The sequence below is a fragment of the Microbacterium sp. P5_E9 genome (genome assembly GCF_054049175.1).
Genome location: NZ_JBFUMV010000004.1, coordinates 1 through 113015 on the forward strand (window position 1 = coordinate 1; position 113015 = coordinate 113015).

At 68.5% G+C, this 113015-nt stretch carries 108 protein-coding genes and 3 tRNA genes (1 of these 111 running past the window's edge); 45 read left to right on the top strand and 66 right to left on the bottom strand.

The features are described from left to right. From ACXJ3V_RS07945 to ACXJ3V_RS07985, 9 genes are all read right to left on the bottom strand, one after another. On the bottom strand, window positions 1-333 hold a 333-nt coding region (locus ACXJ3V_RS07945; protein ID WP_457099749.1), incomplete at its 3' end, for a class I SAM-dependent methyltransferase. A gap of 388 nt (window positions 334-721) precedes the next feature. Further along, on the bottom strand, window positions 722-2089 hold the full coding sequence (dnaB, locus tag ACXJ3V_RS07950; RefSeq protein WP_457099750.1) for a replicative DNA helicase: 1368 nt from the start codon (window positions 2087-2089) through the stop codon (window positions 722-724). Window positions 2090-2643: 554 nt separating this feature from the next. Next, complete coding sequence (rplI, locus tag ACXJ3V_RS07955) at window positions 2644-3096, bottom strand: 50S ribosomal protein L9 (protein ID WP_457099751.1); 453 nt, start codon at window positions 3094-3096, stop codon at window positions 2644-2646. Between the two features lie 9 nt (window positions 3097-3105). After that, window positions 3106-3360 carry a 30S ribosomal protein S18 gene (gene rpsR / locus ACXJ3V_RS07960; protein WP_457099752.1) on the bottom strand — a complete coding sequence of 85 codons (255 nt, stop codon included), beginning with the start codon at window positions 3358-3360 and terminating at the stop codon, window positions 3106-3108. A 50-nt stretch (window positions 3361-3410) separates the two neighbouring features. Next, a complete protein-coding gene (locus tag ACXJ3V_RS07965; RefSeq protein WP_457099753.1) occupies window positions 3411-3911 on the bottom strand; it encodes a single-stranded DNA-binding protein in 501 nt (166 codons plus the stop codon). Between the two features lie 5 nt (window positions 3912-3916). Then, window positions 3917-4300 carry a 30S ribosomal protein S6 gene (gene rpsF, locus ACXJ3V_RS07970; protein ID WP_457099754.1) on the bottom strand — a complete coding sequence of 128 codons (384 nt, stop codon included), beginning with the start codon at window positions 4298-4300 and terminating at the stop codon, window positions 3917-3919. A 160-nt stretch (window positions 4301-4460) separates the two neighbouring features. Then, on the bottom strand, window positions 4461-5801 hold the full coding sequence (locus ACXJ3V_RS07975) for an MFS transporter (RefSeq protein WP_457099755.1): 1341 nt from the start codon (window positions 5799-5801) through the stop codon (window positions 4461-4463). Then, entirely contained in the window at window positions 5798-8728 is a 2931-nt protein-coding gene (locus tag ACXJ3V_RS07980; protein WP_457099756.1) for an alpha-mannosidase, read from the bottom strand. The genes ACXJ3V_RS07975 and ACXJ3V_RS07980 overlap by 4 nt, the downstream gene beginning before the upstream one ends. A gap of 140 nt (window positions 8729-8868) precedes the next feature. Beyond that, complete coding sequence (locus ACXJ3V_RS07985; protein ID WP_457099757.1) at window positions 8869-10062, bottom strand: acyl-CoA dehydrogenase family protein; 1194 nt, start codon at window positions 10060-10062, stop codon at window positions 8869-8871. A 187-nt stretch (window positions 10063-10249) separates the two neighbouring features. Here ACXJ3V_RS07985 and ACXJ3V_RS07990 point away from each other — a divergent pair, with 187 nt between their 5' ends. Together ACXJ3V_RS07990 and ACXJ3V_RS07995 are read left to right on the top strand one after the other, a co-directional pair. Further along, window positions 10250-11167: a patatin-like phospholipase family protein gene (locus ACXJ3V_RS07990; RefSeq protein WP_457099758.1), complete on the top strand. Its 918-nt coding sequence runs from the start codon at window positions 10250-10252 to the stop codon at window positions 11165-11167. Between the two features lie 42 nt (window positions 11168-11209). Beyond that, entirely contained in the window at window positions 11210-12370 is a 1161-nt protein-coding gene (locus ACXJ3V_RS07995; protein WP_457099759.1) for a hypothetical protein, read from the top strand. A gap of 5 nt (window positions 12371-12375) precedes the next feature. Here ACXJ3V_RS07995 and ACXJ3V_RS08000 read toward each other — a convergent pair whose 3' ends face one another. The 7 genes from ACXJ3V_RS08000 to malQ all read right to left on the bottom strand — a co-directional run bounded on the left by ACXJ3V_RS08000 (window position 12376) and on the right by malQ (window position 21397). Then, window positions 12376-13029 carry a TMEM175 family protein gene (locus ACXJ3V_RS08000; RefSeq protein WP_457099760.1) on the bottom strand — a complete coding sequence of 218 codons (654 nt, stop codon included), beginning with the start codon at window positions 13027-13029 and terminating at the stop codon, window positions 12376-12378. Window positions 13030-13198: 169 nt separating this feature from the next. Next, entirely contained in the window at window positions 13199-14869 is a 1671-nt protein-coding gene (locus ACXJ3V_RS08005; protein ID WP_457099761.1) for an ABC transporter ATP-binding protein, read from the bottom strand. After that, entirely contained in the window at window positions 14869-15861 is a 993-nt protein-coding gene (locus ACXJ3V_RS08010; protein ID WP_457099762.1) for an ABC transporter permease, read from the bottom strand. The genes ACXJ3V_RS08005 and ACXJ3V_RS08010 overlap by 1 nt, the downstream gene beginning before the upstream one ends. A 1-nt stretch (window position 15862) precedes the next feature. Next, the gene (locus ACXJ3V_RS08015; protein WP_457099763.1) at window positions 15863-16951 is read right to left on the bottom strand and encodes an ABC transporter permease; all 1089 of its coding nucleotides are present in this window, start codon (window positions 16949-16951) and stop codon (window positions 15863-15865) included. An 85-nt stretch (window positions 16952-17036) separates the two neighbouring features. Then, on the bottom strand, window positions 17037-18668 hold the full coding sequence (locus ACXJ3V_RS08020) for an ABC transporter substrate-binding protein (protein ID WP_457099764.1): 1632 nt from the start codon (window positions 18666-18668) through the stop codon (window positions 17037-17039). A 182-nt stretch (window positions 18669-18850) separates the two neighbouring features. Beyond that, window positions 18851-19087 carry a hypothetical protein gene (locus ACXJ3V_RS08025; protein WP_457099765.1) on the bottom strand — a complete coding sequence of 79 codons (237 nt, stop codon included), beginning with the start codon at window positions 19085-19087 and terminating at the stop codon, window positions 18851-18853. 147 nt (window positions 19088-19234) lie between these two features. Continuing rightward, complete coding sequence (malQ, locus tag ACXJ3V_RS08030; protein WP_457099766.1) at window positions 19235-21397, bottom strand: 4-alpha-glucanotransferase; 2163 nt, start codon at window positions 21395-21397, stop codon at window positions 19235-19237. A gap of 164 nt (window positions 21398-21561) precedes the next feature. On the opposite strand from malQ, the gene ACXJ3V_RS08035 reads away from it, so the two are divergent. The 3 genes from ACXJ3V_RS08035 to ACXJ3V_RS08045 are packed head-to-tail and all read left to right on the top strand — an operon-like array spanning window position 21562 to window position 23101. Then, complete coding sequence (locus tag ACXJ3V_RS08035) at window positions 21562-21924, top strand: PadR family transcriptional regulator (protein ID WP_457099767.1); 363 nt, start codon at window positions 21562-21564, stop codon at window positions 21922-21924. Then, the gene (locus tag ACXJ3V_RS08040) at window positions 21921-22958 is read left to right on the top strand and encodes a hypothetical protein (RefSeq protein WP_457099768.1); all 1038 of its coding nucleotides are present in this window, start codon (window positions 21921-21923) and stop codon (window positions 22956-22958) included. The genes ACXJ3V_RS08035 and ACXJ3V_RS08040 overlap by 4 nt, the downstream gene beginning before the upstream one ends. Continuing rightward, window positions 22955-23101 (top strand): hypothetical protein, encoded by a 147-nt coding sequence (locus ACXJ3V_RS08045; protein WP_457099769.1) that lies wholly within the window; start codon window positions 22955-22957, stop codon window positions 23099-23101. The genes ACXJ3V_RS08040 and ACXJ3V_RS08045 overlap by 4 nt, the downstream gene beginning before the upstream one ends. Window positions 23102-23114: 13 nt before the next feature. Here the strand turns inward: ACXJ3V_RS08045 and ACXJ3V_RS08050 are convergent, their stop codons facing one another. Continuing rightward, complete coding sequence (locus ACXJ3V_RS08050; protein WP_457099770.1) at window positions 23115-24542, bottom strand: CCA tRNA nucleotidyltransferase; 1428 nt, start codon at window positions 24540-24542, stop codon at window positions 23115-23117. Window positions 24543-24583: 41 nt separating this feature from the next. Next, window positions 24584-26140 (bottom strand): DUF7059 domain-containing protein, encoded by a 1557-nt coding sequence (locus tag ACXJ3V_RS08055; RefSeq protein WP_457099771.1) that lies wholly within the window; start codon window positions 26138-26140, stop codon window positions 24584-24586. Window positions 26141-26278: 138 nt separating this feature from the next. Between ACXJ3V_RS08055 and ACXJ3V_RS08060 the strand changes: the two genes are divergently transcribed. The 5 genes from ACXJ3V_RS08060 (at window position 26279) to ACXJ3V_RS08080 (ending at window position 32138) form a co-directional block, all read left to right on the top strand. Continuing rightward, the gene (locus ACXJ3V_RS08060; protein WP_457099772.1) at window positions 26279-28441 is read left to right on the top strand and encodes a DUF6049 family protein; all 2163 of its coding nucleotides are present in this window, start codon (window positions 26279-26281) and stop codon (window positions 28439-28441) included. Then, a complete protein-coding gene (murJ, locus tag ACXJ3V_RS08065; RefSeq protein ID WP_457099773.1) occupies window positions 28438-30039 on the top strand; it encodes a murein biosynthesis integral membrane protein MurJ in 1602 nt (533 codons plus the stop codon). Before ACXJ3V_RS08060 ends, murJ begins: the two co-directional genes overlap by 4 nt. Before the next feature lie 74 nt (window positions 30040-30113). Continuing rightward, the gene (gene trxB, locus ACXJ3V_RS08070; protein ID WP_457099774.1) at window positions 30114-31100 is read left to right on the top strand and encodes a thioredoxin-disulfide reductase; all 987 of its coding nucleotides are present in this window, start codon (window positions 30114-30116) and stop codon (window positions 31098-31100) included. 91 nt (window positions 31101-31191) lie between these two features. Beyond that, window positions 31192-31515, top strand: a complete 324-nt coding sequence (gene trxA, locus ACXJ3V_RS08075; RefSeq protein WP_457099775.1) for a thioredoxin — start codon at window positions 31192-31194, stop codon at window positions 31513-31515. A gap of 203 nt (window positions 31516-31718) precedes the next feature. Continuing rightward, complete coding sequence (locus tag ACXJ3V_RS08080; protein WP_457099776.1) at window positions 31719-32138, top strand: YciI family protein; 420 nt, start codon at window positions 31719-31721, stop codon at window positions 32136-32138. A gap of 2 nt (window positions 32139-32140) precedes the next feature. Here the strand turns inward: ACXJ3V_RS08080 and ACXJ3V_RS08085 are convergent, their stop codons facing one another. Then, a complete protein-coding gene (locus tag ACXJ3V_RS08085) occupies window positions 32141-32488 on the bottom strand; it encodes a tryptophan synthase subunit alpha (RefSeq protein ID WP_457099777.1) in 348 nt (115 codons plus the stop codon). Here ACXJ3V_RS08085 and ACXJ3V_RS08090 point away from each other — a divergent pair. Then, a complete protein-coding gene (locus tag ACXJ3V_RS08090) occupies window positions 32487-33797 on the top strand; it encodes an RNA polymerase sigma factor (RefSeq protein ID WP_457099778.1) in 1311 nt (436 codons plus the stop codon). The genes ACXJ3V_RS08085 and ACXJ3V_RS08090 overlap by 2 nt on opposite strands. Here the strand turns inward: ACXJ3V_RS08090 and ACXJ3V_RS08095 are convergent. From ACXJ3V_RS08095 to rpmH, 9 genes are all read right to left on the bottom strand, one after another. Next, complete coding sequence (locus ACXJ3V_RS08095) at window positions 33782-34771, bottom strand: ParB/RepB/Spo0J family partition protein (protein ID WP_457099779.1); 990 nt, start codon at window positions 34769-34771, stop codon at window positions 33782-33784. The genes ACXJ3V_RS08090 and ACXJ3V_RS08095 overlap by 16 nt on opposite strands. Beyond that, on the bottom strand, window positions 34771-35700 hold the full coding sequence (locus tag ACXJ3V_RS08100; RefSeq protein WP_457099780.1) for an AAA family ATPase: 930 nt from the start codon (window positions 35698-35700) through the stop codon (window positions 34771-34773). The genes ACXJ3V_RS08095 and ACXJ3V_RS08100 overlap by 1 nt, the downstream gene beginning before the upstream one ends. A 401-nt stretch (window positions 35701-36101) precedes the next feature. Beyond that, entirely contained in the window at window positions 36102-36440 is a 339-nt protein-coding gene (locus ACXJ3V_RS08105; RefSeq protein WP_457099781.1) for a GIY-YIG nuclease family protein, read from the bottom strand. Between the two features lie 827 nt (window positions 36441-37267). Beyond that, on the bottom strand, window positions 37268-37897 hold the full coding sequence (gene rsmG, locus ACXJ3V_RS08110) for a 16S rRNA (guanine(527)-N(7))-methyltransferase RsmG (RefSeq protein WP_457099973.1): 630 nt from the start codon (window positions 37895-37897) through the stop codon (window positions 37268-37270). 22 nt (window positions 37898-37919) lie between these two features. After that, window positions 37920-38432 (bottom strand): Jag family protein, encoded by a 513-nt coding sequence (locus ACXJ3V_RS08115; RefSeq protein ID WP_457099782.1) that lies wholly within the window; start codon window positions 38430-38432, stop codon window positions 37920-37922. Window positions 38433-38452: 20 nt separating this feature from the next. After that, window positions 38453-39544 carry a membrane protein insertase YidC gene (gene yidC, locus ACXJ3V_RS08120; protein WP_457099783.1) on the bottom strand — a complete coding sequence of 364 codons (1092 nt, stop codon included), beginning with the start codon at window positions 39542-39544 and terminating at the stop codon, window positions 38453-38455. Window positions 39545-39547: 3 nt separating this feature from the next. Next, complete coding sequence (gene yidD, locus ACXJ3V_RS08125) at window positions 39548-39904, bottom strand: membrane protein insertion efficiency factor YidD (protein WP_457099784.1); 357 nt, start codon at window positions 39902-39904, stop codon at window positions 39548-39550. After that, a complete protein-coding gene (rnpA, locus tag ACXJ3V_RS08130; protein WP_457099785.1) occupies window positions 39901-40236 on the bottom strand; it encodes a ribonuclease P protein component in 336 nt (111 codons plus the stop codon). The genes yidD and rnpA overlap by 4 nt, the downstream gene beginning before the upstream one ends. Before the next feature lie 9 nt (window positions 40237-40245). After that, a complete protein-coding gene (gene rpmH, locus ACXJ3V_RS08135) occupies window positions 40246-40383 on the bottom strand; it encodes a 50S ribosomal protein L34 (RefSeq protein WP_055961817.1) in 138 nt (45 codons plus the stop codon). 307 nt (window positions 40384-40690) lie between these two features. Between rpmH and dnaA the strand changes: the two genes are divergently transcribed. From dnaA to ACXJ3V_RS08170, 7 genes are all read left to right on the top strand, one after another. Beyond that, window positions 40691-42103 (top strand): chromosomal replication initiator protein DnaA, encoded by a 1413-nt coding sequence (dnaA, locus tag ACXJ3V_RS08140; protein WP_457099786.1) that lies wholly within the window; start codon window positions 40691-40693, stop codon window positions 42101-42103. 464 nt (window positions 42104-42567) lie between these two features. Beyond that, a complete protein-coding gene (gene dnaN / locus ACXJ3V_RS08145) occupies window positions 42568-43719 on the top strand; it encodes a DNA polymerase III subunit beta (protein ID WP_457099787.1) in 1152 nt (383 codons plus the stop codon). A 57-nt stretch (window positions 43720-43776) separates the two neighbouring features. Next, the gene (gene recF / locus ACXJ3V_RS08150; RefSeq protein ID WP_457099788.1) at window positions 43777-44934 is read left to right on the top strand and encodes a DNA replication/repair protein RecF; all 1158 of its coding nucleotides are present in this window, start codon (window positions 43777-43779) and stop codon (window positions 44932-44934) included. Then, window positions 44927-45451 carry a DUF721 domain-containing protein gene (locus ACXJ3V_RS08155; RefSeq protein WP_457099789.1) on the top strand — a complete coding sequence of 175 codons (525 nt, stop codon included), beginning with the start codon at window positions 44927-44929 and terminating at the stop codon, window positions 45449-45451. The genes recF and ACXJ3V_RS08155 overlap by 8 nt, the downstream gene beginning before the upstream one ends. Before the next feature lie 123 nt (window positions 45452-45574). Beyond that, the gene (gene gyrB, locus ACXJ3V_RS08160) at window positions 45575-47611 is read left to right on the top strand and encodes a DNA topoisomerase (ATP-hydrolyzing) subunit B (protein ID WP_457099790.1); all 2037 of its coding nucleotides are present in this window, start codon (window positions 45575-45577) and stop codon (window positions 47609-47611) included. A 105-nt stretch (window positions 47612-47716) separates the two neighbouring features. Then, the gene (gene gyrA, locus ACXJ3V_RS08165) at window positions 47717-50287 is read left to right on the top strand and encodes a DNA gyrase subunit A (protein WP_457099791.1); all 2571 of its coding nucleotides are present in this window, start codon (window positions 47717-47719) and stop codon (window positions 50285-50287) included. Then, entirely contained in the window at window positions 50284-50688 is a 405-nt protein-coding gene (locus ACXJ3V_RS08170; protein ID WP_457099792.1) for a DUF3566 domain-containing protein, read from the top strand. The genes gyrA and ACXJ3V_RS08170 overlap by 4 nt, the downstream gene beginning before the upstream one ends. Before the next feature lie 25 nt (window positions 50689-50713). Here the strand turns inward: ACXJ3V_RS08170 and ACXJ3V_RS08175 are convergent, their stop codons facing one another. Continuing rightward, window positions 50714-51427 (bottom strand): VIT1/CCC1 transporter family protein, encoded by a 714-nt coding sequence (locus ACXJ3V_RS08175; protein ID WP_457099793.1) that lies wholly within the window; start codon window positions 51425-51427, stop codon window positions 50714-50716. 106 nt (window positions 51428-51533) lie between these two features. On the opposite strand from ACXJ3V_RS08175, the gene ACXJ3V_RS08180 reads away from it, so the two are divergent. From ACXJ3V_RS08180 to ACXJ3V_RS08195, 4 genes are all read left to right on the top strand, one after another. Beyond that, window positions 51534-51607, top strand: a tRNA-Ile gene (locus tag ACXJ3V_RS08180). 13 nt (window positions 51608-51620) lie between these two features. Next, window positions 51621-51693, top strand: a tRNA-Ala gene (locus tag ACXJ3V_RS08185). A 278-nt stretch (window positions 51694-51971) separates the two neighbouring features. Then, window positions 51972-52709 carry a Pr6Pr family membrane protein gene (locus ACXJ3V_RS08190; protein ID WP_457099794.1) on the top strand — a complete coding sequence of 246 codons (738 nt, stop codon included), beginning with the start codon at window positions 51972-51974 and terminating at the stop codon, window positions 52707-52709. An 80-nt stretch (window positions 52710-52789) separates the two neighbouring features. Continuing rightward, window positions 52790-53233, top strand: coding sequence for an NUDIX hydrolase (locus tag ACXJ3V_RS08195; protein ID WP_457099795.1), 444 nt, complete (start codon window positions 52790-52792; stop codon window positions 53231-53233). A 17-nt stretch (window positions 53234-53250) separates the two neighbouring features. Here the strand turns inward: ACXJ3V_RS08195 and ACXJ3V_RS08200 are convergent, their stop codons facing one another. Together ACXJ3V_RS08200 and ACXJ3V_RS08205 are read right to left on the bottom strand one after the other, a co-directional pair. Then, a complete protein-coding gene (locus ACXJ3V_RS08200; RefSeq protein WP_457099796.1) occupies window positions 53251-53727 on the bottom strand; it encodes an aminoacyl-tRNA deacylase in 477 nt (158 codons plus the stop codon). Between the two features lie 6 nt (window positions 53728-53733). Next, window positions 53734-54246: a DNA helicase gene (locus ACXJ3V_RS08205; protein WP_457099797.1), complete on the bottom strand. Its 513-nt coding sequence runs from the start codon at window positions 54244-54246 to the stop codon at window positions 53734-53736. A 97-nt stretch (window positions 54247-54343) separates the two neighbouring features. Here ACXJ3V_RS08205 and ACXJ3V_RS08210 point away from each other — a divergent pair, with 97 nt between their 5' ends. Both ACXJ3V_RS08210 and ACXJ3V_RS08215 read left to right on the top strand, forming a co-directional pair. Then, window positions 54344-54901, top strand: coding sequence for a peptidylprolyl isomerase (locus ACXJ3V_RS08210; RefSeq protein ID WP_457099798.1), 558 nt, complete (start codon window positions 54344-54346; stop codon window positions 54899-54901). 19 nt (window positions 54902-54920) lie between these two features. Continuing rightward, window positions 54921-55841 (top strand): rhomboid family intramembrane serine protease, encoded by a 921-nt coding sequence (locus tag ACXJ3V_RS08215; protein WP_457099799.1) that lies wholly within the window; start codon window positions 54921-54923, stop codon window positions 55839-55841. A gap of 215 nt (window positions 55842-56056) precedes the next feature. On the opposite strand, the gene ACXJ3V_RS08220 is transcribed toward ACXJ3V_RS08215, so the two are convergent. Next, the gene (locus ACXJ3V_RS08220; protein WP_457099800.1) at window positions 56057-56293 is read right to left on the bottom strand and encodes a cell division protein CrgA; all 237 of its coding nucleotides are present in this window, start codon (window positions 56291-56293) and stop codon (window positions 56057-56059) included. A gap of 143 nt (window positions 56294-56436) precedes the next feature. On the opposite strand from ACXJ3V_RS08220, the gene ACXJ3V_RS08225 reads away from it, so the two are divergent. Genes ACXJ3V_RS08225 through ACXJ3V_RS08235 form a run of 3 tightly spaced genes read left to right on the top strand, consistent with a single transcriptional unit; the run spans window position 56437 to window position 58006 of the window. Then, entirely contained in the window at window positions 56437-57195 is a 759-nt protein-coding gene (locus ACXJ3V_RS08225; RefSeq protein WP_457099974.1) for a class E sortase, read from the top strand. After that, window positions 57195-57350 carry a hypothetical protein gene (locus ACXJ3V_RS08230; RefSeq protein ID WP_457099801.1) on the top strand — a complete coding sequence of 52 codons (156 nt, stop codon included), beginning with the start codon at window positions 57195-57197 and terminating at the stop codon, window positions 57348-57350. The genes ACXJ3V_RS08225 and ACXJ3V_RS08230 overlap by 1 nt, the downstream gene beginning before the upstream one ends. Then, window positions 57347-58006, top strand: a complete 660-nt coding sequence (locus ACXJ3V_RS08235; RefSeq protein WP_457099802.1) for an anthranilate synthase component II — start codon at window positions 57347-57349, stop codon at window positions 58004-58006. Before ACXJ3V_RS08230 ends, ACXJ3V_RS08235 begins: the two co-directional genes overlap by 4 nt. 23 nt (window positions 58007-58029) lie before the next feature. Here the strand turns inward: ACXJ3V_RS08235 and pknB are convergent, their stop codons facing one another. The 8 genes from pknB to ACXJ3V_RS08275 all read right to left on the bottom strand — a co-directional run bounded on the left by pknB (window position 58030) and on the right by ACXJ3V_RS08275 (window position 67169). Further along, window positions 58030-59730, bottom strand: a complete 1701-nt coding sequence (pknB, locus tag ACXJ3V_RS08240; RefSeq protein WP_457099803.1) for a Stk1 family PASTA domain-containing Ser/Thr kinase — start codon at window positions 59728-59730, stop codon at window positions 58030-58032. 56 nt (window positions 59731-59786) lie between these two features. Continuing rightward, window positions 59787-61487 (bottom strand): protein kinase domain-containing protein, encoded by a 1701-nt coding sequence (locus ACXJ3V_RS08245; protein WP_457099804.1) that lies wholly within the window; start codon window positions 61485-61487, stop codon window positions 59787-59789. Continuing rightward, window positions 61484-62941, bottom strand: coding sequence for a peptidoglycan D,D-transpeptidase FtsI family protein (locus ACXJ3V_RS08250; RefSeq protein WP_457099805.1), 1458 nt, complete (start codon window positions 62939-62941; stop codon window positions 61484-61486). Before ACXJ3V_RS08250 ends, ACXJ3V_RS08245 begins: the two co-directional genes overlap by 4 nt. 76 nt (window positions 62942-63017) lie before the next feature. After that, window positions 63018-64433 (bottom strand): FtsW/RodA/SpoVE family cell cycle protein, encoded by a 1416-nt coding sequence (locus tag ACXJ3V_RS08255; RefSeq protein WP_457099806.1) that lies wholly within the window; start codon window positions 64431-64433, stop codon window positions 63018-63020. Continuing rightward, on the bottom strand, window positions 64430-65665 hold the full coding sequence (locus tag ACXJ3V_RS08260) for a PP2C family protein-serine/threonine phosphatase (RefSeq protein WP_457099807.1): 1236 nt from the start codon (window positions 65663-65665) through the stop codon (window positions 64430-64432). The genes ACXJ3V_RS08255 and ACXJ3V_RS08260 overlap by 4 nt, the downstream gene beginning before the upstream one ends. Window positions 65666-65682: 17 nt before the next feature. Then, window positions 65683-66198, bottom strand: a complete 516-nt coding sequence (locus tag ACXJ3V_RS08265; RefSeq protein ID WP_457099808.1) for an FHA domain-containing protein FhaB/FipA — start codon at window positions 66196-66198, stop codon at window positions 65683-65685. Beyond that, the gene (locus tag ACXJ3V_RS08270) at window positions 66195-66935 is read right to left on the bottom strand and encodes an FhaA domain-containing protein (RefSeq protein WP_457099809.1); all 741 of its coding nucleotides are present in this window, start codon (window positions 66933-66935) and stop codon (window positions 66195-66197) included. Before ACXJ3V_RS08270 ends, ACXJ3V_RS08265 begins: the two co-directional genes overlap by 4 nt. 150 nt (window positions 66936-67085) lie before the next feature. Then, a tRNA-Leu gene (locus ACXJ3V_RS08275) sits at window positions 67086-67169 on the bottom strand. 264 nt (window positions 67170-67433) lie between these two features. Between ACXJ3V_RS08275 and ACXJ3V_RS08280 the strand changes: the two genes are divergently transcribed. Beyond that, the gene (locus ACXJ3V_RS08280; protein WP_457099810.1) at window positions 67434-68978 is read left to right on the top strand and encodes a hypothetical protein; all 1545 of its coding nucleotides are present in this window, start codon (window positions 67434-67436) and stop codon (window positions 68976-68978) included. A 67-nt stretch (window positions 68979-69045) separates the two neighbouring features. Here the strand turns inward: ACXJ3V_RS08280 and ACXJ3V_RS08285 are convergent, their stop codons facing one another. Together ACXJ3V_RS08285 and ACXJ3V_RS08290 are read right to left on the bottom strand one after the other, a co-directional pair. Further along, window positions 69046-69537: a GNAT family N-acetyltransferase gene (locus ACXJ3V_RS08285; protein ID WP_457099811.1), complete on the bottom strand. Its 492-nt coding sequence runs from the start codon at window positions 69535-69537 to the stop codon at window positions 69046-69048. Between the two features lie 29 nt (window positions 69538-69566). Further along, window positions 69567-70208 (bottom strand): GntR family transcriptional regulator, encoded by a 642-nt coding sequence (locus ACXJ3V_RS08290; protein WP_457099812.1) that lies wholly within the window; start codon window positions 70206-70208, stop codon window positions 69567-69569. A 308-nt stretch (window positions 70209-70516) separates the two neighbouring features. Here ACXJ3V_RS08290 and ACXJ3V_RS08295 point away from each other — a divergent pair, with 308 nt between their 5' ends. After that, window positions 70517-70726: a cold-shock protein gene (locus ACXJ3V_RS08295; protein WP_457099813.1), complete on the top strand. Its 210-nt coding sequence runs from the start codon at window positions 70517-70519 to the stop codon at window positions 70724-70726. Between the two features lie 109 nt (window positions 70727-70835). Here ACXJ3V_RS08295 and ACXJ3V_RS08300 read toward each other — a convergent pair whose 3' ends face one another. The 5 genes from ACXJ3V_RS08300 to ACXJ3V_RS08320 are packed head-to-tail and all read right to left on the bottom strand — an operon-like array spanning window position 70836 to window position 76905. Continuing rightward, window positions 70836-72917: a bifunctional lysylphosphatidylglycerol flippase/synthetase MprF gene (locus ACXJ3V_RS08300; protein WP_457099814.1), complete on the bottom strand. Its 2082-nt coding sequence runs from the start codon at window positions 72915-72917 to the stop codon at window positions 70836-70838. 30 nt (window positions 72918-72947) lie between these two features. Next, window positions 72948-74213, bottom strand: coding sequence for a hypothetical protein (locus ACXJ3V_RS08305; RefSeq protein ID WP_457099815.1), 1266 nt, complete (start codon window positions 74211-74213; stop codon window positions 72948-72950). Then, window positions 74206-74889, bottom strand: a complete 684-nt coding sequence (locus tag ACXJ3V_RS08310; protein ID WP_457099816.1) for an HAD hydrolase-like protein — start codon at window positions 74887-74889, stop codon at window positions 74206-74208. Before ACXJ3V_RS08310 ends, ACXJ3V_RS08305 begins: the two co-directional genes overlap by 8 nt. Window positions 74890-74927: 38 nt before the next feature. After that, entirely contained in the window at window positions 74928-75623 is a 696-nt protein-coding gene (nucS, locus tag ACXJ3V_RS08315; protein ID WP_457099817.1) for an endonuclease NucS, read from the bottom strand. 46 nt (window positions 75624-75669) lie between these two features. Further along, on the bottom strand, window positions 75670-76905 hold the full coding sequence (locus ACXJ3V_RS08320; RefSeq protein WP_457099818.1) for an MFS transporter: 1236 nt from the start codon (window positions 76903-76905) through the stop codon (window positions 75670-75672). Between the two features lie 62 nt (window positions 76906-76967). On the opposite strand from ACXJ3V_RS08320, the gene ACXJ3V_RS08325 reads away from it, so the two are divergent. From ACXJ3V_RS08325 to mnhG, 7 genes are all read left to right on the top strand, one after another. Continuing rightward, complete coding sequence (locus tag ACXJ3V_RS08325) at window positions 76968-78017, top strand: LacI family DNA-binding transcriptional regulator (protein WP_457099819.1); 1050 nt, start codon at window positions 76968-76970, stop codon at window positions 78015-78017. Window positions 78018-78108: 91 nt separating this feature from the next. After that, window positions 78109-81033 carry a Na+/H+ antiporter subunit A gene (locus ACXJ3V_RS08330; RefSeq protein WP_457099820.1) on the top strand — a complete coding sequence of 975 codons (2925 nt, stop codon included), beginning with the start codon at window positions 78109-78111 and terminating at the stop codon, window positions 81031-81033. Beyond that, window positions 81030-81590, top strand: a complete 561-nt coding sequence (locus tag ACXJ3V_RS08335; protein WP_457099821.1) for a Na(+)/H(+) antiporter subunit C — start codon at window positions 81030-81032, stop codon at window positions 81588-81590. The genes ACXJ3V_RS08330 and ACXJ3V_RS08335 overlap by 4 nt, the downstream gene beginning before the upstream one ends. Next, complete coding sequence (locus ACXJ3V_RS08340; protein WP_457099822.1) at window positions 81587-83140, top strand: Na+/H+ antiporter subunit D; 1554 nt, start codon at window positions 81587-81589, stop codon at window positions 83138-83140. Before ACXJ3V_RS08335 ends, ACXJ3V_RS08340 begins: the two co-directional genes overlap by 4 nt. Next, window positions 83137-83730, top strand: coding sequence for a Na+/H+ antiporter subunit E (locus ACXJ3V_RS08345; protein ID WP_457099823.1), 594 nt, complete (start codon window positions 83137-83139; stop codon window positions 83728-83730). The genes ACXJ3V_RS08340 and ACXJ3V_RS08345 overlap by 4 nt, the downstream gene beginning before the upstream one ends. Next, entirely contained in the window at window positions 83727-83993 is a 267-nt protein-coding gene (locus ACXJ3V_RS08350) for a monovalent cation/H+ antiporter complex subunit F (protein WP_457099824.1), read from the top strand. The genes ACXJ3V_RS08345 and ACXJ3V_RS08350 overlap by 4 nt, the downstream gene beginning before the upstream one ends. After that, the gene (gene mnhG, locus ACXJ3V_RS08355; RefSeq protein ID WP_457099825.1) at window positions 83993-84370 is read left to right on the top strand and encodes a monovalent cation/H(+) antiporter subunit G; all 378 of its coding nucleotides are present in this window, start codon (window positions 83993-83995) and stop codon (window positions 84368-84370) included. Before ACXJ3V_RS08350 ends, mnhG begins: the two co-directional genes overlap by 1 nt. Window positions 84371-84374: 4 nt before the next feature. Here the strand turns inward: mnhG and ACXJ3V_RS08360 are convergent, their stop codons facing one another. From ACXJ3V_RS08360 to ACXJ3V_RS08405, 10 genes are all read right to left on the bottom strand, one after another. Beyond that, window positions 84375-86987 (bottom strand): penicillin acylase family protein, encoded by a 2613-nt coding sequence (locus ACXJ3V_RS08360; RefSeq protein ID WP_457099826.1) that lies wholly within the window; start codon window positions 86985-86987, stop codon window positions 84375-84377. 137 nt (window positions 86988-87124) lie between these two features. Next, window positions 87125-88036, bottom strand: a complete 912-nt coding sequence (locus tag ACXJ3V_RS08365; RefSeq protein WP_457099827.1) for a beta-1,6-N-acetylglucosaminyltransferase — start codon at window positions 88034-88036, stop codon at window positions 87125-87127. Window positions 88037-88044: 8 nt separating this feature from the next. Continuing rightward, entirely contained in the window at window positions 88045-89487 is a 1443-nt protein-coding gene (gene argG / locus ACXJ3V_RS08370; protein ID WP_457099828.1) for an argininosuccinate synthase, read from the bottom strand. Window positions 89488-89497: 10 nt separating this feature from the next. Next, complete coding sequence (locus ACXJ3V_RS08375) at window positions 89498-90229, bottom strand: Pr6Pr family membrane protein (RefSeq protein ID WP_457099829.1); 732 nt, start codon at window positions 90227-90229, stop codon at window positions 89498-89500. A 52-nt stretch (window positions 90230-90281) separates the two neighbouring features. After that, window positions 90282-91037 carry an ABC transporter ATP-binding protein gene (locus ACXJ3V_RS08380; protein ID WP_457099830.1) on the bottom strand — a complete coding sequence of 252 codons (756 nt, stop codon included), beginning with the start codon at window positions 91035-91037 and terminating at the stop codon, window positions 90282-90284. Further along, the gene (locus ACXJ3V_RS08385; RefSeq protein ID WP_457099831.1) at window positions 91034-91843 is read right to left on the bottom strand and encodes an ATP-binding cassette domain-containing protein; all 810 of its coding nucleotides are present in this window, start codon (window positions 91841-91843) and stop codon (window positions 91034-91036) included. The genes ACXJ3V_RS08380 and ACXJ3V_RS08385 overlap by 4 nt, the downstream gene beginning before the upstream one ends. Beyond that, on the bottom strand, window positions 91840-92739 hold the full coding sequence (locus ACXJ3V_RS08390) for an ABC transporter permease (RefSeq protein ID WP_457099832.1): 900 nt from the start codon (window positions 92737-92739) through the stop codon (window positions 91840-91842). Before ACXJ3V_RS08390 ends, ACXJ3V_RS08385 begins: the two co-directional genes overlap by 4 nt. After that, window positions 92736-93698, bottom strand: a complete 963-nt coding sequence (locus ACXJ3V_RS08395; protein ID WP_457099833.1) for an ABC transporter permease — start codon at window positions 93696-93698, stop codon at window positions 92736-92738. The genes ACXJ3V_RS08390 and ACXJ3V_RS08395 overlap by 4 nt, the downstream gene beginning before the upstream one ends. Before the next feature lie 55 nt (window positions 93699-93753). Beyond that, the gene (locus tag ACXJ3V_RS08400; RefSeq protein WP_457099834.1) at window positions 93754-95259 is read right to left on the bottom strand and encodes an ABC transporter substrate-binding protein; all 1506 of its coding nucleotides are present in this window, start codon (window positions 95257-95259) and stop codon (window positions 93754-93756) included. 42 nt (window positions 95260-95301) lie between these two features. Continuing rightward, window positions 95302-96012, bottom strand: a complete 711-nt coding sequence (locus ACXJ3V_RS08405; protein WP_457099835.1) for a DUF1684 domain-containing protein — start codon at window positions 96010-96012, stop codon at window positions 95302-95304. Window positions 96013-96192: 180 nt separating this feature from the next. On the opposite strand from ACXJ3V_RS08405, the gene ACXJ3V_RS08410 reads away from it, so the two are divergent. The 6 genes from ACXJ3V_RS08410 to ACXJ3V_RS08435 all read left to right on the top strand — a co-directional run bounded on the left by ACXJ3V_RS08410 (window position 96193) and on the right by ACXJ3V_RS08435 (window position 103073). Next, window positions 96193-97479, top strand: coding sequence for an adenylosuccinate synthase (locus ACXJ3V_RS08410; RefSeq protein ID WP_457099836.1), 1287 nt, complete (start codon window positions 96193-96195; stop codon window positions 97477-97479). Window positions 97480-97486: 7 nt separating this feature from the next. Further along, window positions 97487-98707 (top strand): lactonase family protein, encoded by a 1221-nt coding sequence (locus ACXJ3V_RS08415; RefSeq protein WP_457099837.1) that lies wholly within the window; start codon window positions 97487-97489, stop codon window positions 98705-98707. A 196-nt stretch (window positions 98708-98903) separates the two neighbouring features. Beyond that, window positions 98904-99377 carry a DUF6325 family protein gene (locus ACXJ3V_RS08420; RefSeq protein ID WP_457099838.1) on the top strand — a complete coding sequence of 158 codons (474 nt, stop codon included), beginning with the start codon at window positions 98904-98906 and terminating at the stop codon, window positions 99375-99377. Then, the gene (locus ACXJ3V_RS08425) at window positions 99374-99745 is read left to right on the top strand and encodes an SHOCT domain-containing protein (RefSeq protein ID WP_457099839.1); all 372 of its coding nucleotides are present in this window, start codon (window positions 99374-99376) and stop codon (window positions 99743-99745) included. The genes ACXJ3V_RS08420 and ACXJ3V_RS08425 overlap by 4 nt, the downstream gene beginning before the upstream one ends. A gap of 121 nt (window positions 99746-99866) precedes the next feature. Beyond that, window positions 99867-100256, top strand: a complete 390-nt coding sequence (locus ACXJ3V_RS08430; protein WP_457099840.1) for an SHOCT domain-containing protein — start codon at window positions 99867-99869, stop codon at window positions 100254-100256. A gap of 246 nt (window positions 100257-100502) precedes the next feature. Further along, window positions 100503-103073 carry a LuxR C-terminal-related transcriptional regulator gene (locus ACXJ3V_RS08435; RefSeq protein WP_457099841.1) on the top strand — a complete coding sequence of 857 codons (2571 nt, stop codon included), beginning with the start codon at window positions 100503-100505 and terminating at the stop codon, window positions 103071-103073. Window positions 103074-103077: 4 nt separating this feature from the next. Here ACXJ3V_RS08435 and ACXJ3V_RS08440 read toward each other — a convergent pair whose 3' ends face one another. Then, the gene (locus ACXJ3V_RS08440; RefSeq protein ID WP_457099842.1) at window positions 103078-104250 is read right to left on the bottom strand and encodes an AI-2E family transporter; all 1173 of its coding nucleotides are present in this window, start codon (window positions 104248-104250) and stop codon (window positions 103078-103080) included. An 86-nt stretch (window positions 104251-104336) separates the two neighbouring features. Further along, complete coding sequence (locus tag ACXJ3V_RS08445) at window positions 104337-105506, bottom strand: AI-2E family transporter (RefSeq protein WP_457099843.1); 1170 nt, start codon at window positions 105504-105506, stop codon at window positions 104337-104339. A gap of 68 nt (window positions 105507-105574) precedes the next feature. On the opposite strand from ACXJ3V_RS08445, the gene ACXJ3V_RS08450 reads away from it, so the two are divergent. Further along, window positions 105575-105871, top strand: coding sequence for a chorismate mutase (locus ACXJ3V_RS08450; protein ID WP_457099844.1), 297 nt, complete (start codon window positions 105575-105577; stop codon window positions 105869-105871). Between the two features lie 14 nt (window positions 105872-105885). Here ACXJ3V_RS08450 and ACXJ3V_RS08455 read toward each other — a convergent pair whose 3' ends face one another. From ACXJ3V_RS08455 to ACXJ3V_RS08465, 3 genes are read right to left on the bottom strand one after another with little or no spacing between them, the layout of a single operon-like run. Further along, entirely contained in the window at window positions 105886-106581 is a 696-nt protein-coding gene (locus ACXJ3V_RS08455) for a hypothetical protein (protein WP_457099845.1), read from the bottom strand. After that, window positions 106578-107507 (bottom strand): ABC transporter ATP-binding protein, encoded by a 930-nt coding sequence (locus ACXJ3V_RS08460; protein WP_457099846.1) that lies wholly within the window; start codon window positions 107505-107507, stop codon window positions 106578-106580. The genes ACXJ3V_RS08455 and ACXJ3V_RS08460 overlap by 4 nt, the downstream gene beginning before the upstream one ends. Next, on the bottom strand, window positions 107504-107908 hold the full coding sequence (locus ACXJ3V_RS08465; RefSeq protein ID WP_457099847.1) for a GntR family transcriptional regulator: 405 nt from the start codon (window positions 107906-107908) through the stop codon (window positions 107504-107506). The genes ACXJ3V_RS08460 and ACXJ3V_RS08465 overlap by 4 nt, the downstream gene beginning before the upstream one ends. A 154-nt stretch (window positions 107909-108062) precedes the next feature. Here ACXJ3V_RS08465 and ACXJ3V_RS08470 point away from each other — a divergent pair, with 154 nt between their 5' ends. Next, window positions 108063-108929 (top strand): patatin-like phospholipase family protein, encoded by an 867-nt coding sequence (locus ACXJ3V_RS08470; RefSeq protein ID WP_457099848.1) that lies wholly within the window; start codon window positions 108063-108065, stop codon window positions 108927-108929. After that, the gene (locus ACXJ3V_RS08475) at window positions 108929-110005 is read left to right on the top strand and encodes a 1-acyl-sn-glycerol-3-phosphate acyltransferase (RefSeq protein ID WP_457099849.1); all 1077 of its coding nucleotides are present in this window, start codon (window positions 108929-108931) and stop codon (window positions 110003-110005) included. The genes ACXJ3V_RS08470 and ACXJ3V_RS08475 overlap by 1 nt, the downstream gene beginning before the upstream one ends. A gap of 9 nt (window positions 110006-110014) precedes the next feature. Here the strand turns inward: ACXJ3V_RS08475 and ACXJ3V_RS08480 are convergent, their stop codons facing one another. The 4 genes from ACXJ3V_RS08480 to purL all read right to left on the bottom strand — a co-directional run. Then, entirely contained in the window at window positions 110015-110986 is a 972-nt protein-coding gene (locus ACXJ3V_RS08480; protein ID WP_457099850.1) for a hypothetical protein, read from the bottom strand. An 86-nt stretch (window positions 110987-111072) separates the two neighbouring features. Next, entirely contained in the window at window positions 111073-111888 is an 816-nt protein-coding gene (locus tag ACXJ3V_RS08485; protein WP_457099851.1) for a hypothetical protein, read from the bottom strand. A 52-nt stretch (window positions 111889-111940) separates the two neighbouring features. After that, window positions 111941-112075 carry a hypothetical protein gene (locus ACXJ3V_RS08490; protein WP_457099852.1) on the bottom strand — a complete coding sequence of 45 codons (135 nt, stop codon included), beginning with the start codon at window positions 112073-112075 and terminating at the stop codon, window positions 111941-111943. 9 nt (window positions 112076-112084) lie between these two features. Continuing rightward, window positions 112085-113015 carry the 3' portion of a phosphoribosylformylglycinamidine synthase subunit PurL gene (gene purL, locus ACXJ3V_RS08495; RefSeq protein WP_457099853.1) on the bottom strand. Its footprint extends 1415 nt past the window's final position, so the window shows 931 of its 2346 coding nt (coding positions 1416-2346); its start codon lies beyond the right edge, outside the window; it ends in the stop codon at window positions 112085-112087.

The window sequence follows — 113015 nt, forward strand, 5'->3', positions numbered from 1 at the left end:
CAGAAGGACCGCGTTCGCGAACACCGCGTCATACGGTCCGCCGAAGTCGCGCGCGTCGAGTTTCAACACCCGAGCGGCATGACCGGCCGCATTGAGTCTTTCGACGAACGCGGCCGCACCGTCCGTCCGGTCGACGATCAGCCCGGCAGCCTCGAGCGCCACGGCGTCCCTACCGGGACCGGTACCCAACTCGAGCACACGATCCCCGGCCGCGGTCAGCCCGATCAGGTCATCGACAAGGGGCGACCGAGCGTTGGACGTGCGATCGACGTACTGCGTCGCGTGCTCCTCATACGCGTTCAGCGTCTCGACGGCGGGGTCCACGGGCTCCATCACATCATCCTCGCGTCCGATGTGACCACCGCAAAGGGCTGTTCCCTCGAGCGGGTCCTCGAGCGCGACGGCGCTTGTTCGGAGACGGACTCCTCAGTGACCGGCTGCCGCAGCTGAGGGAACGGCTCTGGGCCGGGTAGACCGGGCACGATCGCAAGGGGCGCTGGGTGCCCGCCGAGATTCCCGCAGGACCCGCCCGCGACACAAGTCGCACTTAGGCCCGCCAAATGCAGGCATCCCGAGGCGCTCGGCCCAGGCATGGCTTGCCCCGTCCGATCGAGGTCGACGACTGCGCCCGGTCAGGGGCGAAATGTCCATATGGACATCACGTGGCCATTTAGCCGCGAAATGGACATTTCAAAAAACAATCCCGACAAATACGAGTGAGCTAGAGCCCGACCGCCATGTCGGTGAAGCGCGAGAAGTGACCCTGGAACGCCACCGTCACGGTGTCGGTGGGCCCGTTGCGGTGCTTGGCGACGATCAGGTCGGCCTCGCCGGCGCGGGGGTTCTCCTTCTCGTACGCGGCCTCGCGGTGCAGCAGGATCACCATGTCGGCGTCCTGCTCGAGCGATCCCGATTCACGCAGGTCGGAGAGTGCGGGCTTCTTGTCGGCACGCTGCTCCGGACCACGGTTCAGCTGCGACAGCGCGATGACCGGAACACCGATCTCCTTCGCGAGCAGCTTCAGGGCACGCGAGAACTCGCTGACCTCCTGCTGCCTCGATTCCACGCGCTTGCCCGAAGTCATGAGCTGGAGGTAGTCGATGACCACCATCTTGAGCCCGACCCGCTGCTTGAGCCGGCGGCACTTGGCGCGGATCTCGACGAGCGTCATGTTCGGGCTGTCGTCGATATACAACGGGGCGTCGTTGATGCGTCCGCGCACGGAGGCGATCGTCGTCCAGTCGCGCGAATCGAGCGTGCCCTTGCGCATGGCCTGCAGCGGCACCGATGCCTCGGCCGACATCAGGCGCATGGCGATCTCGCTGCGCCCCATTTCCAGGGAGAAGAAGATCGTGGGCAGGTCGTGCTTGATGGATGCCGCGCGCGCGAAGTCGAGCGCGAGCGTCGACTTTCCGAGCGCAGGGCGGGCGGCGATGATGATCAACTGTCCCGGGTGCAGCCCGTTGGTGAGCTGGTCGAGCTGCGCGAAGCCGGTGGGGACGCCGGTCATCTGCCCATCGCGACCGCGCGCCGCCTCGATCTCATCGACGGCGGCGTCGACGGCGATCGTGAGGGGGACGTAGTCTTCGGCCGCATCGGCGCCGGTGACGCCGTAGATCTCCGCCTGGGCGTTGTTGACCAGGTCGAGCGCCTCGCCCTGACCGGAGTAGCCCATCTGCACGATGCGGGTGCCGGCCTCGACCAGACGGCGCAGCAGCGCGCGCTCGGCGACGATCGTTCCGTAGTAGCCGGCGTTCGCCGCCGTCGGCACGATCGAGGTGAGGGTGTGCAGGTAGTCGGCGCCGCCGGCACGCTGGAGCTCGCCGGTCTTGATGAGCTCGTCGGTGACCGCGACCACGTCGGTGGGCTCGCCGTGCGAGTACAGCGAGAGGATCGCCTCGAAGATCAGCTCGTGCTTCGGGATGTAGAAGTCCGTGCCGCGCAGCGTCTCGATGACGTCGGCCACGGCGTCCTTCGACAGCAGCATGCCGCCGAGTGCGCTCTGCTCCGCCAGCAGGTCGTGAGGCGGGGTGCGCTCGTGCTCGCGGGGTCCGCCCATGCGCTCTTCGGAGATGTCGGCGATCGACATAGGCAAGTCCTTCGGGTCGTACATCGGGCGTTCTCGGGCGGTCGCGGAGGTTCGGGCAGGCGCGCATGAGCGCAGATCGACGGATGCCGCGGCATCCGTTCCTCCTGCTCTCAGGAGAGCACCCACCCCCGACATCCGACCTTGGCATCGAGGCTCCCCGGGGGGCCGCACCCCACGCTAGATAGGGGGCATCGCCACCGCAACTGAGCCTGTGGATAACTCTGTGGAATGCCTGCGCGAAACGCCGGGTACCCTGTGCACAACACCTGTGGACAACGTCGTGTTTCGGGTTCGTTTCGCCTGATTATTCTTCCGCTGACCTGGGATTATCGGGCTAACAGGGGTGTGGAGGACAACGGGGTTGAAGTAATCGTTGAAGGTTTCGCCGATCGCGCCTACCTGTGCACAGATCCGTGGAAAGCACAACTCCGAAGAGGCTTTCTCGGTTAGCGATTCGGCACTGTACACGCACCCCTGCAGCGACTATCTTGCGGCCGAAAAACGACGGATGCCGCAACCCCCGAAGGGGCTGCGGCATCCGCTCGTTCGCGAAATTACTTCGCGGCAACCACCTGCAGGGTGATCACGGCGGTCAGGTCGTCACGCAGACGGACCGTGGCCTCGTGCTCGCCCACCGACTTGATCGGCGAGGTGATGTGGATCTTGCGCTTGTCCAGGTCACCGAGACCCGCAGCCTTGACGGCGTTGGCGATGGCCTCGGTCTTGACCGAGCCGAACAGGCGGCCCTCAGCGCCGGCCTTGACCGGCAGCTTGACCTTGTTCGACTCGAGGGCGTCCTTGAGCGCGACGGCCTCTTCGTGGTCGTGGATGGCGCGGGACTCGCGGGCTGCGCGAATCGACGCGACCTGCTTCTCGCCGCCACGTGACCACGTGACAGCGAATCCCTGGGGGATGAGGTAGTTGCGGGCGTACCCGTCCTTGACCTCGACCACGTCACCGGCTGAGCCCAGCCCGGCGACCTCGTTCGTGAGAATCAGCTTCGACATATCCAGTCCCTACCTGCCGGCGCCGGCGTAGGGCAGAAGCGCCATCTCGCGCGCGTTCTTGATTGCGCGGGCGATGAGACGCTGCTCCTGCACGTTGACACCGGTGATGCGACGGGCGCGGATCTTCCCACGCTCCGAGATGAACTTGCGAAGCGTGGCGACGTCCTTGTAGTCAATGACGCCGACGCGGGTCGGCTTCGCGGGAGCGGCGGTCTTGCCGCCCTTCCGCGGCTTGCGGCGGTCGCCGCTCGACTTTCCAGCCATGGTTTTCCTTTACTTGAAGAGAGATCGGATGCCGAGGCATCCGGAATTCGTTAGAACGGGGTGTCGTCGCCGTAGGCGGTGCCAGGAGTGCTCCAGGCATCCGCGCCACCACCGGTGGAAGACCCGGGGGTCGACCACGGCTCGTCGGCGACCTGCGCGCGCGACTGTCCGCCACCGGAGCTGCCACCCGCGGCGCGCGTCACCTGTGCGGTGGCGTAGCGCAGCGAGGGGCCGATCTCGTCGACCTCCAGCTCGATGGCAGTGCGCTTCTCACCCTCGCGCGTCTCGTACGAGCGCTGCTTGAGGCGACCGGTCGCGATGACCCGCGAGCCCTTGGTCAGCGAACCTGCGACGTGCTCCGCGAACTCGCGCCACACGCTCGCGCGGAGGAACAGCGCTTCGCCGTCCTTCCACTCGTTCGCCTGACGGTCGAAGTTGCGCGGGGTCGACGCGATGGTGAAGTTCGCGACGGGGAGTCCGGCCTGCGTGTAGCGCAGCTCGGGATCAGCCGTGAGGTTTCCCACCACGGTGATGATCGTCTCGCCGGCCATGCTCGTTACGCGTCCTGCTTGACGGGCTTCGCGGGGCGGGCAGCCTTGCGGGCGGCCTTCTCGGCGGAGCGCTCGGCCTCGGCGGCGACCATCGCGATGGCCTCTTCCGCACGGAGCACCTTGGTGCGCATGACCAGCTCGCTGAGGTTCAGCTGACGGTCGAGCTCGTTCGTGGCGGCGCTCGTCGCGGTGAAGTTGACGACGGCGTAGATGCCTTCGGTCTTCTTCTGGATCTCGTACGCGAGACGGCGCTTGCCCCAGATGTCGACCTTGTCGATCGAGCCACCATCAGTTGTGATGACCTTCAGGAACTTGTCGAGGCTCGGGGCAACCGTGCGCTCATCGATCTCGGGGCTCAGAATGACCATGAGTTCGTACTGGTGCGTCACTAACCCACCTCCTTCGGACTAGAACGGCTGTCGGGCATTTCCCGGCAGCAGGAGGGTGTGTGCACGTCGTCACGGGCTTACGCGAACAGAGTCGCAACCGGACAACCTTGACAGTCTAGCGGATGCCTGGTTCCCGGCCGAATCGGGATGCTCCGGGCGCTCACACCGCGGCGGGCTTGCCGACCTTGTAGAAGAGGAACGGCACGGCCGACACCAGGCAGCTCAGCGCCGGCACGAGGGTGATCGCGATGAACACGGTGTTCTGCATCTGCGGGGTGACCGTGACCCCGGCCTGGTAGCCCGCGATCACCACGAAGGCGCCGAACACGAGCACGGCGAGGGCGTTCATGACCTTCGAGACGAACGTCAGCGTCGAGAACGAGATGCCGTCGTTGCGCACTCCGGTGCGGCGCTCGACGTCGTCGACCGCGTCGGCGAGCATCGTGGTCTGCACAACGAGGAACACCCCGAGCGTGAGCCCGGTCAGGAAGATGAAGATCATGATCGCGATGATGCTGGCGAATCCGACGAGGTACATCGCGACGTAGAAGACAGCCCCGGCGAGCGAGCTCCAGAGGATGAGCGACTTGCCGCTCAGCCGCCTGAGCAGCAGCGGGGTGAGGAACGACGAGAGCACCATGCCGACGATGATCGCCGCGCCGATCAGGGTGAAGTACGCCGCGTTCCCGTAGGCGATCACGACGAACACCGCGCCGCCGGCCTGCACGATGTAGCGCCCGAATCCCAGGACTGAACCCAGCAGCACCATCAGCAGGGGCGTGTTCTTGAAGAGCGTGCCGAACAGCTCCTTGAAGGTCAGTCGCTCGCGCTCGCCCTGCGCCTTCTCGCGGGTGTTGAAGAACGCCAGGAGGAACATGCCCATGCCGACGACGGATGCCACGGCCACCGCGATCGTCCAGCCCGTGGCCGTGGTCTCACCGTTGAAGCTGAACGCGAGCGCGAGCCACGGCATCCCGAGCGTGGCAAGACCGAGGGCGATCGCCCCGAACGCGCGCACGTGCGAGATCACTCCGGTGCGCTCGCTCGAATCGGGGAAGGCCGACCCGATCAGGCCCCAGAAGGGCACGTCGCAGACCGTGTACGCGAACCCCCACAGGAAGTAGCAGACGCCGAAGAAGACGAGCTTGCCCGCCTCCGAGACATCCGGGATCGCGAAGAGGAGCGTCGACAGCACGGCGACGGGCGCGGCCGAGAAGAGGATGTAGGGCCGCATCTTGCCCCACCTGGTGCGCGTCATGTCGACGAGGCTGCCCATGACGGGGTCGCTCACCGCGTCGACCAGCTTCGCGACCGTGATGATCGCGGTGACCACGGCCAGACCCTGCACGCTGATGTGGGCGTACTGAATCAGGTATACGAGGATGAACGTCGTCACCGTGGTGAGCACGATGTTCTGCCCGAAGCCGGCGACCACGATCGACGTGCGCTGGGTGCGCGGTGTGAGTGTCGCCGCGGGCGCGGGCGTCGCGGTTTCAGTCATCGCCGGGCCTCCAGCAGGATCGTCTTGATCTCGAACGGCCCGAACTCGAGGTTCGCGAGGTCGACGGCGGTCTCGCTGGTCGGCAGCTCCATGAGGTCGGTCTCCGTCGCTCGCGTGTGCGCGATGGTGGTGCGGAACGCTGTCGTGGCGGGGCGGCCGAGGCTTTCGTAGAGCCGCACGATGATGCCGCTCCCGTCCTCGGCGGGCTTGAGGGTCTCGACGATCACGGCGTCGCCGGTCGTCGCGGCCGCGGTCTCGAACAGGGCGCCGTCGGCCACGAGCAGCGGATTGTTGAGGCGATAGCCCTCGGCGATCACGGTGGCGAGGTCGCCCGGCGTGAAAGGCATGAAGGCGTAGGTGAACTGGTGGGTGCCGCGGTCCGCCGTCTTGTCGGGGAATGTCGGGGCGCGCAGCAGGTTCAGACTCACCAGGCCCTCCTTGGCGCGGTGGCCGTACTTGCTGTCGTTGAGGAGAGCGAAGCCGGCCTCGTCGTCCTGCACCGCGATCCACTTGTGTGCGCAGATCTCGAACTGGGCCTTCTCGACCGAGTCGCGCTCGGTCGTCGGCCGCCCGATGTGACCGAACTGGATATCGCACAGCGCTTCGGGACCGTAGTGGGTCGGGAAGAACTCGGCGCGCAGCATCCGATGCTTCTCGTGCCAGTCGACGTGCGTCTCGAAGCGCACCACCGGGCTGCCCGCCTCCAGGATCACGCGCTGGTGGATCGTGACCTTCGGCGCGCGGTATGCGTGGTGACGCACCACCCGCGCCCCGTCGATGCTCGTGCGGACCTCGCTGACGATGAGCGTCTGCGACTTCTTCTCGCGGTAGCCCTGGTCGATGTCCCAGGCGTCGAACGGGAACTGAAACGGGTCCTCGAACACGACGAGGCGGTTCAGGCCCGCCCCAGCATGCTCCGCGCCGCTCGCATCCGTGCACGAGATGATCTCGCCGGTGGCGTCGAACTGCAGAGTGAGGATGCCGTTGGTGATCGTGTCGGCGGTGGTCGCGAGTGAATCGAACGCGGTAGCGGGCGTCAGGGGTGCGGCGGAGTATGGACCGACGTCGGCCTGCAGCCACTCCCCGTCGACGGAGACGAGCTCGCGTCGCGCGAAGCCGGTGAGGTTGATCGCGGAGCGACCCTGCCCGGCCGGCAGCTCGGCCACCAGCTCGCCGATGTGCGCATCGAGTTCGGCGTCCACCGACTGGTACGCCTCGACGGCCTCGGTATTGACCCTGGTGATCGACGAGCCCGGAATGATGTCGTGGAACTGGTTGAGCAGCAGCACCTTCCAGTGCGCGTCGAGGGCTTCGGTGCCGCCACCGGTCAGCGCGGCGAGCGCCTCGGCGTTGTGCAGCTTGCGCTCCACGAGCCGGTTGTACTTCTTGATCGCGCCCTGGGTCGTGTACGTGCCCTGGTGCGTCTCGAGGTACAGCTCGCCGACGTGGGTGTGCGTGATCTCCTGCAGCTCGAGCGCGCGGAAGAAGCGGTCGGCCGTCGAGTACTCGACCCGCGGCAGCCCGCGGAGGTTCCGCTCGCGCCGGGTGAGCTCGAGGTGCACCTCGCCTGGCCCCCCGCCGCCGTCGCCTGCGCCGTAGACGAGCAGCGCCGATTCGAGATCGCGCTCGGGATACCGCTGCACGCCCTTGAGGAGGCCATCGGCCGCGGCGCGGCTGTTGTAGTCGCCCTCCGGGGGCATGTGCACGAGCACGGTCGACCCGTCGATGCCCTGCCAGTGGAAGGTGCGATGCGGGAACACGTTGACCTTGTTCCACGACAGCTTGATCGTCTGGAACCAGTCCATCCCGCTCTTGCGCAGGATCTGCGGCAGGTTGCCGTTGTACCCGAACGTGTCGGGCAGCCAGCAGATGCGCATGTCCTCGCGGTCGAGCCCGAACTCCTCCTCGAGGAACCGCCGCCCGTGCAGGGCCTGGCGCACCAGCGACTCGCCGCTCGGCAGGTTGGTGTCGGGCTCCACCCAGAACGCGCCCTGGAGTTCCATCCGGCCGGCGGCGACGGCATCCTTCATCCGCTCGAAGAGGGCGGGATGCTCCTGCTTCATCCACTGCATCTGCTGCGGCTGGCTCGTGCCGTAGATGTAGTCATCCGTGCGGTCGATGTTCTTGAGGGCGTTCGCGTACGTGCGCGCGGCCTTGCGGCGCGTCTCGCGCAGCGGCCACAGCCAGGCCATGTCGAGGTGGCCATGGCCGACGGCGCTGTAGACGAAGTCGCTATCGGATGCCGCGGCCAGCGGCCCCGCGAGTGCGTCCCGCGCGGCCTGGGCGTCGCCCGCAGTGAAGCGACCGTACGCCACCCGCAGGGCGGCGTTCAGCTCAGCGGCGAGCGCGGCGTCTTGGGTGGCATCGGCGAGCACCGCGAGCGTGAGGTAGTCGTAGTAGAGGTCGAACACCGCGTCGTCGCGGCGGGCGAGATGCGCGTCGTGGAACTTGGCCTTGCCGAAGTCGTAGAGCAGCCAGCCGTTGTAGGCGACGTCGGCGTAGAACTCGATGTGCCCGGTGCTCGTGTCGACGCCGTGCACGGGCCGGTGCTGGCCGCCGCTGTGCGGCAGGTCGCCCTGGATCCATACCGTGCTGACCGAATCGAGCACCTCGCCGGCCGCGGAGTAGATGAGTCCCTCGCCGCGGATGCCGAGCATCGCGACAGCATCGGCCGCGCCCGCGGGCACGTCGCCGGTGATGCGCAGCCAGGCGCAGTCGAACTTGGCGCCCCACGCGGCGCCGTTGCGGAGCGGGCGGAAGGCCCCGCGGTCGAGGTCGGCGAACGGGATGGGCTCGTCGGAGCGCAGCACCTCGGCGCGCAGCGGCGCGAGGACCGTGTAGATGCGCTCGCGGATGCGGCGGAGGCGGCCGTACTCGCGCGGCTGCCGCAGCGCGTAGCCGCCGAGATCAGCGATCAGACCAGGCATGTCGAAACTCTCCCACCGCGCACTCCGTTGTGGTGCCCTCGGTGGGACCGCGCGCTTCGCTCGAATCACCCTACCCGCGGCGCCAAACCGGTCAGTGGTGCGTGTGAACAACCCGTCCGGTCGAGAGGTCCGCGCCGAGCTCAGCGGAACGCCGGGATGCCGGTCAGGTGCTGCCCGAGGATGAGGGTGTGCACCTCGTCGGTGCCCTCATATGTCCGCACCGACTCGAGGTTCGCGGCATGCCGGATCGGGCTGTTCTCGATGAGGATGCCGTTGCCGCCGAGGATGGTCCGCGCCTCGCGCGCGATCGCGATGGCCTCCCGCACGTTGTTGAGCTTGCCGAGCGAGATCTGCTCCGGCCGGAGCCGCCCCTGGTCCTTGAGGCGGCCGAGATGCAGCGCAAGGAGCGCCCCCTTCTGCAGCTCCACGGCCATGTCGACGAGCTTCTGCTGGGTGAGCTGGAACCCCGCGATCGGCCGGCCGAACTGCTCCCGCGACAGCGAGTACCGCAGGGCCGCCTCGAAGCTGTCCCGGCCGGCGCCGAGCGCGCCCCACACGATTCCGTAGCGCGCTTCGCTCAACCCGGAGAACGGCCCGCGCAGCCCCTCCGCGCCTGGCAGCAGGGCCGCGGCCGGCAGCCGCACGTCATCGAAGTGCAGCTCGCACTGGATCGATGCGCGCATCGACAGCTTCGGCTCGATCACCGTCGCGCGGAAGCCCGGCGCGTCGGTCGGGACGAGGAATCCGCGGATGCCGTCCTCGGTCTGGGCCCAGATCACGGCGACCTGCGCGATCGACGCCAGCCCGATCCACCGCTTCGAGCCGCTCAGCACCCAGTCGGCGCCGTCGCGCCGCGCGAACGTCTTCATGCTCGCGGGATCGGAGCCCGCGTCGGGCTCGGTCAGGCCGAAGCATCCGATGACCTCGCCGCGCGCCATCCGCGGCAGCCACTCCTGCTTCTGCGCCTCGGTCCCCCAGCGATGGATCGACCCCATCGCGAGCGACCCCTGCACCGACACGAACGTGCGGATCCCGGAGTCGCCGGCCTCGAGCTCGAGCGCGGCGAGGCCGTACGCGACGGCGCTGCGGCCGGGGCATCCGTATCCCTCGAGGGTCATCCCGAGCACGCCCAGCTCGCCCAGCTCGCGCGCGAGCTCGGCCGGGAAGACCGCCCGGTCGAACCAGTCCGCGATGTTCGGCCGGATCCGCTCGTCGACGAAGCCGCGCACCCGGTCGCGCACCGCCCGCTCGTCGTCGCTCAGCAGCGCGTCGATGCCGAGGACATCGGATGCCGCGCGCAGCGCCTCGAGATCGTCCGGGTTCCTCGGTTCCATGCGCCACTCCTTCGCTCGCTGGTTCGATCATGCCGTGATAGCGTTCCAGCGATCGTGAACCGTCGACAGGAGGTGAGTCCCATGAACGCAGTATCCAGAGTGGGCGCTCCCCTGCAGTCCACGATCGCGCGACTGACGTAGTCGCCACCGGGAGCGCCAGACAGGCAATTCGCGAAAGGCGACTCCCATGAACACCACCCCTTCTTCCTCTCTGCACGCCACCGAGCGCGCGCTCGTTCTCGGCGGCGGCGGATCGGCCGGCAACGCCTGGGTGATCGGCGTCATCGCCGGCCTGGCCGAAGCCGGACTGGACGTGACCACGGCCGACCTGACCATCGGCACATCATCCGGATCGACGAACGCGGCTCAGCTCGCCGGCGCGACCCCGGGTGAGCTCTATGCCGAGACCATCGCCGCGGTCCCTCCGCAGCGGCCCGCTCCGGGTGAACCCGAGCGCCGACGCGCGGCCCCGAGACCGGTGGCCGACCATCTGGAGAGATTCCGCGCGATCATCGCGACCTCGACGGACGCCGCCGACATGCGCCGCCGCATGGGTGCACTGACGCTCGAGCACGATGCGGCATCGGACGGCTCCGGGAGTGTACGGTGGCGCGACATCGTCGCCGCCCGCCTTCCCCGCCGGGAGTGGCCGGACCGGACGATCTTCATCACGGCCGTCGACGCCCGCACCGGTGAGCCTGTCGTGTTCGACCGTCACAGCGGCGTCGACCTGGTGGACGCCGTCGCCGCCAGCACCTCCGGCGGCGCATCCGCCTACCGGATCGGCGACGGTCGCTATATCGACGGCGGCTACCGCTCCAACGCAGAGAACGCCGATCTGGCGGCCGGCTACGGGCGGGTGCTGGTGCTGTCGCCGCTGAGCGGCAGATCGCTGCATCCCTCTGAGTGGGGCACCCATCTCGCCACCCAGGTCGACGACCTCCGCGCAGCGGGGAGCCGGGTCGAGACGATCTTCCCGAACAGCGGCGCCGCACCCCTGTTCGGTGAGAATGCGATGGATCCGTCGCTGCGGGCGCCCGCTGCCCGCGCCGGGTACGACCAGGGCAGAGCCCTCGCCGAGCCGCTCGCGGAATTCTGGCGCTGACACCTGCGCGAACCGTCGCGCGTCCCCCGCTACGTTGGGCGCATGGATCCCCGCCCGCTCACCGAGCCCGTGGACCGCACGGCCGTCACCGCGTACGCGCGCCGGCTGCGGCAGGAAGGCCGGGCGCCTCAGGCGTTCGGCGGCATCGCCGTAGTCATCACCGCCTTGGTGATCGTCGTCTTCGTGTGCGTGTTCGGCACGACGTTCCTCTCGATCGCCGGATCGGTCATCGCTCTCAGCGCGGGCGGCGCACAGACGGGCGGTCCGGCGGCGGCGGTGTTCCTGGTCGTGCCGTTCCTCATCATGGCGGCGATCGCCGTCGCGGTCGTGTTCGGTGTCATCCGCGCCCTCAGCGGCACGAGCGAGCGCTGGTACCGCCTCGACCGATTCGCGCGGGCGAACGGAATGTCGTACGTGCCGCACGTGGCGGCGCCGCGCCTGCCAGGCATGATCTTCGGCCTCGGCGAGTCCCGCCAGGCGACGGATCTCGTCCGCGGCGAGCATCCGCGGTTCGTCGAGTTCGGCAACTACTCGTATTCGACCGGCTCGGGCAAGAGCCAGACCACCCACCAGTGGGGCTATGTCGCGGTCAAGCTGGACGTGCCGCTGCCGAACATCGTGCTCGACGCGACCAGCAACAACTCGTTCCTCGGATCGAACCTCCCGTCGGCCTTCGACCGCAAGCAGCGGCTCGAACTCGAGGGTGACTTCAATGAGCACTTCGCGCTGTACTGCCCGGTCGGCTACGAGCGCGATGCGCTGTATCTGTTCACCCCCGACATCATGGCGAGGTTCATCGACCACGCGGCGGCGCTCGATGTCGAGATCGTCGACGACTGGCTGTTCCTGTACGGCCAGCGGTCCTTCTCCACGCTGGATCCGGCAACCTGGGCGTGGCTGTTCTCCGTGGTGGGTGCGCTGCTCGACAAATTCGCGCAATGGTCGCGCTGGCGCGATGAACGACTGGCGACGGATGCCGCGGCCGCGGCATCCGTCACGTCATCGTCGGCCGGCGCCGCGGTGGGAACCGCAGTGCCCTTCACCCCGCCTGCTGCGCTGCTTCGACCGCCGCCAGGCGTGGCGCCGCCCGGCCGCCGTCTCACGAAGGGCGTCAGATGGTTCACCGTCGTGTTCATCGTCGTCTTCGTGGCCATCTGGCTGTTCCAGATGTTCGCCGGCGGGATCCTCGCGCTGCTGTCCTGACTCCGTCAGCGCAGACGCGTGATGAGCCGGTGCACCGGCGCGACCAGGAGAAGCAGGAACATCGCCCAATACCCCACGTCCTTGAACACCAGCGCGACGGCGAGCGCGAGGAGGAACAGCGCCAGGGTCACCAGGTCCGCCGTCAACCCGCTGCGCAGGCGCGATTCGGGGATGTCATGGAGCGATGGATGCCGCAGCACATACAGGCGGCTCAGGAACATCACCAGGCTGGTCAGGGCGAGGGTGCCGATGTAGAGGACCTCCTGCCCGGCATCCGTCTCGAGCTGGCCCAGCAGAGCGGTGGGGATCGGCAGCCAGACGATGGTGAACATCCACGCGATCGTCAGCCACAGGAGGCCGTTCGTCACTCGATGGATGCCGGCGAAGAGACGGTGGTGGGTCAGCCAGAAGTTCGCGATCAGCACGAAGCTGAGGACGAAGCTGAAGAGCTGGCCGGTGTTCTGGGGTTGGGTCAGCCACTCGAACGAGGTGAGGTGGTCGGCGGCGGCCTCGCCCACGCTCTCCATGAGCGGCAGGATCAGCAGCGTCATCGCGATAGCCACGACGGCATCGCAGAACGCCTTCAGCCGTTCGGCCGGGAGGGTTGCCGCGGACGCCGCGCCGGGCGCCGGCGCTGTGCGCTCCGAGTTGTCGGTCATGACCGCTACGGTAGCGGCCGCTCTGCCGTGGTCGGGAAACGTGACGCAGCCTCGGCCTTAGTCTCGACGCCAGGCGCTCATCGGTGGGAAGGGCGATCCGGGCAGAGTATCGCAGTCGGATGACTGGGCGTGGTTGGTCACACCCGTTGCGGTAGCGGGCGCAACTCGGTCAGAGCTCGCGCGTCGCGTTCCATGCAGCGCGGCGAGCGGCCTGCTCTTCGGGATCGGGCACCGGGAGCGACGCTATGAGACGCTTCGTGTACGGGTCCTGCGGGTTGCCGAGCACCTGAGCGGTCGGACCCTCCTCCGCGATCACTCCGTTGTGGAGCACCACGATCTTGTGCGCGAGCATGTCGACGACGGCGAGATCGTGCGTGATGAAGAGGGTTGCGAACCCGAACTGCGCCTGCAGTTCCTGGAAGAGCTCGAGGACCTTCGCCTGCACCGAGACGTCGAGGGCACTCGTCGGCTCGTCGGCGATCAGCAGCTTCGGGTCGAGAGCGAGAGCCCGGGCCAGCGAGGCCCGCTGGCGCTGACCGCCCGAGAGCTCGTGCGGGAATCGATCGCCGAACGCCTTCGGCAGCTGCACGGCCTCTAGAAGCTCGTCGACCTTGGTTCGCACCGCGACCGCGTCTCGCTCGGAGCCGTGGACGATCAACGGCTCTGCGACGTTCTGCGCGATCGTGATGAGCGGGTTGAAGCTGGTCGCCGGGTCCTGGAACACGAAGCCCAGCTCCTTGCGGTGCGGCCGGAACTGCCGCTCCTTCACCCCGCGCATCTCGACGCCGAGCACTCGAAGCGATCCATCGGCAACCGGTGTCAGGCCCGCGATCGCGCGGCCGATGGTGGTCTTGCCCGATCCGCTCTCACCGACGAGTCCGAGGACCTCACCGGGCGCGATCGAGAAGCTGACGCGGTCGACGGCGCGGAACATGGATCGGCCGAATCGTCCGGCGTACTCGATGACGAGTTCGTCCGCGACGACGACAGGCTCTGCAGCGGTGTCTGATGAGGGGAGCTGTCGGTCGGTGATCTCGAGACGGGGAACCGCAGCGAGTAGGCGCTTCGTGTAGTCGTGCTGCGGCGCCGCGAACAGATCGCGCGCGGGAGCGGTTTCGACGATCTCGCCGTTCAACATAACCGCGACGCGGTCTGCGAGATCGGCGACGACGCCCATGTTGTGCGTGATCAGGACGATCGCGGTGCCATCCTCGTCGCGCAGCGTGCGCAGCAGTTGGAGGATCTCCGCCTGTACGGTCACGTCGAGAGCAGTCGTCGGCTCGTCGGCGACGATGACGGTCGGGTCGAGCGCGAGCGCCATCGCGATCACGATGCGTTGCTTCTGTCCGCCGGAGAACTGATGGGGGTAGTCGTTCACCCGGTGCTCGGGGTCGGGGATGCCGACACGTCCGAGCATCTGGACAGCACGCGCCTTTGCCTCGGACTTGGAGTACTTCCCGTGCGCCCGCAGACCCTCAGCCAGCTGCCAACCCACCGTATAGACGGGATTCAGCGCGGTGGAAGGCTCCTGGAAGATCATCGCGGCTTTCGTGCCGCGCACTTCCCGCATCTCCTTCTTGTCGAGCCCGATGACCTCGGTGCCGTCGAGGAGGACGGTGCCCTGCATCAGAGCGGTCTCGGGTAGCAGGCCGAGGATGGTCCGGGCGGTCACGGTCTTGCCACTGCCCGACTCGCCGACGATCGCCAGCACTTCGCCGCGGCGAACATCGAGTGACACTTTGCGAACGGCGCGAACGTCTCCGCCATCGGTGGCGAACGTCACATCGAGGTCGCGGATCTCCACCGCGAGGGCATCGGATGCTGTGGGTACGGCAGCCATCACTCGACCTCTCCCATGAATTCGCGGGTCGCCGGCTGGGACGCGGCGACGGCGTCGGCCGGAGTCTGCTTGGTCGCACGACGACGCGCCCGCAGGCGCGGGTCGGCCAGGTCGTTCAGGCTCTCTCCGATGAGCGTCATCCCCAGGATCGCGAGGACCAGAGCGGTGCCGGGCGGGATTGCCGTCCACCAGATGCCCGCGGATACGTCGCCGATCGATTCCTTGAGGTCGTAGCCCCATTCAGCGGCCGCCGTCGGCTCGATGCCGAAGCCCAGGAAGCCCAGGGCGGCGAGAGTCGCGATCGCCTCCGAGGCGTTCAAGGTCACGATGAGCGGCAGTGTCCGCGTGGCGTTGCGCAGGACGTGCACGAACATGATGCGTGGCGTCGAGGCGCCGATGACCTTGGCTGACTCGACGAAGGCCTCCGACTTGACTCGAACCACCTCGGACCGGACGACGCGGAAGTACTGCGGAATGAACACGACGGTGATCGAGATCGCGGCCGCCATGATGCCCGGCCAGAGACCGGATTGACCCCCACTGATGGCGATGGCAGCCACGATCGCGAGCAGGAGGGTCGGGAAGGCGTAGATCGCGTCGGCGACGACGACCGCCGTTTTGTCCATCCACCCGCCGAGATATCCCGATACGAGCCCGAGCAGGATGCCGATGAACACCGAGAGGATCAGGGCGACGACGACGACGAGGAGCGACGTCTGGGCACCCCAGATCGTGCGCGACAGCACGTCATAACCACCGACGGTCGTTCCGAGCCAGTGCTCCGGGCTCGGTGGCTGTTGGGCGCCGAAGAGCCCGTCCGGACCGCGCAGCTGGGCGAAGCCGTACGGCGCAAGCCATGGTGCGAAGATCGCGAGCAGAGCGAAGAAGCTTGTGAGCGCAAGGCCCGCGATGAGCATGCCGCGCTGCAGACCGACGCTCTGCCGCAGCTGATGCACGACGGGCAGGCGGGTGAAGATGCCAGACTTCGCCATCTCAGTACCTCACCCTCGGGTCGAGGAAGGCGGCTATGACGTCCACCGCGAAGTTCGTGAGCGCGACGAGGATGGCGATGAGCGCGACGATGCCCTGAATGGCGACGAAGTCACGGGAGCCGAGGTACTTCGCGAGCTGGAACCCGAGTCCCTGCCATTCGAAGGTGGTCTCCGTGAGGACGGCACCCCCGAGGAGCAGGGCGATCTGCAACCCGATGACCGTGATGATGGGGATGAGGGCGGGCTTGAAGGCATGTCTCCGGACCAGCCGGTATTCGCTCACGCCACGTGAGCGCGCCGCGTCGATGTAGGGCATGTTGTGCGTGCCGATGACGTTGGTCCGAACCAGGCGAAGGAAGATGCCCGCCGTCGCGAGCCCCAGCACCATGGCGGGCAGAACGGCGTGAAGCAGGACGTCCTGCACATAGGCGGGATTGCCCGACGCGATGGCGTCGATGAGGTAGATGCCGGTGCCGCCCTGACGCTCGAGCGCGATCTCGGTGCGCACGCTCGCGCGACCGCTCACCGGGAACCAGCCCAGCCAGACCGAGAAGACGAGCTTCGCGAGGAGGCCGGCGAAGAACACCGGCGTCGCGTAGAAGAGGATCGCGCTCACGCGGAGGCCGGCATCCGTGCCGCGATCGCGGCGGGCTGCTGCGACCATTCCGAGGGGTATGCCGACGACCAGCGCGATGATGAGCGCATACATCACGAGCTCGAAGGTGGCCAGTCCGTATTGGACGACGACCTCGGTCACCAGCCGATTGTCAGTGAGCGTCGTGCCGAAGTTGCCGGTGAAGACCTTACCGAGGTACTCGAGGTACTGGACGATCGCCGGCCGGTCATAGCCCGCGTCGTGGATACGCTCCTGAAGCTGGTCGGCGGGCAGCCGGCCGCCCAGCGCCGCCGTGATGGGGTCGCCCGTCAGTCGCACGAGGAAGAAGACGAGCGTCACGAGGATGAAGATCGTCGGGATGATCAGGAGGAACCGCACCAAGATGTAGCGGCCGAGCGTCCCACCGGAACGCGCCCGCCGGCGCGCGAGAAATGTCGGAGGCTGGTCGATCGACGCAACGACGTCACTCGTCATGGGGGGAGCCTATCTGTGAGGGTGCAAAGCGCCGCACGCCGATGAGGCGGCCCGCACGCGAGCCGCCCCATCGGTCATCGTTCGACTACTTCGTGAGAGGTGCGAACCGGAACTTGAACGACGCGTCGAGGATGACCCCGTCAACGTCGGCACCGGCCACGGCCACCTGGGCACCCTGCAGCAGCGGAACGGTCGAGAGGTCGTTCGCCACGAGCTCTTGGATCTGCTCGATGTCCGCGGTGCGGGTCGCCGGGTCGGTCTCGACTGCCTGCTCCAGGATGAGGTCGTTGACTTCGGGGTTGTCGTAGTGGTTCCCGAGGAAGTTCTCCTTCAGGAAGAACGGCGTGAGGTAGTTGTCGGCGTCGGAGTAGTCCGGGAACCAGCCGAGCTGGTACGCGGGGTACACGTCGGCCGTGCGGTCCTTCGAGTACTGGACCCACTCGGTCGACTTGAGGTCGACGGCGAACAGACCGCTCTCCTCGAGCTGCGACTTCACGAGCGCGTACTCGTCTCCCGACGACGGGCCGTAGTGGTCCGGGCTGTACTGCAGACTCAGCGCGACCGGGGTGGTGACTCCGGCTGCCTCGAGGGCGGCCTTTGCCTTGTCGACATCCGGGCCGCCGTCGCCGTCGCCGTAGAGGCCCTTCAGTGCGTCAGTCGCGCCGGCGAAGCCCTCGGGCACGTAGGAGTACAGCGGGGTGTAGGTGCCCTTGTAGACCTGCTCCGAGATCTCCTGCCGGTCGACGAGGTCGGCCACGGCCTGACGGACCGCGAGCGCCTTGGCCGTATCTGCTTCGGGGGTCGTGGCGCCGTAGGGCTGCGTGTCGAAGTTGAAGACGATGTAGCGAATCTCGCCGCCCGGGCCGTTGACGACCTTGACCGCGTCGTTTCCGCTCAGGTCGTCGACGTCGGTCGACGAGAGGCTGCGGTATGCGACATCCACATCGCCTTCCTGAACCGCGAGCTTCAGGTTCGAGGACTCGGCGAAGTAGCTGAGGATCACGCCGCCGTTGACCGGCGCAGCGAGCAGACCCTGGTAGTTCTCATTGGGAGTGAACTCGACGGTCTTGTTGAAGTCCCACGACGTGATCGCGTACGGTCCGCCGAACGCGTTGGCGTCGACGATGTCCTGGTCGGCCGTGAGCGCGTCGGCCGAGAAGACCTCGTCGTCGACGATCGCGCCAGGGAAGCTCGTCAGGATGAAGGGGAAGATCTGGTCGTTCTCTGCCTTCATGTGGAAGACCACCGTGGTGTCGTCCACCGCCTCGACGCTGTCGAGGTTGTAGAGCAGGCTCGAGGCGCCATTCGGGTCAGCGATCGCGAGGTTTCGGTCGAACGAGAACTTGACGTCAGCAGACGTCAGGTCGTTGCCGTTCGCCCACTTCAGACCGGCCGGGAGCTTCACGGTGTACTCCGTGGGCGAGGTGAACTCGGCGCTCTCGGCGAGGTCGGGGACGACCTCGTTGCTGTTGTAGTCGGTGTTGACCAGGTACGGGAAGACCTGGGTCTGGACAGCGAGCGAGCCGTTGTCGTACGAGCCTGCGGGGTCGAGGGTCGTGACCTTGTCGGTGGTGCCCACGATGAGCGGCTCGCCCGAGGCGTCCGCGGATTCAGTGTCCCCGCCGCCACCGGCGCAGCCGGCGAGGAGGAGGGCGGAAGCGCCGAAGGCGCCGATGGCGAGGCCGAGACGGCCGCGCCCGCTGTGGTGCAGTGACATAGTGCTACCTCTGCTGGGAAGGGATGGGCCGTCGGATGAGTGCGACCCTGCCGCTATCCTTGTTCGCCGCACGCCCGATCGGCAATCCGGTGAACGTATCGTAACCAGACCGAAACGCAAGGGGACCGGGCGCTCGTAGGGGCGCAGCGTTTCAGAACGCCGCGCCCCCAGAACCGCGACGGCTAACTGCAGCCGTGCGCGGCGGCGAGCCCGCTCTCGATCCAGACCCGCGCCCCGCCGACGGAGCCATCGATGTGGCCCGCCTGGCGAGCGCCCGAGACCAACTGACCATAGCTCGAGCCGCAGTCATTGATCTGCTTGCCGAAGCCGTCCGACGCCATCGCCGCTGTCGGCGCCGCCAGAGCCGCCATCGCCGCGATCGTGACGGCCGTGACCGTCATTGTGATGCGCTTGCGCATGTGTCCCTCCTCCATTGGATCCGATGTCGCGACAGTGCGACATCGCTAGAGAGACTAGCGATAATTTGCTAGTTTAGCTAGCAATATTATGCCACTCATCAATTAATGTGGCGCCATCGGACCGGGTGGACAGCTTGGTGGCACCGATCAGTCCAGGGCTGCGTTGACCGCCGACGTCAGGGACGAGAACCGCGCGTTGTCGGCGAGGTCCTCGACCAGCACTGCGCGACCCGAGGCGTCCGCGAGGGGGACCTGCCAGTTCGGGTACTCCAGGTCGGTCCCTGGCTGATTCTGCACTCGACGCTCGCCGACCGCGTCGACGAGTGACACACCCAGGAGCCGAGACGGCGAAGCGGTGAGGAAGACGTGCAGTGCCTCGACGATCTCCTGCTCGGTGGCGTCCGGGCCGATGAGCCCCCGCTGCCGCAGGATCGAGAGCATGGTGTCGCGCTCGCGCGCGGCATCCGCCCGCTCTTCGGCGACCGGACGCGTCAGCAGTCCCAGACGCGCACGCAGGTCGACGTGCTCGCCCGCGAGGTAGCCCGCTGTGGGCGGCAGATCGTGCGTGTTCACCGTCGCGAGCAGCGCCTCACGGTAGTGCTCCGGCGGTGTCGGGCCGCCGTTCTCGTGCTCGAACCACAGCACGGAGGTGCCCAGGATGCCGCGGGACGACAGGTAGTCGCGCACCCACGGCTCGACGTTTCCGAGGTCCTCCCCGATCACGACGGCACCCGCGCGATGCGCCTCGAGCGCGAGGACCCCGATCATGGCCTCATGGTCGTACCGCACATACGTGCCGGCCGCTGCGCCGAGCTCCGCCGGGATCCACCACAGCCGGAAGAACCCGATGATGTGGTCGATGCGCAGGGCGCCGGCGTGCCGCAGCAGGGTGCGGATCATGTCGCGCAGGGGGGCGTAGCCCGACCGGGCGAGCGCATCGGGCAGCCACGGGGGCTGGTTCCAGTTCTGCCCGAGCTGGTTGTACATGTCGGGCGGCGCCCCCACGAGCATCCCCTGGGCGTACGTCTCACGAAGGGACCAGGCATCCGACCCCTTCGTATGCACGCCCACCGCAAGGTCGTGCATGATCCCTATGCGCATCCCGGCGTCCTTCGCCGCCGCCTGCGCCGCGCGCACCTGTTCGTCCGCGACCCATTGCAGCCACGAGTGGAACGCCACCCGCTCCGCGAGCTCGCCCCGCAGCCGCGCGATGAGCGGCGATCCGATGTCCCATGCCTCGTCCGGGCGCTCCTCACCATCGGCGAGCCGGCCGGCGTAGTGCTCCTCGAGGGCGCACCAGAGCGCGAAGTCGGCGAGCGGACGACCCTCCCGCGCTACGAAGGCGTCGAGCGACGACTGCCTGCCCGGCGAGCGGGGTGCGGCGAAGACGATCTCGAGCGCCGCGCGCTTCGCCAGCCACGCCGCATCACGATCGATGCGGGACGCATCCGTGTTGGATCCCGACACCGTCTCGCGGACTCGCGCGATCACCGCACGATCCTCGGTCGACAGATATGACGCCTCGCGGATGTCCTCGGGACGGACATAGAGGGGCGCCAGGAAGCGACGAGTCGCGGGCAGGTACGGCGAGGGCTCGATGCGGGGGGTGACCTCCGCCGCGTGGATGGGATTGACGAGGAGGAAGTCGGCACCATGCGTTCCGGCGATCGCGGCGATGTCGCCGAGGTCCGCGAAGTCGCCGATGCCCCATGAGCCGCGCGAGCGCACCGAGTACAGCTGCGCCATGAGCCCCCACGCCCTGCCACCGTGGCGTCCAGGCGGCACCGGCAGCCGGTCGGGGGTGACGACGAGCGGGGCGGCGGCCGTGCGATCGTCGCTGTCCGCGCCGAACGGCCGCTGCCGGGCGTGGACCGTGTGCCACCCGAGGGGCAGATCCGCGGGCAGCGGCACGCTGACGTGCCACACCACGACGCCATCGACGATCCGCGAGTCGGGACGCTGATCGGGAATCGGGATGCCGCGCCACGACCCGTCTTCCAGTTCGACGGTCAGGGTGACGTCGTGAGCGTCCGCGACGTGCACGCTGAGCTCGCCGGATCCCACGCGAACGACCAGCGATGGCGGCAGCAGCTCGCGCCAGACTCGTTCCTCAGCATCGGCGATGGCCTGCTCGGCCTCGGCGTCCGTCTCAGCTGTCACGCCCATGGCCCGCAGCACGGCCCGCAGCGTCGTGGCCGGCACCTCGACGCGATCGCCGAAGAACGACCAATATGACGTGGCGACGCCGCGGCTCTCGGCGAGCGCCACGAGCGCGGCCGTCGGGTCGTCTGCTTCGGTGGTTCCGCTCATCGTCTTGTCGTCCTCCCAGACCTGGCACCCACCCTGCCAGGCCGAAGCGCCCGGCGCGATCTCAGCACTCGACCGACACGCTTGGAGAGATCACTTCCACGCTTCGCGCACTACTGCGCATTCCGTGGTACTGTCCATCGCATAGTGAGTCGCGAGGAGGCGGGATGGATACCACCCAGCTGTTGAAGGGGGTGCTCGACGCCGCCGTGCTTGCCGTCGTCCAGCACGACGATGCGTACGGGTATGACATCGTCCGACGCCTCCGGGATGCCGGACTCGGCGACGTCGGCGACGCGTCGGTGTATGGCACCCTGCGCCGGCTCTACAGCGCGGGCGCGCTGTCGAGCTACGTCGTTCCGTCTGACGGTGGGCCGCACCGCAAGTACTACGCGATCAACGCGCAGGGCCGGGAGATGCTCGCCACCCAGCGCGTGGAGTGGGGAAGCTTCGCCGCCGCGATGTCGGGCCTGCTCGACGTTCCCGCTCCCACCACCAAGACCCTGCGCACGATCGGAGAGAACCGATGACCGCGACGACCACGGCCCCAGAGATCGCCGCCTTCGCGGCATCCGTCCGTCGGCATCTCGACGACCTGCCCGCCGATGACGTCGACGATCTCGTCGATGGCCTCGAAGCCGATCTTCTCGAGCAGGCCGCCGAGAGCGAGGGCTTCGAGATTCCGGATGCCGCGACGTACGCTGCAGAGCTGCGCGCGGCCGCGGGGCTCCCGGAGCGGGCCGAGACGCCGGCGCCTGGCCCGACGGTGCGGGAACGGGTGATCGCGTCCGGCGCCGGCATGCTTCGGCGGATTCGCGCGAATCGTGCAGGAGCGTGGACGATCGACCTGCTCGTCGCACTCCGCCCGGTGTGGTGGCTGCTGCGCGGCTGGGTGCTGTACTTCGGCCTGGGCATCGTGACCGGGATCGGAACTCTGCTGCCCGCGAGCGCCGCGGCGGTCGTGCTTTTCGCCGCGATGATGCTGCTGAGCATCCAATGGGGCCGTGGTCGCTGGTTGCCCTTCGCGTGGCTGCGGGTGGTGCGCGTGATCATCGACATCGCGGCGGTGATCTTCGTACCGGTTCTGCTCGCTGCCCTCATGTCATACATGTCGGGTCCGAGTGGCGGGGTCGAGTACATCGACACCAGTCAGCCCGGCCTCACCATCGATGGCGAGCGCATCCGGAACATCTTCGCGTACGACGCCGACGGCACTCCACTCACCGACGTGCAGCTCTTCGACCAGGCCGGCCGGCCGCTCACCACGGTTGGTGATGCGGGCGGGACGACGCCGGTCGACGACTACTTCCTGTACGGCGGCGGCCCCGTCCCCGTCGCGTTGTCGGTTCCCGGTCGTGCTCCGATCTGGAACGTATACCCCCTCGCTGAGCTCCCGGCCGATGCTCCGCTCGATGAGACCGGCAGCCCGGACACGTCGAAGGCGACGACGCCGATCTTCCCGTTCCCCTTCGTCCCGGCGGTTCCGGTCACGGCAGCGGATGCCGCAACTCCGGCCGTCACCCCCGCCGCCACGCCGGAGCCGACTCCCGCGGTGACACCGTGATCGCCGAAACGCAGACGGCCGCGATCACCGAGGCGCCCGCCMACGTGGCGATCGTGGATCCGGCATCCGTTCTCACGCCAAAGGGGGTCGTGAGCATCGACGTCACGTTCCTCGTGCGGGCTGCCCTGGCCGCCAGCCCCTGACCCCGCGCCGGGGTCAGCCTCGGGCGGCCCACCAGTCGCGCAGGCGCCGCTCGGCCTCTTCCTCGCCGATGCGGCCCTCATCGAGGCGGACGTCGAGGAGGAACCGATACGCCTCGCCGACCTCGCGGCCGGGGCCGATGCCGAGCACCTCCTGGATGCGGTTGCCGTCGAGCTCGGGACGCATCGCGTCGAGCTCCTCCTGCTCGGCCAACTCGTCGATGCGCCGCTCGATGTCGTCGTACGCATGCGCGAGCCGCGACGCCTTGCGCTGGTTGCGGGTCGTCACGTCGGCGCGGGTGAGGATGTGGAGTCGATCCAGTTCGGCTCCGGCATCCCGCACATACCGGCGCACGGCCGAATCGGTCCACGCGCCTTCGGAATAGCCGAAGAACCGCAGGTGCAGCTCGATGAGCCGGCTGACGACATTCGTGGTGTCGCTGTCGAAGCGCAGGGCCTGCAGGCGCTTGCGGGCCAGTCGCGAGCCGCGCACGTCGTGGTGATGGAAGGTGACCCCACCGCCCGGCTCGAGCTTTCGGGTCGAGGGCTTGCCGATGTCGTGCAGCAAGGCCGCCAGGCGCAGCGGCACGTCGGGCGCGGCATCCGGATTCCTCATGCGCTCGAGGGCGATCGCCTGCCGCAGCACGGTCAGCGAGTGCTCGTACACGTCCTTGTGATGGTGGTGCTCGTCGATCTCGAGGCGCAGGGCCGAGACCTCGGGAAGGAACTGGTCGATGAGGCCGGTCTCGACGAGGAGGCGGATGCCGCGCACCGGGTCGTCGGTCTGCAGCAGCCGCACAATCTCGCCCTGGACACGCTCGGGGCTCACGATCGAGAGGGTGGATCGCAGTTCAGCGATGGCCGCTTCGGTCCCCGATTCGACGATGAAGCCCAGCTGGGCGGTGAAGCGGGCGGCGCGCAGCATGCGGAGGGGGTCGTCGCCGAAGCTGACCCGCGGATCGGCCGGAGTGCGCAGGAGCTGGGACAGCAGGTCTTCGACCCCGCCGGTCGGATCGACCAGGGTGCGCTCGGGCACCCGCAGCGCCATGGAGTTGACCGTGAAGTCGCGGCGCACGAGGTCCGCTTCGAGGGAGTCGCCGAACGCGATCGTCGGCTTGCGCGTCACCCCGTCGTAGCTGTCGGCACGGTAGGTGGTGATCTCGACCTGCTCGCCCGCGATCCGGGCGCCGATCGTGCCGAACGCGCGCCCGATGTCCCAGTGCGCGGAGCTGATCGGCTTGACGATCCGGAGGATGTCGTCCGGGCGGGCATCCGTGGTGAAGTCGAGGTCGTTCGTCGCGTGGCCGAGAAGTGCGTCCCGCACCGGGCCGCCGACGATCGCGAGCTCGAACCCTGCGTCGGCGAACGCGCGGGCGAGCTTCGCCACCACGGGAATCTCGGCGAGCGCGCCGAGGCGGGCCACGCCCTCGGCCATCTTGAGCATGCTTCGAGCCTACCGAGGCCTGCCTCAGAGAACGGTGGGGGTCAAGGCAGGCGCAGGAAGCCCGTGAAGACCAATTCGCGCACCCGCGGCAGGACGTCGGCGCGCAGGAGCGCGGCGTCCACCTCGAGGAGGTCGGCGATGGCATCGATGAGCACGCCGACCGCGAGGTCGCCATCGAACGCGCCGACGAGCGCCGCCGTGCCGGGGTCGACCTGCAGCGTGCGGCCGAACCCGCCGCCCTGCCGCAGTTCGATCACCTGCGGTGCCTCATCGCCGGGCAGCTGGTGGCGCGCCTCGGTGACATCGGAAGCGACGACGAGGACGGATGCCGCGAGCCCCGCGTCGTCGAGCGCCGCGAGCCGGTCGTGTGCGGCGAGGGCCTCGCCGAGGTGACCGCCGAGGCTTCTGCCCACCGGAAGCGGCTGGCCGAGCCGCTCGTATCGCTCGAGACTCGGCGCGCCCACCGGACGACGCAGCAGCACGTAGCCGAACCCGATCGTCGAGACCCCGCGGGAGGCGAAATCGTCGAGCCAGGCGTCGATCAGCTGCGCGTATGCCGGGGTGCCGGGCAGCGTTCCGCCGTCCCGGATCCACAGCTCCGCATACGAGAGCGGGTCGAGCACTTCGCGCTCGACGACCCATGCCTCCAGGGGAACAGCGGATGCCGCGACCCACCCGCGCACCCGGTCGAGACCATCGAGCCCGTCGCGCGTCTCCCAGTTTCCGAGCAGCTGGGCGACGCCCCCTGGCTCGAGATGCATCCCGACCTGGGAGACGAACGCCTCGACCAGGGCGTCGCCGACCAGCCCGCCGTCGCGATACTCGTAGTCCGGCACTCCGGCGGCGCGCGGGGTGATGACGAACGGCGGATTCGAGACGATCCGGTCGAAGCGCTCGCCCGCGACCGGCTCGAACAGGCTGCCCGCGCGCGTCTCGATGGCGTCCACCCCGTTGAGCAGCGCGTTCAGCCGAGTGAACGCCAGGGCGCGGGCGGAGATGTCGGTCGCCACGATGCGGTCGACGGTCTGGCGTGCACGGAGGGCCTGGATGCCGCATCCGGTGCCGATGTCGAGTCCTCGACCCGCGGGCGTCTCGAGCTGGAGGCCGGCGAGCGTGAGCGACGCGCCGCCCGCGCCGAGCACGTGCGACTCCGGCAGCGGACCGCCCAGCGCCGCCTCATCGAGGTCGCTCGCGATCCACCACCCGGTGCCGGCGGAGGCGTCGCCCGAGGCGTCGGCGAACGGCTGGGGGCGCACGAGCGCGAGCGGACGGATGGCGGAGCCCTCCGGCGTTACGACGTGCTCTGCGAGTCCGAGTGCGACGAGGCCATCCGCGCCGGTGCGAGGGAGCGCCGCGGCGACGAGCTCCGCCGGCTGCGGCATCCCGAGCACCAGCAGTCGGCCGAGGACCGCGAGGGCGTCCGCGCGAACGCCCAGCGCGCGATCAGCCGGCCGCCGCAGTCCGCGTGCGATCGCGTCGTCGGCGACGTCACCCCACGCCGACCGCAAGGCCTCGGCATGGAATCCCGCGTCGCGCAGATCCGCAGCGAAGGCGGCGCACCGGGCAGGATCAGGGTCGGAGGGAAGCGGTGTCGGCACCAGGCCATTCAACCGTGCCGACCTGACACCACGTCCAGGACCGGTGAACCGCGAGCGGCGATCAGGGGTCTCATCGGGGCGGACCGTAGAATCGCACAGACCGTGCGGCCCGCAATCGCACAGGAGCGAACCCCCATCATGACCGTTGCCCCCGAGCCGCCCGTGCGCCCCGCACGGCGGTTTCGTGCACGCACGAGGGGTCTCATCGCCGGCCTCGTCGCCGCTGCAGCGCTGGTCGCGTCGCCGCTGTCGGCGGTGGCTGACACGACGCCGTCACCCACCCCGAGCCCCACGCCGGGAGAGGCGATCTTCACCCTCGCCCCCGTCGGCAACGGCATCCTCAGGCCGGGGGAAGCGCTGTACGCGTCGGTCACGCTGGAGAACGGCACGGCTGCCTCGGTCGAGCCCGGTGACCTCGCGCTCGAATTCTCCGACGAGGCGCTCGCCACCCGCGCCGCACTCGACTCCTGGCTCGCCGGCGAGACGGCGGACGTCGCCCTGACAGAGGTGGCGTCCGAGGTCATCGGCGCCGTCGGTCCTGGTGCTGAACAGACCGACAGCCTGGTGGTCGCCGCCGACGCGCCCGGCCTCAGCGGGCTCACGCCGGGCGTCTACCCGCTCGTCGCCACGCTCACGACCGCCACCCGCACTTTCACGTCGACGAGCGCGATCATCGTGCCGGACGACTCCGCCTCGCCGGTCGGACTGGGCATCGTCGTGCCGATCACGGCCCCGGCGACCGCGGAGGGGCTCCTGACGGCACTCGAGCTCACCGACCTGACCGCCCCCAACGGCTCCCTCACCGCCCAACTCGACGCCGTCGACGACACCGAGGCGATCCTCGCGGTCGACCCGGCCATCCCCGCCGCGATTCGCGCGCTGGGCACATCCGCCCCACCCAGTGCGCTCAGCTGGCTCGCCCGGCTGGAGGGGCTCGCCAACTCGCGTTTCGCCCTGCAGTTCGGAGATGCGGATGTCGCGGCCGAGGTGCAGGCCGGGATCGTGCCCCCGCTTCAGCCGACCTCGCTGCAGGCCTATCTGGCACCGGTCGACTTCGCACCGGTGGCCCAACCGTCGCAAGAACCGACGCCCACCCCCAGCCCCTCGGTCGACCCGCTCGCTCCGGTCTATCCCGACCTCGACACCCTCCTCGACATCGGGGCAGGGCGGGCGGGAGTGTTCTGGCCGGCGACCGGCACCGCAGGCGCCGCGGTCGTCGAGACGCTCGGGGCACTGACGGTCGACGACCAGCACGGGCTCACGATGATCCCGTCCGAGATGACCGCGCAGGGTGCGGACGGCTCGACCGTGGCGGCGCGCGGCTCCGACCACGATGCGGGTGCCTTGATCTACGACTCCGCCGTCTCCCGCGAGCTTCACGAAGCGTCGCTTCAGGGCGAGTCCGCCATCCGCGGCGCGCACCTCACCGCGGCGACCGCGTATCTCGCGTTCGCGGTCGGCGAGACCGACGGAGCCCCGCTCCTGGTCACCCTCGATCGAGGCGAGGACCGCTCGCGGGTCGCCCTGCGGACTGCGATCACGACCGCCCTGGGCGCACCCGCCGTGAAGCCCATCACGCTCGGCGGTGTCGTGAACTCGACTGCCACCTCGGTCGCGGTCGACGACGCAGCGGTCGACGACGCACGCGTGGCCACGGCATCCGCCCTCGCATCGGAGGAAGCCGCCCTCACCCAGTTCGCCACCATCCTCAGCGACCCGTCCCTGCTCACCGGACCCGAACGGGCCGAGATCCTCCAACTGCTGGGCAACGCGTGGATCCCCACGCCCGAGCCATGGAATGCGGCCGTGATCGCACACCGTGCCGAGACCGCCGAGACGCTCGACTCGGTGGGCATCCTGCCGCCGAGTCAGATCCAGCTCATCAGCTCCGGTGCCGGCATTCCGGTGTGGGTGCGCAACGACCTCCCGTACCCGGTGACCGTGCAGCTGCTGGCATCCCCTGACGATCTCCGCCTCGAAGTTCAGCCGGTCACCGTGGTCACGGCCCTGCCCAACAGCAACACACGGGCCGAAGTGCCGGTTCAGGCGCAGATCGGCAACGGCGACGTCACGCTCACGCTCTCCCTCCAGAGCACTGCGGGCGTCGCCATCGGGCAGCCGCAGTACGCGGATGTCCACGTCCGCGCCGACTGGGAGGGGATCGGCATCGTCATCCTCGCGATCCTCGCCGGTGGTCTCCTCGTCCTGGGTCTGGTGCGCACCCTCCTGCGCCGCCGTAACGCCCGACGCTCAGCAGAAGTCGCGTCCGACGCTCCTGCCCCCGAGGATCCCGCCCCGTGAGCGGCATCGCGCGGGCGAGCGTCCTGATCGGCGCCGGCACGATCGTCTCCAGAGTCACCGGGCTGCTGCGCACCATCGTGCTGGTCGCCGCGGTCGGTGCCATCGGCTTCGCCGGCGACGCGTTCGCGGTCGCCAACCAGCTGCCGAACAACATCTACGTGATCATCTCGACCGGACTCCTCACGGCCGTGATCGTCCCGCAGATCGTGAAGGTCAGCGCCCACGCCGACGGCGGCCAGGCCTTCATCTCCAAGCTCCTGACGCTGGGCACCGTGGTCCTCATCGTCACGACCGGCCTGGCGATCGCGATCGCACCGTGGCTCGTCGCGATCTACGCTCCGGACTTCACACCTGACCAGCTGGCGCTCGCCACCGCGTTCGCCTATTGGTGCCTGCCCCAGATCTTCTTCTACGGCGTCTTCGCACTGCTCGGCGAGATCCTCAACGCCCGGCGGGTGTTCGGCCCGTACACGTGGGCCCCGATCGTGAACAACCTCGTCTCGATCACCGGGTTCACACTCTTCATCGTGATCTTCGGCCCCGGCCAGACCCAGGTCGAGGACTGGACCCCCGAGATGATCGCGCTGCTCGCGGGAACAGCAACGCTCGGCATCGTGATCCAAACCGTCGTCCTGCTCCTCTTCTGGCGACGGGCCGGCCTGCACCTGCGCCCCGATTTCCGCTGGCGCGGTGTCGGCCTCAACCAGCTCGGGCGGCTGGCCGGCTGGACGTTCCTCATGGTGATCGCGGGGCAGCTGGCTGGATGGATCCAGTCGCGGGTCCTGTCCGGGGCATCCGGAGAGGCGGCGGCGAACCTCGTCGTGCTGAACGCCTGGCTCATCTTCATGCTCCCGTACTCGATCATCGTGCTCTCGATCGGGACGCCGTACTTCACGCAGCTCAGCGAGCACGCCCATGCCGGACGCGACGACGATGTCCGCGGCGACATCGGCCGCAGCATCCGCACCCTCGGCTTGTTCATCGTGATCGCGACGGCCGCGCTCATGGCCGCCGCGATCCCCGCCTCGCGCATCTTCACCGACTCCGCCGACCAGGCCGTCGATGCCGCGCTGGTGCTGATCTGCTTCCTGGTGGGGCTCGTGCCGCTCGCCGTGCTGTTCGTCATCCAGCGCACGTTCTACGCCTACGACGACACCCGCACCCCGTTCTTGTTCACCCTGCTGCAGTGCACGCTCGTGGTCGTGACCGCTCTCGTCGCGGCGTGGATTCTCCCCGTCGACGTGCTCGCCGCCGGTGTCGCGCTCGGTCAGTCCCTGTCGAGCCTCGTGCAGGTGATCGTCGCGACGTTCCTGCTGCGCCGGCGCCTCGGCCGCATCGCCGTGCGGGTGTGGATGCTGTCGCTCGGCCGGTTCGCGCTCGCAGCCGTCCCGGCGGGCGCGGCGGGCTGGCTCATCTTCGAGCTCTCCGGAGGCGTCGAGGGATGGATGGCGTCGGATCGGCTACTCGGAGCGATCGGGACGCTCGTCATCGGGACCGTCTCCGTCCTCGTCTACGCAGGGTTCCTGGCGCTGCTGCGGGCGCCGGAACTCGGCCCGGCAGTGGCGATGATCAAGGGCATGCTGCCCGGACGCCGCTGACACACCCAGGTTTCGTGGAATGCCACGCGGCTACCATGTGTTGAGGCATCCGGAACCATCAAAGGAGGACGCACGTGCGTCAGGTGATCATCATCGGGTCGGGTCCGGCAGGCTACACGGCGGCTATCTACGCTGCCCGCGCGAACCTCAACCCCCTCGTCGTGGCAAGCTCCGTCGAAGCAGGTGGCGAGCTGATGAACACGACGGATGTCGAGAACTTCCCCGGTTTCCCCGAGGGAATCCAGGGCCCCGACCTCATGACCAAGATGCAGGAGCAGGCCGAGCGCTTCGGTGCCGAGGTGCTCTACGACGACGTCATCGAGCTCGACCTCGACGGTCCCGTCAAGCGCGTGAAGCTCGGCAGCGGCGCCTCCCACGAGGCGGAATCCATCGTGTTCGCCACCGGATCCGCCCACCGCAAGATCGGCATCGCCAGTGAAGACCGACTGTCGGGCCGGGGCGTCTCGTACTGCGCCACCTGCGACGGATTCTTCTTCCGCGAGCGCGTCATCGCGGTCGTCGGCGGGGGCGACTCCGCGATGGAGGAGGCGACCTTCCTGACGAAGTTCGCCTCGAAGGTCTACGTGATCCATCGCCGCAGCGAGCTGCGCGCCTCCAAGATCATGCAGGACCGCGCGTTCGCGAACCCGAAGATCGAGTTCGTCTGGAACAGCGAGGTCTCAGAGATCATCGGGACGGATGCCGTCACCGGCGCCGTGCTCACCTCGACGGTCGATGGCTCCACCCGTGAGTTGCCGCTCGAGGGCGTGTTCGTCGCGATCGGCAACGACCCCCGCACGCACCTCGTGCACGGCAAGCTCGAACTGACTGCCGAGGGAACGGTCTGGGTCGACGGGCGCTCGGCGCGCACGTCAGTGCCCGGAGTGTTCGCGGCCGGCGACGTCATCGACCCGACCTATCGACAGGCCGTCACGGCCGCCGGCAGCGGGACGGTCGCCGCCCTCGACGTCGAGCACTACCTCGCCGCCCTCGGCGAAGCCGGCGCACCCGATGTGAACGCCGACCAGATCGATGCCCACGTACGGGTCGACGCCGCCTGAGCCCACCGTCGCATCGTCGGTGCAGGCTCGGGAACACTCTCGCGCCCATCGACGTTCCACCGAACGAGAAGACTTCCACAAAGGAGAACACATGACTGCCAAGTCGACCACCTCGCAGACCTGGAAAGAGGACGTGCTGGAGGCCGACGGCCCCGTGCTCGTGGACTTCTGGGCGGAATGGTGCGGGCCGTGCCGGATGGTCGCGCCTGTGCTCGACCAGATCCAGGCCGAGCACCCCTCGAAGATCACGGTTCTGAAGCTCAACGTCGATGAGCACCCCGACCTGGCGATGAAGTACCAGATCACCTCGATCCCCGCGATGAAGGTGTTCAGCAAGGGCGAGGTGCAGACCACGATCATCGGCGCCAAGCCGAAGTTCGCCCTCGAGCAGGACCTCGCGGAGTACCTCGCGTAGACCTTGACATTGACGAAATCCCCGGTGCGCCTTTCCTGCGCTCACCGGGGATTTTCGCATACATGCTCCGATCGGCATCCATCGACATCTGAAGAGTTTTGCCTCAGACTGTCGATCTGGGCCCCGACCGTTCGACGTGCAGTGTGAGGCAGGCGTTCAGGCCCCTCCGAGCCCAGGCTCGTACACCGCGAAGGAGCAGGAACATGCGTTACATGATGATCATGCAGGTCGAGCCCGAAGCAGCCGCCCGCGCCTCAGAAGACCTCGACATGGAGCAGGTGGTCGCCGTGATGGGCGCCTACAACGAGGAGATGCAGAAGGCCGGCGTGTTCCTCTCCGCCGAGGGCCTCGCCGATGCGAGCGAAGGTTTCCGCGTCGACTTCTCCACAGTGCCGCCGGTTGTCACGGACGGCCCCTATGCGGAAGCGCGCGAGGTGTTCACGGGATTCTGGATCCTCGAGGTGGCCACTCGCGAGGAAGCCGAGCACTGGGCGAAGAAGTGCCCACTGGGCCCCGGGGTGAGTCTCGAGGTGCGGCGTGTCAACGAATTCTCCGAAGTCGACCTGCCCGAGGACAACGAATGGCTCCAGAAGGCCCAGGAGTGGCGCGCAGCTCAGGTGTGAGCTCAGGACGCGTCGGCACGCACCACCGCATCCCAGCGGCGGTGCGTGTTCGCGTCGCCGAGCAGCCGCCACACCGCACGGGTGAGTTCCGGATACTCGAGGGCGATCTGTCGCAGCACCCGATAGTGGCGCGCCGCATTGGGGCGCGCTCCATCGTTCGCGGCGATGTTCTCGGCGCGCAGCATGAACACCACGAGTTCATCGACGCTCGGCAGGTCTTCCATGAAGTCCCAGGGGTCCTCACCGGCACGCAGGCGCTCGTGGACGACGGCGGCGAGTTCGTCGGATGCCTCGGCACGAAGCAGTTCCAGGCTCGCCCTGCGGCGGTGGGGCGTCTCGTCCAGTCCCATGCCTCCAGCCTACGTCGACCGTCCGGAGACGCCGCTCACCATGGGTGACGACCGCACCCGTCGCGCCGTCGAAGCCGTCTGGCGTGCCGAATCCGCACGCATCGTGGCCGCGCTGACCCGGTACACAGGCGACTTCTCGTGGGCGGAGGATCTCGCCCAGGCGGCGCTCCTCGATGCGCTCGTGGCGTGGCCCGAGAGCGGAATCCCGGACAATCCGGGAGCCTGGCTGATGACGGTCTCCAAACGGCGCGCCGTGGACGGCTGGCGGCGCCGGGAACGGCTCGAAGAGCGCGAAATCCTCCTGGGAAACGAGCTCATCGGTGGCGAACACCGGGATCCTGTGGCGCAGGCAGGGGATCCGGATCGGATCGACGATGACGTCCTGCGGCTGGTGTTCATCGCCTGCCACCCGGTCCTCGCCCCACAGGCACGGCTTGCCCTCACCTTGCGCACCGTGGCCGGCCTGACTACCGAGCAGATTGCGCGGGTGCTGCTGATCACCATCCCCGCCACGCAGCAGCGCATCGTGCGGGCGAAGCGCGCCCTCGCCGACTCAGGCGTGCCGTTCGAGGTGCCCGCGCGCGCCGAGCGGCCCGCACGGCTCGCGAGCGTTCTCCAGGTCTTCTATCTGCTCTTCACCGAGGGCTACGCCCCCACGGACGGCGCACACCCGGTGCGGCCGGATGTCGCACGTGAAGCGGTGCGCCTGGGGCGCCAGCTCGCGGCGATCACGCCGGATGAGCCCGAGGTGTTCGCGCTGATCGCACTCATGGAGTTCCAGTCGTCGCGGTTCGCCGCCCGGATCGACCCGGACGGGCTGCCACTGACCCTCGCTATGCAGGATCGCTCGCGCTGGGACCGCTCCGCGATCGAGCGGGGCCGTGCCGCGCTCGCGCGCGCCGAGTCGTTCGACCGAGGACTCGGGTACTACGGTCTCCAAGCCGCCGTCGCGGCCTGCCACGCGCTGGCTCCCACGCCCCAGGACACCGACTGGGCGCGCATCGTTCGGCTGTACGACGCTCAACTGGAGCTTGCACCGTCCCCCGTCGTTCGGCTCAACCAGGCGGTGGCCATCTCGATGGCGCAGGGCCCGGAGGTCGCACTGCCGCTCGTGGATGCCCTGTCAGCGGAACTCGGTGATTTCCGGCCGCTGCACGCCGTCCGCGCAGAGCTGCTCGAGAGTTTGGGACAGGCGGATGCCGCGGCATCCGCCTTCCGCATGGCGGCTGCTCTTCCCGGCAACGACTCCGAGGCCGCCCTGCTGCGCCGCCGGGCTGCCGAACTAGAGGACGCTCAGCGCGCGCCGTAGTCCGATTCGCCCAGTTCGTCGAGAATCCGGTTGAGATCCTGGATGCTCGCGAAATCTATGCTGATCTGGCCTTTTCTGGCGCCAAGCGCGATGCGGACGCGCGTGTTCAGGCGATCGCCGAGGCGTTCGGCCACCTCGTCGAGATGCGCCCGTCGCGCCCCGGGCTGCGGCTTGATCGGTCGTGTCGCCACGGCTTCCGGGGTCTTCGCGGCGGCTTCGGCGGCCCGCACCGAGAGATCCTCGTTGACGATCTTGTCGGAGAGCCGCTGCATCGCCTCGGGGGTGCCGAGCGAGAGGATCGCTCGTGCGTGGCCGGCGGTGAGCACCCCGGCGGCCACGCGCTGCTGCACCGGCAGCGGAAGCTTCAGCAGGCGGATCGTGTTGCTGATCTGCGGACGGGAGCGCCCGATTCGGCCGGCGAGCTCTTCCTGCGTGATGCCGAAGTCCTCGAGCAGCTGCTGGTAGGCGGACGCCTCCTCGAGTGGGTTCAGCTCCGAGCGATGCAGGTTCTCGAGCAGCGCATCACGGAGAAGATGCTCGTCGGCGGTATCGCGGACGACGGCGGGGATCGAGTCGAGGCCGGCCTCGCGCGCCGCACGCGTGCGGCGCTCGCCCATGATCAGCTCGTAGGTGCCGTCACCGCGGTCGCGCACGATGACAGGTTGCAGCACCCCGAATTCGCGCACACTGTGGACGAGTTCGGCGAGGTCATCCTGGTCGAAGTGCGTCCGCGGCTGGCGCGGGTTGGGAACGATCGTGTGTGGATCGATGTGCACGAGCCGCGCACCGGGCACCTCGACCAGATCGGGGGCAGCTTGCTCGATCTCTGTGTCGGTGTCGGTGTCGGCGTCGTCGCTGATTCTGGGGTTGAGGGACGCCCCAGGGAAGAACACGTCGACGGGACGCGCCTCGGTGCTCTCACTGGTCGGGATCAGGGCGCCGATCCCCCGCCCCAGGCCGGTTCGCTTGGCCATCAGTCCCCCTTGGTCGCGGATTCGCTGTCCCGCTTGATGATTTCGACCGCGGCTTCGCGGTACGCCACAGCTCCAGCCGACTGCCCATCGTAGGCGATCACCGTCTGGCCGAAGCTCGGCGCCTCTGAGACCCGCACCGAGCGCGGGATCACGGTGCGAAGCACTTCCTTGGCGAAGTGCTCGCGGACTTCCTCGGCGACCTGCTGCGCCAGGCGGGTGCGCCCGTCGTACATCGTCAGGAGGATGGTCGAGAGGCGAAGCTGCGGATTCAGGTGCTTCTGGATCATCCGCACGGTGCTGAGGAGCTGACTGAGGCCCTCGAGTGCGTAGTACTCGCACTGAATCGGGATCAGGAGCTCGCGCGCAGCCGTGAAGGCATTGATCGTCAGCAGTCCGAGCGACGGGGGGCAGTCGATCAAGACGAAGTCCAGTCGCTCCTCGAGCCCCCGAAGGTAATCGTCGAGCGCGGTGCGCAGCCGATGCTCTCGAGCAACCTGCGAAACCAGCTCGATCTCAGCGCCGGCGAGGTGGATCGTGCTCGGCGCGCACAGCAGGTTGGGAGACTCGGGACTGGTCTGAATGATGTCCGCGAGCAAGAAGTCGTCGATCAGCACGTCATAGATCGAGGGAATGTCTGCGGTATGCGGCACCCCGAGCGCGGTGGAGGCGTTGCCCTGCGGGTCGAGGTCGATCACAAGGACCTTCGCCCCGATCGCTGCCAGCGACGCCGCGATGTTCACGGTGGTGGTGGTCTTGCCCACCCCACCCTTCTGGTTCGACACCGTCAGGATGCGGGTCTGGCCACTCAACGAGATGGAGACCGCTTCGAGGGCACGGCGGCGGGCCGTCAGATCGGCGAGTTCGCGAGCCAGTGGGGTGTCGTCGATCGAGAAGGGTGCGGCGGCCCCCGCGTTCTCGGGTTGTTTCACGTGAAACACCCTCCCTTTCGCGTGCCGTCGGAACTCCTCATCCACTCTAGTCGCGCCCGCCCCCACCACCCCTCCCCGCGCCGCCGGCAGCAGTGCCGACGGTGATGTTTCACGTGAAACGTCACCGCTCCGGGGTTGAGTAAGCGCGCCCGCTCCGCCCGGTGGTTGAGTAGGCGCGCCAGCGCCGCATCGAAACCCCCACTCCGGCTCCCGGTGGTTGAGTAGGCGCCCCAGCGCCGTAGAGCAACCGTCCCCCGCCCGCTCGGTGGTTGAGTGGGCGCGCCAGCGCCGTATCGAAACCCCACTCGGGCCCCCGGTGGTTGAGTAGCCGCGCCAGCGCCGTATCGAAACCTCCCCACCTCGCCACCCGTCAGGGGATCTCGCTACGCGGGCTTCGCTCGCTACTCGATCACCGTCCCCCTAGGCGACCCGGTTTCACGTGAAACATCCATCCCCGCCACCCAGTTCCGCTTCTTGCTCAGCTCAGGCAACTCGTCACCACGACCCTTCACAAGCGCGAGCCGCTTCGCGCGGCTCCACCCCTGCACCTGCTTCTCACGGCGAAAGGCATCCTCCACCCGATCGAACTCTTCGCAGTACAGGAGGCGAACCGGCAGCCGGCACTTCGTATAGTTCGAACCGAGTCCCTGCTCGTGCTCCCAGAGCCGTCGCTCGAGGTCGATGGTGCTCCCGACGTAGAGCGATCTGTCACTGCACTCGAGGATGTACATGAAGGCCATCACGCCACGATGACCAGCACAGCGTCGGTGCGGATGCCGCTGGCCGAGACTGTGGGTCAGGGACGCGTCGGCAGACCCGAGGAGGAGAGCAACCGCTACGCGGTGGTTGAGTAGGCGCGCCAGCGCCGTATCGAAACCATCGCCCGGAGTGTCCCGTGTCGTGATCTCGATACGCGTGCTTCGCTCGCTACTCGATCACCGGAGATCGGTGGTTGAGTAGGCGTGTCAGCGCCGTATCGAAACGACGCACCGCGGAGCACAGAGTCGTGATCTCGATACGCGGGCTCCGCTCGCTACTCGATCACCGGGCACACGCGGAGCCTCGCCGTTTCACGTGAAACATCTGCCCGCGCGTGCCGGGTCTCGATCACGCCGGCTTCCCACGGTCGTTGAGTAGGCGCAGCGCCTATCGAAACGACGCAGCGCGGAGCACAGACTTGTGATCTCGATACGCGGGCTTCGCTCGCTACTCGATCACCGGCCACAGGTGCGGCATCACCGTTTCCCGTGAAACATCCGCCCAGAACGCAGATACCGCTGATCCCGGTGGTTGAGTGGGCGCGTCAGCGCCGTATCGAAACGACGCACCGCGGAGCACAGAGTTGTGATCTCGATACGCGGGCTTCGCTCGCTGCTCGATCACCGGGCGCACGCGGAACCTCACCGTTTCACGTGAAACATCCTCCCAGAACGCAGATACCGCTGATCCCGGTGGTTGAGTAGGCGCGCCAGCGCCGTATCGAAACCCCCGCCTCGGAAGCACAGACTCGTGATCTCGATACGCGGGTTTCGCCGCTTCTCGATCACGAAGTGGGCAGAGCGGGAGGCTACGGGCGGGTGACGGTGCCGCGGACGACCCGCGTCGGCTCGTCCAGGAGGCCCTCGCCGACGACCTCCACACGGGCATCGGAGATGCCGAACTTGCGAAGCTGCTTCTGCGCGCCGTCGATCTCGGTTGATGCGCTGGCGCCCTTGAGGAGGACCAATTCGCCACCCGGGCGCACCATCGGCGCGGTCAACGGCACCAGTGTCCGGAGCGCGGAGACGGCCCGGGCGGTCACTGCGTCCAGGATCGGACCACGCTTCCAGTCCTCGGCGCGAGCCCGCAGCACCTCGACGTTATCCAGGTTCAGCGCCTCGACCTGCTCAGTGAGCCACGCGACTCTTCGTTCCATCGGCTCGATGAGGATCCACTCCACATCGGGCCGGGCGATGGCCAGTACAAGTCCGGGCAGGCCGGCGCCCGAGCCGATGTCGCCGATCCGACCGGTGAACAGTGGCGCGATCACAGCGCTGTTCAGGACGTGGCGCGTCCACAGCCGGGGTGGTTCGAGTGGGCCGATCAGCCCACGCTCTTCACCGTGCTCACCCAGCGCGGCGGTGAACCGCCGCGCCAGGTCGATGCGGTCGCCGAAGATCTGTGCGGCGACCGCGGGCTCAGTCTCAACTTCGACCATCATCGACGTTTCACGTGAAACGTCAGCTGCGACGGATCACGGTGTGGCGGTCAGCGCCCTCGCCGTAGGACTCTGAAACGAAGCCACGGTCAGACACGATGTCATGCACGAGCTTGCGCTCGTAGCTGGACATCGCCGGCAGAGACGCCTGCGTCGCACCCTCATCCAGGCGCGAAATCGCGCGGTCGACCAGCTTCGCGAGCTCGCGCTCCCGGGTGTCACGCGAACCGCCGATGTCGAGGATGAGGCGCGAGAAACGGCCGGTCTGGTTCTGCACCGCGATCCTGGTCAGTTCCTGGAGCGCCTGAACGGTTTCAGGGTGGGAGAGCAGGGCGAGCGACTGCTCGTCCTCGGCCTCCACGGACACATACGCCCGACCCGTTCGGACGTCCATCGCCAGGTCACCGTCGATGTCCGCGATATCCAGCAGACCCTCGAGGTAGTCGGCGGCGATGTCGCCCTCCTGCTCGAGCTGCTCAGCCGTGACCGGCGTGCGGTCCGGTGCGTCCACGGAGCCTGATTCCGTCGTGGTCATGATTTCCTCTGCGCTTCTCGTCATGCCGGGGCCGTACCGGCCTCGGGTTCGGGCTTGTCTGCGGGCTTCGCCCCGTCAGTCGACGAAGGGGTGGGCTTCTGCGCCTGCTTCTTGGCGCGCTGCTTGTTGACCGGCTGCTGCCGCTTGGGAGCCGCAGCCTTGGCACGCTCGGCCTCCTCGAGGAGGCGCTGCTGCTCGGCCTCGTACTTCTCCATCGCCACGACCTTGCCGGACGAATCGATCGCCTTGCCCTTCCGGGCGAGCCGCTCTTCACGGGCCTTCGCGGCATCCGATCCGGGTGTCGGCATCTCGCGGATGACGATGAATTGCTGCACCATCGTCCAGATGTTGCTCGTGAACCAGTAGATGACCACACCGAGCGGGAAGAAGATGCCCGAGAAGATGAAGCCCAGCGGGAGGACATAGAGCATGACCCTCTGCATCTGGTACGCCTGGCCGGTCTTGGCCTCGGGCGACAGGTTCTTCGAGATGATCTGCAGCTGGGTGAAGAACTGCGACGCGATCATGAGCACGACGAGCACGACGAGAATGCCAACAGTGAGCTGCCAGCCCGGTTCCTGGGCCTCCCACGCACCCACGAGGGTGTCGTGCAGGGATGCGACCCCGAAGAGCTTGGCGTTGTAGAACTCCATCGTGAGCTCGGGAGTGAGTGGTCCCACCCCACCCTTGCCCGCCTCGGCATTGAGTTTGATCGAACTGAGCACCGAGTACAGCGAGAAGAAGACCGGCATCTGCACAAGCAGCGGCAGACAGCCGGAAACCGGAGTGGTGCCGTGCTTCTTGTACAGCGCCATGGTCTCGCGACTCATCGCCTCGCGCGAGAGCTGATCCTTCTTGCCTTTGTACTTGTCCTGAACTTTCCGCAGTTCAGGGGCAATTTCCATCATCTTTCGCTGGCTCTTGATCTGCTTCACGAAGAGCGGAATCAGCGCCGCACGAACAACCACCACGAGGCCGACGATCGCGAGCACCCACGTGATGCCAGCGGCCGCGGGCAGACCGATGAACGTGAACAGCGCGTGCCAACTGACCAGCACAAGTTCCACCAGCCACTTCAGTGGCCAGAGGATCATTCCAATGAGATCCGGCACGGATCAGTCCTTTCGCAGGGGGACGACGTAACCGTGCGGGGTCAGGTCGTAAGGGAACCGCCGGTGCGGCGGTACATCATCGATTCCTCCGGCGGCCCAGGGATGGCAGCGGGCGATCCGGGCTGCTGAGAGCACAGCACCCTTCGCCGCACCGTGCTGCTGGACCGCTCCCACGGCGTACGCCGAGCAGGAGGGATAGTACTTGCACACGTCGCCATAGACGTGGGAGATCGTCGCGCGATAGCCGTGCAGCAGCGCGAGGACGGCATTGCGGGGGAGCAGCGATACGGCGGGAAGCAGAGCGGATGCCTCGAACCGGCCGTCACCGAGCGAGTAGGCGGGAAGCGTCGCGGAGCTCATGCGGCTCCCTTGGCCAAACAGCGCGCGACTTCGGCGCGGAGTTCATCGAAGGGCGCTGTCGCGGAGCTCGGGAGGGCTCGGATCACGATCTCCGATCCGGGTCGAAGCGTTTCGAGGGAGTCGGCGCAGACCGCTTTGAGTCGCCGGCGCACAGTGTTGCGCACGACGGCGGAACCGACCTGCCGACTGACGATGAACCCGAACCGTACAGCGGACGCGTCATCCGAGCGGACGACGTACGTCACCGTGTGCGCGGCCGCACAGCGACGACCCCGACGGACGACGGCCTTGTACTCCGCTCCGCGGGTGAGTCGGTTCGGCCGGGCCAGCACCGCTCGCGATCAGGCTGAGAGCTCGGTGCGACCCTTGCCGCGACGAGCGGAGAGGATCGCGCGGCCCGCGCGGGTGTGCATGCGGGCACGGAAACCGTGCTTCTTGGCACGACGGCGGTTGTTGGGCTGGAATGTGCGCTTGCTCATGGGATCACTTCCGGATCAGGGTGCCACCGGGACGCTCAGACCGGAGGACGGGATACAGGGACTGCCGCGAGGGCATAAGTCAACCGATTAAGGCTACGACGTACGGGCGCATAACTCAAACCGGGACGAGTGGACCGGCATTATGCACAGACAAGTCGCAGGCCCTGGTCCCGACACGCGGGCGAGATCTACAGTGGAGTTTGCTCCCGACAGGCCTGCTGACTAGCGTGGCTCCGGCAGTTATCCACAGGCTCGGGAAAACCTATCCCTTGAGCGTGTGACGCATCACCACTTCCCGGGGGGGGCTATGTCTCAGCACGAAATTCCAGATGTTCCAGTCTGGTCCGCAGTGCTCGAGGAACTCGCCTCCGACGACCGCGTGACCCCGCAGCTGCAGGGATTCCTCAATCTCGCAGTCCCCCAGGGAGTCATGGGCGGAACGCTCTACCTCGATGTTCCGAACGATCTCACTGCAGCACAGATCAACAAGCGCATGCGTGCGCCGATCATGGAGGCTCTGGCCAAGGTCGACGAGGAGCCGTCGGCCTCGACCTTCCGAGTCGTCGTGAATCCGGAGATCGTCGACCAGCACATGACATCGCCGATCCCGGTGCAGCAGACTCCGGCGCCGGCTGCCGTCGTCCGCTCGCCGATGGAGGATGCCGCGGACGCGGCATCCGCTCGAAACGACTCGCGGCTCAACCCGAAGTACACGTTCGACAACTTCGTCATCGGACAGTCCAACCGCTTCGCACACGCCGCGGCCGTCGCCGTCGCCGAGGCTCCCGCGAAGGCGTACAACCCGCTCTTCATCTACGGCGACTCGGGACTGGGCAAGACACACCTCCTGCACGCCATCGGCGATTACGCGATGAGCCTCTATTCCGGCATCCGCGTCCGCTACGTCTCGAGCGAAGAGTTCACGAACGACTTCATCAACTCGATCGCCAACAACCGCGGGTCGGCATTCCAGGCTCGGTATCGGGATGTCGACATCCTCCTGATCGACGACATCCAGTTCCTGCAGGGTCGTGCCGAGACGCAGGAGGCGTTCTTCCACACCTTCAACACGCTCCACGACCACGACAAGCAGGTCGTGATCACGAGCGACGTGCCGCCCAAGCACCTGACCGGGTTCGAAGACCGGATGCGCAGCCGCTTCGAGTGGGGTCTCATCACCGACGTCCAGGCGCCGGACCTCGAGACCCGCATCGCGATCCTGCGCAAGAAGGCGCAGAGCGAGCGACTGCACATTCCCGACGAGGTACTGGAGTACATCGCGACCGTGGTGTCGTCGAACATCCGCGAACTCGAGGGCGCCCTCATCCGGGTCTCCGCCTATGCGAGCCTCAACCGCTCGACTCTCGACATGTCGCTCGCCCAGACGGTGCTGCGCGACATCATCGACCAGAACGACACCAATGTGATCTCGCCGACCGACATCATCACGGCGACCGCCCAGTACTTCAAGCTCTCGGTCGATGACCTCTACGGATCGAGCAGGTCGCAGGCCGTCGCGACAGCCCGGCAGATCGCCATGTACCTCTGCCGCGAGCGGACGAGCCTGTCGCTGCCCAAGATCGGACAGCTCTTCGGCAACCGCGACCACACCACGGTCATGTATGCCAATAAGAAGATCAGCGACCTCATGAAGGAGCGTCGGTCGATCTACAACCAGGTCTCGGAGATCAGCGCGCAGCTCGGCCGCAACGGCCGCTGACCCTTCTCGTGTCGCCGACGGGTCGCTTCTGCGGCCGGTCCGACGTTCGTCGTGGTCATGCGTCGACGCATTCCCCAAATTGTGCTTGACAGTCGACGCGGCCAGGGCCAAAATCGCGGTTCTTCACAGTGTGGAAAACCTGTGGATAACTCGATCTCCCTGCGGAAACCTGTGAGCGAATGACAAATCCCTGTGGACGGAGGATCGGATGCCGCAACCGGAGTCCCATGCCCGAACTGCGCGAGTCCGCAGCGATTCCACATCTCACACTGTTGTAGTTCCCATGTCCCGATTGATGAACGTGAAGTTATCCACATCATCCACAGGTGTTAACACCATGACGTTAACTTTCTGATGAAGCCCCGGTCCGATCACCTTGAGAGCCGGGCCCTGCGTCTTGAGGTCTCAGTCGACCTGGGGACTAGCATGGGAAACCCAAGCCCCAGAACGACAAGGAAGCGCCCGTGAGGTTTCACGTCAATCGCGATGTCTTCAGCGAAGCCGTGTCGTTCGTCGTCAAGCTGCTGCCGCAGCGCAACCCGCAGCCGATCCTGGCAGGTGTGCTGATCGAGGCCACCGAAGCCGGGCTCTCGCTCGCGGCGTTCGACTACGAGGCATCTGCTCGCACCACGATCGAAGCGACGGTCGACGAGCCGGGCACGATCCTCGTGCACGGTCGCCTGCTGTCCGAGATCGCCAGTCGCCTGCCGAACGCACCGATCCAGATCGAAGTCGACGACGACGGCGGCATCCTGCTCAGCTGCGGCTCGGCACGATTCACGCTCGCGTCGATGCCGGTACAGGAATATCCCGCGATCCCGGAGGTCACCGGCGACTCGGGCGTCGTTCCTGGTGAGGATTTCGCCACGGCGATCGCGCAGGTGGCGTTCGCCGCGTCGCGCGACGATGTCACCCCGGTGCTCACCGGCGTCCAGCTCGAGGTGTCCGGAACGCAGCTGAGCCTGGTGGCCACCGACCGCTACCGCGTTGCGCTGCGCGAGATCCCCTGGGACGGCGGCGCCACCGCCTCCGACGAGGCGACCACGGCCTTGGTCCCGGCGCGCACGCTCACCGAGGTCGGAAAGACGTTCTCGCACGGCGGCAATATCTCGATCACGTTCTCCGGCTCGGGCGATCGCGAGATCATCGCGTTCACGGCGGGCAACAAGACGGTGACGTCGCTGCTGATCAAGGGCAACTTCCCGCCGGTTCGCCGGCTGTTCCCCGAGCAGACCGAGCATCACGCCGTGGTCAACACCGCGGAGCTCACCGAAGCTGTTCGCCGCGTGTCGCTGGTCCTGGACCGCTCGGCACCGCTGCGCTTCACGTTCAGCGCCGAGGGCGTCTCGATGGATGCTTCGGGCACCGAGCAGGCGCGCGCGTCCGAGTCGGTCGATGCCACCCTCGTGGGCGAGGAAGTCACGCTCGGGCTCAATCCTCAGTACCTGATCGAGTCGCTCAGCGCGGTCCGCAGCGAGTTCGTGCGGATCACGTTCACGTCGAGCGAGAACGCGAACAAGCTGAGCCCCGTGCTCATCACGCCGCAGACGTCGGTCGACAAAGGCGGCGCCGAGACCTTCAAGTACCTGCTGCAGCCGAACCTGCTCCTCCGCTGACCACCCGGCTTCCGTTTCGGCGGGAGTGCTGGGGGAGGTGGCGGGTAGTCTGACCCGGTGATCGTGGAGCAGCTCAGCCTCGTCGACTTCCGCAACTATGCGGTCGCCGATGTCGCGCTGCAGCCCGGGCCGAACGTGTTCGTGGGCCGCAACGGGCAGGGCAAGACGAACCTCGTCGAAGCGATCGCGTACTTCGCGACGCTCGGCTCCCATCGGGTGTCTCAGGATGCACCGATGGTGCGCGATGGGGCGGATGCCGCAATCGTGCGTGCCCGCCTCACCCATGGCGAGCGCCGGGTCCTGCTCGAAGTGCAGCTCAACCGACAGGGCACGAACAAGGCTCGTGTCAACGGAGCCCCGGTGAAGCCGGCCGAGCTGCCGCGGTATGCCCAGGTCGTCCTCTTCGCCCCTGAAGATCTGCAGATCGTCCGCGGCGATCCGTCCGGGCGCCGGCGGTTCATGGATCAGCTGCTCATCCAGCGCACGCCTCGTCTTTCGGGCGTGCTGGCGGACTATGACCGCGTGCTCAAGCAGCGCACCGCCCTGCTCAAGTCGGCGAAGGCCCGCGGAGTGCGCGGCGAGGGCCTGTCCACCCTCGAGGTCTGGGACGACAAACTGATCTCGCTCGGAACCCAGGTGATCGAGGCACGCCTGGCCCTCGCTGTGGAACTGGCCGAACCGCTCGCGCACGCGTACGCCTCGATCGCCGGGGCGGATCATCGTCCCGAGCTGCACTGGGCGCTGTCGGTGACGGGTGGCGATCCTGAAGAGGGATCGGATGCCGCGACCACCGACACCGCGCCGGCCCAGATCGCCGATCAGTTCCGTGCCGCCCTCGCCGCGCGACGGTCCGCTGAGCTCGACCGTGGTCTCACGCTCGTCGGTCCCCATCGCGATGACGCCGTTCTCCGGGTGCGCGGGCTTCCGGTGAAGGGATACGCGTCGCATGGCGAGTCCTGGTCTGTCGCCCTCTCGCTGCGACTGGCTTCCGCCGAACTCCTCCGCGCGGACTCCCGCCTCGGCGACCCGGTGCTGATCCTCGACGATGTCTTCGCCGAACTCGACGCCGATCGTCGCGTGCGGCTGGCCGAGCTGGTCCGGGGGTACGAGCAGGTCATCGTGACGGCCGCCGTGGAGCAGGATGTGCCCGAACCGCTGCGCGCACAGGTGGTCCGGGTCGAGGGCGGGCGCATTCTCGAGGTCGCAGATGCCTGACGTGAACGCACCGCGGGGCGCGGCATCCGTCTCCGACCCGAACGAGATCCCCGAGACGGTGGCGACCTACCTGCGACTGCGCGGTCTGGAGCCGTCGGCGAGGACGTACCGCAAGCGGCGGCGGCGGGCGGACGACGACGAGAACGCCCCGTTCACGCCGGGGCGCGATCCTCGAGGAGTGGCCGATGTGCTCGCCGACCTCACCCGCGAGTCGGGCTGGGATGCGAATCTGGCGCGTGAAGACGTCGTGCGCACGTGGGCCGAAGTGGCCGGCGAAGGGACCGCCGCCCACACGACACCGGTCGCCTTCCTGGATGGTGTGCTGACCGTGCAGGCGGACTCGACCGCGTGGGCGAAACAGCTGCAGCTGATGCGCGCGCAGATCCTCTCCGAGATCATCCGGAGGTTCCCAGAAGCAGGGGTCGATGGGATCCGCTTCATCGGCCCGGACGTCCCCTCCTGGAAATGGGGTCCCAGAGCCGTTCCAGGGCGTGGCCCGCGCGATACCTACGGTTGAGTCACCTCCAGCGTCGTTCTGAAGGATTTGCGCGCGCTACAGGGCCTCAGAATGGCCGTGAACGGGGGTCTTCTTGGTAGACTGGAGCTACCCCCGACGACCGACTGGAGCGTTCGAGAACATATGACGTCCGTGAATCCCGATAGCGCCGCCGGACATTCCGCATCGCCCGCTCCGAACAAGCCTCTGAGTGATTACGGCGCAGACTCGATTCAAGTGCTCGAGGGTCTGGAAGCGGTCCGCAAGCGCCCCGGCATGTACATCGGCTCGACCGGCCCGCGTGGCCTCCACCACCTCGTGTCCGAGATCGTCGACAACTCCGTCGATGAAGCCCTCGCCGGCTATTGCGACACCATCGACATCACGATCCTGCCGGACGGCGGCGTACGGGTGATCGACAACGGTCGAGGGATCCCGGTCGACATCCACAAGAGCGAGGGCAGGTCCACCGTCGAGGTGGTCTTCACCGTGCTGCACGCCGGCGGAAAGTTCGGCGGCGGCGGCTACGCGGTCTCCGGTGGTCTGCATGGCGTCGGCTCCTCGGTCGTGAACGCCCTCTCCACTCGCCTCGAGGTCGAGGTGCGGCGCCAGGGATACGTCTGGCGTCAGTCGTATCGCGACGGCGGCGAGCCTCAGGCCCCGCTCGAACGCGGCGAGGAGAGCAGCGAGACCGGAACGACGATCACGTTCTGGCCGGATGCCGGAATCTTTGAGACCGTCGAATTCGACTACGACACGCTGCGCACCCGCTTTCAGCAGATGGCCTTCCTGAACAAGGGGCTGCGGATCGATCTCGTCGACGAGCGACCCTCGGCAGCGATCGAAGTCGAGGAGAGCGGCACTCTCGTGCTGCAGCAGCCGCACGACTCGTTCCTCTACGAGCGCGGACTCGTCGACTACGTCGAACATCTCAATCGCATAAGGCACGCTGATGTCGTCAACGACCAGATCATCGAGGTCGAGTCCGAGGACACCGATCGCAAGATCGCGCTCGAGCTCGCGATGCAGTGGACGACGAGCTACACCGAGAACGTCTTCACATACGCGAACACCATCAACACCCACGAAGGTGGCACGCACGAAGAGGGATTCCGTGCCGCGCTGACGACGCTGGTCAACAAGTACGCCCGCGCGCAGAACCTGCTGAAGGAGAAGGACGAGAACCTCTCCGGCGACGATGTGCGCGAGGGCCTGACGGCGGTCCTCTCAGTGAAGCTCTCCGAGCCGCAGTTCGAGGGCCAGACCAAGACGAAGCTCGGCAACACCGAGGCGAAGGCGTTCGTGCAGAAGGTGGTCGGCGATCAGCTCGGCGACTGGTTCGAGCGCAACCCGGCGCAGGCGAAGCTCGTCGTGCGCAAGGCGATCGACGCGGCGACCGCACGGCTGGCCGCGCGCAAGGCGCGCGAGACCGCGCGCCGCAAGAGCGTGTTCGAGAGCGCGTCGATGCCCGACAAGCTCAAGGACTGCACGAGCAAGGACCCGTCGCTGAGCGAGATCTTCCTCGTCGAGGGCGACTCGGCCGGTGGCTCGGCCGTGCAGGGTCGTGACCCGCACACGCAGGCGATCCTCGCCCTTCGCGGCAAGATCCTCAACGTGGAACGGGCTCGGCTCGACCGCGCCCTCGGCAACAACGAGATCCAGGCGATGATCGCTGCCTTCGGCGCCGGCGTCGGCGAGGACTTCGACGTCAGCAGGGCGCGGTACCACAAGATCGTCCTGATGGCCGATGCCGACGTCGACGGGCAGCACATCACGACGCTGCTGTTGACGCTGCTGTTCCGCTACATGCGCGGACTCATCGAGGCGGGCTACGTCTACCTCGCGATGCCGCCGCTGTACCGGATCAAGTGGTCGAACTCCGCACACGAATACGTCTACAGCGACGCCGAGCGTGACGCACTGCTGGCCGACGGGGTCGCCAGCGGCAAGCGGATTCCGAAGGACAACGCGATCCAGCGGTACAAGGGTCTCGGCGAGATGAACGACAAGGAGCTGTGGGAGACCACGATGAATCCGGCATCCCGCACGCTTCGTCAGGTCACCATCGACGACGCGGTGACGGCTGACGAGATCTTCACGACGCTGATGGGCGAAGATGTCGAATCCCGGCGCCAGTTCATCCAGAAGAACGCGAAGGATGTCCGCTTCCTCGACATCTAGCCGCCCGGCCCGCTTCGCACCGCGCGCGAGCGCCGGTCGAGCGAGCCGAGTCAGACGAACGAGCCCGGCTGCGGGCTCCTATGAGAAGACGACTGAGAGAACGAAATGACTGACGCATCCGACGGCGCCGTGGCATCCGATCCGCACGGCCGCATCGAGCCGGTAGATCTCCAGTCGGAGATGCAGCGCAGCTACCTCGACTATGCGATGAGCGTCATCGTGGGCCGGGCGCTTCCCGATGTGCGCGACGGCCTGAAGCCCKTGCATCGCCGTGTCATCTATGCGATGTACGACGGCGGCTATCGCCCCGACAAGTCGTTCTCGAAGTGCGCCCGTGTCGTCGGCGAGGTCATGGGTCAGTACCACCCCCATGGCGACACCGCGATCTACGACACCCTCGTCCGGCTCGTGCAGCCGTGGGCACTGCGTTACCCGCTCGCCCTCGGGCAGGGCAACTTCGGCTCCCCGGGCAACCAGGGCGCCGCCGCCCCGCGGTACACCGAGACCAAGATGGCTCCGCTCGCGCTCGAGATGGTGCGCGACATCGAAGAGGAGACCGTCGACTTCCAGGACAACTACGACGGGCAGACCCAGGAGCCGGTCGTCCTGCCGGCGCGCTTCCCGAACCTTCTGGTCAACGGGTCCGTCGGCATCGCCGTCGGCATGGCCACCAATATCCCGCCGCACAACATGCGCGAGGTCTCCGAGGGCGCCCTCTGGGCGCTGGAGAACCCGGATGCCTCGCGGGAGGAGCTCCTCGAAGCCCTGATGCAGCGCATCAAGGGTCCCGACTTCCCGACCGGCGCGCAGATCCTGGGCGTCCGGGGCATCGCGGACGCGTACCGCACCGGACGCGGCTCGATCACGATGCGCGCCGTGGTGAACGTCGAGGAGATCCAGGGCCGGACGTGCCTCGTGATCACCGAGCTGCCCTATCAGGTGAACCCCGACAACCTCGCGGTGAAGATCGCCGACCTCGCCCGTGAGGGGCGCATCACCGGAATCGCCGACATCCGCGACGAGACCTCCGGCCGCACCGGGCAGCGCCTGGTCATTGTGCTCAAGCGGGATGCCGTCGCCAAGGTCGTGCTCAACAATCTGTACAAGCACACCTCGCTGCAGGAGAACTTCGGCGCGAACATGCTCGCGATCGTCGACGGCGTGCCGCGCACGCTGCCGCTCGACGGCTTCATCACGCACTGGATCGACCACCAGATCGAGGTCATCGTCCGCCGCACGGACTTCCGACTGCGCCGGGCCGAGCGCCGCATGCACACCCTGCGCGGCTACCTCAAGGCGCTCGACGCGCTGGATGAGGTCATCGCGCTGATCCGCCGCTCCGCGACCGCCGATGAAGCGCGGACCGGCCTGATGACCCTGCTCGACGTCGACTCGGGGCAGGCCGATGAGATCCTCGCCCTCCAGCTGCGTCGGCTCGCGGCCCTCGAGCGCCAGAAGATCATCGACGAGGCCGCCGAGCTGGAACTGCAGATCGAGGACTTCAAGGACATCCTCGCGACGCCGGCCCGGCAGCGGACGATCATCCGCGACGAGCTCGTCGAGATCGTCACGAAGTTCGGCGACGAGCGCCGCACGGCGATCATGCCCGGCTACGACGGCGACATGTCGGTGGAAGACCTCATCCCCGAGGAGGAGATGGTTCTCACCGTCACGMGCAACGGCTACATCAAGCGCACGCGCAGCGACAACTACCGCCAGCAGCACCGCGGCGGCCGGGGCGTCAAGGGTGCGCAGCTGCGCGCCGACGACGTCGTCGAGCACTTCTTCGTCACCACCACCCACCACTGGCTGCTGTTCTTCACGACCAAGGGCCGGGTCTACCGCTGCAAGGCCTATGAAGTCCCGGAGGCGGGACGGGATGCCAAGGGTCAGCACGTCGCGAACCTCCTGGCTTTCCAGCCCGGCGAGGAGATCGCGCAGGTGCTCGACATCCGCGATTACCAGGTCGCGACCTATCTCGTCCTGGCGACCCACAGCGGTCTTGTGAAGAAGACCCGCCTCACCGAGTACGACACCAACCGCCAAGGCGGCGTCATCGCGATCAAGCTGCGCGAGGACGACGAGGTCGTGAGCGCGATGCTCGTCGACGAGGGGGACGACATCCTCCTCATCAGCCGACACGGCATGTCGCTGCGGTTCACCGCGACCGACGAGGCCCTCCGACCGATGGGCCGCTCCACCGAAGGCGTCAAGGGAATGTCTTTCCGCGGGCACGACAGTCTGCTCTCGGCATCGATGCTCAAGGACGACGGCTATGTGTTCGTGGTCACCGAAGCGGGGTACGCCAAACGCACCGATGTCAGCCAGTACCGGTCGCAGAGCCGGGGTGGACTCGGCATCAAGGTCGCCAAGCTGAGCGACGATCGCGGCGTTCTCGCGGGCGGTCTGATCGTCGCGGAGGACGACGAGGTCCTGGTGGTTCTTGCCAGCGGCAAGGTGGTACGCTCTGCCGTGGCCGAGGTGCCTGCCAAGGGTCGCGACACCATGGGTGTCGTCTTCGCCCGGGCTGATGACGCTGATCGCATCATCGCGATCGCCAGAAACGGCGAGCGAGGCCTGACGGAAGTAGCCGAGGCAGCCGAGGCAGCCGAGGACGCCGAGGTCGCCACCCCCGAGGCTTCGCCCGAGATCCCCGAAGAGAGTACTGACGCATGAGCACCGTAGCCGACAAGCTCGCCAAGAAGTCCAGCAGCAAGACCAGCGCCAAGCAGGTGCGCCTGCGCCTGGTCTACATCGACTTCTGGTCGGCTGTGAAGCTGTCGTTCCTCGCGGCAGTCGCGCTCGCGGTCGTCACCGTCGTCTCGTTCTTCCTGGTCTTCATGGTCATCCAGACCACCGGGCTCATCGCCCGCTTCGACGACTTCTTCCAGAGCATCTCCGATGGCGGCATCTCGATCTCCGCCTTCGTCGGGCTGCCCCAGGTGATGGCGTTCGCGGCCATCATCGCGATCCTCAACCTGATCGTCGTCACCGTGCTCGGGGCCGTGGTCGCGGGAATCTACAATCTCGCGGTCAAGGTCACCGGCGGGCTGCTGGTCGGGTTCACCTCCAACTAGCACCCGTGCCGCGCATCCGCGCGGATCAGACGATGCCGGTCGTGCCCAGCAGGGTGCCGATCAGCCAGGTGGCGGCCAGAGCGAGTCCACCGCCGACGACGAGTCGCAGCACAGCGCGTCCCTTCGGGGCTCCGCCCAGTTGGGCCGATACCGTTCCCGTCGCCGCGAGGGCGATCAGCACCGCGACGAACGTCACCGGAATGCGCCACTCCGGCGGCGGAAGCAGGATGGCGAGCAGCGGCAGCAGGGCGCCCAGGGTGAACGCGATCGCGGAGGACAGCGCCGCGTGCCACGGATTGACGAGATCGTCCTGATCGATGTGCAGCTCGACCTCGAGGTGGGCGGAAAGCGCGTCGTGCGCGGTCAGCTCGAGCGCCACACTGCGGGCCGTGGCATCCGAAAGTCCGCGATCTCGGTAGAGCTGGGTCAGCTCCTCCAGTTCCTCCTGCGGCATCTCGTGCAGTTCGCGCCGCTCCTTGGCGATGAGCGCCCGCTCCGTGTCGCGCTGGCTGCTGACCGACACATACTCGCCGAGAGCCATTGAGATCGCGCCGCCGACGAGGCCGGCGATCCCAGCGGTCAGCAGGGCAGGCGTCGCCGTTGTCACTCCGGCGACGCCGACCAAGAGGGATGCGATCGAGACGATCCCATCGTTCGCGCCCAGCACTCCCGCGCGCAGCCAGTTGAGACGCTGGCCGAGGCCGTTCGAGTGAGCCTCGCCCGGATGCGCCTGGTCCATCTGCTCAGTCAAGCATCGCGCGAGCCCCCACGGGCCGCTCGATTCGAGAAAACGCCGCGCGTCAGGTAAAGTCTTGGAGGTTGCCGACGTTCGCGTCGCAGCGATCGGGGCTATAGCTCAGGCGGTTAGAGCGCTTCACTGATAATGAAGAGGTCCCAGGTTCAAGTCCTGGTAGCCCCACCCCACAAGCCCCGGGGCCTTAGCTCAGTTGGTAGAGCGCCTGCTTTGCAAGCAGGATGTCAGGAGTTCGAATCTCCTAGGCTCCACAGTGTGAAGCGCCAGCCCCCGGCTGGCGCTTCTGCCGTTTTCGGCAGTATTTCCCAGGTCAGAGGCCATTTTCTCGGTCCTGATCGAGGGAACTTGGGGAAACCCTCACAATCTCGTCCCCCAATGGGGGGACACGCTGTAGCTACTTCACAAAGAATGTCCGACTTCCTTCGCGGTCCTTCCTTCCTCAGCCACAGGATCTCAGCGCCGGAGCGGCTCGAGACGCTATAAATCCTCAAGACGTCGTACACCTCGTCCGACGCGAAAGGGGATCATGATGCATTGGTCATGGATAAGGCTCGCTGCGGGGGCGGCGGGTCTTTCGGGGGTTGTGGCGGGATTCATCGTCAACGTCGATCGAGCCACACGGGAGGGAAAGGATCTCGGGCTGGTCCTGGCGAACTACTTCAGCCTGTTCACGATCGTCACGACGACGCTGAGCATCGTCGCGCTGACAGCGGCCGCGGTGTGGTCGATGCGGCATCCGGGCACGTCACGCGAACCATTCGCGGTCGCCCTCGGGCTGGCTGTCGTCACCGGACCGATGCTGCTGCTCGGCGTCGTGTTCAACGTGCTGCTGCGGGGAGGCCCGAGTGAGCTCGCGCTCGCAGACGCGCCGGCCATCTCCTTCCTGGACCACTGGGCCACCGAGGTGCTGCACGTCGTGCTGCCGCTCTATCTCCTTGTCGACCTGCTCTTCGCGACCCGGCGCCGTGGCCTTCCCTGGAAGACCCTCTTCGTGATCGTCGGCTATCCGATCGCGTGGATCACCTACACGATGATCCGCGGGGAACTCATTTCCGATCCCTTCGGCTCGAACCCCTGGTGGTATCCCTACGGATTCCTCGACCCGCACGGCGCCGGGGGGTGGGCATCCGCGTTCACCTACATCGTGGTGCTCACGGGCATGCTCGCCGCCATCGGGGCGATCACCATCGCCATCGGACGCTTCCGCGAACGGCGTGCAATCGCCCGCGAGGCAGCCGCCGAACCTGTTGGCGCACTGCAGGCCTGACCAGCAGTCCCTGGCCCGAGACCCCGCCATCCGGCGGGGTCTCGGGCCTCGTCACGACCGGCGCCTGGATAGGGTGAGGCATGGACATCAGGGTCGCGGCCTACGCCGTCATCACCGACGACGACGGCCGGATCCTCCTTGCGCACTGGAATGAGGGCGGCCGCTCCGGGTGGACTCTGCCCGGTGGTGGACTCGATCCCGGCGAGGACCCGGAGGGCGCCGCCCGTCGCGAAGTGCACGAGGAGACCGGGTACGAGGTCGTGCTGGACGGGTTGATCGGGGTGGACTCCCGTGTCATTCCCCTGGCTCACCGGCTGACACCGGATGCCTCAGGGCCATTGCATGCGCTGCGGATCGTGTACCGCGCAACCGTCACCGGTGGCCACCTGCGCAACGAGGCGGACGGTTCCACGGACCGCGCCGAGTGGTTTCCGCTCGAGAGCGTCCACGCGCTGCACCGCGTCAAGCTCGTGGACGTCGGCCTGCGGTTCGCCGGCATCGATCGTCCCGCCGCTGCGAGCTGACCCGCGCTCGACGAGCGCTACTGCTCGATGGACTGTGAGATGTCCGCGACCGTCGCGCCATACGCGGCGATCAGGTCGTCGGCCTCGACGAAGAGGCTGTACCCGTGGGCGCCGGCCCCCATCGCGATCCGCTCGCCGACGATCCGCTCGTCCGCATAGATCGGCCACTCCGTAGAGCTCCCGATCGGGACGATCGTGCCGCGCTCATAGCCGGTGGCCGCGAGGGCGCGCTGCGGATCGGGCAGCTGCAGCTTGTTCACGCCGACCACCGCCCGCAGCTTCGGCCATGAGATCGCACGATCTCCAGGCACGAGCGCGAACAGGTAGGTGTCATCGCTGCGCTTGACCACGAGAGTCTTCACGATGCCGGATGCCGGGATGCCCAGCAGCGCGGCCGCCTCCGGCAGGCTGTTCGCCACCGGGCGCTCGCGGATGTCGATCGTCAGTCCGCGAGCGGATGCCGCATCTCTGACGCGCGCGTGGGCGTCGGTCACCGGGGATCAGGCGTCGGGTGCACGCAGCGGGTCGTCTGCAACCCAAAGCTCGTCATCCGCCCGCAGCGTCTGCCATGCCGCGTAGAGGACACCCAGGGCGGCAGCCACGCCGAAGATGATCGCGACGACGCCGCCGGCGCCGATCCCGCTCTTCTTGGGCGGAGCCAAGACCGGCAGGTGAATGCCCCGGCTGGCGTTGAGCTTGTGACGGGTGTCGTTCGCAGCGTCCAGTACGGAGAGCGCCGAGCCGACGACCGCACTGGCGGCCGGTGCGAGGGTGTCGTTGATGACATTTCGCGACACGGTGACGCCCTTGTCGACGTACGGTGCGGCGTAGCGGCCGTACGCGGACTCGACCTGCGGGACCAGCTGCTCGCGGCGGTAGTTGCCGAGCTGACGGCGTGCTTCGCGAGCAACGCCCGCGGCATCGCCGACGAGCACCTGCTGCGACTCCCACAGCTTCGCTGCCTGGTCTTGCAGCTTGCGAAGTTCCTTCTTGCGCTTGCGGCTGAGGCTCACGGGGCCCTCCCTGTCGATGGGGGTGTGGTTCTGTCCATATTGCCAGACCACGCCCACAACGGAAGGGTTCCCATGGAACTCTGAGAGAATGAGCGTTATGCCTCAGCACACCGCGGTTGCCACCCTGCACACGAACCACGGCGACATCGTCGTCAATCTCTTCGGAGACCACGCCCCTCGAACGGTGAAGAACTTCGTCGGCCTCGCCGACGGCACCGGCGAGTGGAAGGATCCCGCGACCGGCAAGCCCGGCACAGGACCCCTTTACCAGGACATCATCTTCCATCGGATCATCCCGGGCTTCATGATCCAGGGCGGCGACCCGCTCGGTCAGGGCACCGGCGGCCCCGGCTACACCTTCAACGACGAGATCCACCCGGAACTGAACTTCCAGAAGCCGTACATCCTCGCGATGGCGAACGCCGGCCTCCGCCGCAACGCGCTCACCGGCGCGGTCGAGGGCACCAACGGCTCGCAGTTCTTCATCACCACCGACCCCACTCCATGGCTGCAGGGCAAGCACACCATCTTCGGCGAGGTCGCGGACGACGCATCACGCGCTGTCGTGGACGCTCTCGGCGCCGTGCCGACCGCGTCGGGAGACCGACCCATCGAGCCGGTCGTGCTCCAGTCGGTCGACGTCGTCGCGGCATAGGGCGCATCGCACCCCGCCCGTGACCACGGCAGCCTTCCGTCGCAACAGCGATAACTTCTGCTACCGCCACCCCGACCGGGTGAGCTTCGTGCTGTGCCAGCGATGCCTGCGGACGATCTGCCCGGAGTGTCAGACCCAGGGCGCGGTCGGGGTGATCTGCCCTGAGTGCATGCGCGATCAGCAGAAGGCGCAGTCCGACGCCCAGAAGAAGGCGGAGAAACGGGCGTACCGGCCTCGGCCGGTGGCCCTTTCCGACTCGAGGCCGCTCGCGACGTACGCCATCATCGGCGCGACGGCCGTCGTCTACGCGCTGCAGCTGATCCCCGGATTCCCGGTGGAGGCGTGGCTGGCGTTCAACAGCTACTTCGTGTGGCCGGGCGGCCCCCTTCCGCTGCAGCCGTGGCGGATGCTCACCTCAGTGTTCGTCCACGACGGAATCTTCCACATCGGCTTCAACATGCTCGCGCTGTGGATGATCGGGCGAAGTCTCGAACCCCTTCTCGGCCGCTGGCGGTTCGTGGTGCTGTACCTGCTGAGCGGCATCGGCGGATCCGTCGCGGTCGCACTGCTCGCGCCAGGGGTCTGGGTGGTCGGGGCATCCGGCGCGATCTTCGGGCTCTTCGGAGCGCTGCTCGTGATCGGACGCCACATCGGCGCGAACATCCGCAACATCGCGATCGTCATCGGCATCAACTTCCTCTACCCGTTCGCGGTAGCCCTGATCAGCAGCATCGGGCGTGGGTCGTTCACCGAGGCGCTCGCGGCGATCCAGGTGTCGTGGCAGGCGCACCTGGGCGGACTGCTGACCGGAGCGCTGGTGGGGTTGATTTACGCGCGCACCCGCACGGTGGAGCGGCGCGCCACGCAGATCTGGCTGCTCGTCGGCGTCGGCGTGGGACTGCTCGCCCTGCTCGTCATCCCGCCACTGCTGTACACGTGAGGTCTCGATACGGGCGCCTTCGGCGGCCTACTCAACCTTGCACCGTGACGCATCAACGCGTGCTTCGCTCGCATTGATCCGTCCCGCTGCAAGTTATCCACAGATCTATCCCCACCTGGGGATGAATCACACCGGTGTAATTACCGGTCCGTGGGCAAAGAAAACGACCGAGACGCGGTGTGCGTCTCGGCCGGTGGTTTGTCGGATGCCGGTGCTCAGCGCCAGCGGGTGGTCATGAGGAAGCCGACGAAGGCGATGCCGAACCCGATGACCAGGTTCCATGCGCCGATGCCGGGGATCGGGTAGTTCATCCCGCTCAGGTAGAAGACCAGCACCCACACGAGCCCGACCAGCATGAGGCCGATCATCACGGGCTTGAACCAGACGKGATTGGGGGCCGCTTCGCCCTCGCTGCGCTCGACGAGCTCCTCGTCCTTGCCAGATCGTGCCATGGGACCAGTCTACTGCCAGCCGGGCACCAGCCTCCGCTGACTAGAATCCACCTGTGGATGACGCGGCGAGCCCCACCCCGGACGGGGAGGCCTCCGGCGCGCCCGACGCCGATCCCGGCAAGCGCGACCGGTCGGCGCGCGCCGTGCGCCCGCGTCGACGAGCCTCCGTCATCGGCGTGCTGGGCGAGATCCTCCTCACCGTCGGTGTCGTGACTCTGCTCTACGTCGTCTGGCAGCTGTGGATCGGCGATGTGATCTACGGCGCGCAGCGCACCGCCGATGCACACTCGCTCAGCGAGGAGTGGCAGCAGGAGTACGAGGCGTCGGCCACGGCATCCCCCACTCCCTCGCCGACGGCTTCCGGCTCCGCCGAGCCCACGCCCGCCGCCGTCGAGCCGGTCATCCTGCCGCAGCCGGCCGACGCCGAGATCTTCGGCACGATGCACATCCCGCGCTTCGGCGCGGACTATGCCTTCCCGGTGGCCGGTGGGGTCAGCCGCGAGAACACCCTCGATGACATCGGCGTCGGGCACTACCCCGGCACGCAGATGCCCGGCGAGATGGGCAACTTCGCGGTCGCGGCGCACCGAACGACCTTCGGCAAGCCCTTCAACCAGATCGCGTCGCTGCACGTCGGCGATGCCATCGTGATCGAGACCCCCGATGGCTGGTACACGTACCGATTCCGCACTCTCGAGTACGTGAAGCCCGACGCCGTCGAGGTGCTCGCGCCGGTTCCGCAGGAGACTGGTGTCTCGGCGGACGGGCAGTACCTCACGATGACGAGCTGCAGCCCGATGTTCTCCAAAGCCGAGCGGATCGTCGCGTTCAGCGTCTTCGAGGCGTACACCCCGCGCACAGCGGGGGCCCCGCTCGCACTGACCCAGGGGGTGACCAGCTGATGTACGCCGGACTTTGGCACATTCTCCCCGGTCCCGTGTGGCTGAGGATCATCATCCTGATCCTGCTGCTGGCGGCCGTCCTGTACGCCCTGCTCTTCTGGGTCTTCCCGTGGGTGAGTCACATCGTCGACCCGACGGAAGTCACGGTGGAGTGACGCGGTGGAGTGACGCGGGGGCAGCGGTCGCCCGGATCCTGGTCGTCGACAATCACGACAGCTTCGTGCACACCCTGGTCGGCTACCTCCACGAACTCGGCGCCGACACCGACCTCGTCGAGTCCGATGACATCGACCCTGCGGCCGCGCTCGACGTCATCGCTTCGTATCAGGCGGTGCTCGTCTCCCCCGGTCCTGGAACGCCTGAGCACGCCGGGGCATCGATCGCCGTGGTGCGGGCGGCAGCGGATCGCGGCATCCCGCTTCTCGGAGTGTGTCTCGGCCACCAGGCGATCGCTGCGGCTTTCGGTGCCCGCGTGGAGCACGCCTCGGAGCTCATGCACGGGATCACCTCGCTGGTTCACCATGACGACAGTGCGCTGTATGCGGGGCTGCCCGATCCGTTCGCGGCGACGCGCTACCACTCGCTCGCGATCGTGCCCGAGTCGCTGCCGCCCGCTCTTGTGGTCTCCAGCCGCACCGACAGCGGCGTCATCATGGGCGTGCGGCACCGCAGCCTGCCGATCGAAGGCGTGCAGTTCCATCCGGAGAGCGTGCTCACCGAAGGCGGCTACCGCCTGCTGGGCAACTGGCTCGAGACGGTGGGGATTCCGGATGCCGCGACCCGCGGCGCGTCGTTGAGTCCGCGCCGCTGAGCCGGTCCCTCGGTGTGACCGGGCTAGGGGCCGGTGCAGTAGGTCAGGGTGATCGTCGAGTGCACGGCGACATCGCCCGGTGGCAGCGACTGCTGCGCCACGGTGCGCGGATCCGTCGCGGTGCACGTGGCGTCCTCGGCGGTTTCCACGGTCAGGTTGATCTCCGGAGCCTGCAGGGCGGTGGTCGCGGCGTCCACGGTGTAGCCCTTGTAGTCGACGATCGTGACCTGTCCGGTCGCGACGACGAGGTTGACCACGGTGCCGAGGGGCACTTCCGAGCCCGCTTCGGCGTCCGCCGAGATCACGGTGCCGGCAGCGAGATCCGGGTCGTTGCGCGGGGTGACGGCCCCGGCGACGAGCCCCACCTGCTCCAACGCGGCGCGGGCGGCGTCCTCGCCGACACCGACGAGCGTGGGCACGACCACCGTCTCCACACCGCTCGAGACGAAGACCTTCACCTGATAGCCGCGCGACACGGAGGTTCCTGCCGCCGGATCGGTGCGGATGACGTTGCCGGCAGCGATGTCCGTGCTGGGCTCCTGTACCGAGTACGCGACGAGGTCCTCGGCGACGAGGATCTCCTCCGCCCGTTCATAGGCGATGTCGGTGACATCCGGGACGATGCGGGAGTTCGCCGGCACCTGGGAGCCAGAGGGGAGCCAGAGCACCCAGAGAAGCAGCCCGATGAGCACGGCCGCGAGCAGGGCCACTCCCCCCCAGATCCAGGCGACCGGTGGGCCGGCCTGGGTGCGCTTCATCGTCGTGTCGGTGCTCAGCTGCCGGAGCGACCTGGCCGTCTCGGCGGCCTGCCGTGGCGAGGGTCCGTACAGCTCGCTCGTGAGAGCGCCGACCTGGCGCTTGGTGGGGGTGCGACCGTCGATCGTCGCGTCGAGCGCTTCGCGGAACGAGGCGGCATCCTGATATCGCTGGAACGGGTCCTTGGCGAGCGCCCGCAGGGCGACGGCATCCAGAGCGCGGGGCACCGTCTCGTTGACCTCGGAGGGGGCCAGGGGGGTTTCGCTCACGTGCTGGTACGCCACCGCGACCGGCGACTCACCGCGGAAGGGCTGACGGCCTGAGAGCAGCTCGTACAGGACGACACCAGCGGAGTAGAGGTCGGCGCGCGCGTCGACGGGCTCGCCCTTGGCCTGCTCCGGCGAGAAGTATGCGGCGGTGCCGAGGATGTGCGTCGTCTCGGCGACGGTGGAAGAGGAGTCCGAGACGGCCCGGGCGATGCCGAAGTCCATCACCTTGACCTGCCCGGCATCCGTCACCATCACGTTGCCCGGCTTGATGTCACGGTGGACGACGCCGGCGCGATGGGAGTACTCGAGCGCCTCCAGGATGCCGTCCACGTAGCGGACCGCGTCGGGGACGGGCACGGGGCCCGCCGAGATGATGTCCTTCAGCAGCGCGCCGTGGACGAGCTCCATGATGATGTACGGCACCGGGGACACCGACCCGTCGGGTGCCGTCTCGGTGTCCTCGCCCGCGTCGTACACGCGCACGATGGTGGGATGCGCCATCCGCGAGGCCGCCTGGGCCTCCAGGCGGAACCGGGTGCGGAAGGCGCCGTCGAGCGCGAGATCGCGCCGCAGCACCTTGACGGCGACACTCCGGCCCAGCGTGAGGTCGTAGCCGCGATACACGGTGGCCATACCTCCGCGGCCGATGAGCTCATCGACGCGATAGCGCCCCGAAAGCACGCGCGGCTCAGCTGTCACGGACTCTCCCTGGGTGGATCGGTTTCAGCCTAGCCGACCACCGCGCGCGAGTCGGGCTACGGGGTGGGTGTGGGATTGGGGCCGTCGGGTGCGGGTGTGGGGACTGCCTGGATCTGCGCGTTCGCCTCGCCCGAGGCCGGGGAGGTGCGGTCGCCCCCGTCGCCGGAGCACGTCACCGTGTACTTCACGGTCACCGGGTCGCCTGCGCTGCCGGTGATCAACAGGTCGGCACTGCGCTTGTCGGACGTGAAAGGCGCATCGGACCGACCCGTGCTCGGGAACTGACCATTGGTCGCGGTGAAATTGTAGAAGGTGACGGCACCCGAACCGGCTGGGCAGGAGTAGCCCGTCCACGTCACCTGGACCGTCGCCGCCGTTTCGACCGCGCCCTCCAGGCCGGGGGCCGACGGAGTCGGCATCGCGACCTGATCCGAGTAGAAGGTCAGGGTCAGCAGCTGCGTCGGATCGATGCGGCCGCTCGGTGAGACGAGGTAGACCTGGTTCACCTGGTCGCCGGTCGGAGCGGCATTGCCCGCCACGCACGACACGGCGGCAACACCGGCCGTCTTGGCCGCGGCGGAGGCCGCGGTGCAGTCCTGGCCCTCGAGCGCCAGCGCGTCGACATCGATGAGCGTGGCGCTCGGCGTCGGCGTCGCGGACGCGGACTGGCTCGGAGTCGGGCTCGGCGTCTCTTCCCGCCGGTCGCCCGGGTTGGACAGCACCGCCCAGAGCGTTCCGCCCAGGATCAGCAGCAGCAGGATGATCAGCGCGATCAGCGGCCACGTCCAGGGGCTGCGCTTGCCCTTCTCCTCTTCACCGTCGGCCAGGACGGTCGACTCGGTCAGCAGCGCCGTCGGCGTAGCCGCGAGCAGCGCGGTCGCGTCGTCGCCGCCGACTCCTGCTGCGATCGCCGGCACGGCGGCCGCAGCGGCGGCGAGGTCGCCACGGCGCAGTGCGGTGGCGGCACGGGCGACGACGGATGCCGAGGCCGGGCGGTCTTCGGGCTTCTTGGCGATCATCACCATGACGAGGTTCTGCACGGGCACCGCGACGGTCGGCGGCAGCGGCGGCGGCTGCTCGTTGATCTGCGCCATCGCGATCGCGACCTGGGACTCGCCGGTGAAGGGACGCTTGCCCGCGAGGCACTCGTACGCGACGATGCCGAGCGAGTAGGTGTCCGTCGCCGGAGAGGCGGCGTGACCGGAGGCCTGCTCGGGCGAGAGGTACTGAACGGTGCCCATCACCTGGCCGGTGGCGGTCAGCGGCACCTGGTCGGCGATGCGCGCGATGCCGAAGTCGGTGATCTTCACCCGGCCATCGGGGGTGATCAGCAGGTTGCCCGGCTTGATGTCGCGGTGCACGAGTCCGGCCGCGTGCGCAGCCTGCAGGGCGGCAGAGGTCTGCGCGACGATGTCGAGCGTCTTGTCGGTGGACAGCTCGCCGTCGCGTTCGAGGATCGTCGACAGCGCCTCGCCGGGGACGAGCTCCATGACCAGGAAGGCCGAGCCGTTCTCCTCGCCGTAGTCGAAGACGCTTGCGATGCCCTCGTGGTTGACGAGGGCGGCGTGCCGAGCCTCGGCGCGGAAGCGCTCGAGGAACCCGGGGTCGCCCATGTACTCGTCTTTGAGGATCTTGATGGCGACGGTCCGCCCGATGACGTGGTCGGTCGCCTCCCACACCTCGCCCATACCGCCGATGGCGATACGAGAATCCAGTTCGTAGCGCCCGCCGAAGGTCGCACCCTGCGTCGGTCTCATCTGCCCAGCACCGCCTCCATGACCTTCTTCGCGATGGGTGCCGCGATCGTGTTGCCGCTGCCCGTTTGGCCCTGCCCACCGCCGTCTTCAACCACGACAGCCACGGCGACCCGGGGATTCTCTGCGGGAGCGAAGCCCGTGAACCACAAGGTGAATGGCTGATTGGTTCCGTTCTCCGCGGTCCCGGTCTTACCGGCAACGTCGACGCCGTCTATTCTTGCACCCGACGCTGCGCCGTCACTGACATTCGCGATCATCATCGCGACCATCTGCGCCGCCAGATCCTCATCCAGCGCCCGGCCGAACTCCGAGTCCTTGAACGTCTGCTGCACCGAGAGATCGGGTGCGACCACCCGGTCGACCATGCGTGGGTTCATGACCATTCCTCCGTTTGCGATGCCGGCCGACACCATCGCCATCTGCAGCGGTGTCGCGATCACCTGGCCTTGGCCGAATCCGGTCAGCGCCGTCTGCGGGTCGTCGAGTGCGCGCGGGTACACCGACGGCGTCGAGACCAGCGGCAGCTCGAACGAGCGGTTGAAGCCGTACTTCTCCGCCTCTTCGCGGATCGCGGTGTCGCCGAGTTGGACGGCGAGCTCCGCCATCGGGATGTTGCAGCTCAGGCGCAGCGCGTCGGCGATCGTGACCGTCTCGCCGGGGCCGCACGCGCCGCCCGACGCGTTGTAGACCATGCTCGACGACTGCGGCAGCTGGTACGACGCCGGGTTGGGCAGCGCCGACGTCGGGGTGTAGTCGCCGGACGCCAGCGCGGCCGACGCCACGACGAGCTTGAAGGTCGAGCCCGGAGGGTTGAGGTCTCCGCCGATGGAGCGGTTCGCGAGCGGATCGCCCGGATCGTCGACGAGCTGGTCGTAGTAGGTGTTCACGGCCTTCGCGTCGTGTGCGGCGAGCAGGTTCGTGTCGAAGGTCGGGCTCGACACCATGGCGAGCACGCGCCCGGTGGCCGGCTCGATGGCGATCACGGCGCCCTGCAATCCGCCCAGCGCATCGAAGGCGGCACGCTGGACCACGGCATCCAGCGACAGCACGACGTTCGAACCGCGGGGAGGCTGACCCGTGACGATCCGCTCCAGGCTCGCGAGGAACTGGGAGCCGGCGGTGCCGCTCAGCACCTGGTTCATCTCCAGCTCGATGCCGGTCGCCGAGCCCAGCTCGGGGTTGATCCATCCGGTGACCTGGCCCCACATCGGGGCGTCGGTGTACACGCGCTGCCAGCTGTACACGTCGTCGGAGGGGACGGATGCCGCGATCGCCGACCCGCTCGCGATGATCGAGCCGCGCTGCACCGCGTAGGAGTCGTAGAGCGCGCGGGTGTTGCGGGGATCCTGGGCGAGGCTGTCGGCCTGCACGACCTGGATGACGCTGATCGAGGCGAACAGGGCGACGAACATCAGCAGCATCACGATGCTGAGCCGGCGGAGTTCTTTCGTCACGACTCGCACCTCCCGAAGACCTCGGGTGAGGCGGTTCCTGAGTAGGTCGCGAAGCGACCGTATCGAAGGGCCTTGGTCATCCGATCACCACCCGGGGGCGGCTGCGGACGGCGTCGGAGATCCGCAGCAGGAGCGCGACGATGATCCAGTTGGCCACGAGCGACGAGCCGCCGGCGGCCAGGAACGGGGTGGTGAGGCCGGTCAGCGGGATGATCCGGGTGACCCCGCCCACCATGATGAACACCTGGAGCGCGATGGTGAAGGAGAGGCCGGTGGCGAGCAGCTTGCCGAAGTCGTCCTGCCCGGCCAGCCCGATTCGGATGCCGCGGCTCGCGAAGACCATGTAAAGGCTGAGGATGGCGAACACGCCGATCAGCCCGATCTCCTCACCGAGGCTCGGGAGGATGTAATCGCTCTGCGAGAGCGGGGTGAGGTATGGCCTGCCCTGTCCAAGGCCGGTGCCGACGAGGCCGCCCTGCGCGAGGCCGAAAATGCCCTGCACCAGCTGGTAGCTCCCGCCGGTGGCTTCGATCACCGCCGGGTTGAAGGCATCCAGCCAGTTCGTGAAACGGCCCTGCACGTAGGGCAGCACCCGCGACGCGAGGAACGCGCCGCCGACCGCGAGCGCGACGCCGATGACGACCCAGCTCGTCTTGCCCGTCGCGACGTAGAGCATCGCGACGAACATGCCGAAGATCAGCAGCCCGGTGCCGAGGTCGCGCTGCAGCACGATGATGGCGAGCGAGATGAGCCAGATCACCAGCAGCGGGCCGAGTTCGCGCGCCCGGGGCCACGTCATGCCGAGGAAGCGCGTGCCCACCGAGCTGAGGCTCTCGCGGGTGCGCACCAGGTAGCCGGCGAAGAAGATCGCGAGGGCGATCTTCGCCAGCTCGCCGGGCTGGAAGGAGAAGAAGCCGAGCCTGACCCAGACGTCCGCATTGGCGTCGGCCCCGAGGCCGGGGATGACGGGGAGGATCAGCAGCAGGATGCCGACCAGGCCCGCGAGGTAGGTGTAGCGGAACAGCACGCGATAGTTGCGCAGCGCCATGACCACCGCGATCGCGGCCACGACGGCGATCGCCGTCCACGCGAGCTGGCGGGTCGAGGCCGCATCCCAGCCGTGCGAATCGATGGCGATGTCGATGCGATAGATCATCGCGATGCCGAGGCCCGTGAGCAGTGTGGCGATCGGGACGACGAACGGATCGGCATCCCGGGCGCGCAGCCGCAGCACGATGTGCAGAGCGACCACGAGAGCGGTGAGTCCGCCGCAGTAGATCAGGAACTGCGCGTCGATCGCACCCGTGGCGCCCAGTTGGACGAGCGCGAGCGCCGCGGCGTTGATGACGAACGCGAAGAGCAGCAGAGCGAGTTCGCGGTTGCGCTGCGTCTGCGGCACGCGGATGCGTCGCAGCGCCCGGATCACCGCGGTGTCGGTGGACTCCGCGGCAGGCGATGCCGCTCCCTTCCCGCGCGCGTCTGTGGAGGTCACGGGTTCACCGCATTCTCTTGCAGGCGGGAGACGATCTGCTCGGCATCCTCAAGGGAGGGCGCCGAGATCGTCGCCTCCACTGTCGCGCGGTCGAAGTCGGAGAGGCTGTCCAGCGGGATGCCGGTGTCGCGGTAGGGGCTCGACAGCGGGATCGGGCCGAGGTCCTGCTGGATGCCCTGGTAGATCACCACCGTGTCGTCATCGGCCCCGACGAAGAAGCGCGTCTGGGTCCACTGATAGGCCAAGAACAGCCCCGTCACCAGAACCGCGAGCACGAGAACGACTCCGATGATCCACCCGTAGCGCCTCCGGCGCGCACGCCGCCGGTCCTCCTCGATGAGCTCCTCGAGGAATTCGGGCGCCGGCTCGAAGTGGCTCGGCTCGTTGGCCGCCTGGCGGACCGGGTGCAGCCAGCCGCCGCGCCCTGAGCGAGCAGCAGGCACATCGATGCCCGTGGGGTTCGACGCCGACCCCACCACCGTGGGCGTGCCGGAGAAGAGCGGATGCTGCCCCCCGACGTCGACGAGGACCAACGTCACGTTGTCGGGCGCACCGCCATCCAGCGCCTGCTTCAGCAGATTGTCCGCGGTGCGCCCGGGGGGAAGACCCAAGCCCATCGCGCGCGCCGTGTGCGCGTCGTCGACGACGCCGGTCAGCCCGTCGGAGCACAGCAGCCAGCGATCGCCCGGCTGGGTCGGCATGATGAACGTGTCGAGCTCGGGGTCGGGATCCATGTCGCCGAGCACCCGCATCAGCACCGAGCGCCGCGGGTGGTAGCGCGCCTCCTCCGGGGTGATGCGTCCCGAGTCCACGAGTCGCTGCACGAAGGTGTGGTCCGTGGTGATCTGGGTCAGCGTGCCGTCGCGATAGAGGTAGATCCGGGAGTCGCCGATGTGCGCGATGACGGCGTAGTCGTCGACCATGATGAGCGCACTCACGGTGGTTCCCATGCCGGCGAGCTCCGGATGGATCCGCACGGTCTCGATCAGCTCGGTCGCGGCATCCGCGATCGCCCCTCGAAGTGCTCGCTCGGCCTGCGAGGTCGACTCGTAGGGGTGGTCGAGGGATTCGAGGCTTCCGATCGCCAGGCTCGACGCGACGTCACCGCCGGCGTGCCCTCCCATCCCGTCGGCGACGACGAAGAGATTCGACCCCGCGTAGCCGGAGTCCTGGTTGTTGGAGCGCACCTTGCCGGTGTGCGAGATCGCAGCGCTCGAGCCCTCGAAGACCATTTCCCGGGGGACCGCCGCTATTTCCGCAGCTCGAACGTCGTGGCGCCGACCTTGATCGGCGCGCCCACGAGGACGGGGACGGGTGCGGTGACGCGGGCGCCGTCATGCCAGGTGCCGTTCGTCGAGTCCAGATCCTGGATCATCCACTGCTCGCCCCACAGGAGCAGACGCGCGTGGTGGCTCGACGTGTAATCGTCGCGGATGACGAGCCCCGACTCGCTGGACCGTCCGATCGTGAGCGCCTCCGTGCCGAGCGGAAGCTCGAGTCCCGACTTCGGCCCGCTCGTGATGATGATGCGCGTGACCGTGGCGGTCGTCGCCTTGCCGCCCTTCGCGGGCGGCGCGGCAGCGGGGGCCTTCGCCGGGGCGGCGGCAACGGCCGCCGCGGGCACGGCGGCGGCCTGGGGCTCCGGCATCCGGCGCACTTTCACGCCGAAGAGATCGGATCGCAGCGAGTAGACCACCGCGAAGACGAAGGCCCAGAGCAGGACGAGAAACCCGATGCGCAGCAGCAGGAGCGTCAGTTCGCTCACGGCAGGGGTCCTCCTTCGCGCAGGTCGAAGGCGCGGGTCACATCGGCGGCGGGGAGGGGCGGCTTCGGGGGCGTGGCCTGCGCGACGACGCGGAACACGATGTCGGTGTGGCCGATGGTCACGGTGGAGTCCGGCGGAAGCGCGGCCTCGACGACCTTACGTCCATTGAGCAGGGTCCCGTTGGTCGAGTTCATGTCGCGCACCATCGCGCGCTCGCCGTCCCACAGGATCTCGACGTGCCGGCGGCTCGTGCCGGCATCGGCGACCGTGATGTCGGCGTCGCTGCCGCGGCCGATCACCGTGCGTGATTTCAGGAGCGGATGCCGCTGCCCGGCGATGTCGACGACGCCCCGCCAGGCGACCGTGCCCTGCACCGTGGACGAGCTCACCCGCAGGGTGCCGGTCGAGAGCTGATCGTCGCGCTCGATCGCGATCGACACGGGGCCGGCGAAGCTGTAGCCCTGGGCCTTGGCGTGCTTCTGGACGAGCGTCATCAGCTCATCGTCGAGCGCGCCGCCGAGAGCGCGCATCTTCTCGTCGTCCGAGGTCGACAGCCGCAGGACGAAGGTGTTCGGCGCCAGAATGCGGTCGCGCGAGACCACAGCCGCCTTCGTGTCGAGTTCGCTGCGCAGTGCAGAGGCGAGCTCGACGGGCTGAATGCCGCTGCGGAAGGTCTTCGCGAACGCGCTGTTCACCGCGCGTTCGAGACCTTTCTCGAAGCTGTCAAGTAGTCCCACGCGACTCCCCAAGGCAGGCTGGCCAGTTCGGTACATGCTAGTTGCTCAGTCTGAGACACCCGAGGAGGTGATGAATGCGCCGTCCGAGTGGGTCCGGGTTGGGACGACGACGAAAAAGGGCCCCCGATCCGGGAGCCCTTCGTCGTTTCGTGCGCGAGGGGGGAGTTGAACCCCCACGCCCTTTCGGGCACTGGCACCTGAAGCCAGCGCGTCTGCCTATTCCGCCACTCGCGCGATTCGCCGCACCCTGGGATGCCGCGATCTCAACCTGTCGAGGATATCACGGTGGATGTCCGCCACCGAACTCGCGCAGGGCCGGCGCAGGATTGGCCCAGGTTCTGCGTTCGTGATATCGCCGGGCGGTCGCGCACTGCTACGGTGACCGAAATTCAGGATGGAGGTTCTCTGGGGGGAGGACCATGCGCAGCATGCCACCGGAAGACCGGTCTCTTTGCGCGCCTAAAAACGACCAGCTGGTCACTGAGTAAAGGAATCACATTGAAGAACCGATGGAAGGCGCTCGCGTCAGTCGCGGTGGCGGCGGCACTGGTCGTCGCCCCGTTGACCGTGGGCGCGGCATCCGCGCATACGGGCAATCTGAATGGGCAGGCTGTCTGCAACCCGCAGACCGGGCAGTACGACATCACGTACATGCTCACGCTGTCGAACGTCGGCGCGGAGACGACCGGCGTGACGCACTGGGGCGTCGGCAGCAACACGTTCACCGGCACGCCGACCGATGCGACCGGACTCACCGAGGGGCCGCACGACTCGACGGGCAACACGACCTTCTCGCTCGGCACGTACTCGGTGCCCGGCACCAGCACGGCAGGGCCGTGGGTCTATGCGTTCACCCAGTTCAGTAACGAAGTGAAGCTGGGGTCGGACGGTCGCGTCGACGTCCTCGCGGGAGACTGCAAGCCTGCCGACAAGCCGGTCACACCCCCGACGCCGACCTGGACCGACCCGTGCGGGCCGGACAACGGCTCGTGGACTGCGCCCGAGTTCGAGGGTGGCCACTGGGCCTACGGCTCGGGCGAGGGGATCGAGTACATCAACGCCGTCGCCGACGACGGGTATGTGTTCCCGGAGGGTACGCAGACCCAATGGTCCGGCGATGTCAACGACGAGGAGTGCTGGCAGCCCACCGCGGTCACCCCGGTGCTGACCTGGGACCTGCCGTCCTGCGACGAGCCGGGCGCGGTCACGTCGTCGTTCGAACAGGAGGGCATCCACTGGACCGAGGCCGAAGGTGACAACGGCTCGACGATCTACACGGCTCACGCCGACGACGACTACGTGCTCGCCGAGGGTGCGCAGCACGAGTGGACGGTGCCGGACCTGACGCAGCTGGACAGCGATGACCCGCATTGCCGTCAGGTCTATCCGGTGCCGACGCTGTTCAACACGGGCGACCCGCAGCCGACGTGCGCGAACGCCGCGGAGTACCTCACCCCGGAGGAGTTCGGGGCACCCGGCGAGGACGGCTGGTACTCGTTCGAGCACGTCTGGGTCTACATCGACCGCTCGGTCGAGGGTGAGGTCACGATCTCCGTCGAGTCGAAGTCGGGCTACACGCTGGGTGATCTGAACGGCTCCTGGTGGATCAGCGAAGACAGCACGTATGCCGAGCGCACCATCCTCCTCCACGGTGCCATCGGCTACCAGAGCGAGGACAGCACCCAGCCGTGCTTCTTCGCGATCCTGCCCCAGCCTGAGGCGCCGGTGTTCACCGACGACTGCGGCACCGCGACCGACGGCTTCACCGTCCCAGAGAACTCGGAGGCTGTGCGCTACGAGACTGTCCACGAAGGGGCGATTGTGACGATCACGGCGGTCCTCGTGAACGACGAGGACGAGTTCGCCGAGGGCGTGACGACCCAGTGGTCGCACACCTTCACGAACGAGGCCTGCCCGACTGCCGCACCGCCGCTTGCCGCGACGGGCGGAAACGGCGTGAGCCCGATCCTCCCGATCGGCGCAGGCGCCCTCGTGATGCTCGGGCTCGCGCTGATGGTCACGCGCCGCCTCGCGCGTCACTAGTCTGACCGTCAGCCCCGTCGCGAGCCGGTTCACCCGGCTCGAGGCGGGGCTGACGCATGCCTGGGCTTCAGCTGCCGTCGAGCGAGGGCACGAKGGTGAAGACGATCTCCTCGATGTCGCGATCGAGGCCTGGTGCATACGAGACGAGCCGCGACACTTCTGTGAACCCGGCCTTGCGCAGCACCGCGATCGACCCCGAGTTGTGCGCGGCCGCGCGCGCGAACAGCGGACGCTCCGGCTCCCGGGCGACGAGCAGGCGCAGCGCCTCGGTGGCCACCCCTCGGCCCCAGGCGTGCCGGGCGATCCAGAACGAGACTTCGCGGTTGCCGTCGATGGTGAACACCGCGGCCGTGCCGGCGAAGCCGCCGCGCTCGGTCACGACCGACATCGCGGCATCCGGATTCGCGCGCTGACGCTCGATCCATGCGTCGAACGCACCCCGATCGTCGGGATCGGATGCCGTGAACGCGGCCATCGCGACGCCTTCGGGGTCGCGCATCATCTCGAAGACGGCATCCAGATCGTCGTCGTCCAGCGGTCGCAGCTCGATGTGGCTCACGCGTTCACGGTAGCGAGGGGCCGTACCCCTCAGGCGTAGCCGTGCAGAGTGCGCAGGGCGGCCTCGGCGCGCGCACCGTCGCGCGCGGCCAGCGCCTCCCGGAAGGCGACGTAGCCCTCGGTGCGCGCGATCGGGCACTCGATGAGCGGATGCCACCCGGAGAGGTTGCGGCGGATCGCGAAGTCGGCCTCGTGCATGACCGTGACGAACGCGCGGTTGTCCGTCGCGTAGGTGAGGGTCTCGAAGAGCTCCTCGCTCCACGCCATGATGCCCTCGTGGTCATCGGCGGCCGAGGCGCTGATGATGGCATCGGTCACCCGCAGCGCAACCTCCAGGGTGAGGTCGGAGCAGCGCTGGGCGGCGACGCGGACGATGTTGCCGAGGAGAAGGACGGCGAACTCGTGGGTGTCGTCGAGAAGCTTCTGGTCGGGGATCGAGACCCGCGTGTAGCGGTGCGGCGCGACCTCGACGAGACCGGTGCGCTCGTGGCGCTGGAGTGCCTCACGGACCGGGGTGCGAGAAACGCCCAGCCACTGGGCGAGTTCGTGGTCGCGCAGATGCTGGCCGGGCCCCAGCCGACCATCAAGGATCGCTTCGCCGATCGCCGAGTACACCTCATCGCCGAGGACGGTGCCGATCGGGTCGACGGGCATGAGCGGAACAGTGGTCATGGGCGAAGCCAAGTGTATGTCGGAGGAGCAATCTTCGCCGAAGCACTGATATATCGGTAGAGTTGCGCGCGTCACGCTTCGGCGTGGCCTATCCGGGGGGATCCGTCGGCGCCCGGGCTTTGAGCCCTTCGCTCGGCCCGGGCGTTCGATGGCGGATCCGTCGATTACTGTGGTTAGGTCTTGCCGCAGGTACCCGTCCTGCAACGTTTCTGTCACCTTCCGACACAAGACATGCATTTCTGCCCTGCGTCCGATAGCGTGGGGTAGTCGGCGCGCACTGCGCCGACTTCAGTGAGGAACGGCATTACATGAGCACGCAAGGCACCGTCAAGTGGTTCAACTCGGAGAAGGGCTTCGGCTTCATCGCTCCCGATGACGGCGGTGCGGATGTTTTCGCGCACTACACCGCAATCCAGGCGGGCGGCTACCGGTCGCTCGAGGAGAACCAGCGCGTCGAGTTCGAAATCGCGCAGGGCCCCAAGGGCCTGCAGGCGGAGAACATCCGCCCCGTGGGTTAGACCCCACCCACGACTATTCGGCACGTTCCGCTCGTTGAGCGGAACGTGCCGTTGGCGTTTGTGCCCCCGACAGCCGGAGAGTTCGCCGGTCCCGGCAGGCAGCAGGACGTCAGTCCCGATCGCCCCGGACGAGCTCGATGCCGGCCCCGGCGAACTGGCGGAGCGTCGCATCGGGCAGGAATGCCCGCGTGAGGGCGGCGGCGATCCGAGTGAGATCGCTCTCGTCGCGGTAGAGCAGGTACATGGTCTCGTAGCGCGGGTGGAACTTCTCCTTGAAGCGGTGCAGGGATCCGAAGCCGTAGACGGGCTCGAGCAGGCCGGCCAGCTTCTCGGTGACATCTGCAATGGGTCCGGCATCCGCCGGGTATTCATGGGTGAGCGGAGCGCCCGACAGGGAGACGACCTCGGCGCCTTCATCGGCGAAGTGCTTCGCTGAAGAGCCGATCAGGAACTCCATCGCCGGCGCGAAGCCGCCATCGCGGCGGCGCATGAGATCCAGCGTCCACCCACGCACCCGACCTGCGCCGCCGTAGATCGGCAGCCAGGACAGGAAGCCCTCGACATCCCCCGCGGCGGAGACCGCCAGGGCCAGTCGCACTTCCGGGTCCTCCGCTTCGTCCAGCGTGCCGAGGGTGAAACCCATCTCCGGCAGGCCCTTGTCGCCGACCCACATCTCCGAGATGGCGCGCAGCTGCTGGCGGACGCCCCACGGCTCGTCGACCAGGCGCGACATGCGGAACGTGACGCCTTCGCGGGCCGCGCGGTTGACGGCCGTCCGCACAGCGGCCCACTTCTTGCCGGTGAACTCCAGGCCCGGAAGGTCTACGACGGTGTCATCGGCGACCACCAGACTGCGCCATCCTCGCGGCATGGCCCGCCGCGTCGACTCGCCGGCGCTGAAGAAGCAGGGCACGAGACCTGCTCGCTCGGCGTCGGACACGAAGCCCGCGATGGCTGCGTCGCGCTCCTGCGCAGGCCCGATCGGGTCGGCGAGGGCGAGGGCGACCCCGGAGCGCCGGTGGTACGCGACGATGCTCTCGGACAGCCGGGCATAGCTGTTGCCCTCCCAGGTCGTCATCCAGGACAGCGTGCCCCCGCCTTCCTGGTGCAGCGACTCCTTGACCTGGGCCACCGTCGGCGCGGGCTGTTCGCCGAGCAGCGACCTGCGTCGCGCGCGGAATGCGTGCCGCACCGCGACCAGGTAGACGAGAAGGAGCAGCCAGAGCACGGCGGTCGCGACGGAGACGCCGAGACCCGTGACGGGCACACCGCTGCGGTCGGCCAGTCCCGTCGCGACGACCACGACGAGCAGCGCACCGGTGAGGACGTTGAGCACGGCGTAGCCGACCGTCCATCCCCACGCCCATCGCCGACCTCGCCGCAGGCCGTCGGCGAACAGCAGGATCACGCCGACGTCGAGGGTGACATCGAGCAGGGACGGTCCGGCCGCCTGGGTCGGTCCGAACATGCCGTCGGTCGGGATCAGCAGTGTGATGAGCTCGATGGCCGCGATGACGAGGACGACGACGAACGCGATCAGGCGCTGCTCGCGGATCGTGGTGCGCTGGATCCGCAGGGATCGCTCGACGAACAGCACCAGCAGCACGGCGAGGGCGTGCTCGAGATCGGCCAGCTCACCCCAGAAGGTCAGCGCGACGAAGACGAAGCCGAGGAGCACCAGCCACGCGCGCACGCGCCACGGCTGCACCAGAAGCCCCACCGCGGCGGCGATGCACGCCATCGTCCCGCCCGAGGGACCGACATCGAGCGCCGCCGCTTCGGTCTGCGCCCACGCCCAGGGCAGCGGGGACAGGAGCAGCAGCAGAAGGGCGCTCGCGAACACCGCGAAGAGCTGCCCGATCCAGAACCAGCCGAGGGCGATCCGCCAGCCGCGCCGGTACTCCAGATATGCCATCCCGACGAAGCCGGCCAGGGCGAAGGCGTACACCCACGGAACGTTGACGAAGAAGGTGCCGGTGAAGGGTGTCCACCACCTGCCCGCGGAGAGGGCGGGGAGCCCGTACGCGACGACGTCATAGGTCGCCGAGTCCTCGAACGGACGCCACAGTCCCTGCCAGATGATGCCCGCGACGACGATGACGAGCATCGTCGTGAGCGTCGCCGCCACCTGGCGGAGCGACCTCAGGGACGGCTTTCGGCTGATCGAGGGCTCGTGGGCGACCGCGGTCATGCTCCCACGATAGGACCCGATCTCCTCCGGCTACCGTGTCCCGGGCCGGTCGTAGTCGGCCAGGGCGCTCGCATCCTCGGCATCGCGCATCGCGCGGCGCGCGGCATCCAGAGCCTCAACCGGATCAGCGGCCTGCCGGGCCTCGGCGAGTTCGCGCTCCGCAGACAGCAGTCGCAGCCTCGCGGGCGCGCCGGCGCGGGCGTGGGCGACGGATGCCTCGGCTCGGGAGATCATCCAGCGTGCGGAGGCGAGCGTTCCGGGCAGCGCGGTACGTGCGCCGCGCAGCCGCTGCTGCGCGGTGCGCGCATCGCCGAGGGCGAAGTCGAGTCGATCTCGGAGGCGCACGATGCGGTCGACGGTGTGCGTGGGTCTGCGGGGGGCATCCGCTTCGAGCGCGTCGAGGGCGGCGGCGACGGCGCGCACTTCGGTGCCGAGACGCTCCGCGTCGACCGGCTCGAGGTGCTGGCGGATCGCCTCGGCCTGGCGCAGTGCGGCGCGTGCCGCATCGAATTCGGACGGCACCGCCTGCGCCGCCTGGGTCACAAGGCGATGGGTCTCCTCGAGCGACCGCGCATCCGCCTCCGCCTGACGGAGTGCCCGCTCCGCCCTGGCGACATCGGCGAGGCTGTTCCGCGACGGGTCGGCCGCCTCTTCGGCAGCGACGGAGAGCAGGCGCTCCGCCTCCGCGGCCTCCGCGAAAGCGGACTCGGCTGCGCGGGCGGCCGCGCGCCACTCGTCTTCGGCGAAGCGCGAAGAGAGGTCGTCGATCAGTCGCTGCGGCTCGCCCATGGCGACCCGCAGGGCCGCGAGCCGGCCGCGCGCCGCGTCGACCTGCGCCGCCGCCGAGACATTGGCGTGCATCCAGGCGACGTGCTCGGTGCGCGCATGAGAGATGGTCGACATCGCGGTGGCGACCTTGCGCTCGATGCGGCCGGACCTCCTGCGGATCTCGTCGGGCGTGAGGCTCGGAGATCCGAGCGCCCGATACTCCTCGAACGAGGAGTCCCGCACGTGCTGAGCGGTCAAGAGTGCGCGATGGAGGGACGCCGGCGCACCACCGCCGTACATCGCCCCAGACAGACCCACCTCGAGGTCGAGCTCGCCGACTTCATCGTCGAGGCGCACCAGCGCGGCGCCGGCGCTGTCGCGGATCACCCCTGCGGCGGCTCGTGCCTTCGGCGACCGCCGGATCCGGCGCACCAGCCAGATGGCGATCAGGAGGAGGACGGCGGCAGTGCCGAACACGACCAGCGCGGGAATGAGCCACCCGAGCACTGTGCCGTCGGCCTCAGGCATCGGCATCCTCGATCAGCAGCAGCGCGCGCAGCTGATCCGTGGTGTCCACCGCCGCCTGCGCTCCCTCGGCCTCGTGCGGCCAGCTGAAGCCCCACCGGACGAAGATCACCGGCACGCCGTGCACCGCGGCGCCCTCGACATCGTGATGGCGGTCGCCGATCAGCACGGGGCGGCTCGTGTCGACACCGGCCACGTCCAGGCGGCGCAGCGCCTCGGCGACGATGTCCGCCTTGTCGCTCAGGGTGCGTTCATCCTGGGTGGCGCCGACGATGGCGGTGAGGTACGGCGCGAGTCCGAAGTGATCCATGAGCGCATCGACCTGGATTTCGGGCTTGCTGCTCGCCGTCGCCTGCGGAATGCCCGCGGCGGCGACGTCGGCGATCAGCTCGCCGACGCCGGGGAAGAGCCGGGCCCCTGTCGTGTACCCGTCGGCCTTGCCCAGGGTGCGATAGAACGACACCGCGTCAGAGGCGCCTTCGGGCGTCATGCCCCCGGTCACCTGGAAGGACTGGAACATCGGCGGCCCGATCCAGTGCACGAGCTCGGCGCGCGTGGGAGCGGTGCGTCCGAAGTGCTCGAGCGTGATCTTCAGGCGTCGCAGGATGCCGTCGGAGGCATCCACCACCGTTCCGTCGACATCCCACAGGATGCAGGTCCACGGTGAGCGACTCGGCATGCCGACAGCCTATGGGGCGGGAGGGAGCGAGGCCGCCGTCAGAAGAGCCGGGGAGCGCCTGACTCGAGCCCCTTCATGCCGTCGTAGTCGAGCGTCACGCAGCGGATGCCTCGGTCCGCGGCGAGCACGCGGGCCTGGGGCTTGATCTCCTGCGCGGCGAACACCCCAGTCACCGGCGTCAGATGCGGATCCCGACCGAGGAGCTCCAGGTACCGGGTGAGCTGTTCGACGCCGTCGATGTCGCCGCGGCGCTTGACCTCGACCGCGATCGTGCCGCCGGCCGCGTCGCGCAGGAGCAGGTCCACCGGGCCGATTGCCGTCGGGAACTCGCGGCGCACGAGGGTCAGGCCGTCGCCGATGACCTCCACCTGCTCGGCGAGCAGCCGCTGCAGGTCGGCCTCGACGCCGTCCTTCTGCAGGCCGGGGTCGATGCCGAGCTCGTGCGCCGAGTCGTGCAGCACCTCGAAGAACCGCACCAGGAGCGTGTCGCCCGTCTTGGTCTGCGTGACCCGCCACAGCTCGATGACACCGGCGGCCTGGGCCTCGGCATCCGGGATCTCCACCGTCAGGGTGCACGGCGGGCTCATCCAGTTCAGCGGCTTGTACGAGCCCCCGTCGGAGTGCACCAGCAGACTGCCGTCGCCCTTGTGCACGAGCAGGCGGGTTGCCTCCGGCAGGTGCGCGTTGAGACGGCCGGCATAGTCGACCGAGCAGCGGGCGATGACAAGACGCATCCGACGAGCCTAGCCGCGCTGATCCCCCCACCCGGCAGGGGCGGCGTCAGTGCGAGGAGTGACCCGCGCCCACCATCGAGCCTGCGATGGGACGCGCGGCCGGGGAGGCGAAGCCGGATGCCACGATCAGCACGACCAGGATGTACAGCGTGTTCAGCAGGCCGATGTGCTCGCTGATCAGGCCGAGGAGCGGGGGCCCGGCGAGGAACGCGACGTACCCGATCGTCGCGGCCGCGCTCACCCGGGCTGCGGCGTGCACGGGGTCGTCCGCCGCGGCCGACATGCCCAACGGGAAGCCGAGCGACACACCGGCGCCCCAGAGCGCGGCGCCCGCGAACATCAGCGGGATGCTCGGCGCGAGGATGAACAGCAGCAGTCCGCCCGCGGCCGTGCCCGCCAGGACGATCAGGGTCGCGACCCGCCCGAAGCGGTCCACGAGCGGGCCGCCGAACATGCGCACGACCGTCATGCTGATCGAGAACACCGCGAGGGCTGCCGCGCCGACCGCCGCGCTCGCCCCGTGTCCTTCGACGACGCCGAGGGCGAGCCAGTCGTTCGCGCCGCCTTCGGCGAAGGCCATGCCGAGCATGATGACCCCGAGCGTGTAGGTGCGGGGCTCCTTCCACGCCGAGAGGGCGAGCGACATGCGGTCGCGCCATGCCGGCTTCGCAAGCCCCGCCTCCGGGTCCATCGCGACTTCGCGGCGCGGAACCCAGGCGATACTGGCGAAGGCGATGACGAAGATGGCGACGGCCATGATCGTCAGGTGCGCGAGCGCGTCGTACCCCCACGAGATGGCGAGGATGCCGATCCCGGCGCCGATCACGGTGCCGAAGCTGAAGAACGCATGGAAGAGCGGAAGGATCGTCTTGCCGGTCTGCTTCTCGATCGCCGCCCCCTCGACGTTCATCATCACGTCGACCGCCCCATTGCCGAAGCCCCAGAGCACGAGGCCGACGACCACGACACCCGCGGAGTGGAAGACGTCGGCGCCCACGCCGATGATCGCGACGCCCACACCGAAGATGAGCATCGCGCCCAGCATCCCGGTGCGCGCTCCGAAGCGCGCGATCACGACTGAGCTGACCGACAAGCCGATGATCGAGGCGATTCCGCCGACGAGGAGCATGAGTCCGAGTTGGCCGCGGTCGACCCCGACCGCCTCCTTGATGGCAGGCACGCGCGAGGCCCAGGTGGAGATGCTCAGGCCGCTCGCCAGGAAGATCGCGAAGATCGCCGTGCGCCAGCGCACGAGCTGAGAGCGGGTCAGGACGGTATCCATCCCGACAGCTTACCGAATCGATTCGACGCACCGGAATCGGGGCAGGTACGATCAGATCTGTCATGAGCACACGCCGCGCCACCATCAGCGACGTCGCCCGCGCGGCGGGCGTCTCTCCCTCCACGGCGTCCGTCGTGTTCAGCGGCAACACTCCGGTGTCGCAGGCGACCCGGGACCGCGTGCTGGCGGCGGCGGAATCGCTGGGCTATACCGGCCCCGACCCGCGTGCGGCATCGCTGCGGCGCGGGCGCTCCGGGATCGTCGGCGTGGTGTTCGAAGAGCATCTCGGCCGCACCTTTCAGGACCCGGTGAAGATCCTCATGATGGACGGGCTCACCGAAGGCGTCGCCGCTCTCGGCGCGGGGCTGCTGCTGCTGCGCGACCAGCCGGACTCGCCCGGCGAGCCGACGCTGACCACGGCTCCGCTCGACGCCGCCGTGCTGGTCGGATGCAGCGGGCTGCTGCGCGAATCGCTCGCCGTGGTGCGCGCCCGCGGCATTCCGGTGGTCGTCATCGAGGGCGACGCGGGTGAGGGCGTGCCCCGGATCGAGCTCGACAACCGCGAAGCCCAACGGCAGGCGGCGCGGCATCTGCAAGGGCTCGGCCACGAGCAGGTCGCGCTGGTCACCCTGCCGGTGCACGCCGGCTGGCAGCGCGGCTGGATCGGCCCGGACGAAGAGATCACCGTGAATGTGACCAGGGAGCGGCTCGCGGGAGCGCGCGATGTCTTTCCGGATGCCCCGGCCTACGCCGCGGCGGGGAGCTTCATCGACGAGGGACTCGCTGCGGGGCGGGTGCTGTTCGCAGACCGCGCGCACCGTCCGACCGCGGTGATCGCCCAGAGCGATCTGCTCGCGGCGGGCGTCGTGCGCGCCGCCGAGGAGGCCGACCTGCGCGTGCCAGAAGACGTCAGCGTCACCGGATTCGACGGCATCGTGGTCGACGGCCTGGCGCCGTACTCGCTGACGACACTCGTTCAGCCTGCGGTCGACAAGGGGCGCGCCGCCGGGAAGGCGGTCGCGGCGATGCTGGAGGGCCGGGAAGCGGCATCCATCCGCTTCACCTCCGTGTTCCGCGTGGGAAACACGACCGCGCCGCCCCGCGCACCCTGACCGAGCCGGTCGGGCGGCCAAACGGCCCCGGTAGGATGATTCCCAGACCGTTGCCCGTGCCACTGGCTGCGACCCCCCGAGGAGGCCGCGCATGCTGATCCTGCTCGGTGCATTCGCGGTCGTGCCCATGGTGCTGCCGTGGCTGGTCGCACGGATCGGCGCGCGCGCGTTCTATCTCGCCGCGCTCCTGCCCGCCGCAGCGTTCGCACAGGCCGCGGTGCAGACCTCGGCGGTGCTGGCCGGCGACACCCCGTTCGAGTCGTACGACTGGATCCCGGCGCTCGGGATCAGCCTGTCGATGCGGATGGACACCCTCGGATGGGTGATGACTCTCATCGTGACCGGCGTGGGCGCCCTCGTCATGCTCTACTGCCGCTGGTACTTCCGCGACCAGCGGGCGGGCGTGGGACAGTTCTCCGCGGTGCTGCTGGCCTTCGCCGGAGCCATGTACGGGCTCGTCCTCACCGACGACATCGTCGTGCTGGTGATGTTCTGGGAGATCACGAGCGTCCTGTCGTATCTGCTGATCGGGCACTACCACCGCCGCGCCGGCAGTCGCCGTGCCGCCCTGCAGGCGCTGCTGGTGACGACCCTGGGCGGACTCGTGATGCTCATCGGCGTGGTGCTGCTGGTCGTCGATGCGGGCACGTCGAGCCTGTCGACGATCCTCGCCGAAGCACCCGCCGGCCCGGTGGTCGATGCCGCGCTGGTGCTCCTGCTGGTGGGTGCCCTGAGCAAGTCCGCCATCTTCCCCTTCCACTTCTGGCTGCCCGGCGCCATGGCGGCGCCCACCCCGGTGAGTGCCTACCTGCATGCCGCCGCGATGGTCAAGGCGGGCATCTACCTCATCGCCCGGCTCGCCCCGGTCTACGCACTCGCGCCCACCTGGCGCCCGATCGTGCTGATCCTCGGGGTGTTCACGATGCTGCTCGGCGGATATCAGGCCCTCCGGGAGAGCGACCTCAAGCGCATCCTGGCGTTCGGCACGGTCAGCCAGCTCGGCCTGCTCGCCGTCGTCCTGGGCTACGGCACCCGGGATGCCGCGCTCGCCGGACTCGCGCTGCTGATCGGGCACGCCCTGTTCAAGTCGAGCCTGTTCCTCGTGGTCGGCGTGATCGACCGCCAGCTGTCCACCCGCGACATCGGGGAGCTGAGCGGGCTCGCCCGGCAGGCTCCCGTGATGACGACTTTCTCGGCGATCGCGATCGCCTCGATGGTCGGGATCATCCCGACGATCGGCTTCGTCGCGAAGGAGGGCGCCCTGACCGCCTTCCTCGATGAAGCCGTCGGCGGGTCGGGGTGGGGACTGTTCGCGCTCATCGGCGTCGCGCTCGGATCGGTGCTGACCGCCGCGTACGGACTCCGCTTCTTCTGGGGGGCATTCTGGACGAAGAAGGATGCCGGGGGCGCGCCCGCCCCCGTCACCGAGTGGCCGGATCCGCCGATCGGGTTTCTCGGCGCTCCAGTCCTGCTCGCCGGGCTGACCGTCGTCGCGGGCCTCGCGGCGCCCGTGCTCGACCTCGTACTCGCGCCCTACGCCGACACCGCTCCGGCCTCGAGCCCAGGAGTGCCTGCCCCGGAGCATCCGTACCATCTGGCGCTCTGGCATGGGATCGAGCCCGCGCTGTGGATCACCCTCGCGACGATCGTGCTCGGGGTCGGCGTGTTCGCCCTGACCCGCGATCGGCCGCTCCGCCGCATCCTCCCGTTCACGGCGGCAGGCGCCTACAACGCGAGCCTCCGTGGCATCGCCCGCCTGTCGGTGCTGTCGACCAGCCTCACCCAGCGCGGCTCTCTGCCGATCTACGTCGGCACGATCTTCGTCGTACTGGTCGCCGGCGAGGGCACGGCGCTGATCGCCGGGGGCGGATGGCAGACGCAGCTCGATCTCTTCCACACCCCGACCCAGCTGCTGGCGGCGCCGATCATGATGCTCGCCGGCATCGTCGCCGTGCGGGCGGGCAAGCGCTACACCGGCGTTGTGCTGGTCTCGGTCACCGGTCTCGGCATGGTGCTCCTCTTCGCGACGAGCGGGGCGCCCGACCTCGCGCTCACCCAGGTGCTCGTGGAGACCGTCACCCTGGTGGCATTCGCCCTCGTGCTGCGGCGCATCCCCTCCCGGCTCGGGGAGCACAACGCCTCGGTCGCGCCGATCGCGCGCGCCCTGCTGGCCGTCGCTGTCGGCCTCACCATGGCCCTGGTCGCGGTCGTGGCGACCGGCGCCCGCATCACGGAGCCCATCTCGACGAGGTTCCCCGACATCGCCTACGACCTCGGCCACGGCAAGAACGTGGTCAACGTCGCCCTCGTGGACATCCGCGGCTGGGACACGATGGGCGAGCTGTCGGTGCTGATCCTCGCCGCGACGGGCGTGGCATCCCTCGTCTTCGTGACGCACCGCGCCGACATGCTGTCCTCACTCACGGCGCCGCTGCCGAGATCGGCCTCCCGCTCGCGGCGCCCCCTCGTCGAGACCGACGAGGGCATCAGGCCGCAGAGCGCGGACACCCGAGGCAGTCACCGCGCCTGGCTCGTGGGCGGTCAGCGCGTCGGGGCGGAGAATCGCTCGATCATCCTCGAGGTGATCGTGCGCATCCTCTTCCACACGATCATCATCGTCTCGCTGTACCTGCTGTTCGCCGGCCACAACCTGCCAGGCGGCGGATTCGCGGGCGGCCTGGTTGCCGGTATGGCGCTGGTGATGCGGTACGTGGCCGGCGGACGGTACGAGCTGGGCGCGGCCGCACCCGCCGACGCCGGCCGCCTGCTCGGCACCGGCATGGCGATCGCCGTCGGCTGCGCGGTGGTGCCGCTCCTGTTCGGCGCTCCGCCGCTGAAAAGCTGGTTCTTCGAGATGGAGCTGCCGGTGATCGGGCACCTCGAGTTCGTGACGTCGACCCTGTTCGATGTGGGCGTCTACCTCGTGGTCATCGGGCTGGTGCTGGATGTGCTGCGCAGCCTCGGCGCCGAGGTCGACCGCCAGGCGCACGAACTCCAGGAGGTGGGCGGGCGATGAACGCCACGACCGGCAGCGGCGTCTCGCTCGTCCTCATCGTCGTCATGGGCGTGCTCTTCGCGTGCGGCGTCTACGCGATGCTCGAGCGCAGCCTCACCCGCGTGCTCATCGGGTTCCTCCTGCTCGGCAACGCCGCGAACCTCCTGCTGCTGATCGTGATGGGCCGGCCCGGCGTCGCACCCTTCTTCGACGGCTCCACCCCGACCGACGAGATGTCCGACCCGCTTCCTCAGGTGCTGACCCTGACGGCGATCGTGATCACGTTCGCGATCTCGGCGTTCCTGCTGGCGCTGATCTACCGCTCGTGGCAGCTCGGCCAGGCCGACACCGTGAGCGACGACGAAGCCGATGTCGAGGTGCGCGCTCGTCGCCTGGGCGACGAGGCGACGATGGATGATGTCGCCGAGGCGCTCACGGATGACGCGACCACCGACTTCGTCGGCGTGGACACGTCGCCCATCACGGTGCTCAGCAGCCGCGATCTCGCGAGCATCGTCGACGACGCGCCGGCCGATCGCCCCCGCGCGGATGACGGCCAGGGAGGTGAGCGCCCGTGAGCGCCCTCGTCCCGCTGCTGGTGACTCTCCCGCTCCTCGGCGCCGCCATCGCGCTCATCGCGGGACGCCACCGGCGGACGCAGGTGGCGGTGTCCATCGTGACGCTCGCGCTCGTGATGATCATCGCCGGGGTGCTGCTGTATGTCGTGGACACCACCGGCGTGCCGCTCGCGGTGTCGGTCGGCGGCTGGCCGGTGCCGTTCGGAATCGTGCTCTACGTCGACCGGCTCGCCGCGCTGCTCGTCGTCGTCTCCAGCGTGGTTCTCCTGGCGGTGCTGCTGTTCTCGGTCGGCCAGGGCGCCGCGGACGGCGACGACGACACTCCGGTGTCGATCTTCCACCCGTCGTACCTGATCCTGGCGGCGGGGATCTTCACCGCCTTCATCGCGGGCGACCTGTTCAATCTGTACGTCGGGTTCGAGATCCTGCTGGTCGCCTCGTACGTCTTGATCACGCTCGGCAGCACGGAATCCCGCATCCGCACCGGCTCGGTGTACATCGTCGTCTCGCTCGTCTCGTCGATCCTCTTCCTCGCCGCGATCGCGATGATCTACGGCGCCTTGGGAACCGTCAACATGGCGCAGGTGTCGGAGCGGATGACCGAGCTGCCCCAGCAGACGCAGATGGTGCTGCATGTCATGCTGCTGCTCGCGTTCGCCATCAAGGCCGCGGTGTTCCCGCTGTCGTTCTGGCTGCCGGACTCCTACCCCACCGCGCCTGCACCGGTCACCGCGGTGTTCGCCGGTCTGCTGACGAAGGTCGGCGTGTACGCGCTCATCCGCACGGAGACGCAGCTGTTCGCAGACAGCGACGTGAACGTCGTTCTCATGGTGGTGGCGCTCGCCACGATGATCGTGGGCGTGCTCGGCGCCGTCGCGCAGGCGGAACTCAAGCGCATCCTGTCGTTCACGCTCGTCAGCCATGTCGGCTACATGGTGTTCGGACTCGCGGTCGCGACGCCCGCCGCGATCGGCGCGACGATCTACTACATGGTCCACCACATCATCGTGCAGACCACCCTGTTCCTCGCGGTCGGGCTCGTCGAGCGCCGCGCGGGCAGCACATCGATCCTGCGGGTGAAGGGCCTGATGCGCGCCGCGCCGATGATCGCGGTGCTCTACTTCATCCCCGCGGTGAATCTCGGCGGCCTTCCGCCGTTCTCGGGCTTCATCGGCAAGTACGCGCTGTTCGACGCCGCGGCGGAGGTCGGAACGCCGATCATGCTCGTGCTCATCGTCGGCGGCATCGTCACGAGCCTGCTGACGCTCTACGCGCTCATGCGGGCGTGGAATCTCTCCTTCTGGCGCGAAGAGGACGACTCGGCCGAGACCGAGGCCCGCATCTCGTACCTGGGCGCATCGCCGGGCGGCGTCGAGACCGAGCGCCGCGCGATCCCGAAGATCATGACCGCGGCCACGACCGGCATGGTGGCCATCACGATCGGGCTGACCATCTTCGCGGGCCCGCTCTACGACATCTGCGCCCGCATCGGCGACTCGCTCCTCGAACCCGTCAACCTGACGCAGCTCCAAGAGGAGGTCGGACGATGAGCCCCGACTCCCGGCTGAGCCCGCGCCGGCTGCTCGCGCAGATCTGGCGCCAGCTGCCGTTCTTCGTCTGGCTGGTCGCCCTGTGGATGCTGCTGTGGGGGCAGTTCACGCTCCTGGCGTTCGTGAGCGGGCTCGCGGCGGCGCTCATCGTCACGCGGGTCTTCCGCCTGCCGCCGGTCGAGCTGTCCGGCCGGGTGAATCTGGCCTGGGGACTCGTCTTCATCCTCGAATTCCTCGGCGCACTCGTTCGCGGGTCGCTCACTGTCGCGTGGCAGGTGCTCGACTGGCGCCGGCAGCCGGGCGCCGCGATCATCGCGGTCCGGCTCCGGATCGCGGACGACCTGATCATGACGCACACGGCGGTGACGGCATCCCTCATCCCGGGCTCGCTCATCGTGGACGCCGACCGGGATCGCCGCATCCTGTACCTGCATGTCATCGGAGTGCGCAGCGACGAGGACGTGGAACGGCACCGGGCGAGCGTGCTGCACTGGGAGGAGCGGATTGTGCGGGCCGTGGGATCCCAGGCGCAGCTCGAACGGGTCCGCCAGCTGCGTGCGGCCGCAGATGCGGTGGAGGGAGCGCTGTGAACATCCTGCTGCTGGCGATCTACATCGCCTTCGGGGCCGCTGCCCTGCTGATCGTGTGGCGGATCATCATCGGCCCGTCGATCCTGGACCGGGCCGTGGCATCCGACGTCCTGCTCACTCTCGTGATGTGCGTGCTGGGTGCCGAGATGGCGATCAATCACCACACCCGCACCCTGCCGGTGCTGCTGGTCATCGCGGCGCTGGGTGTGTTCGGGTCGATCACGATCGCGCGCTTCGTGGCGCGAAGGGACGGGCAGAGCTGATGGATGCCGCAGCCACATCTGGGGACGCCGTGCTCGACACCGTCGCGCTCATCCTGATCCTCGGCGGCGCGATCCTCTGCCTCACCGCGGCCATCGGACTCCTGCGCTTCCGCGATGTGCCCACCCGCCTGCACGCCGCCACCAAGCCGCAGGTGCTCGGGATGCTGCTGATCGCCATCGCGATCGCGCTCTCGCTGCGCTCCTGGCCGGTGGTCGCCTTCCTCGTGCCCGTCATGCTCATGCAGTTCGCGACCGCGCCGCTGTCGGCGCACATGGTCGGTCGGCAGGCGTACCGCAACGGGACCTACGACCGGGCCGGGCTGTACGTGGACGAACTCGCCCGGTCCGGCGAGACTCCGCCGGGCTCCGGCGGCTGATCGGTCAGTCTGGGGGGACCAGGGTCAGGGTGTCGGTCGTGGCCGAGTCGATGGCGCGGCCGGTGAACGGCCACGGCGTGAGCTCGACCCGCTGCCAGGCCTCGGTCTGATCGGTGTAGTGCTCGTGGAAGGCGTGACCGCTCTCGCCGGTGAGCTGATTCCAGAGTGAGGCGTCGAGGTCGGCCAGATCGACGATCATCCGCATCGACGGCACGGTGACGGTCTCGAAGCCGTCCCCCAGCGTCCATCCGGTCGCATCGACGACGGAGCTGCCGCCGCCGACCGGGAACGGCCCGCGGTTGAAGAGCCACTCGATCGGGGCGATTCCGGACTCCCCGAACGTGCCGCTGCGCAGCGGCAGGGCGTGCAGGGCGCCCCAGTTCCACCTGCCCGGGGTATCGCCCTGCAGCGTGCTCAGCCGCTGGAAGGCGCCCTCGGCAGTTCGCTCGAGCATCTCCTGCTGCCCGGTCACGTCGAGGCCCGGGTTGTTCCACCATTCCGAGTCGGGATTTCCGAGCAGCTCGTCGACGACGAGGAACAGCCGGCCCTGTCCGGCGAGGGCGGCAGCGTGCTCACGCCCCCGGACGAAGAGATTCGCGACGAGCTCATCCCACAGCACGTTCGCATAGGCGGCGGCAGCCGAGTCCGGCTCGTTGTGGAGGTCCCACGAGCGCAGCAGATCGAGTGCGGCATCGGTGCCGGCGTCGCCCGTGGTCACGTCCTCGTACACGGCGACGAGTCGCCGACCCATCCAGAACTCGTCGTCGGCCTGGATGTCGCGCATGGCGTCGACGGTGAGAGGTCCCTGCACCGCGGCGCGCTGCAGCAGGTCGGTGATGCGCGCGGCCCGCCAGCCGTAGTCCCAGTCGCGTGTCAGGAAGTGCGGATACTCCGCACCGACGATCGCGTTGTTGGCGGTGACGAGCCACCCCTCCGGGGGGTTGTACGACGTCGGCAGCTCCTCGAACGGGATGAACCCGGTCCAGTCGTACGACGAATCCCAGCCAGGCTGCGGCATCCATCCGTCTCCTGCCCCACGGATCGGCAGCTTTCCGGGGGTCTGGTAGCCGATGTTCCCGTCGACATCCGCGTAGATGAGATTCTGCGCGGGAACGTCGAATCGCGCCGCGGCGGCGCGGAAGCCTTCGAAGTCGGAGGCGATGTCGAGGGCGAAGATGGCGGATGCCGTGGTCCCCGGCTGTAAGGCGGTCCACTGCAGGGCGACCGCATACTCGCCGTCGGGTGGGCTGGCGGGCACGGACACCGTGCCGTCGACATTCGTGTACGGGTCGTCCGCGATCGCGGTGAAGTCGTCGGTCAATCCCGAGACGATCGGACCGTGCACGGTGGAGCGGATCTCCAGCTGCTCCGCCGCACCGCCGGCGACCGAGATCGTCTCGGTGCGCACGTCGAGCGGCACGAGTGCGCCGTCGCGCCAGTACGAGTCGCCGTCGAGCCTCTCGACGTAGAGGTCGGTGACATCGGTGGAGAGGTTCGTGAAGCCCCAGGCCACGCGACCGTTGTGCCCGATGATGACTCCTGGCACCCCGGAGAAGCCGAATCCCGCCGCGTTGAAGGGGCACTCCGGTGTGACGACCGCGCAGCGCAGGCCGATCTGATGCCAGACGCTGGGCAGCGAGGCGCCCAGGTGCGGGTCGTTGGCGAGGAGGGGCTTGCCGCTCTGGGTCATCGAGCCGGACACCACCCAGGAGTTCGAGCCGACCCCTTCGCCGGCTCCGCCGACGAGGGCGCTGACCGCCTCGATGACGTCGTCGACCTCGGTCCACTCGATCGCGGCCGTGGCAGCCGTGCCGGGTGCGGCATCCGTTCCGTCGTCGAAACCTGCCGGGAGCGCTGTCGTGATCGTCGGCACGATGACCGGATTGACGTCGAAGGGATAGCCCGGGTAGAGCTCCGCGAGCTGGTCGGGCGTGAAGTTCGGCGCCATCAGGGCGCGGTCGGTCTCGGACTCGATGTTGTCGCGGAGGTCCCAGGCCATCGCCTTCAGCCATGAGACGGAGTCGGCCGGGGTCCACGGCTCGATCTCGTACTCCGGGTTCTGCGGGCCGAGCACGGCGTACTCGAGCGAGACCTCGGCGCCGTCGTGGCCCTTCAGGTAGGCGTTCACGCCCTCGGCGTAGGCGTCGTAGTAGGCGCGCACCGTCGGATCGAGGGCTTCGACCTCCTGCTCGGCGACGGCTCGCCAGCCCAGGGTCCGCAGGAACCGGTCGGTCGGCAGCTGCGATGCGCCGAACAGCTCGGACAGTCGTCCGCTCGTGACGTGGCGGCGGAAGTCCATCTCCCAGAAGCGATCCTGCGCGTGCACGTACCCCTGCGCGAAGAAGAGGTCATGGGTGCCTCGGGCCGTGATCGTCGGCACGCCAAGGCTGTCGCGCTGCACCGTGACCTGGCTGTCGACCCCGTCGAGGGTGATCGAACCCGCGACCTGCGGGAACGAGCGCTGGATCGTCCACACCCCCACCCCCGCCGCGATGACGGCGATGACCAGGATCCCGGCCACCAGGCCGAACAGCGAGAGCCCCACGATCCGTCCCACGCGCCGGCGCGGGCGCGGCGGTTCAGGCAGGGGAATAGGCGAGGTGTACACGTTCGTCATTGAGTGTGCTTTCGCTGCATGGCCGAGCGGAACCCGGTGTCGTGCACCGTGAACCTCGATCCCGCGCTGTCGGGTCGCGTGGGATCGCTCTCGCATCGTACGTGAGGATGCCGCGATCCGCTCGCCGCCGAGGAGGGCTAGGCCGCGTCGAGCAGCCGGTCGAGTTCGTCGAGCACCGGCTCGTCTGGGCGGAACTTGCGGGCGAACCAGAAGCCGGACGCGAGCATCGCGTCCAGATCGTCCGAGGTGAGCCACTTCGGATGAGGCGTATCGACCCACTGGGCGTAGTGGACCATCCCGGCGAGATTGCGCAGCGACGGGTCGTTGCGCAGCACGGTGTGCGGGTAGGACTCGGTCGGCACCCGGGTGTGCGAGTAGTAGCGCATCAGTCCGGGGTCGGCCCGCAGCAGGACATGGGCGGCGCGCCCCGACAGCGCGAACTGGTCGCAGCCCTTGTACAGGCGGAAATCGTCGCTGAAGGGTGTGCGCAGCCTGCGTCTGTTCAGATCCGGCGGGAGACCGCGCGGCGATCTGCTCATCGAGAAGCCGGGGATGTGCTTCATGACCTGACGGACCCGGTGGCGGTCCGTCCACAGCGGCAGCCGGTACGAGCGCACCAGATACCGCTCCAGGAACAGGGGAAGGTTGGGATCGTCGTCCGGCTCCTCGAGCGCCATGTCGGCGGCGGACGCGGCGAGGTGCCGCTCGTAGTCGCGGAGCGGCCGCAGCGGGTAGTCCTGGCCGGTGAGGATCGTGAGCCAGTCGTCCTGGGCGAGCGCGGCCGCGGCGATGACCTCGAGCAGCGAACGCAGATAGCTCGCGTCACCCCAGGTGATCGGCGCGCTGGTCAGCCGCAGCTCGGCGTCCAGTTCCGCGAGGCGCGCCGCGTCCGGTGGCGGCATCTTCCGATCGTGGCTCACGATCAGCCGGGCGTTCGGGCTGTCGCGGCGAAGACGTGCGACGACCCGTTCGGTCTGGCCAGGATCGACGTAGCTCGTCACCACGTATACGAACACGGGCTCGGCAAAGGACCCGCTCGGCGACGACATCGCGGGCGTCAGTCGCTTCCGAAGTCGAACGCGGCGGACTCGGATGCCTCGTCCACGGCCTCGGCGAGGGCTTCACGTGCCTCGTCATAGGGCTCGGCGTGGTCGGTGATCTCGTCAGCTTCGCCGGCGGTGACCCTGCCCACCAAGGCGCCGGTGGCGCCGCCGATCAGGCCCATTCGGGCGTACTGCTCGAGCCGGCTCCGCGAGTCCGCGATGTCGAGATTGCGCATCGTGAGCTGGCCGATCCGGTCGGTCGGGCCGAAAGCCGCGTCGCCGACGCGCTCCATCGAGAGCTTCTCCGCGGCGTAGGAGAGGGTCGGGCCGCTCGTGTCGAGGATCGAGTAGTCCTCGCCGCGGCGGAGCCGCAGCGTGACCGTGCCGGTGACCGCCGAGCCCACCCACTTCTGGATCGACTCCCGCAGCATGAGGGACTGCGGGTCGAGCCAGCGTCCCTCGTACATGAGGCGGCCGAGGCGCCGGCCCTCGGCGAAGTAGTTGGCGAGCGTGTCCTCGTTGTGGATGCCGCTGAGCAGGCGCTCGTAGGCGATGTGCAGCAGGGCCATGCCGGGCGCTTCGTAGATTCCGCGGCTCTTGGCCTCGATGATGCGATTCTCGATCTGGTCGCTCATGCCGAGACCGTGACGACCGCCGATCGCATTGGCCTCCAGAACGAGAGCAACCGGATCGATGAACTCCTGGCCGTTGATCGCGATCGGGCGGCCGCCGTCGAAGGTCACCGAGACATCCTCGGTCGGGATCTCCACCTCGGGGTCCCAGAAGCGCACGCCCATGATCGGCTCGACGATCTCGAGCGAGACGTCCAGCCGCTCCAGGGTCTTGGCCTCGTGGGTGGCGCCCCAGATGTTCGCGTCGGTCGAGTACGCCTTCTCGACGCTGTCGCGGTAGGGGAAGCCGTGCGCGACGAGCCACTCGCTCATCTCCTTACGGCCGCCCAGCTCGGTCACGAAGTCCGCGTCGAGCCAGGGCTTGTAGACCCGCAGCCGGGGGTTGGCCAGCAGGCCGTAGCGGTAGAACCGCTCGATGTCGTTGCCCTTGTAGGTCGACCCGTCGCCCCAGATGTCGACGCCGTCCTCCTTCATCGCGCGGACGAGGAGGGTGCCGGTCACGGCGCGGCCGAGCGGGGTGGTGTTGAAGTAGGTGCGCCCGCCGGAGCGGATGTGGAAGGCGCCGCAGGCGAGGGCGACGAAGCCCTCTTCGACGAGGGCGGCCTTGCAGTCCACGAGCCGCGAGAGCTCGGCGCCGTACTCGAGCGCGCGCCCTGGGACCGCCTCGACGTCGGGCTCGTCGGGCTGACCCAGATCGCCCGTGTAGGTGCAGGGGATGGCGCCCTTGTCGCGCATCCACGCCACCGCTACCGAGGTGTCGAGGCCGCCGGAGAAGGCGATGCCGACGCGCTCGCCGACGGGCAGGGACTGGAGGACCTTGGACATGCCCTCAAGTCTACTGAGCGGTATCCGCACCCACCCGTCGCGCGGCCCGCCACCGTCCCGCCCAGATGACGAGCAGACCAACGCCGACGATCGCGATCGCGATGCCGACGATGTAGCCCGTGACTCCGAGATAGCCGCCTGCGACGAGATGCGGGTCGAGGAAGGGGTAGGGGTACCAATAGGCGTTCCCGGTCGCCGGCGCGACGATGAACGGCGCGCGGATCAGCGTGTACACCGCCCACGCGATCGGGTAGATGACGACGATCCATACCGCAGCCCACGACACCGCCCGGCGGCGCGGCGCGAAGAGCACGTCGAGCAGCAGGATGACGGGCACGACGACGTGGAGCACCTCGTTCGACCATGGCACGGTCACCCCTTGGTCGAGGGCGACGTTGCGCAGCAGGGTGTTGTAGACGATGCCGGTGACGATCATGTACGTGCTGACGCACACGAGCGCGACCGCGAGACCGCGCGGCTCGACATCCGCGTTCCGTCCTCTGCCCCAGGTCCAGATCGCGGCGATCGCCAGCACGATGGCGGCGGCGAGATTCGACTGGATGGTGAAGAAGCTGAGGAAGTTCGCGACGACGGTCGGGAGGTGGCCGGCATACTCCGTCTCGGCGGCCAGCGCCCGCTGGATGCTGCGGGTCAGCTGGGCGGCGACGGCAGAGAAGACGAGCGCCGTTGTCGCGATCCGCACGAACGGCCAGATGATCTCGATGGTCGATCGCTTCGCCATGTCGCCACCCTAGCGAGGGCCATCGGCCGATCGACGCGGAAGCGTCAGCGCGTCAGCGCGGGAGCCGAGGGACGGCGCCCACGAGCGTGCGGGCGTACTCGGTCTCGGGGGCCGCCAGCAGCCGGCGCGTCGGTCCMGACTCGACGACGCGGCCGGAGCGCAGCACCACGGTGCGCTCGCACACCGCGGCGACCGCACCCAGGTCGTGCGACACCATGACGAGGCTGAGCCCGTGCTCGTGCCGCAGCCGGACGAGGAGGTCGATGACCTGCACGCGCGTCGTGACGTCGAGTGCGCTCACCGGCTCGTCGGCGAGCAGCACCCGCGGGCGGGAGACGATCGCCCGGGCGATCGCGATCCGCTGGCGCTGGCCTCCGGAGAACTCGTGCGGGTAGCGGGTAAGGGTGTCGGCGTCGAGGTTCACCGACGCGAGCGCCTCGGCGACCCGGGCGCGGGCCTCCGATCCCGTCGCGATGCGCAGCGACCGCAGCGGCTCGCCCACGATCCGGTCGATCCGCTGCCGGGGATCCAGCGACGAATACGGGTCCTGGAACACGGGCTGCACCCCGGCTCGGAACCGGCGCATGAGCGCGCGGTCGCGCAGGTTCAACGGCGCATCGTCGAACAGCACGGCACCCTGCTTCGGTGCGGAAAGGCCGAGCAGGAGGCGAAGGATCGTGGACTTGCCCGCGCCGGACTCGCCGACGAGGCCGAGGCTGTCGCCCTCGTCGATCGAGAGCGAGACGTCTTCGAGCACGGTCTGGGCGCCGTACGAGAAGCCTGCCGAGCGCAGTTCGATGATGCTCATTCCGCTCCCCCCTCGCCGGGGTTCGGGGCGTCGAGTGCCGCATCCAGCGCCCGAGCGCTGTCGACCAGCGCGACGGTGTACGGATGCCGCGGCTGAATCACGACCTGCATGACCGGGCCTTCCTCCACGACGACGCCTTCGCGCATGACCACGATCCGCTCCACCATGCGCGAGACGACCGCCAGGTCATGGCTGATGAACAGCAGCGCCATCCCGCGCTCCTCGACGAGTCGTTCCAGCAGTGCGAGCACGCCGTCCTGCACGGTCACGTCCAGCGCCGTCGTCGGCTCGTCCGCGATGAGCAGACGCGGACGAGCGGCCAGGGCGATCGCGATGGCGACCCGCTGGCGCTGCCCGCCGGACAGCTCGTAGGGGAAGGCGCGCGCGATGCGCTCGTCGGGCAGCGCGACCTCGATGAGGGCCGCCGTCACCGCGGCACGCAGGGCGGCGCCGCGCAGGCCGAGGTGGCGCTGCAGCGGCTCGGCGATCTGACGGCCGACCCGCATGAGCGGGTCGAGGGCGGTGAGCGGCTCCTGGAAGACGATCTGGGCGACCGGGCCGCGCAGGCGACGCAGCGCCGCATCGGTGCTGCCGACGACCTCGTGCCCATCCAGCCGGATGGATCCGGATGCCGTGAGAGCGTCGGGCAGCAGGCCGAGCGCCGCGAGCGAGGTCACCGACTTGCCCGAGCCGGACTCGCCGATCACCCCCAGGCGCTCGCCGGGAGCGAGTGAGAACGACACGTCCCGGATGAGCGTCGTCGTGCCGGCGTGGACCGAGAGCCCTGTCACCTCGAGGAGACTCATCGCGCCCTCCGTCTGGTCGGGTCGGCACGCTCGCGCAGGCCGTCGGCGAGGAAGTTCACGCCGAGGACGAGGGCGACGATCGCGACGCCGGGGGCGAGCGCGCCCACCGGGGCGGTGAGCACCGTGCCCTGGGCCTCCTGCAGCATGCGTCCCCATGAGGCATTGGGCGGCGGCGCTCCGAGGCCCAGGTACGACAGGCTCGCTTCGGCGAGAACCGCGACGCCGAACTGGAGCGCCAGGGCCACAGCCAGGGTCGGCGCGATGTTCGGCAGGATGTGCCGGCCGACGATGCCGGGCAGGCGGGTGCCGCTCGTGCGGGCCGCGGTCACGAACTGCTCCTGCAGCACGCGTCTGGCGAGGATCCGGGTGAGGCGGGCGATGACGGCGGCCATGGCGAGGCCGATCGCGAAGATCGCCGAGCCCAGCGACGCGCCCTGCACGGCCACGATGAGCATCGCGAGGAGCAGTACCGGGAACGCGATGACCACGTCGAGCGTCGCGGAGAGGGTGTCGTCGACCCAGGGGCGGGCGAGGGCGGCCGCGAGCCCGACGAGGGTGCCGATCGTGCCGGCGAGCAGGGCCGCGCCGGCACCGACGATGAGGGCGATCCGCGCACCCACCATGAGCTGCGACAGCAGGTCGCGCCCCAGGCGGTCGGTGCCGAGCAGGTGGGTGGCGTTCGGCCCCTCGAGGCGACCGCCGCTGATGTCCGAGAGCGAATACGGCAGCCAGACGAGCGAGACGAGCGCGGTGACGATGATCGCGCCGGTCAGGATCAGCCCGATCACGAGCGTGGCATGGCCGCGGCGCCGGAATGCCGAGACCGGAGCCGCAGCGGCGATCTGCTGTTCCAGAGCCGTTTCATGCACAGAGTCGCGCGGGGCGGGGAGGCTCATCGATTCCCCGAGACGCTCGTGCGCAGGCGCGGGTCGATGATGCGCTGGACGATGTCTGCGGCGAAGCCGACGATCAGCACGAACAGCGTGCTCACGACCAGCACCCCCTGGATGTTCGGGTAGTCGTGCTGCTGGATGCCGGTCAGCAGCATGCTGCCGAGCCCAGGCAGCGTGAAGACGCTCTCGACGACCACGGCGCCCAGCAGCGTGGTCGACAGCTCGATGCCGAGCACGGCGATGACGGGGACCGAGCCGTTGCGCACGCCGTGCCGCAGCAGCGCCTCGGTGAGTCCGGCTCCGCCGGCGCGGGCGGTGCGGAGGTAGTCGCTGCCCAGCACGTCCAGGGTCGCCGAGCGCACGTAGCGGCTGATCGAGGCGCTCATGACGATGGCGATCGTGAGCACCGGCAGCGCGAGCGAGCGGAGGGCATCGCCAGGGTCCTCCCAGTCGTCGCGGGGGAAGCCGCCGGAGGGGAGCCAGCCGAGCTGGAGGGCGAACACCCAGACCACGATCACGCCGACCCAGAACACCGGCACGGCGACGCCGAGCTGCGAGAAGCCGGAGAGCACGATGCCGTACCAGCGGTCGGCCCGAACGGCGGCCGTGATCCCGATGAGCAGCGCGAGCACCAGCGCGACGACGAACGACAGGAGGGCGAGCGGCAGCGTGACGGCCAGGCGGGCGCCGACCTCGGGGCCGACCGGGCGGGTGCTGATGTACGAGTCGCCGAGCTCACCGCTCACCAGCTGCGCCGCCCAGGTCGCGAACTGCTGCAGCAGCGGCTGGTCGGAGCCCACCTGGGCGCGCGCCGCCGCGATCTGGTCGGGGGTGGCGTCGATCGACAGCAGCGCGTTCGCAGGGTCACCAGGCAGCAGGCGGAGGAGCACGAAGATCACGATCATCGCGACCACGAGCGAGATCACGAGGAAGAGGGAGCGGCGCAGCAGGTAAGGAAGCATGTTTCACGAGAAACGGCGGATGCCGGGACCAGGCGTCCCGGCATCCGCCGTCAGGTCAGGACTTGACGATGTCGTAGGCGAAGAACTGCGAGTTCAGGCCGTTCACACCGTAGCCGCTGACGTCGCTCGAGGCGACGACGATCTGCGGGTAGAGGTACAGCCAGACGCTCGCGGCATCCGCTGCGATCTGCTCGTTGACCTTCTTGAGGAGCGCGGTCTGGTCGTCGGTCGTCGTCGCCTGCTCGGCCTCGGCCACCCACTGCTGCACGTCGGCGTTGTCATAGCCCCAGTAGAAGTCGGGGTTGCCGTACCAGACCACGTCGCGGTCGTTGACGTGCTCCTGCAGCGTCGCGGTGTAGTCGAGGTCCTGGAAGACCTTGGTGTACCACTCGTCGGCGCTGATCGTGTTGATCTCGACCGTGATGCCGACCTCGGCGAGCTGCGACTGCAGGAACTCCGCGACCGCGGGGTGCGGGTCGTAGCTCGGGGTGTCGAGCGTGAACGTGAAGCCGTCGGGGTAGCCCGCATCGGCGAGTTCCTGCTTGGCGAGGTCGAGATCGTACGGGTTGACGTTCGTCAGATCGACGTACCACGGGTCGGTGGGCGGCACCATCGAGCCGATGAGGGTGCCGTAGTCGCCCCAGATGGAGGACAGCAGCTTCTCGGTGTCGATCGCGGAGTAGATCGCCTTGCGCACCAGAGTGTTGTCGAACGGGGCGACCCGGTCGTTGAAGACGAGGATCTCCTTGGTCGTGGAGGTTCCGTCGCTGACCGTGAAGTCGTCGTTGCCGTCGAACTGCGCGAGCGAGTCGGGGCTCTGCACTGTCGTGATGATGTCGACCTCACCGGTCAGGAGCGCGTTGTTCTCGGCGGTCGCGTCGGTGAAGTACGTGAAGACGACCTCGGCGTTCTTCGCCGCGTCGCCCCAGTACTCGTCCCATCGGGTGAGGGTCAGGGTGCTGCCCTGCTTCCACTCGTCGAGCACGTACGGCCCGGTGCCGTCCTCGGTCTGGGTCAGGTCGCCCTCCGCCTCGGAGTTGATGATCCAGATGTAGCTGAGGTTGTACAGGAACGAGATCGAGCGCTGCGACAGCGTGAACACGACTGTCGCGTCATCCGGCGTCGCGATGTCGCTGATCACCTTGAACGACGACTTGCGCGCCGACTTGGAGTCCTCGGCCGTGACCGCCTCGACGCTCGCCTTGACGTCGGCCGACGTGAGCTCCTTGCCGGAGTGGAAGGTCACACCGTCGCGCAGGGTGATCGTGTAGGTGAGTCCGTCTTCGCTCACCTCGGCGTTCTCGGCGAGCAGCGGCTCGACCTCGCCGTCGTCGGTGAGCTTGTACAGCCCTTCGTAGACGTTGCCGTTGAATGCCTCGGTGACGCCCTGGCCGCCGCCCTGGGTGTTGCTGAGGTTCTGCGGCTCGTACAGCGAGCCGATCGCGATCGTGGCGTCGTCCGCGGAGGCGGACGCGTCGGTGCCGCCGGTGCTCGACGAGCAGCCTGCCAGCAGCAGGACTGCGGCGACGGCCGCGGACGCGACGGAGAGGGATCTCTTCATGTGGGGTGATGCTCCAGGTTGCTGTGTGGATGCGACGACGGGTTACGCCGCGTAGATGTCGAAGCCGTCGCGGAATACGACGTTCTTCTCCCCGGCGCGGATCGGCAGGGGGAACCGGTTCGCGACGGGAGGCAGGGGGCAGTTGTACTGCGCGGAGAACCCGCACGGCGGGACGAAGGCTCGGTTGAAGTCCAGGACGACGTTGCCGGGTTCGCCCGGGGTGGCATCCGCTCCGCGCTGCACGTAGAGGAAGCGTCCGGCGCCGTAGGTCTCGGACCCGTTCGTCGCGTCGGCGAAGACGAGCAGGAGCTTTCCGCCGTCGTCGAACGCCGCGAGGTTGTAGTCGCGACCGTCCACTGTCACGAGGATGTCGCCGGGCACCACGAGGTCGCGCGTACCGCCGTTGTCGCGGATGTGCTCGAACGGCACGGTGCGGTCCTCGGCCACCGGCACGAAGCGGCCGGACACGACCCAGGCGGGATCGTGATCGTAGGTGTCGATCCGATCGAACGAGCGGATGGCGGGGGACGCGGCATCCCACACCCGCAGGCCGAGCTCAGTGCCGCCGGTGGCGAGGTCGGTGCGCTGGATCGGCGTCACCTCGGCGGTGGCGGGGGCCGCCGCGCGCGCGGTCGCGAGATCGGCGGGGTCGATGGCCCAGCGGGTCTCGACGAGGGCGAGATTGCCCTGCGCGGCGGTGACGGCGCTGCGGCGCTGGGCCTGCCAGTGGGCGTGGTCGTGGGACGTGGACATGATGAGCCAATTCTGAGAACGGGAAGGGGGATGACGTAATCGGCCGTCATTCAAGGCAATGCGGTGTTCCAGCGCTGTATTCCCTCATGCGCGCAGTGCCCGGACGCGCGTCCGCCCGCTCGATAGACTGAGCGGGCCCGTCCGCGTGCGCCCGTTGCGCCGACATCCCCAGGGGGTTTCATGCCAGGCATCGTCATCATCGGAGTGCAATGGGGAGACGAGGGCAAGGGCAAGGCCACCGACCTCCTGGGTGACCGCACCGATTGGGTCGTCAAGTTCAACGGCGGCAACAACGCCGGGCACACAGTGGTGATCGGGGACGAGAAGTACGCCCTGCACCTGCTGCCCTCCGGCATCCTCTCCCCCGGCGTGAACCCCGTCATCGGCAATGGCGTCGTGATCGACCTCGAGGTGCTGTTCGCCGAGCTCGAGGCGCTGCACGCGCGCGGCCTCGACACGTCGCGACTGCGGGTCAGCGCGAACGCGCACATCATCACGCAGTACCACCGCGTGCTCGACCGCGTCGGCGAGCGCTTCCTCGGCAAGCGCCAGATCGGCACGACCGGCCGAGGGATCGGCCCCGCCTACGCGGACAAGATCAACCGGGTCGGCATCCGCATCCAGGACATCTTCGACGAGAACATCCTGCGCCAGAAGGTCGAGGGCGCGCTCGACCAGAAGAACCACCTCCTGGTGAAGGTCTTCAACCGCCGGGCCATCACGTGCGACGAGATCGTCGACGACCTGCTCTCGTATGTCGAGCGTCTCCGTCCGATGGTCGATGACACCGGGCTGCTGCTCAACCGCGCGCTGGACGCCGGCGACGTCGTGGTGTTCGAGGGCGGCCAGGCCACCATGCTCGACGTCGACCACGGCACCTACCCCTTCGTGACGTCGTCGTCCGCAACGGCGGGCGGCGCGGCCACCGGCGCCGGCGTCGGGCCGAATCGCCTCGACCGGATCGTCGGCATCGTGAAGGCCTACACGACCCGGGTGGGCTCGGGCCCGTTCCCGACCGAGCTCTTCGACGAGAGCGGCGAGTGGCTGCGCTCCCGCGGCTTCGAGTTCGGCACGACCACCGGGCGTCCGCGCCGGGTGGGCTGGTACGACGCCCCGATCACGCGCTACGCCACGCGGATCAACGGGATCACCGATCTCGTGATGACCAAGCTCGACATCCTCACCGGGCTCGACGAGATCCCGGTGTGCGTCGCGTACGACGTCGACGGCACCCGGTACGACGAGGTGCCGGTCAGCCAGTCCGATTTCCACCACGCCAAGCCGATCCTGGAGTACTTCCCGGGGTGGAAGGACGACATCACCGGTGCCCGCACGTTCGAAGACCTCCCGCTCGCGGCGCAGGACTACGTGCTGGCGCTCGAGAAGATGAGCGGCACCCGCATCTCGGTCATCGGGGTCGGCGCCGCACGTGACGCCGTCATCGTGCGCCACGACCTCATCGACTGACGAGCGCGTGCGATTCTGGGTAGGCGGCTACACCGCTGAGTCGGGCGGCGCCGCCACCGGCATCGGCGTGCTGCTGGCCGGAGCGGCGGACGACGCGCTGGCGGGCGGACAGCTGGCGGTGGCGACGGATGCCGCGACCACAGCCGGCTCCCCGTCCTGGCTGACCCTGCACCCGACGCTGGACGTGCTCTACGCCGCGCTCGAGGCAGGGCAGGCAGTGCAGGCCTTCCGGCGCAGCGGCGAGGCATCCTTCGTCCCGCTCGGCGCGCCGATCCCCACCGGCGAGGCGAACTGCCATGTGGCGGTGGCGCCGGACGGCGGATCGCTCGTCGCCGGCTGCTGGGGCGACGGCCGCGTCGTGCATATGACACTGGATGCCGCGGGCCGGCCCTCCGCGCCGGTCATCGCCGAGTCCGCCGTCGATCCCTATGGCCCCGCTTCCGATCCCTACGGGCTGGGCGCCGATCCGTTCGGGCTCGCTGTCACCCTCTCCCCCGCCGTCGACGTCGACCTCGTCGCGGCGACCCGCGCCCTGCGCGCGGCTGCCGGCGAGGAGTACGCGCACCTCATTCCCGACCACGACGCGGCGCCCGAGGTCGAGCCCGGCGCGGATGCCGGGGACGAGGCATCCCGACCCTCTCGCGCCCACCAGTCGGTCTTCCTCCCCGGCGGGCTCGTCGCCACCACCGACATGGGGCTCGACCTCGTGCGCTTCTGGCGATCGGGCCGAGGCGGACTGCGGGCGCTCCAGCAGGTCGTCCTGCCCCAGGGGTCGGGCCCCCGGCACATGGTGTGGCACCCGAGCGGCCATCTGTACGTCGTGACGGAGCTGTCCCACGAGATCTTCGCGCTCGCCGCGGACCAGGCCGGATCGTGGCGGATCGTGGGCGGCACGACCCTCGGCGGCGGGATCCTCCCGGACGACACCGCGGCCGAGCTTGCGGCGTCCGCCGACGGCTTCTTCCTCTATGCCGGGGTGCGCGGCAGCGACACGATCGCCACGGTCCAGGTGCGCGGCGAGGGCGAATCGCTCGCGCCGGTCGCCCTCGTCGAGGCGGGCGTGCACTGGCCACGTCACCACGTCATCGCACGCGACACGCTCCTGGTGGCGGGCCAGCTGTCGAACGACGTGGTTTCGCTCGGCCTGGACACCCGCACCGGGGTGCCGGGCCGGGTGCGCCATCGCGTCGACGTGCCCTCTCCGACGTGCCTCGTCCGCGCGCGCTGAGACGTCGTCGGGTCGCATCGGCGTTTCGTCGCCCGATTCGGGTGAGCGCGCGGCAGTGCGGGGTCCTCCAGGGCTACCCCGTGCCTGCGGTCCGGACTAGCGTCGAGCGTGACCCTGGGAGTCCGTGGCGCCGCCCCTGATGAGGTGGTTCGCCGGACTCCGCGAGCGTCTGATCCGCATCAAAGAAGGGAAGACAATGGTCGATTTCCGTTACGGTCCAGTCGAGCTGTTCCTGCTCGGTCTGGAGGGCGAGCGCCCCGACCCAGCCGTCATCGCAGAGCTCGTCGCACTCTCGGAGAGCGGCGTGCTGCGCGTACTCGACTTCGTGGTCGTCTCCAGGTCGGAGGACGGTGAAGTCACCGTCACCGAGATCGAGGACGACTCCGACCGCTACGGCCTCGGTGCTCTCGACCTCGTCCTGACCGGACTCACCGGCCAGGAGGACATCGCCGAGCTCGCCGAGCTCGTCCCGGCGGGCGGCTCTGCGGCACTCGTCGCGCTGGAACTCCTCTACGCGCGCCGGCTCGCAGGCGCACTGGCCGCCACCGGCGGTCTCGTGCTGTCGGCGCAGCGCATCCCCGCCCCCATCGTCAACGCCATCGTTGACGCCATCGAAGATGAGGTCGACGAAGAGATCGACGCCATCGAGAACGAAGGAGAAGAGTCATGAGACGCAGAATCGGACGCCCGGGGCTTGTCGGGCTCGCCGCTCGCACCGCCGTCGTCGCGGGCACGGCCAACGCCGTGAACGGCCACATGAACAACAAGCAGCAGCAGAGATCTCAGGACGAGTGGGAGCAGCAGCAGTATCAGGCTGCTCAGCAGCAGGCGGCCATGAACGCCGCCGCGCAGGAGGCCGTCGCGCAGCAGCTCGCCGCCGCACCTGCTCCTGCCGCTGTCGCCGCCGCCGCGCCGGCTCCGGCTCCGGCCGCTGAGGTCGACATCGTCGCATCGCTGACGAAGCTCGCTGCGCTGCGGGATGCCGGTGCTCTCAGCGACGCCGAGTTCGACGCCGCAAAGGCCCGGCTCCTGGCCTGACCGATCGCAGTCGGCGCTCCGTCCGGTTCACCCGATACGGGTGAGCCGGCGGAGCGACCGGGCGCCATGGGGCGAAACTGGAGGTCTGCCCGGCCCCCCTTCCTTGTCCTTGGAGGCAAAATTGTTTGACAACTTCTGGAATATCGTCCTGTGGTTCTTCTGGGTCTTCGCCTTCGTGGCGTACCTGTTCGTCCTGATCTCGATCTTCGGCGACCTGTTCCGTGACCGGAAGCTCTCGGGCGGCTGGAAGGCGCTGTGGGTTCTGTTCCTGATCTTCGTGCCGTTCCTGACGGCACTGATCTACCTCATCGCGCGCGGCTCCGGCATGCAGGAGCGCAGCATCGCCGAGGCGCAGAAGGCTCAGGAGGCGACCAACGCCTACATCAAGTCCGTTGCCACGTCGAGCGCCGCGAGCCCCAGCGAAGAGATCTCGAAGGCCGCCGCGCTGCTCGCGGCCGGCACGATCACGCAGGCGGAGTACGACCAGCTCAAGGCACGCGCCCTGGCCTGATCGGCTCGCAACACGTCCTCGAAGCGGCGGTATCCACTCGGATGCCGCCGCTTCGTCGTTCCCTCGGGAAGGCCCTGAGGGACCCGATTCACGCGGTTGCAACCCAGTCGGGATACAATCCGAACCGCGACGCGCCTTTTCCGGATACCCGACAGTCGTCCGGATCGTGCGCAGCTCGTCGGTGCATCCAGCCCTCCTACTGCCCGCGTGCCCGTCGCCGGGGGGACACGTGAGGGAGGTCGCAGTATGACGTTGCCGACGTCTGCGCTGTCATCGCCACGGTGGCTCCAGCACCGCCCGCCGCATAGACAGCCGGCCACGCTCGATCGCGCCCGGCTCACCCAGCTGCTCGAGCACGCGGTCGCCTCGAACCGCGTGACGATCGTGTCCGCCCCGAGCGGCTTCGGAAAGACGATCGCGGTCACGACCTGGACCGAATCCGTGCCGAACGAGGTGGCCTGGCTCGCGCTCGGTCCCATGGAGGGTGAGCACGCCTACGTGGACGGAGAGATCATCTCCGCGATCGCGGCCATCGCGCGCACGCGGGATGATCTCGGCCTGGTCGGCCCGGTCGGCGTCGATGCGGGCACGGCCGCGCAGGGCGAGCTGCACCGTCGACTGTGGGAGGCGCTCGCCGATGCGCAGGAGCCGCTGATCCTCGTCGTCGACGACGCACAGCGGGCGCACGAGAGTCTGGCCGCAGGTCTGCTCGGAGCCCTCATCGCCGATGCCCCGCCGGCGCTTCGGATCGTGCTCGTGGGCACCACTCCGCTCGAGCTGCAGATGTCGCGCTTCATCCTCAGCAATCCCGAGGTCGTCATCGGGGCCGAGGCGCTCGCCTTCGAGGCGCCGGAGGTGGCCGCGCTCGCCGCGACGATGTCGACCGGTGCCGATCCAGTCGCCGTCCACGCGGACACCGCGGGCTGGCCGATCGCCGTGCGCCTCGCACTCCTGAGCGGTGCCGGTCCCCGGGCGGCGACGTCCGGGCGCGGCGGGGGTCTCATGCGCGAATACGTGCGCGATGTCATCCTCTCCGCGCTGCCCGCGGATCTGGCGCGATTCGTCATGGAAGCCGCCGTCTGCGACGAGCTCACCCCTCGACTTGCGGTGGCGCTCACCGGCCGCGCGGATGCCGTCGCGATGCTCGAGGACTGCCGTCGACTCGGCCTGTTCCTCGATCGGCACGACAGCCCGACCGGACCGGTCTATCAGTGGCATTCCCTGTTCGCCCGCTACTGCCGCGACCTGCTCGCTCAGGAGGACCCCGCGGCCCTCGAGGTACTGCGCCGCCGGGCGGCCACCCTGCTGGCGGAAGCTCGCCCGCTCGACGCCGTCGCGCACCTGCTGGCAGTCGACGATCCCGCTGCGGCGACGGCCATCATCCTCGACAGCTGGGTCGCCCTGGTCGCGGGCGCTGAGGCGGGCGATGTCGACAGCGCGTGCCTGTCGCTGCCCGCCCCGTTCGGGGACGACCCGGCGATCCAGCTGGTCCGCGCGTGCGCCTGCGACGTCATGGGCGAGCGCAAGGCGGGGCGGGATCTCTTCCGCCGCGCGACGGCCGGCACCCATGACCCCGACGAGCGCTTCGAGCGCACGCTGGAGCTCGCGCGCCTCTTCCTGCTCGATGAGCGCGCCCTGATCGGCGAGGCCACCGAGGACGTGCGTCGCCGACTCGTGCACGCGAATGCCCGCTCCGCTCGCGAGCAGGCGGCGATCACCTTCCTCATCGGCTGGGCCGACCTGCGGTACCGCATGGATCCGACCCGCATGATCGAGACGCTGGAGTCCGCCGTACGTCAGACGGCTGCCGTGGGCGACGCAGCGATCCTGCGGCGGGCGCGCGGTTGCCTGGCCTTCTCGCTTGCCCTGGCCGGGCGGCTCGAGAGCGCGCGAGCGGTGCTGGTCGGTCTTGCCGATGACGATCCCGAGGAGTCGATCTGGCAGACGAACGCGGGTGCCACCGCGCTGACCGCTTCCGGTCTCGTCTCGTACTGGGCGATGGACACCGCCGCCGCGGAGCGCGATCTGCGCAGCGCCATCGCCTTCGGCAGCGGACACAACCGCACCTTCGCCGATCTCGCGCGGGTGCTGCTCGCCTGTGCGGCGGCATCGGGAGGCGACCAGCGGTCGTGTCGCCGTGCGGCCCTGGAGCTGCAGTTCCTGCCCAGCTCGGAGCTGCACGGTGTGGTCTGGCCGAAGATGCGACAGCTGGCGATCGCCCTCCTGGAGGAAGCGGTCGGGCACCACGACCGGGCCGTCGCGGTGGCGCGCGGCTTCATCGAGGAGTCCTCGACCCCCCTGATCGCCGTGCTCGCCGCGGGGATCCTCCGACGCAGCGGCGATCCGACCGCGGCGCTGCAGATCCTCAAGCATCACGCCGCCTACGGCGAGGTGACCTACTTGAGGGTGGCGACGCTCGTCACCCGCGCGATGCAGCACTGGACGGCAGGTCGCGCGCCCGCCGCCCACGAGCTCTGCGAGGAGGCCCTCGCGGTCGCCGAGAAGGAGACGATGCGAATTCCGTTCGCCGAGGACGACGCCGAGCTGCGGCAGCTCCTCGGCGCGCACATCGCGTGGGGCACCGCCCACGAGAAGTTCCTCATGTCATGCCTGCGGCCGAAGACCGGCAGCACGCAGCTGGCCGCGCTCTCGGTGCGCGAACGCGATGTCTTCGAACAGCTGCGCACCACGCTCACCACGACCGAGATCGCGAGCCGGCTGGGCGTGTCGGTGAACACCGTCAAGACCCACCAGCGGGCGATCTACCGTAAGCTCGGCGTCTCCTCCCGGCGAGAGGCGCTCCGCCAATACACGTAGCCCGCTAGATCTTGGCGTCCTGCTGCTTGAAGAACACCTGTTTGATGATCAGCAGGATCGATGCCGTGACCGGGATCGCGACGAGGGCTCCGATGAAGCCGAGCAGCGTGCCGCCGATGAGGGCGCCGATCACCACGAGTGAGCCGGGGATCTCGATCGCCCGGTTCATGACCTTCGGGGTCAGCACGTACGCCTCGATCTGGATGTAGATCAGATAGCAGATCGCGAAGATCAGGGCGGCGACGGGGCTCGTGAACAGCGCGATGATGGTCGCGACGATCCAGTACAGCACGGGTCCGATCAGCGGGATGATCGTGATCGAGAAGGCGAGCACACCCATGAGGAGGGGGTAGGGCAGACCCAACACCGCGTGCAGGATGGTCGCCACCACGGAGTTGAAGAACGCCAGGATGACCATGCCCATGAGGTAGCCGCCGACGGAGTCGGTGATCTGGTCGGTCATGGCCCGCACCCCGACACGGCGACGGGCCGGTGCGAACTGCATCAGCGAGTCCTTGATGCCGGGGAGCGATGCGGTGAAATAAAGGGTCAGCACCACGACGATCAGTGCGCCCGAGACGGCTTCGGCGATGCCGGCGCCGACCTTGAGCAGGCCGCCCCCGATCGCCGCGACGTTCTTCGGGTCGCTGAAGAACTTCTCGACCTCGCTGATGAGGTCGGTGAGACCGGTGCCGAAGATCCCCTCCAGCCAGGCGTAGAAGGGGGTCTTCTCGAACTTGGTGATCGTCGACGGAAAGTCCTTGATGAACGAACTCACCTGCTCGACGAGGGTCGGCACCACGAGCAGCAGCAGGCCGACCGCGAGGACGAAGCCGGTCAGGAAGATGATGGCGATCGCCCATCCCCGCTTGACCCCGTGCCTGACGAGCCATTTGATCACCGGGTCGAGACCCAGGGCGGCGAACGCCGCGAGGCCGATGTACACGAGGATCGTCGAGATGTTGGTCAGTGCGATGCCGAGCAGCAGGGCGACGAGCCCGCCGAGGGTCAGCAGCAGACCTACGGTGAAGGGATTGTCGAGTCGGGCCCAGAACGATCGGCCCTGGCCGTGCTCAGTGCCTGTGACAGAGGCACCGGACTCGGCGACCACGGCGACGGTGGTGGCTGCAGGCACCGAATCGGGCGGAATCGGGGACTTCGCGCTGTCGTCAGTCATGCCGTCAGGATAGGGCCGACCGGGGTGCCCTCCGCGGAGGGATCGCCCGGCGCCGGTTTTCGTCATCCTTTCGGGATGAGCGGGCTTCAGAGCTTTGCGTCCTGCCGTGGCACGTAGATCCGTTTGATGATGAGCAGAATCGACGCCGTGATCGGAATCGCGACCAGTGCGCCGAGCAGGCCCATCAGCGTGCCGCCGACCAGGGCGCCGATGACGACGAGCGCGCCAGGGACGGAGACCGCCTTGCTCATGACGCGCGGCGTGAGCACGTAGGCCTCGAGCTGCATGTAGATGAGGTACACGATGGCGAAGATGAGCGCGGCCGTCGGGTCGGTGAACAGTGCGATGACGGTCGCGAAGATCCAGTAGACGACCGACCCGATGAGCGGGATCAGGGTGATGCAGAACGCGGCGATCGCCATGAGGCCTGGAAGCGGGAGCTGAAGGATCAGGTGCAGCGCCAGCGCGATCATCGAGTTGCAGAACGCGAGGATCACCATGCCGGTGAGGTAGCCGCCGATCGACCCAGTGATCTCGTCGGTCATGCTGCGCATCGTCGGGCGGCTGCGGGCGGGGACGAGCGTCACCAGCGCGTCTTTGATGGCCGGCAGACCGGCGAGGAAGTACAGGCTCAGGACGATGATGATGACGCCACCGGAGATCGCCGAGGCGATGCCGATGCCGAGATGGACCACACCGCCGCCGATCGCAGCGAGGTTCGCCGGATTGAGGAAGAAGGCCTCGACGTGATTGAGGATCGTTCCGATCTGGTCGCCGAACGCCCCCTGGGCCCAGGCGTAGAAGTCGGTCTGCTCGAAATTGCTGATCAGCGCCGGGATGTTGGCGACCAGCGTGCCCAGCTGGGTGAAAAGTGCCGGCACGACGAACCACAGCACGAGGACGAGCAGGATCGCGAAGACCGCGTAGGCGATCACGATTCCCCACGCGCGACTGAGTCCGCGCCGTTCCAGCAGACGCACCACCGGGTCGAGGGCCAGGGCGGCGAACATCGCCATGACGATGTAGATCACGATCGTCGAGAGGTTGAGGAAGGCGACGCCCAGGGCGACCGCCGCCAGCGCGCCGATGGTCAGCGACAGCCCGATCGCGAAGGGGTGCCCCAGGTTCGCCCAGATCTCGCGGCGCGGGGGCGCTGGCGCCGGAGCGACCACCGCGGTCTCAGTGGGGACGGCCGCATCGGTCCCGGCCGCCGGATCCGCGGAGAGGCGCTGCGCGGCATCCGTCCCATCGCTCATGGGCACACTCTAGGAGTCTCAGCGGGCCTGTGTCAGCGGGGTAGGGTCKAGGCACGAGGAGGCATGCCATGACCGACGAGGACCCGTCGCTGACCCTGCAGCACCTGCGCGGCAGCATCGACAACATCGACGCGGCGCTGATCTTCATGCTCGCCGAGCGCTTCCGCTCCACGAAGCAGGTGGGTCAGCTCAAGGCTGAGCACGGCATGGCACCGTCCGATCCGGTGCGCGAAGAGCAGCAGCTCGCCCGCCTGCGTCGGCTCGCGATCGAGGCCGACCTCGACCCCGAGTTCGCCGAGAAGTGGTTCAACTTCGTCGTCGCCGAGGTCATCCGCCACCACACCGCTGCCGCAGACAGCCGCTGAGGAACGACGCCTGATCAGGGCACGGCGCGGCGCAGTGTGAGGAAGGCGATGCCGGCGAGCACGGCGCCGAGCAGCAGGCCCCACAGCGACAGTCCGATGACGCCCTGGCCGGCCATCCACTGCCAGACCACGCCCCACGCGTCCACGCGGCCGACCACCCAGAGCCCGAGGACGAAGAGGGCCCCGATCCCGACGAGCACGGCCGTGAGTGCGACGCCGCCGAAGCGCTTGTAGATCGTGGCGGTCCAGAAGCCGATCACGAAGAACAGCATCGCGAGGGCGAAGTTGCCGAGGAAGGCCCCGACGGGCCCGTACTCCCAAACCCAGGGCAGCCCGAAGAAGTACCCGTCGAAGCCCCAGCCATCGGTCGCCTGCTCGAGGAGACCGCCCACGACGGCGATCCCGCCGAGGATCGCGGAGGTCAGCGCCGCCGTGAGCAGAGTGCCGAGATAGAACTCCCAGCGTGTGACGCTCATCGCCTGCGAGAACGGGAAGGTGAGGGTGAGCGCCTGGATGCCGACGATGCCGAAGTACCAGATCGGCGCCTGCTGACCGGCGCCGTAGAAGGGGCCTTCAATCCCCGACCCGGCGAGGATCGCGTAGATCGCGAGCGTCATCAGGAACGCGGCACCCAGGATCATCAGGGGGATCCAGATGTAGGTCTGCCTGTTGATCAGCTGCATGCGGACGACGCTGACCGTGCGGTTCATCGCAGTGCTCCTTGCTCGACGGCGGCGGTTCGGTCGGGATCGGCTGCGGAGACATGCTGCGTCAGGCGCACGATGAGCTGCTGCAGCGATACCGGTGCGACCTCGAGCCCGGTGGCGGCGAGCCGCTCCCGCTCGCCGGCCGACAGCGCACCGAGCACGGTGACGGATGCCACTCGTCCGAGGCTCTCCCGGTGGATCACATCGCGCCCCGCGACGAAGGCCTCGACAGCGGCGGCGTCGCCCACGATGTTCGCCGCACAGTCGCGGACGGCATCCGTGTCCTCGTCCATGATGATCCGCCCCCGGTCGATGACCAGCACCCGCTCGATGAGGTTCGACACCTCGTCGATCAGGTGACTCGAGAGGAGGACCGTGCGCGGATGCTCGGTGTAGTCCTCGAGGAGCCGGTCGTAGAAGATCTGCCTGGCGACGGCGTCGAGACCGAGGTAGGGCTCATCGAAGAACGTGATGTCGGCACGCGATGCCAGGCCGATGATCACGCCCACCGCCGACAGCTGCCCACGGGAGAGCTTCTTGATCCGGCGTGTGAGCGGCAGCTGGAAGTCATCGACGAGCCGATCGGCGAGATCCTGGTTCCAGTTCGGGAAGAACAGTCGCGCGGTGGCGAGGGCGTGCTTGGGCCGGGCGTCGTCCGGGTACTTCTGGCTCTCGCGCACGAAGCACATCCGCCGGAGCACCTTGGCGTTCTCGTAGGGACTCTGTCCGAAGATGCGCACGTCGCCGGAGGTGGCGAAGTTCTGCGCGGTGAGGATCGACATGACCGTCGTCTTGCCCGCGCCGTTGCGTCCGAGCAGGCCGTAGATCGTGTCCTTGCGGATGCGGAGGCTCACGTCATCCACCGCGATCGTGTCGCGGTAGCGCTTGGTGAGGTGGTCCACCTCGATCACCGTTTCGGGTGCGGTCATCGTTCGGCTCCTTCCGGGGAGACGGATGCCGCGGCCCCGCCGCCGTTCGCGGCGCGTTCGCGGATGAGTTCGGTGAGGTCGTCGGGCTCGAACCCGAGCGTGCGTGCCTCGGCGAGCAGCGGCTCGACGAATCGATCGGCGAACGCGGCGCGGCGTTCTGCGCGCAGGAGCGCGCGGGCTCCGGGCGAGACGAACATCCCGATCCCCCGCCGCTTGTAGAGCACGCCCTTGTCGACGAGCATGTTCACTCCCTTCGCCGCCGTGGCCGGATTGATGCGGTAGAACGCGGCGAGTTCGTTCGTKGACGGAGCCTGAGCCTCTTCGGACAGGCTGCCCTCGACGATCGAGTCCTCGACGCGCTCTGCGATCTGCAGGAAGAGCGGCCTGCCCTCTTCGATCACACCCACTCCGTCTGTTGGTTAGTTACTTGACTAACTAACCATGCATCCGGGAGGACTCGCCTGTCAAGAGCGACATCGGCCCCCAGCGGGTGCGCGGGCGGAGCAAGGTGGGGTAGACAATGGGGAAGGACATCGAGGCAGAGCGGAGCGGGTCGTGGCGGAACACCCCATTGCGTTCGTGCTGGGTGGTGGTGGGGTGCGCGGCGCCGTGGAGATCGGCATGATCGATGCGCTGCTGCGCGCCGACATCCGACCCGATCTCGTCGTCGGCACGTCGATCGGCGCGATCAACGGAGCGCTGGTGGCGAGTGATCCGACCCTGACGGTGATCGAGAAGCTGATGACGGCGTGGACGTCGGCCGAGGCGAACGCGGTCTACGGCGGCTCGCTCGCCACCCAGATCAGCCGGCTGGTGAAGACCAAGACCCATCTGAACTCCCCCCAGCCCCTGCGCGAGCTGCTCGAGCGCAATCTGGGCGCGGACGCCACCTTCGAGGGGCTGGCCGTGCCGCTCCAGGTCGTCGCGGCGAGCATCGAACGCGCCGCCGAGCAGGTGTTCGACTCCGGGCCGCTCATCGACGCGGTGCTGGCGTCGTCGTCGGTGCCCGGGCTCCTGCCCGCGACCCGCATCGGCGACGAGCACTACATCGACGGCGGCATCGTCAACTCGATCCCGATCGAGCAGGCCGTGCTCGCCGGGGCGAAGACGATCTTCGTGCTGCAGGTCGGGCGGGTCGAGACGCCGCTGGTCGCGCCATCGTCTGCTGTCGACACCGCGCGCGTCGCGTTCGAGATCGCCCGGCGCCACCGCTTCGCCCGCGATCTGGCGACGCTCCCCGCGGACGTCGACCTTTACGTCCTGCCCACCGGCGGTCCGTTGGAGGGGGACGACACCCTGCGTTCCTACCGGAAGATGGAGACCGTGCGCCTGCGCATCGACCAGGCCTACGAGGCCAGCCGGGACTTCCTCATCGATCGCGGACTCGCGTCCGCGCCGGTTGTGACGGGAAGCGAGGACTGATGCGGCTGCCTCCGCTCTGGGTGCGCCGCGTCGTCGTCGCCCCGCTCATCATCATCATCTCGGTCCTGCTGCTGGTGCTCTCGCCCCTCTGGCTGCTGGTCGCCCTTGCGCTGACCTCGCTCGTGCCCGGACGGTTCCGGCTGCCGCGGGTGATGTGGCTCATCACGGTCTACCTGCTCTGGGACTCGGTGCTGCTAATCGTCCTGCTGGCGATGTGGATCGCGTCGGGCTTCGGCTGGAAGCTGCACTCGCCCGCGTTCGTACGAGGGCACTATCGCATCGGCGCCGCCGCGCTGCGCGTGCTCTTCTGGATCTTCGGCGGCGTGCTGCGCCTCTCGATCCACACGAAGGGAGCGGACGGAGTCGACGCGGATGCCGCGGCCGCCGCGTTCCGGGAGCTCTTCGCGCCCGGCACGCCGGTCATCGTCGCCAGCCGGCACGCCGGACCGGGCGACTCGTTCATCCTCATCCACGCCCTGCTCAACTTCGTCGCCCGTCGGCCGCGCATCGTGCTCAAGTACACGATGCAGATGGACCCGGCGGTCGACATCCTGCTGCACCGGATTCCGGCGCGATTCATCGTGCCCTCCGGGTTCGGGGCCAAGGGCGGCCCGAAGGGCGGAGGCCGCGGCGTCGAGGACAGCCTGAAGGACCTCGCCACCGGTCTCGGGCCCGAGGATGCGTTCGTCATCTTTCCCGAGGGCGGCAACATGACCTCGACGCGCCGCCGCACCCGCATCGATCGGCTGCGGGCTTCTGGACGCACGGCGCTCGCCGACCGCGCGGAGGCGATGGTCCACGTGATGCCGCCGCAGCCGGGCGGGATGCATGCCGCGCTCGAGGCATCCTCCGACGCCGACGTCGTGTTCATCGCGCACACCGGACTCGACCGGCTCGTCACGACGGCCGACATCTGGCGCGAGCTGCCGATGGACAAGCAGATCACGATGCGCGCCTGGCGGGTGCCGCGGTCGGAGATCCCCGTCGGCCGGCCCGCCCAGGCGGAGTGGCTGTTCGACTGGTTCGAGCGGGTGGATCGCTGGATCAGCGAGAACGAGGAGCCGACCGCGGACTGACTGCGGCGGTCAGGGTCGCGGCTTGGGGTGCACGATGCGTCCAGGCGCCGTCTCGGTGGTGCGCGCCGGCACCGGCCAAGGGCCCGCAGTCGAGGTCGACGGCTGGGGACCGGTCGACCCCGCCGGCGAGGCCGGCGGTGCTGCCGTCGGCTTTCCGGGAGCAGGAGCGGGCGCGGTCTGGGGGGTGGGTCCGGTCGTGAGCTCCAGCGAGACCTGCTTCTCGAGCACGACGATCGCCTCGTCCGACACCGAGATGAGTCCGTCCAGCTCCTCGCGCACGCGGCGATAGGCGAGCTGGCGCTCCGCCGGCGTCGCGGCCTGGTCGATCGCGACGCTGAGGAGCTGCTTCGCGGTGTCCAGGCGCTTGCGCTCGTTGTCGGTGAACCCGGAATCGCGGATGCGGCGGGCGTCGCGTTCGGCCACGTCGAAGGCGACCTCGAAATCGGTGACAGCGCTGCGGTACTCCGCGAGCTGGTCCCGCGTGAGCTTGGTCTTCGCTGTGGCCGGACGCAGGCCGTCGGCCATCTTCTTCGCCCGAAGGAACGCCGCGGTCAGCGGCTGGCGGCCATCGCTCATCGCGGGATAGGCGATGAGCTTCGCGATGTCGAGTTCGTACTCGAGCCAGCGCGCGGTCACGGCATCGTGCGCGGCGAAGAGCCGCTCGAGCTGCGACTGCGGGGGACGGCCGTCGCCGCTCTGCTGCTGCCACGGCGGCGCGGGCCACGGCGGGGCGGACCAGGGCTGGGTCGCCACGGGGGCAGTCGGTGTCGCGGACTGGGGCCCCGGAAGCGCGACAGCGCCGCGGCCGCGAGCGGCCGCCTCCGCCGCCTTGAGCTCGGCCTTGGCGTGCAGCACCTCGAGACGCCGGCGGTGGCGACGGCGCGCGCGACGCTCCCAGGCGCCACCGACGCTCGCCATCACGCCCATGAGCGGGAAGACGAGCCACCAGTAGCCGCCGATGAACTGGAAGACGGGCTCCACCCTGTCATGCTAACCGTCGCAGGGCGCCACGGTGCTGGGGGTCTGCCGTGCAGCCCGCTGGGAGCCCACCGAACCGAGTGCTCAGCTCACCGCGGGGGCGATGTCGGAGGCCGCACCCGCGCCATGGCCTCCGCCGACCAGGCGACCGCGCGCTGGGCACTCCACAGGAGGTCCTGCGCGGTATCGGCCCAGTGGCCGAACTCGTAGCCGAGCGGCTTTGCCTGCCCCGAGGCTTGGCGAAGCACCGACTCTTCGGCGGCGTCGAATGCACTCTCGACCCGTCTGACCGCGTCACGATAGGCGGCGAAATCCGCAGGCGTCATCCGCGCGGCGGCAGAGCTGGGACGCAGCTGCTGAGCGATCGACTGTTCGCGGAGGAACGCGGCCATCACCGGCGATCGGCCATCGCTCATCTCGGGATACGCGATCGCCTTGGCGGGATCGGTCTCGTACTCCATCCATCGGACGAGCACCGCGGTGTGAGCGGCCATGACCTTCGCAAGTGGAAACTCGGCGGGGTCGGAGCCGATCCGCGGCATCGTCGCACGCATGGTGCGCAGGTTGATCCGCGCGGCACGGAGGCCCGCAGAAGCCGCCCTGGCCGATTGCCTCGCGTGGGCGAGCGCGCGGCGCGCAGCCGCGAGATCCCGCTCCGATGCGCTGTGCGCGGACAGCTCGGCCTGCGTGCGCGCGACGTCGGCGCGAGCAACCGCGACATCGGCTCGCCCTCGGGTCACGGCAGCGCGCGCGGAGCTCAGATCGCGTCTCGCGGCGTCCAGTCCCAGCCGGCGTGCGCTCACGGTGCGCTGGCCGCGCAGACCGAGCCAGCCGAGGGCGCCCGCGCCGATCGTCGCCGGCGCGATCCACCAGACGTCGGCGACGAAGACCAGAAGCGGATCCACGGGGCCATGCTAGCCGCGCGGGAAGGGATCAGGCTGGGAATCAGGCCCTGAATCAGCCGAAGAGCAGGGCCAGCACGGTCGCGCCGCCGCCGACGAGGATGAGGCTGACGATGACGACCCAGGCGATCACTTTGACGCGCTTCTGCCGGGTGTCGTTCAGGCTCGTGTACTCGTCGTCGTCGGACATGGGTCCAGCCTAGAGCGCCGGCTCGGTCACGGTCGGACCGAAGACGGCTGGCAGGGTCGCGGTCGACCGGTCCCGCAGCTCCGTGAGCGGCACAGTGAACAGTCCCTGCACCTCAAGCGCGGGCGCATCCCCGTCGCCGGGTGCGTCGGTGACGCCGATGCGCAGCACCGGGTAGCCGCGCCCATCGCACAGGCCCCGGAACTTCACGTCGTCCTCGCGAGGCACCGAGACGATGACCCGTCCGGTGGACTCCGAGAACAGGGCGGTCGCGGCATCCACTCCGTCGCGCTCCATGAGCTCGGTGAGCCAGACGCGCGCGCCGACGCCGAAGCGCATGACACCCTCGGCCAGAGCCTGGGCGAGGCCACCGGACGACAGGTCGTGCGCGCTCGAGACGAGCGACTGCAGCGACGCAGCGTGCAGCAGGTCGCCGAGGCGCTTCTCGCCGGCGAGGTCCACCGCCGGCGGGCGTCCGCCGAGGTGGTCGTGGACGGTGCCCGCCCACGCCGATCCGCTCAGCTCGGTCGCGGTGACGCCGAGGAGGTAGATGTTCTCGCCCTCGTCCTGCCAGCCGGACGGGATGCGACGACCGACGTCGTCGATGATCCCGAGCACGCCGACGACCGGCGTCGGGAAGATCGGCACATCGCCGGTCTGGTTGTAGAAGCTGACGTTGCCGCCGGTGACGGGGATGCCGAGTTCGAGGCATCCGTCCGACAGTCCCTCGACGGCACGCGAGAACTGCCACATGACCTCGGGGTTCTCGGGGCTGCCGAAGTTGAGGCAGTCGGTGACAGCCGTCGGGACGGCCCCGGTGACGGCGACGTTGCGGTACGCCTCGGCGAGGGCGAGCTTCGCGCCCTCGTAGGGGTCGAGCTGGCAGAACCGCCCGTTGCAGTCGGTGGCGATCGCGAAGCCGAGCCCGGAGTGCTCGTCGACG

What these genes read in the sequence shown, in the direction of transcription:
- dnaB (WP_457099750.1), bottom strand. Translation starts at nt 2,089, where the DNA reads ATGTCGATCGCCGACATCTCCGAAGAGCGCATGGGCGGACCCCGCGAG.
- rplI (WP_457099751.1), bottom strand. Translation starts at nt 3,096, where the DNA reads ATGTCGAAGCTGATTCTCACGAACGAGGTCGCCGGGCTGGGCTCAGCC.
- rpsR (WP_457099752.1), bottom strand. Translation starts at nt 3,360, where the DNA reads ATGGCTGGAAAGTCGAGCGGCGACCGCCGCAAGCCGCGGAAGGGCGGC.
- ACXJ3V_RS07965 (WP_457099753.1), bottom strand. Translation starts at nt 3,911, where the DNA reads ATGGCCGGCGAGACGATCATCACCGTGGTGGGAAACCTCACGGCTGAT.
- ACXJ3V_RS07975 (WP_457099755.1), bottom strand. Translation starts at nt 5,801, where the DNA reads ATGACTGAAACCGCGACGCCCGCGCCCGCGGCGACACTCACACCGCGC.
- ACXJ3V_RS07980 (WP_457099756.1), bottom strand. Translation starts at nt 8,728, where the DNA reads ATGCCTGGTCTGATCGCTGATCTCGGCGGCTACGCGCTGCGGCAGCCG.
- ACXJ3V_RS07985 (WP_457099757.1), bottom strand. Translation starts at nt 10,062, where the DNA reads ATGGAACCGAGGAACCCGGACGATCTCGAGGCGCTGCGCGCGGCATCC.
- ACXJ3V_RS07990 (WP_457099758.1), top strand. Translation starts at nt 10,250, where the DNA reads ATGAACACCACCCCTTCTTCCTCTCTGCACGCCACCGAGCGCGCGCTC.
- ACXJ3V_RS07995 (WP_457099759.1), top strand. Translation starts at nt 11,210, where the DNA reads ATGGATCCCCGCCCGCTCACCGAGCCCGTGGACCGCACGGCCGTCACC.
- ACXJ3V_RS08000 (WP_457099760.1), bottom strand. Translation starts at nt 13,029, where the DNA reads ATGACCGACAACTCGGAGCGCACAGCGCCGGCGCCCGGCGCGGCGTCC.
- ACXJ3V_RS08005 (WP_457099761.1), bottom strand. Translation starts at nt 14,869, where the DNA reads ATGGCTGCCGTACCCACAGCATCCGATGCCCTCGCGGTGGAGATCCGC.
- ACXJ3V_RS08010 (WP_457099762.1), bottom strand. Translation starts at nt 15,861, where the DNA reads ATGGCGAAGTCTGGCATCTTCACCCGCCTGCCCGTCGTGCATCAGCTG.
- ACXJ3V_RS08015 (WP_457099763.1), bottom strand. Translation starts at nt 16,951, where the DNA reads ATGACGAGTGACGTCGTTGCGTCGATCGACCAGCCTCCGACATTTCTC.
- ACXJ3V_RS08020 (WP_457099764.1), bottom strand. Translation starts at nt 18,668, where the DNA reads ATGTCACTGCACCACAGCGGGCGCGGCCGTCTCGGCCTCGCCATCGGC.
- ACXJ3V_RS08025 (WP_457099765.1), bottom strand. Translation starts at nt 19,087, where the DNA reads ATGCGCAAGCGCATCACAATGACGGTCACGGCCGTCACGATCGCGGCG.
- malQ (WP_457099766.1), bottom strand. Translation starts at nt 21,397, where the DNA reads ATGAGCGGAACCACCGAAGCAGACGACCCGACGGCCGCGCTCGTGGCG.
- ACXJ3V_RS08035 (WP_457099767.1), top strand. Translation starts at nt 21,562, where the DNA reads ATGGATACCACCCAGCTGTTGAAGGGGGTGCTCGACGCCGCCGTGCTT.
- ACXJ3V_RS08040 (WP_457099768.1), top strand. Translation starts at nt 21,921, where the DNA reads ATGACCGCGACGACCACGGCCCCAGAGATCGCCGCCTTCGCGGCATCC.
- ACXJ3V_RS08050 (WP_457099770.1), bottom strand. Translation starts at nt 24,542, where the DNA reads ATGCTCAAGATGGCCGAGGGCGTGGCCCGCCTCGGCGCGCTCGCCGAG.
- ACXJ3V_RS08060 (WP_457099772.1), top strand. Translation starts at nt 26,279, where the DNA reads ATGACCGTTGCCCCCGAGCCGCCCGTGCGCCCCGCACGGCGGTTTCGT.
- trxA (WP_457099775.1), top strand. Translation starts at nt 31,192, where the DNA reads ATGACTGCCAAGTCGACCACCTCGCAGACCTGGAAAGAGGACGTGCTG.
- ACXJ3V_RS08080 (WP_457099776.1), top strand. Translation starts at nt 31,719, where the DNA reads ATGCGTTACATGATGATCATGCAGGTCGAGCCCGAAGCAGCCGCCCGC.
- ACXJ3V_RS08090 (WP_457099778.1), top strand. Translation starts at nt 32,487, where the DNA reads ATGCCTCCAGCCTACGTCGACCGTCCGGAGACGCCGCTCACCATGGGT.
- ACXJ3V_RS08085 (WP_457099777.1), bottom strand. Translation starts at nt 32,488, where the DNA reads ATGGGACTGGACGAGACGCCCCACCGCCGCAGGGCGAGCCTGGAACTG.
- ACXJ3V_RS08095 (WP_457099779.1), bottom strand. Translation starts at nt 34,771, where the DNA reads ATGGCCAAGCGAACCGGCCTGGGGCGGGGGATCGGCGCCCTGATCCCG.
- ACXJ3V_RS08105 (WP_457099781.1), bottom strand. Translation starts at nt 36,440, where the DNA reads ATGGCCTTCATGTACATCCTCGAGTGCAGTGACAGATCGCTCTACGTC.
- rsmG (WP_457099973.1), bottom strand. Translation starts at nt 37,897, where the DNA reads ATGGTCGAAGTTGAGACTGAGCCCGCGGTCGCCGCACAGATCTTCGGC.
- ACXJ3V_RS08115 (WP_457099782.1), bottom strand. Translation starts at nt 38,432, where the DNA reads ATGACCACGACGGAATCAGGCTCCGTGGACGCACCGGACCGCACGCCG.
- yidD (WP_457099784.1), bottom strand. Translation starts at nt 39,904, where the DNA reads ATGAGCTCCGCGACGCTTCCCGCCTACTCGCTCGGTGACGGCCGGTTC.
- rpmH (WP_055961817.1), bottom strand. Translation starts at nt 40,383, where the DNA reads ATGAGCAAGCGCACATTCCAGCCCAACAACCGCCGTCGTGCCAAGAAG.
- dnaA (WP_457099786.1), top strand. Translation starts at nt 40,691, where the DNA reads ATGTCTCAGCACGAAATTCCAGATGTTCCAGTCTGGTCCGCAGTGCTC.
- ACXJ3V_RS08155 (WP_457099789.1), top strand. Translation starts at nt 44,927, where the DNA reads ATGCCTGACGTGAACGCACCGCGGGGCGCGGCATCCGTCTCCGACCCG.
- gyrB (WP_457099790.1), top strand. Translation starts at nt 45,575, where the DNA reads ATGACGTCCGTGAATCCCGATAGCGCCGCCGGACATTCCGCATCGCCC.
- ACXJ3V_RS08170 (WP_457099792.1), top strand. Translation starts at nt 50,284, where the DNA reads ATGAGCACCGTAGCCGACAAGCTCGCCAAGAAGTCCAGCAGCAAGACC.
- ACXJ3V_RS08175 (WP_457099793.1), bottom strand. Translation starts at nt 51,427, where the DNA reads ATGGACCAGGCGCATCCGGGCGAGGCTCACTCGAACGGCCTCGGCCAG.
- ACXJ3V_RS08190 (WP_457099794.1), top strand. Translation starts at nt 51,972, where the DNA reads ATGCATTGGTCATGGATAAGGCTCGCTGCGGGGGCGGCGGGTCTTTCG.
- ACXJ3V_RS08195 (WP_457099795.1), top strand. Translation starts at nt 52,790, where the DNA reads ATGGACATCAGGGTCGCGGCCTACGCCGTCATCACCGACGACGACGGC.
- ACXJ3V_RS08210 (WP_457099798.1), top strand. Translation starts at nt 54,344, where the DNA reads ATGCCTCAGCACACCGCGGTTGCCACCCTGCACACGAACCACGGCGAC.
- ACXJ3V_RS08230 (WP_457099801.1), top strand. Translation starts at nt 57,195, where the DNA reads ATGTACGCCGGACTTTGGCACATTCTCCCCGGTCCCGTGTGGCTGAGG.
- ACXJ3V_RS08245 (WP_457099804.1), bottom strand. Translation starts at nt 61,487, where the DNA reads ATGAGACCGACGCAGGGTGCGACCTTCGGCGGGCGCTACGAACTGGAT.
- ACXJ3V_RS08260 (WP_457099807.1), bottom strand. Translation starts at nt 65,665, where the DNA reads ATGGTCTTCGAGGGCTCGAGCGCTGCGATCTCGCACACCGGCAAGGTG.
- ACXJ3V_RS08290 (WP_457099812.1), bottom strand. Translation starts at nt 70,208, where the DNA reads ATGACCACTGTTCCGCTCATGCCCGTCGACCCGATCGGCACCGTCCTC.
- ACXJ3V_RS08295 (WP_457099813.1), top strand. Translation starts at nt 70,517, where the DNA reads ATGAGCACGCAAGGCACCGTCAAGTGGTTCAACTCGGAGAAGGGCTTC.
- ACXJ3V_RS08300 (WP_457099814.1), bottom strand. Translation starts at nt 72,917, where the DNA reads ATGACCGCGGTCGCCCACGAGCCCTCGATCAGCCGAAAGCCGTCCCTG.
- ACXJ3V_RS08305 (WP_457099815.1), bottom strand. Translation starts at nt 74,213, where the DNA reads ATGCCTGAGGCCGACGGCACAGTGCTCGGGTGGCTCATTCCCGCGCTG.
- ACXJ3V_RS08310 (WP_457099816.1), bottom strand. Translation starts at nt 74,889, where the DNA reads ATGCCGAGTCGCTCACCGTGGACCTGCATCCTGTGGGATGTCGACGGA.
- nucS (WP_457099817.1), bottom strand. Translation starts at nt 75,623, where the DNA reads ATGCGTCTTGTCATCGCCCGCTGCTCGGTCGACTATGCCGGCCGTCTC.
- ACXJ3V_RS08320 (WP_457099818.1), bottom strand. Translation starts at nt 76,905, where the DNA reads ATGGATACCGTCCTGACCCGCTCTCAGCTCGTGCGCTGGCGCACGGCG.
- ACXJ3V_RS08325 (WP_457099819.1), top strand. Translation starts at nt 76,968, where the DNA reads ATGAGCACACGCCGCGCCACCATCAGCGACGTCGCCCGCGCGGCGGGC.
- ACXJ3V_RS08330 (WP_457099820.1), top strand. Translation starts at nt 78,109, where the DNA reads ATGCTGATCCTGCTCGGTGCATTCGCGGTCGTGCCCATGGTGCTGCCG.
- ACXJ3V_RS08335 (WP_457099821.1), top strand. Translation starts at nt 81,030, where the DNA reads ATGAACGCCACGACCGGCAGCGGCGTCTCGCTCGTCCTCATCGTCGTC.
- ACXJ3V_RS08345 (WP_457099823.1), top strand. Translation starts at nt 83,137, where the DNA reads ATGAGCCCCGACTCCCGGCTGAGCCCGCGCCGGCTGCTCGCGCAGATC.
- mnhG (WP_457099825.1), top strand. Translation starts at nt 83,993, where the DNA reads ATGGATGCCGCAGCCACATCTGGGGACGCCGTGCTCGACACCGTCGCG.
- ACXJ3V_RS08360 (WP_457099826.1), bottom strand. Translation starts at nt 86,987, where the DNA reads ATGACGAACGTGTACACCTCGCCTATTCCCCTGCCTGAACCGCCGCGC.
- ACXJ3V_RS08365 (WP_457099827.1), bottom strand. Translation starts at nt 88,036, where the DNA reads ATGTCGTCGCCGAGCGGGTCCTTTGCCGAGCCCGTGTTCGTATACGTG.
- argG (WP_457099828.1), bottom strand. Translation starts at nt 89,487, where the DNA reads ATGTCCAAGGTCCTCCAGTCCCTGCCCGTCGGCGAGCGCGTCGGCATC.
- ACXJ3V_RS08375 (WP_457099829.1), bottom strand. Translation starts at nt 90,229, where the DNA reads ATGGCGAAGCGATCGACCATCGAGATCATCTGGCCGTTCGTGCGGATC.
- ACXJ3V_RS08385 (WP_457099831.1), bottom strand. Translation starts at nt 91,843, where the DNA reads ATGAGTCTCCTCGAGGTGACAGGGCTCTCGGTCCACGCCGGCACGACG.
- ACXJ3V_RS08390 (WP_457099832.1), bottom strand. Translation starts at nt 92,739, where the DNA reads ATGAGCCTCCCCGCCCCGCGCGACTCTGTGCATGAAACGGCTCTGGAA.
- ACXJ3V_RS08395 (WP_457099833.1), bottom strand. Translation starts at nt 93,698, where the DNA reads ATGCTTCCTTACCTGCTGCGCCGCTCCCTCTTCCTCGTGATCTCGCTC.
- ACXJ3V_RS08400 (WP_457099834.1), bottom strand. Translation starts at nt 95,259, where the DNA reads ATGAAGAGATCCCTCTCCGTCGCGTCCGCGGCCGTCGCCGCAGTCCTG.
- ACXJ3V_RS08405 (WP_457099835.1), bottom strand. Translation starts at nt 96,012, where the DNA reads ATGTCCACGTCCCACGACCACGCCCACTGGCAGGCCCAGCGCCGCAGC.
- ACXJ3V_RS08410 (WP_457099836.1), top strand. Translation starts at nt 96,193, where the DNA reads ATGCCAGGCATCGTCATCATCGGAGTGCAATGGGGAGACGAGGGCAAG.
- ACXJ3V_RS08420 (WP_457099838.1), top strand. Translation starts at nt 98,904, where the DNA reads ATGGTCGATTTCCGTTACGGTCCAGTCGAGCTGTTCCTGCTCGGTCTG.
- ACXJ3V_RS08425 (WP_457099839.1), top strand. Translation starts at nt 99,374, where the DNA reads ATGAGACGCAGAATCGGACGCCCGGGGCTTGTCGGGCTCGCCGCTCGC.
- ACXJ3V_RS08435 (WP_457099841.1), top strand. Translation starts at nt 100,503, where the DNA reads ATGACGTTGCCGACGTCTGCGCTGTCATCGCCACGGTGGCTCCAGCAC.
- ACXJ3V_RS08440 (WP_457099842.1), bottom strand. Translation starts at nt 104,250, where the DNA reads ATGACTGACGACAGCGCGAAGTCCCCGATTCCGCCCGATTCGGTGCCT.
- ACXJ3V_RS08445 (WP_457099843.1), bottom strand. Translation starts at nt 105,506, where the DNA reads ATGAGCGATGGGACGGATGCCGCGCAGCGCCTCTCCGCGGATCCGGCG.
- ACXJ3V_RS08450 (WP_457099844.1), top strand. Translation starts at nt 105,575, where the DNA reads ATGACCGACGAGGACCCGTCGCTGACCCTGCAGCACCTGCGCGGCAGC.
- ACXJ3V_RS08455 (WP_457099845.1), bottom strand. Translation starts at nt 106,581, where the DNA reads ATGAACCGCACGGTCAGCGTCGTCCGCATGCAGCTGATCAACAGGCAG.
- ACXJ3V_RS08460 (WP_457099846.1), bottom strand. Translation starts at nt 107,507, where the DNA reads ATGACCGCACCCGAAACGGTGATCGAGGTGGACCACCTCACCAAGCGC.
- ACXJ3V_RS08475 (WP_457099849.1), top strand. Translation starts at nt 108,929, where the DNA reads ATGCGGCTGCCTCCGCTCTGGGTGCGCCGCGTCGTCGTCGCCCCGCTC.
- ACXJ3V_RS08490 (WP_457099852.1), bottom strand. Translation starts at nt 112,075, where the DNA reads ATGTCCGACGACGACGAGTACACGAGCCTGAACGACACCCGGCAGAAG.